104 protein-coding genes, 4 pseudogenes and 1 other annotated feature (2 of these 109 cut by a window edge) are annotated in these 115,343 nt (G+C 40.5%); of the genes and pseudogenes, 2 read left to right on the top strand and 106 right to left on the bottom strand.

Annotation, left to right across the window (positions count from 1 at the left end):
* From ACZ9EE_RS07615 to ACZ9EE_RS07815, 41 genes and pseudogenes are all read right to left on the bottom strand, one after another.
* Nucleotides 1-4,092 carry the 5' portion of a PolC-type DNA polymerase III gene (locus tag ACZ9EE_RS07615; protein ID WP_476026039.1) on the bottom strand. It extends 234 nt beyond the left edge of the window, so 4,092 of the gene's 4,326 nt are visible here — the first part of the coding sequence; its start codon is at nucleotides 4,090-4,092; the stop codon falls past the left edge of the window.
* A 158-nt stretch (nucleotides 4,093-4,250) separates the two neighbouring features.
* Nucleotides 4,251-5,510 (bottom strand): RIP metalloprotease RseP, encoded by a 1,260-nt coding sequence (gene rseP / locus ACZ9EE_RS07620; protein WP_476026040.1) that lies wholly within the window; start codon nucleotides 5,508-5,510, stop codon nucleotides 4,251-4,253.
* Nucleotides 5,511-5,550: 40 nt separating this feature from the next.
* Nucleotides 5,551-6,701: pseudogene (gene dxr / locus ACZ9EE_RS07625) on the bottom strand (1-deoxy-D-xylulose-5-phosphate reductoisomerase).
* Between the two features lie 34 nt (nucleotides 6,702-6,735).
* The gene (locus ACZ9EE_RS07630; RefSeq protein ID WP_476026041.1) at nucleotides 6,736-7,530 is read right to left on the bottom strand and encodes a phosphatidate cytidylyltransferase; all 795 of its coding nucleotides are present in this window, start codon (nucleotides 7,528-7,530) and stop codon (nucleotides 6,736-6,738) included.
* A gap of 43 nt (nucleotides 7,531-7,573) precedes the next feature.
* Complete coding sequence (locus tag ACZ9EE_RS07635; RefSeq protein WP_476026042.1) at nucleotides 7,574-8,350, bottom strand: isoprenyl transferase; 777 nt, start codon at nucleotides 8,348-8,350, stop codon at nucleotides 7,574-7,576.
* Between the two features lie 269 nt (nucleotides 8,351-8,619).
* Complete coding sequence (gene frr / locus ACZ9EE_RS07640) at nucleotides 8,620-9,177, bottom strand: ribosome recycling factor (protein ID WP_476026043.1); 558 nt, start codon at nucleotides 9,175-9,177, stop codon at nucleotides 8,620-8,622.
* Nucleotides 9,177-9,902 (bottom strand): UMP kinase, encoded by a 726-nt coding sequence (gene pyrH / locus ACZ9EE_RS07645; protein WP_235743166.1) that lies wholly within the window; start codon nucleotides 9,900-9,902, stop codon nucleotides 9,177-9,179. Before pyrH ends, frr begins: the two co-directional genes overlap by 1 nt.
* Nucleotides 9,903-10,229: 327 nt before the next feature.
* A complete protein-coding gene (gene tsf, locus ACZ9EE_RS07650; RefSeq protein WP_476026044.1) occupies nucleotides 10,230-11,114 on the bottom strand; it encodes a translation elongation factor Ts in 885 nt (294 codons plus the stop codon).
* A gap of 127 nt (nucleotides 11,115-11,241) precedes the next feature.
* Nucleotides 11,242-11,946, bottom strand: a complete 705-nt coding sequence (rpsB, locus tag ACZ9EE_RS07655; protein ID WP_335467938.1) for a 30S ribosomal protein S2 — start codon at nucleotides 11,944-11,946, stop codon at nucleotides 11,242-11,244.
* Between the two features lie 267 nt (nucleotides 11,947-12,213).
* Nucleotides 12,214-12,993, bottom strand: coding sequence for a GTP-sensing pleiotropic transcriptional regulator CodY (codY, locus tag ACZ9EE_RS07660; RefSeq protein WP_476026045.1), 780 nt, complete (start codon nucleotides 12,991-12,993; stop codon nucleotides 12,214-12,216).
* Nucleotides 12,994-13,105: 112 nt separating this feature from the next.
* The gene (hslU, locus tag ACZ9EE_RS07665) at nucleotides 13,106-14,509 is read right to left on the bottom strand and encodes an HslU--HslV peptidase ATPase subunit (protein ID WP_476026046.1); all 1,404 of its coding nucleotides are present in this window, start codon (nucleotides 14,507-14,509) and stop codon (nucleotides 13,106-13,108) included.
* Between the two features lie 19 nt (nucleotides 14,510-14,528).
* Nucleotides 14,529-15,071 carry an ATP-dependent protease subunit HslV gene (gene hslV, locus ACZ9EE_RS07670; protein ID WP_476026047.1) on the bottom strand — a complete coding sequence of 181 codons (543 nt, stop codon included), beginning with the start codon at nucleotides 15,069-15,071 and terminating at the stop codon, nucleotides 14,529-14,531.
* A gap of 261 nt (nucleotides 15,072-15,332) precedes the next feature.
* A complete protein-coding gene (gene trmFO, locus ACZ9EE_RS07675) occupies nucleotides 15,333-16,640 on the bottom strand; it encodes an FADH(2)-oxidizing methylenetetrahydrofolate--tRNA-(uracil(54)-C(5))-methyltransferase TrmFO (RefSeq protein ID WP_476026048.1) in 1,308 nt (435 codons plus the stop codon).
* 641 nt (nucleotides 16,641-17,281) lie between these two features.
* The gene (gene topA / locus ACZ9EE_RS07680) at nucleotides 17,282-19,363 is read right to left on the bottom strand and encodes a type I DNA topoisomerase (RefSeq protein WP_476026049.1); all 2,082 of its coding nucleotides are present in this window, start codon (nucleotides 19,361-19,363) and stop codon (nucleotides 17,282-17,284) included.
* A 353-nt stretch (nucleotides 19,364-19,716) separates the two neighbouring features.
* Entirely contained in the window at nucleotides 19,717-20,613 is an 897-nt protein-coding gene (gene dprA / locus ACZ9EE_RS07685) for a DNA-processing protein DprA (protein ID WP_476026050.1), read from the bottom strand.
* A gap of 72 nt (nucleotides 20,614-20,685) precedes the next feature.
* Nucleotides 20,686-21,588: a succinate--CoA ligase subunit alpha gene (sucD, locus tag ACZ9EE_RS07690; protein WP_476026051.1), complete on the bottom strand. Its 903-nt coding sequence runs from the start codon at nucleotides 21,586-21,588 to the stop codon at nucleotides 20,686-20,688.
* Nucleotides 21,589-21,611: 23 nt separating this feature from the next.
* Nucleotides 21,612-22,772 (bottom strand): ADP-forming succinate--CoA ligase subunit beta, encoded by a 1,161-nt coding sequence (gene sucC / locus ACZ9EE_RS07695; protein WP_476026052.1) that lies wholly within the window; start codon nucleotides 22,770-22,772, stop codon nucleotides 21,612-21,614.
* A gap of 212 nt (nucleotides 22,773-22,984) precedes the next feature.
* The gene (locus ACZ9EE_RS07700) at nucleotides 22,985-23,764 is read right to left on the bottom strand and encodes a ribonuclease HII (RefSeq protein WP_476026053.1); all 780 of its coding nucleotides are present in this window, start codon (nucleotides 23,762-23,764) and stop codon (nucleotides 22,985-22,987) included.
* Between the two features lie 242 nt (nucleotides 23,765-24,006).
* Nucleotides 24,007-24,882 (bottom strand): ribosome biogenesis GTPase YlqF, encoded by an 876-nt coding sequence (gene ylqF / locus ACZ9EE_RS07705; RefSeq protein ID WP_476026054.1) that lies wholly within the window; start codon nucleotides 24,880-24,882, stop codon nucleotides 24,007-24,009.
* 27 nt (nucleotides 24,883-24,909) lie between these two features.
* Nucleotides 24,910-25,473 carry a signal peptidase I gene (gene lepB, locus ACZ9EE_RS07710; protein ID WP_476026055.1) on the bottom strand — a complete coding sequence of 188 codons (564 nt, stop codon included), beginning with the start codon at nucleotides 25,471-25,473 and terminating at the stop codon, nucleotides 24,910-24,912.
* A gap of 217 nt (nucleotides 25,474-25,690) precedes the next feature.
* Entirely contained in the window at nucleotides 25,691-26,035 is a 345-nt protein-coding gene (rplS, locus tag ACZ9EE_RS07715) for a 50S ribosomal protein L19 (RefSeq protein WP_476032890.1), read from the bottom strand.
* A gap of 149 nt (nucleotides 26,036-26,184) precedes the next feature.
* Nucleotides 26,185-26,925: a tRNA (guanosine(37)-N1)-methyltransferase TrmD gene (trmD, locus tag ACZ9EE_RS07720; protein ID WP_476032892.1), complete on the bottom strand. Its 741-nt coding sequence runs from the start codon at nucleotides 26,923-26,925 to the stop codon at nucleotides 26,185-26,187.
* Nucleotides 26,925-27,443 (bottom strand): ribosome maturation factor RimM, encoded by a 519-nt coding sequence (rimM, locus tag ACZ9EE_RS07725; RefSeq protein ID WP_476026056.1) that lies wholly within the window; start codon nucleotides 27,441-27,443, stop codon nucleotides 26,925-26,927. The genes trmD and rimM overlap by 1 nt, the downstream gene beginning before the upstream one ends.
* A 13-nt stretch (nucleotides 27,444-27,456) precedes the next feature.
* Nucleotides 27,457-27,843, bottom strand: coding sequence for a YlqD family protein (locus ACZ9EE_RS07730; RefSeq protein ID WP_476026057.1), 387 nt, complete (start codon nucleotides 27,841-27,843; stop codon nucleotides 27,457-27,459).
* 160 nt (nucleotides 27,844-28,003) lie between these two features.
* Complete coding sequence (locus ACZ9EE_RS07735; RefSeq protein ID WP_476026058.1) at nucleotides 28,004-28,234, bottom strand: KH domain-containing protein; 231 nt, start codon at nucleotides 28,232-28,234, stop codon at nucleotides 28,004-28,006.
* Nucleotides 28,235-28,248: 14 nt separating this feature from the next.
* Nucleotides 28,249-28,521 (bottom strand): 30S ribosomal protein S16, encoded by a 273-nt coding sequence (rpsP, locus tag ACZ9EE_RS07740; protein WP_215040762.1) that lies wholly within the window; start codon nucleotides 28,519-28,521, stop codon nucleotides 28,249-28,251.
* A gap of 109 nt (nucleotides 28,522-28,630) precedes the next feature.
* Nucleotides 28,631-29,981 (bottom strand): annotated as a pseudogene (gene ffh, locus ACZ9EE_RS07745) (signal recognition particle protein).
* A 12-nt stretch (nucleotides 29,982-29,993) separates the two neighbouring features.
* Entirely contained in the window at nucleotides 29,994-30,326 is a 333-nt protein-coding gene (locus ACZ9EE_RS07750) for a putative DNA-binding protein (protein WP_476032894.1), read from the bottom strand.
* Nucleotides 30,327-30,423: 97 nt separating this feature from the next.
* A complete protein-coding gene (gene ftsY, locus ACZ9EE_RS07755) occupies nucleotides 30,424-31,410 on the bottom strand; it encodes a signal recognition particle-docking protein FtsY (protein ID WP_476026059.1) in 987 nt (328 codons plus the stop codon).
* An 18-nt stretch (nucleotides 31,411-31,428) separates the two neighbouring features.
* On the bottom strand, nucleotides 31,429-34,995 hold the full coding sequence (gene smc / locus ACZ9EE_RS07760) for a chromosome segregation protein SMC (protein ID WP_476026060.1): 3,567 nt from the start codon (nucleotides 34,993-34,995) through the stop codon (nucleotides 31,429-31,431).
* A gap of 52 nt (nucleotides 34,996-35,047) precedes the next feature.
* Nucleotides 35,048-35,785 (bottom strand): ribonuclease III, encoded by a 738-nt coding sequence (gene rnc, locus ACZ9EE_RS07765; protein WP_476026061.1) that lies wholly within the window; start codon nucleotides 35,783-35,785, stop codon nucleotides 35,048-35,050.
* Between the two features lie 159 nt (nucleotides 35,786-35,944).
* Nucleotides 35,945-36,178: an acyl carrier protein gene (acpP, locus tag ACZ9EE_RS07770; protein WP_098528750.1), complete on the bottom strand. Its 234-nt coding sequence runs from the start codon at nucleotides 36,176-36,178 to the stop codon at nucleotides 35,945-35,947.
* Between the two features lie 188 nt (nucleotides 36,179-36,366).
* Nucleotides 36,367-37,110: a 3-oxoacyl-[acyl-carrier-protein] reductase gene (gene fabG, locus ACZ9EE_RS07775; RefSeq protein WP_476026062.1), complete on the bottom strand. Its 744-nt coding sequence runs from the start codon at nucleotides 37,108-37,110 to the stop codon at nucleotides 36,367-36,369.
* Nucleotides 37,107-38,054, bottom strand: coding sequence for an ACP S-malonyltransferase (gene fabD / locus ACZ9EE_RS07780; RefSeq protein ID WP_476026063.1), 948 nt, complete (start codon nucleotides 38,052-38,054; stop codon nucleotides 37,107-37,109). The genes fabG and fabD overlap by 4 nt, the downstream gene beginning before the upstream one ends.
* Before the next feature lie 19 nt (nucleotides 38,055-38,073).
* Nucleotides 38,074-39,069: a phosphate acyltransferase PlsX gene (gene plsX, locus ACZ9EE_RS07785; protein WP_476026064.1), complete on the bottom strand. Its 996-nt coding sequence runs from the start codon at nucleotides 39,067-39,069 to the stop codon at nucleotides 38,074-38,076.
* A 12-nt stretch (nucleotides 39,070-39,081) separates the two neighbouring features.
* The gene (fapR, locus tag ACZ9EE_RS07790; protein ID WP_476026065.1) at nucleotides 39,082-39,645 is read right to left on the bottom strand and encodes a transcription factor FapR; all 564 of its coding nucleotides are present in this window, start codon (nucleotides 39,643-39,645) and stop codon (nucleotides 39,082-39,084) included.
* 178 nt (nucleotides 39,646-39,823) lie between these two features.
* Nucleotides 39,824-41,872, bottom strand: a complete 2,049-nt coding sequence (gene recG, locus ACZ9EE_RS07795) for an ATP-dependent DNA helicase RecG (RefSeq protein WP_476026066.1) — start codon at nucleotides 41,870-41,872, stop codon at nucleotides 39,824-39,826.
* Nucleotides 41,869-42,755, bottom strand: a pseudogene (gene sdaAA, locus ACZ9EE_RS07800) (L-serine ammonia-lyase, iron-sulfur-dependent, subunit alpha). The gene recG and the pseudogene sdaAA overlap by 4 nt, the downstream one beginning before the upstream one ends.
* Nucleotides 42,756-42,817: 62 nt before the next feature.
* Nucleotides 42,818-43,480, bottom strand: a complete 663-nt coding sequence (sdaAB, locus tag ACZ9EE_RS07805; RefSeq protein ID WP_476026067.1) for an L-serine ammonia-lyase, iron-sulfur-dependent subunit beta — start codon at nucleotides 43,478-43,480, stop codon at nucleotides 42,818-42,820.
* 128 nt (nucleotides 43,481-43,608) lie between these two features.
* A complete protein-coding gene (locus tag ACZ9EE_RS07810; protein ID WP_476026068.1) occupies nucleotides 43,609-45,291 on the bottom strand; it encodes a DAK2 domain-containing protein in 1,683 nt (560 codons plus the stop codon).
* A 15-nt stretch (nucleotides 45,292-45,306) separates the two neighbouring features.
* A complete protein-coding gene (locus ACZ9EE_RS07815) occupies nucleotides 45,307-45,669 on the bottom strand; it encodes an Asp23/Gls24 family envelope stress response protein (RefSeq protein WP_335558008.1) in 363 nt (120 codons plus the stop codon).
* Nucleotides 45,670-45,955: 286 nt separating this feature from the next.
* Between ACZ9EE_RS07815 and rpmB the strand changes: the two genes are divergently transcribed.
* Nucleotides 45,956-46,144 (top strand): 50S ribosomal protein L28, encoded by a 189-nt coding sequence (rpmB, locus tag ACZ9EE_RS07820; RefSeq protein ID WP_053475625.1) that lies wholly within the window; start codon nucleotides 45,956-45,958, stop codon nucleotides 46,142-46,144.
* Between the two features lie 167 nt (nucleotides 46,145-46,311).
* Here rpmB and spoVM read toward each other — a convergent pair whose 3' ends face one another.
* The 17 genes from spoVM to ACZ9EE_RS07905 all read right to left on the bottom strand — a co-directional run bounded on the left by spoVM (nucleotide 46,312) and on the right by ACZ9EE_RS07905 (nucleotide 63,980).
* Nucleotides 46,312-46,395 carry a stage V sporulation protein SpoVM gene (gene spoVM / locus ACZ9EE_RS07825; RefSeq protein WP_098528769.1) on the bottom strand — a complete coding sequence of 28 codons (84 nt, stop codon included), beginning with the start codon at nucleotides 46,393-46,395 and terminating at the stop codon, nucleotides 46,312-46,314.
* A 106-nt stretch (nucleotides 46,396-46,501) separates the two neighbouring features.
* Complete coding sequence (locus tag ACZ9EE_RS07830) at nucleotides 46,502-47,149, bottom strand: thiamine diphosphokinase (RefSeq protein ID WP_476026069.1); 648 nt, start codon at nucleotides 47,147-47,149, stop codon at nucleotides 46,502-46,504.
* A gap of 76 nt (nucleotides 47,150-47,225) precedes the next feature.
* The gene (gene rsgA / locus ACZ9EE_RS07835) at nucleotides 47,226-48,107 is read right to left on the bottom strand and encodes a ribosome small subunit-dependent GTPase A (protein ID WP_476026070.1); all 882 of its coding nucleotides are present in this window, start codon (nucleotides 48,105-48,107) and stop codon (nucleotides 47,226-47,228) included.
* A gap of 96 nt (nucleotides 48,108-48,203) precedes the next feature.
* Nucleotides 48,204-48,416, bottom strand: coding sequence for a hypothetical protein (locus tag ACZ9EE_RS07840; protein WP_476026071.1), 213 nt, complete (start codon nucleotides 48,414-48,416; stop codon nucleotides 48,204-48,206).
* Nucleotides 48,403-50,361, bottom strand: a complete 1,959-nt coding sequence (gene pknB, locus ACZ9EE_RS07845; protein ID WP_476026072.1) for a Stk1 family PASTA domain-containing Ser/Thr kinase — start codon at nucleotides 50,359-50,361, stop codon at nucleotides 48,403-48,405. Before pknB ends, ACZ9EE_RS07840 begins: the two co-directional genes overlap by 14 nt.
* On the bottom strand, nucleotides 50,362-51,114 hold the full coding sequence (locus ACZ9EE_RS07850; RefSeq protein WP_476026073.1) for a Stp1/IreP family PP2C-type Ser/Thr phosphatase: 753 nt from the start codon (nucleotides 51,112-51,114) through the stop codon (nucleotides 50,362-50,364).
* 4 nt (nucleotides 51,115-51,118) lie between these two features.
* Nucleotides 51,119-52,210 (bottom strand): dual-specificity RNA methyltransferase RlmN, encoded by a 1,092-nt coding sequence (gene rlmN / locus ACZ9EE_RS07855; protein WP_476026074.1) that lies wholly within the window; start codon nucleotides 52,208-52,210, stop codon nucleotides 51,119-51,121.
* A gap of 71 nt (nucleotides 52,211-52,281) precedes the next feature.
* Complete coding sequence (gene rsmB, locus ACZ9EE_RS07860; protein WP_476026075.1) at nucleotides 52,282-53,628, bottom strand: 16S rRNA (cytosine(967)-C(5))-methyltransferase RsmB; 1,347 nt, start codon at nucleotides 53,626-53,628, stop codon at nucleotides 52,282-52,284.
* Nucleotide 53,629: 1 nt separating this feature from the next.
* Nucleotides 53,630-54,571 carry a methionyl-tRNA formyltransferase gene (fmt, locus tag ACZ9EE_RS07865; RefSeq protein WP_476026076.1) on the bottom strand — a complete coding sequence of 314 codons (942 nt, stop codon included), beginning with the start codon at nucleotides 54,569-54,571 and terminating at the stop codon, nucleotides 53,630-53,632.
* The gene (gene def / locus ACZ9EE_RS07870; RefSeq protein ID WP_476026077.1) at nucleotides 54,568-55,053 is read right to left on the bottom strand and encodes a peptide deformylase; all 486 of its coding nucleotides are present in this window, start codon (nucleotides 55,051-55,053) and stop codon (nucleotides 54,568-54,570) included. Before def ends, fmt begins: the two co-directional genes overlap by 4 nt.
* 288 nt (nucleotides 55,054-55,341) lie before the next feature.
* The gene (gene priA, locus ACZ9EE_RS07875) at nucleotides 55,342-57,753 is read right to left on the bottom strand and encodes a primosomal protein N' (protein WP_476032897.1); all 2,412 of its coding nucleotides are present in this window, start codon (nucleotides 57,751-57,753) and stop codon (nucleotides 55,342-55,344) included.
* Nucleotides 57,740-58,963 (bottom strand): bifunctional phosphopantothenoylcysteine decarboxylase/phosphopantothenate--cysteine ligase CoaBC, encoded by a 1,224-nt coding sequence (gene coaBC, locus ACZ9EE_RS07880; RefSeq protein ID WP_476026078.1) that lies wholly within the window; start codon nucleotides 58,961-58,963, stop codon nucleotides 57,740-57,742. Before coaBC ends, priA begins: the two co-directional genes overlap by 14 nt.
* A gap of 188 nt (nucleotides 58,964-59,151) precedes the next feature.
* Complete coding sequence (rpoZ, locus tag ACZ9EE_RS07885) at nucleotides 59,152-59,370, bottom strand: DNA-directed RNA polymerase subunit omega (protein ID WP_476026079.1); 219 nt, start codon at nucleotides 59,368-59,370, stop codon at nucleotides 59,152-59,154.
* A 1-nt stretch (nucleotide 59,371) separates the two neighbouring features.
* Entirely contained in the window at nucleotides 59,372-59,986 is a 615-nt protein-coding gene (gene gmk, locus ACZ9EE_RS07890; RefSeq protein ID WP_476026080.1) for a guanylate kinase, read from the bottom strand.
* A 12-nt stretch (nucleotides 59,987-59,998) separates the two neighbouring features.
* Entirely contained in the window at nucleotides 59,999-60,262 is a 264-nt protein-coding gene (gene remA / locus ACZ9EE_RS07895) for an extracellular matrix/biofilm regulator RemA (RefSeq protein WP_098528797.1), read from the bottom strand.
* Nucleotides 60,263-60,323: 61 nt separating this feature from the next.
* Nucleotides 60,324-61,199 carry a YicC/YloC family endoribonuclease gene (locus ACZ9EE_RS07900; protein ID WP_476026081.1) on the bottom strand — a complete coding sequence of 292 codons (876 nt, stop codon included), beginning with the start codon at nucleotides 61,197-61,199 and terminating at the stop codon, nucleotides 60,324-60,326.
* Nucleotides 61,200-61,301: 102 nt separating this feature from the next.
* Entirely contained in the window at nucleotides 61,302-63,980 is a 2,679-nt protein-coding gene (locus tag ACZ9EE_RS07905) for a calcium-translocating P-type ATPase, SERCA-type (RefSeq protein ID WP_476026082.1), read from the bottom strand.
* Nucleotides 63,981-64,143: 163 nt separating this feature from the next.
* Here ACZ9EE_RS07905 and ACZ9EE_RS07910 point away from each other — a divergent pair, with 163 nt between their 5' ends.
* Nucleotides 64,144-65,853, top strand: coding sequence for an Rqc2 family fibronectin-binding protein (locus ACZ9EE_RS07910; RefSeq protein ID WP_476026083.1), 1,710 nt, complete (start codon nucleotides 64,144-64,146; stop codon nucleotides 65,851-65,853).
* 124 nt (nucleotides 65,854-65,977) lie between these two features.
* Here ACZ9EE_RS07910 and pyrE read toward each other — a convergent pair whose 3' ends face one another.
* From pyrE to ACZ9EE_RS08150, 48 genes and pseudogenes are all read right to left on the bottom strand, one after another.
* On the bottom strand, nucleotides 65,978-66,640 hold the full coding sequence (gene pyrE, locus ACZ9EE_RS07915; protein ID WP_476026084.1) for an orotate phosphoribosyltransferase: 663 nt from the start codon (nucleotides 66,638-66,640) through the stop codon (nucleotides 65,978-65,980).
* Nucleotides 66,637-67,353 carry an orotidine-5'-phosphate decarboxylase gene (gene pyrF, locus ACZ9EE_RS07920; protein WP_476026085.1) on the bottom strand — a complete coding sequence of 239 codons (717 nt, stop codon included), beginning with the start codon at nucleotides 67,351-67,353 and terminating at the stop codon, nucleotides 66,637-66,639. Before pyrF ends, pyrE begins: the two co-directional genes overlap by 4 nt.
* On the bottom strand, nucleotides 67,325-68,266 hold the full coding sequence (locus ACZ9EE_RS07925) for a dihydroorotate dehydrogenase (RefSeq protein WP_476026086.1): 942 nt from the start codon (nucleotides 68,264-68,266) through the stop codon (nucleotides 67,325-67,327). The genes pyrF and ACZ9EE_RS07925 overlap by 29 nt, the downstream gene beginning before the upstream one ends.
* Nucleotides 68,263-69,036, bottom strand: coding sequence for a dihydroorotate dehydrogenase electron transfer subunit (locus ACZ9EE_RS07930; protein WP_476026087.1), 774 nt, complete (start codon nucleotides 69,034-69,036; stop codon nucleotides 68,263-68,265). Before ACZ9EE_RS07930 ends, ACZ9EE_RS07925 begins: the two co-directional genes overlap by 4 nt.
* Nucleotides 69,033-72,239 carry a carbamoyl-phosphate synthase large subunit gene (gene carB / locus ACZ9EE_RS07935; RefSeq protein ID WP_476026088.1) on the bottom strand — a complete coding sequence of 1,069 codons (3,207 nt, stop codon included), beginning with the start codon at nucleotides 72,237-72,239 and terminating at the stop codon, nucleotides 69,033-69,035. The genes ACZ9EE_RS07930 and carB overlap by 4 nt, the downstream gene beginning before the upstream one ends.
* Nucleotides 72,232-73,323 carry a carbamoyl phosphate synthase small subunit gene (locus ACZ9EE_RS07940; RefSeq protein ID WP_476026089.1) on the bottom strand — a complete coding sequence of 364 codons (1,092 nt, stop codon included), beginning with the start codon at nucleotides 73,321-73,323 and terminating at the stop codon, nucleotides 72,232-72,234. The genes carB and ACZ9EE_RS07940 overlap by 8 nt, the downstream gene beginning before the upstream one ends.
* Nucleotides 73,320-74,606: a dihydroorotase gene (locus tag ACZ9EE_RS07945; protein ID WP_476026090.1), complete on the bottom strand. Its 1,287-nt coding sequence runs from the start codon at nucleotides 74,604-74,606 to the stop codon at nucleotides 73,320-73,322. Before ACZ9EE_RS07945 ends, ACZ9EE_RS07940 begins: the two co-directional genes overlap by 4 nt.
* Nucleotides 74,566-75,510, bottom strand: a complete 945-nt coding sequence (locus tag ACZ9EE_RS07950; protein WP_476026091.1) for an aspartate carbamoyltransferase catalytic subunit — start codon at nucleotides 75,508-75,510, stop codon at nucleotides 74,566-74,568. The genes ACZ9EE_RS07945 and ACZ9EE_RS07950 overlap by 41 nt, the downstream gene beginning before the upstream one ends.
* Nucleotides 75,511-75,665: 155 nt before the next feature.
* The gene (locus ACZ9EE_RS07955) at nucleotides 75,666-76,970 is read right to left on the bottom strand and encodes a uracil-xanthine permease family protein (RefSeq protein ID WP_476026092.1); all 1,305 of its coding nucleotides are present in this window, start codon (nucleotides 76,968-76,970) and stop codon (nucleotides 75,666-75,668) included.
* A gap of 168 nt (nucleotides 76,971-77,138) precedes the next feature.
* Nucleotides 77,139-77,681 carry a bifunctional pyr operon transcriptional regulator/uracil phosphoribosyltransferase PyrR gene (gene pyrR, locus ACZ9EE_RS07960; protein ID WP_215040725.1) on the bottom strand — a complete coding sequence of 181 codons (543 nt, stop codon included), beginning with the start codon at nucleotides 77,679-77,681 and terminating at the stop codon, nucleotides 77,139-77,141.
* Nucleotides 77,682-77,870: 189 nt separating this feature from the next.
* Entirely contained in the window at nucleotides 77,871-78,776 is a 906-nt protein-coding gene (locus ACZ9EE_RS07965) for an RluA family pseudouridine synthase (RefSeq protein ID WP_476026093.1), read from the bottom strand.
* Nucleotides 78,748-79,239, bottom strand: coding sequence for a signal peptidase II (lspA, locus tag ACZ9EE_RS07970; protein ID WP_476026094.1), 492 nt, complete (start codon nucleotides 79,237-79,239; stop codon nucleotides 78,748-78,750). Before lspA ends, ACZ9EE_RS07965 begins: the two co-directional genes overlap by 29 nt.
* 98 nt (nucleotides 79,240-79,337) lie before the next feature.
* Nucleotides 79,338-79,631: a hypothetical protein gene (locus ACZ9EE_RS07975; protein WP_476026095.1), complete on the bottom strand. Its 294-nt coding sequence runs from the start codon at nucleotides 79,629-79,631 to the stop codon at nucleotides 79,338-79,340.
* A gap of 185 nt (nucleotides 79,632-79,816) precedes the next feature.
* Nucleotides 79,817-82,588, bottom strand: a complete 2,772-nt coding sequence (ileS, locus tag ACZ9EE_RS07980) for an isoleucine--tRNA ligase (protein WP_476026096.1) — start codon at nucleotides 82,586-82,588, stop codon at nucleotides 79,817-79,819.
* Nucleotides 82,589-82,662: 74 nt separating this feature from the next.
* Nucleotides 82,663-82,899: a binding site (T-box leader), on the bottom strand.
* 50 nt (nucleotides 82,900-82,949) lie between these two features.
* Nucleotides 82,950-83,465 (bottom strand): DivIVA domain-containing protein, encoded by a 516-nt coding sequence (locus ACZ9EE_RS07985; RefSeq protein ID WP_144562822.1) that lies wholly within the window; start codon nucleotides 83,463-83,465, stop codon nucleotides 82,950-82,952.
* An 84-nt stretch (nucleotides 83,466-83,549) separates the two neighbouring features.
* Nucleotides 83,550-84,323: a YlmH family RNA-binding protein gene (locus ACZ9EE_RS07990; protein WP_476026097.1), complete on the bottom strand. Its 774-nt coding sequence runs from the start codon at nucleotides 84,321-84,323 to the stop codon at nucleotides 83,550-83,552.
* Between the two features lie 27 nt (nucleotides 84,324-84,350).
* Nucleotides 84,351-84,614: a YggT family protein gene (locus tag ACZ9EE_RS07995; RefSeq protein WP_476026098.1), complete on the bottom strand. Its 264-nt coding sequence runs from the start codon at nucleotides 84,612-84,614 to the stop codon at nucleotides 84,351-84,353.
* 5 nt (nucleotides 84,615-84,619) lie between these two features.
* Entirely contained in the window at nucleotides 84,620-85,081 is a 462-nt protein-coding gene (locus tag ACZ9EE_RS08000) for a cell division protein SepF (RefSeq protein WP_476026099.1), read from the bottom strand.
* 12 nt (nucleotides 85,082-85,093) lie between these two features.
* Nucleotides 85,094-85,771: a YggS family pyridoxal phosphate-dependent enzyme gene (locus ACZ9EE_RS08005; RefSeq protein ID WP_476026100.1), complete on the bottom strand. Its 678-nt coding sequence runs from the start codon at nucleotides 85,769-85,771 to the stop codon at nucleotides 85,094-85,096.
* A 9-nt stretch (nucleotides 85,772-85,780) separates the two neighbouring features.
* Nucleotides 85,781-86,596 (bottom strand): peptidoglycan editing factor PgeF, encoded by an 816-nt coding sequence (gene pgeF, locus ACZ9EE_RS08010; protein WP_476026101.1) that lies wholly within the window; start codon nucleotides 86,594-86,596, stop codon nucleotides 85,781-85,783.
* 68 nt (nucleotides 86,597-86,664) lie between these two features.
* The gene (locus ACZ9EE_RS08015) at nucleotides 86,665-86,934 is read right to left on the bottom strand and encodes a YlmC/YmxH family sporulation protein (protein WP_476026102.1); all 270 of its coding nucleotides are present in this window, start codon (nucleotides 86,932-86,934) and stop codon (nucleotides 86,665-86,667) included.
* Between the two features lie 89 nt (nucleotides 86,935-87,023).
* On the bottom strand, nucleotides 87,024-87,803 hold the full coding sequence (sigG, locus tag ACZ9EE_RS08020) for an RNA polymerase sporulation sigma factor SigG (protein ID WP_215040714.1): 780 nt from the start codon (nucleotides 87,801-87,803) through the stop codon (nucleotides 87,024-87,026).
* Nucleotides 87,804-88,020: 217 nt separating this feature from the next.
* On the bottom strand, nucleotides 88,021-88,740 hold the full coding sequence (sigE, locus tag ACZ9EE_RS08025; protein ID WP_476026103.1) for an RNA polymerase sporulation sigma factor SigE: 720 nt from the start codon (nucleotides 88,738-88,740) through the stop codon (nucleotides 88,021-88,023).
* Between the two features lie 45 nt (nucleotides 88,741-88,785).
* Nucleotides 88,786-89,727: a sigma-E processing peptidase SpoIIGA gene (gene spoIIGA, locus ACZ9EE_RS08030; protein ID WP_476026104.1), complete on the bottom strand. Its 942-nt coding sequence runs from the start codon at nucleotides 89,725-89,727 to the stop codon at nucleotides 88,786-88,788.
* A 213-nt stretch (nucleotides 89,728-89,940) separates the two neighbouring features.
* Nucleotides 89,941-91,074: a cell division protein FtsZ gene (ftsZ, locus tag ACZ9EE_RS08035; RefSeq protein ID WP_476026105.1), complete on the bottom strand. Its 1,134-nt coding sequence runs from the start codon at nucleotides 91,072-91,074 to the stop codon at nucleotides 89,941-89,943.
* A 34-nt stretch (nucleotides 91,075-91,108) separates the two neighbouring features.
* On the bottom strand, nucleotides 91,109-92,413 hold the full coding sequence (ftsA, locus tag ACZ9EE_RS08040; RefSeq protein WP_476026106.1) for a cell division protein FtsA: 1,305 nt from the start codon (nucleotides 92,411-92,413) through the stop codon (nucleotides 91,109-91,111).
* 122 nt (nucleotides 92,414-92,535) lie between these two features.
* A complete protein-coding gene (locus tag ACZ9EE_RS08045; protein ID WP_476026107.1) occupies nucleotides 92,536-92,898 on the bottom strand; it encodes a small basic family protein in 363 nt (120 codons plus the stop codon).
* Nucleotides 92,898-93,632, bottom strand: coding sequence for a DUF881 domain-containing protein (locus ACZ9EE_RS08050; protein ID WP_476026108.1), 735 nt, complete (start codon nucleotides 93,630-93,632; stop codon nucleotides 92,898-92,900). The genes ACZ9EE_RS08045 and ACZ9EE_RS08050 overlap by 1 nt, the downstream gene beginning before the upstream one ends.
* Nucleotides 93,633-93,676: 44 nt before the next feature.
* On the bottom strand, nucleotides 93,677-94,405 hold the full coding sequence (locus tag ACZ9EE_RS08055; protein ID WP_476026109.1) for a DUF881 domain-containing protein: 729 nt from the start codon (nucleotides 94,403-94,405) through the stop codon (nucleotides 93,677-93,679).
* Nucleotides 94,384-95,154 (bottom strand): cell division protein FtsQ/DivIB, encoded by a 771-nt coding sequence (locus tag ACZ9EE_RS08060; protein ID WP_476026110.1) that lies wholly within the window; start codon nucleotides 95,152-95,154, stop codon nucleotides 94,384-94,386. The genes ACZ9EE_RS08055 and ACZ9EE_RS08060 overlap by 22 nt, the downstream gene beginning before the upstream one ends.
* A gap of 262 nt (nucleotides 95,155-95,416) precedes the next feature.
* Complete coding sequence (gene murB / locus ACZ9EE_RS08065) at nucleotides 95,417-96,322, bottom strand: UDP-N-acetylmuramate dehydrogenase (RefSeq protein ID WP_476026111.1); 906 nt, start codon at nucleotides 96,320-96,322, stop codon at nucleotides 95,417-95,419.
* Nucleotides 96,323-96,382: 60 nt separating this feature from the next.
* On the bottom strand, nucleotides 96,383-97,486 hold the full coding sequence (murG, locus tag ACZ9EE_RS08070; protein WP_476026112.1) for an undecaprenyldiphospho-muramoylpentapeptide beta-N-acetylglucosaminyltransferase: 1,104 nt from the start codon (nucleotides 97,484-97,486) through the stop codon (nucleotides 96,383-96,385).
* A 172-nt stretch (nucleotides 97,487-97,658) separates the two neighbouring features.
* Entirely contained in the window at nucleotides 97,659-98,759 is a 1,101-nt protein-coding gene (gene spoVE, locus ACZ9EE_RS08075) for a stage V sporulation protein E (RefSeq protein WP_476026113.1), read from the bottom strand.
* A 118-nt stretch (nucleotides 98,760-98,877) separates the two neighbouring features.
* Nucleotides 98,878-100,231 (bottom strand): annotated as a pseudogene (gene murD, locus ACZ9EE_RS08080) (UDP-N-acetylmuramoyl-L-alanine--D-glutamate ligase).
* Nucleotides 100,232-101,209 (bottom strand): phospho-N-acetylmuramoyl-pentapeptide-transferase, encoded by a 978-nt coding sequence (gene mraY, locus ACZ9EE_RS08085; RefSeq protein ID WP_476026114.1) that lies wholly within the window; start codon nucleotides 101,207-101,209, stop codon nucleotides 100,232-100,234.
* 1 nt (nucleotide 101,210) lies between these two features.
* The gene (locus ACZ9EE_RS08090) at nucleotides 101,211-101,654 is read right to left on the bottom strand and encodes a hypothetical protein (RefSeq protein WP_476026115.1); all 444 of its coding nucleotides are present in this window, start codon (nucleotides 101,652-101,654) and stop codon (nucleotides 101,211-101,213) included.
* A gap of 2 nt (nucleotides 101,655-101,656) precedes the next feature.
* Entirely contained in the window at nucleotides 101,657-103,117 is a 1,461-nt protein-coding gene (locus ACZ9EE_RS08095; protein WP_476026116.1) for a UDP-N-acetylmuramoyl-L-alanyl-D-glutamate--2,6-diaminopimelate ligase, read from the bottom strand.
* Nucleotides 103,118-103,310: 193 nt separating this feature from the next.
* Complete coding sequence (locus tag ACZ9EE_RS08100; protein ID WP_476026117.1) at nucleotides 103,311-105,230, bottom strand: stage V sporulation protein D; 1,920 nt, start codon at nucleotides 105,228-105,230, stop codon at nucleotides 103,311-103,313.
* Nucleotides 105,231-105,499: 269 nt separating this feature from the next.
* Nucleotides 105,500-107,734: a penicillin-binding protein gene (locus tag ACZ9EE_RS08105; protein ID WP_476026118.1), complete on the bottom strand. Its 2,235-nt coding sequence runs from the start codon at nucleotides 107,732-107,734 to the stop codon at nucleotides 105,500-105,502.
* Nucleotides 107,731-108,090 carry a cell division protein FtsL gene (gene ftsL, locus ACZ9EE_RS08110; RefSeq protein ID WP_476026119.1) on the bottom strand — a complete coding sequence of 120 codons (360 nt, stop codon included), beginning with the start codon at nucleotides 108,088-108,090 and terminating at the stop codon, nucleotides 107,731-107,733. Before ftsL ends, ACZ9EE_RS08105 begins: the two co-directional genes overlap by 4 nt.
* Nucleotides 108,091-108,179: 89 nt before the next feature.
* Nucleotides 108,180-109,112, bottom strand: coding sequence for a 16S rRNA (cytosine(1402)-N(4))-methyltransferase RsmH (rsmH, locus tag ACZ9EE_RS08115; RefSeq protein ID WP_476026120.1), 933 nt, complete (start codon nucleotides 109,110-109,112; stop codon nucleotides 108,180-108,182).
* Nucleotides 109,113-109,176: 64 nt separating this feature from the next.
* Complete coding sequence (gene mraZ, locus ACZ9EE_RS08120; protein WP_476026121.1) at nucleotides 109,177-109,608, bottom strand: division/cell wall cluster transcriptional repressor MraZ; 432 nt, start codon at nucleotides 109,606-109,608, stop codon at nucleotides 109,177-109,179.
* 157 nt (nucleotides 109,609-109,765) lie between these two features.
* A complete protein-coding gene (gene bshC / locus ACZ9EE_RS08125; RefSeq protein ID WP_476026122.1) occupies nucleotides 109,766-111,400 on the bottom strand; it encodes a bacillithiol biosynthesis cysteine-adding enzyme BshC in 1,635 nt (544 codons plus the stop codon).
* Nucleotides 111,401-111,486: 86 nt separating this feature from the next.
* Nucleotides 111,487-111,882, bottom strand: a complete 396-nt coding sequence (locus ACZ9EE_RS08130) for a DUF3397 domain-containing protein (protein WP_476026123.1) — start codon at nucleotides 111,880-111,882, stop codon at nucleotides 111,487-111,489.
* Nucleotides 111,879-112,781, bottom strand: coding sequence for a 2-dehydropantoate 2-reductase (locus tag ACZ9EE_RS08135; protein ID WP_476026124.1), 903 nt, complete (start codon nucleotides 112,779-112,781; stop codon nucleotides 111,879-111,881). Before ACZ9EE_RS08135 ends, ACZ9EE_RS08130 begins: the two co-directional genes overlap by 4 nt.
* Before the next feature lie 127 nt (nucleotides 112,782-112,908).
* On the bottom strand, nucleotides 112,909-114,450 hold the full coding sequence (locus tag ACZ9EE_RS08140) for an acyl-CoA carboxylase subunit beta (protein ID WP_476026125.1): 1,542 nt from the start codon (nucleotides 114,448-114,450) through the stop codon (nucleotides 112,909-112,911).
* Nucleotides 114,451-114,476: 26 nt separating this feature from the next.
* Nucleotides 114,477-114,689 carry an acetyl-CoA carboxylase biotin carboxyl carrier protein subunit gene (locus ACZ9EE_RS08145; RefSeq protein ID WP_335497786.1) on the bottom strand — a complete coding sequence of 71 codons (213 nt, stop codon included), beginning with the start codon at nucleotides 114,687-114,689 and terminating at the stop codon, nucleotides 114,477-114,479.
* Nucleotides 114,690-114,703: 14 nt separating this feature from the next.
* Nucleotides 114,704-115,343, bottom strand: partial view of an acetyl-CoA carboxylase biotin carboxylase subunit gene (locus tag ACZ9EE_RS08150; RefSeq protein ID WP_476026126.1) — the final stretch only. The gene runs 698 nt beyond the window's last position; 640 of the gene's 1,338 nt are visible here — the last part of the coding sequence; its start codon lies off the right edge, out of view — the gene reads right to left on this strand; the stop codon is at nucleotides 114,704-114,706.

Genomic DNA, 115,343 nt, shown 5'->3' on the forward strand with positions numbered 1-115,343 from the left:
CGATTTATATAAATCATAATTTTGGAAGCTGAAGCCTCTTTCTGTCATTTCAAGGGCAAGCTCTAAGACAGTTAGTAAGTTCTTCTCTTTATTTGATGCCTCAAGCCCTTTTGCATTTATTTCCTCCAGTTTTCCACGTATTGCTTCAGGACCACGTGACATAGCTTCAATATCAAAGTCCTCGGCACGAACCGTGAAATAAGCAGCATAATAAAGAAGTGGAAGATGAACCTTAAAATAGGCAATCCGGACAGCCATTAATACATAGGCGGCGGCGTGAGCTTTAGGGAACATGTACTTTATTTTTTTGCAGGAATCAATGTACCATTCAGGTACTTCATTCTTGCGCATCTCAGCTTCCATTTCTTCGCTTAAACCTTTTCCTTTACGTACGGACTCCATGATCTTAAAGGCAAAGGATGGGTCAAGACCCTGATAAATTAAATACACCATGATATCATCACGACAACCAATTACTTCACTTAAGTTACAGATTTTGTTGTGAATCAATTCCTGTGCATTTCCAAGCCATACATCCGTTCCATGTGATAAACCCGAAATCTGGACTAGCTCCGAGAAGGTGGTTGGCTTTGTATCTTCCAGCATTTGCCGAACAAATCGGGTACCAAATTCAGGAATCCCTAATGTACCGGTTTTACACATAATTTGCTGCTCTGTTACCCCAAGAGATTCGGTGCTGCTGAAGATTTTCATGACTTCTGGGTCATCGGTCGGAATAGTTTTGGGATCGATTCCGCTAAGATCCTGGAGCATCCGGATGACGGTAGGGTCGTCGTGTCCAAGTATATCAAGCTTTAGGACGTTATCATGAATGGAATGGAAGTCAAAATGAGTTGTTTTCCATTCGGAATTTCGATCATCGGCCGGGAATTGAATAGGGGTAAAGTCATAGACATCCATATAGTCTGGTATAACGATAATTCCTCCTGGATGCTGACCGGTTGTCCTTTTTACGCCAGTACAGCCGGAAGCCAGCCGTTCAATTTCCGCACCACGAATTTGCAGGTTATTATCCTGCTGATAGGCTTTCACATAACCAAACGCCGTTTTATCGGCAACCGTACCAATGGTTCCGGCACGATAGACGTATTCCTCACCGAATAATACCTTTGTATAGTTATGGGCGCGCGGCTGATACTCTCCGGAAAAGTTCAAATCGATATCAGGTACCTTGTCTCCCTTGAAACCCAAGAATGTTTCGAATGGGATATCATGCCCGTCTTTACGATATTTCCCTCCACAATTTGGACAATCTTTATCTGGTAAGTCAAATCCGGAACCGACTGACCCGTCGTTAAAGAACTCGGAATGTTTACAGTTCGGACAAACATAATGCGGCGGCAGTGGATTTACTTCGGTAATCTCTGTCATTGTCGCAACTAACGATGAACCGACAGATCCCCTTGATCCAACAAGATAACCATCATCAAGTGACTTTTTAACCAATTTATGTGAGATCAAATAAATAACAGCAAATCCGTGCCCAATGATACTTTTTAATTCTTTTTCCAGCCTAGCTTCTACTATCTCTGGAAGCTGTTCACCATAGATACTGCGTGCCATTGAATAACTCATTTCACGCATTTCTTCATCCGCACCTTCAATCCGAGGTGTATACAAATCGTCTTTGATCGGCTTAATAACATCGATCATACCGGCAATTTTATTGGTATTGGTGACGACTATTTCTTTCGCTTTTTCTGCACCTAAAAACGAGAAAGCATCAAGCATTTCGTTTGTCGTTCTAAAATGAACATCCGGCAGTTGATGTCTGTTTAATGGATTGGCCCCACCTTGGGAATTAATTAAGATTTTGCGATATATTTTATCATTTTCGGTTAAATAATGAACATTTCCTGTCGCGACGACTGGAATACCCAATTTATCACCTAGGGCGACAATTTTACTAATGATATCCTCCATTGCTTTCTCGTCGCGTACCAATTCCATTTCGATCAGCGGTGCATTCACTTCTTTTGGCATAACTTCAAGATAGTCATAAAAGCCCGCATATGCTTCGACTTCTTCAGGGGATTTTTGCATCATCCCTTCAAACACTTCCCCTTTATTACAACCTGACCCTACTAAAATTCCTTCACGATATTTTTGCAATACAGACCTTGGAAGTCTTGGTACTCTGTAAAAGTACTCAATATGTGAAATCGAAATTAGTTTGAAAAGATTTTTCAAGCCTGCTTCGGTTTGCGCTAAAAGGGTACAGTGGTATGGACGGGCACGTTGATAAGCATTTCCCTTACCCATATTATCATTGAATTGATCATGGTACTCAATCCCTTTTTCAAGGGCATCCTTAAGCATTTTTAAGAGTAAGTAACCCGTTGCTTCTGTATCGTATATAGCCCGGTGATGCTGAGTTAAATCAATATCAAATTTTTTGGCTAATGTATTTAAGCGATGATTTTTCATTTCTGGGTATAAAAATCGTCCTAACTCTAAGGTATCAATGACAGGATTTTTGGCTTTTTCTAAGCCGATTTGCTTATAGGCTACATTCAAGAACCCCATATCAAAAGAAGCGTTATGGGCAACTAAAACAGCATCTCCTGCCCAGTCATAAAAGTTCTTAATTACTTCATCAACTTCTGGAGCATCTTTAAGCATGTCATCTGTAATACTAGTTAAGTTAATAATCGTGGCAGAAAGACGTTGATGTGGATTTGCAAATGATTCAAACCGGTCAATAATTTCCCCATTGTGAATTTTAACGGCTGCGAGCTCAATGATCGTATTATAAACAGCAGAAAGTCCTGTTGTCTCAACGTCAAATACAACAAATGTATCCTCAGCCAGCAAACGATGAGCATCATTATAAGCAATTGGCACCCCATCATCAACTAGGTTCACTTCCACACCGTAAAGGATCTTAATATCATTCTTTTTCCCTGCGCCGTAAGCTTCAGGGAAGGACTGGGCAACAGCATGGTCTGTAACAGCAATCGCTTTATGACCCCACTTACTTGCTTGTGCAATTAGCGCACTTACTGGCGTTACGGCATCCATTTGACTCATTGGTGTATGAAGATGCAGTTCCACTCTTTTTTCATCCTCAGGGGCCGTATCTTTTCGTCCAGCTGGTTTAATTTCATTGATATCATTACAAATCATGACTAGGTCACGGACAAAGGTATCGTTTTGAACGCTTCCCCGAACCTTTACCCATAGGCCTTTTTTAACAAGCTGGAATAGGGCAGCATCTTCTTTATCACGAGAAAACATTTTTACGATGATCGAACTGGTGTAATCTGTAATTTTAAAAGTTAATAGGGAACGTCCGCTTCGAAGCTCTCTAATTTCAGCATCAAAGATATACCCTTGGACGACAACTCGTCTTTCTTCATCAACGATATCAATTAAACTACGAAGCTCACTATCATCCTTGATCGTTAACCCAATCGTAAGCGGTCCTGAAGGTACATCTCCTCCAGCTTGACCTTTATCAGCTTCTTTCTTTTGCATTTCTATCACAGCCATATGTGCACGCTCTTGATCTTCTTTCTGCTTAGCCAGTAAGAATTGCTGATATTCTTCGTTTTTTTCTTCACCTTTTATTTCAGTGTCAATCGCTAACAGCGGAAAACCAAACGATTGATAGATATCTCCGATAATAGGACCATATTTACGTTTTAAGGCGAGTCCTTCTGCTTCGTTTCTAACAGAAACGGTTAGTTTATTCCCGCTGACTTCAGGTATTTGTTCATTTAGAAGTTTAACAAGCGGCGGTGCTATACCGTCAATTTGCTGAATGCAATAGTTCCAGTATTCTAGCAAAAGCTCCGGTGTGCTGGCTTGATTCGTTACCTGAATATTATAGGAAATCGCTGCGATATTTGTGAATGTTCTTTCGAGTTGTGTTGTAAACTTAAGATACACATTGAATGGAAGTATGTTTTCAAATAAAAATTGAAAGTGCCACTTCCTTTCCTTCTTTTCAACCAGAAGCCTTTCAATTTGTGCATTTTGGAAATGTACTACTACAGCATCTTCTACAAGTTCCAGCTGCTGGAGCAAGAGTTTGAATCGCTCTTTATTGCCTAAGGCATGTTCGCTCATCGTCTCTCTCCCATCTATAAAAACTATTATTTATCTATACCAAAAATTAATTATACCATATGATAAATAGTTCGGTTTATTTCGACATAATGTTCCACAAAAAAATAAGGACCGCATCTCGGCGATCCTTATTAAGGATAACAAATTTAATTGTTCATTTATAGGAAAAATCGCTGGATATCATTCCAGGTAACCACCAGCATGAGCAGCATAAGGAGAGCAAAGCCGATAAAATGGACCATTCCTTCCTTTTGTCTGTCAATTGGTTTTCCTCTTACTGCTTCAACAGCAAAGAACATTAACCTGCCACCATCGAGGGCAGGAATTGGCAGTAAGTTCATAATCCCCAAGTTAATGCTTAATATGCCAGCCCACTTCATCAAATAATAGATTCCTGATTTGGCTACCTCATCTGTGGACTTATAGATTCCAACTGGACCGGATAGGGCATCAATGGAAAATTGACCTGTAACCAACTTACCTAGCATTACAAATATTTGCTTTGTCCAGAAATAGGTTTCAGTAAATCCTGATTTCACAGCTTGAACCGGTGATTTTTCGACAGGGCTATAAACACCGATTATCCCCATTTTATCGCCATCTACCGTCTTTTCGAGCGGGGTCACTTGGATTTCTTTTTCTTTACCATCTCGCACGATCGAGAAATCAAGTTTTTGGTTCGGACTTTTCCGGATAATTTCGACTACATCTGTCCAGCTCGAAATTTCCGAACCATTAATACTTTGGACAATATCCCCTTTCTCTAGACCTGCTGATTTTGCTGCTCCATCAGGAGTAATAGCGCCTAATTTAGGGTCATTCGATGGAACGCCTTGTAATAAAGCAATGATGATAAACACAACAAATGCTAAAACAAAATTCATCATTGGACCTGCAAAAATGGCCATAAATCTTTGTGGTAAGGTTTTCGATCCAAATTGACGGTCAATTGGGGCAATTTGCGATTCAATCCCATTTTCAACAATCATTGCTTTTGGATCGATGGAGAATGTCTGTAAACTTTCGTTTTCATCTTCCGGATATCCTTTTATGATTAAATCCTTTTCAATATCAGCATACTCGACTTCAACAATCCTTGCTTTTGGAAATTTCTCTTTATTATTTAAAATGATTTTATTGACGCTTTCTTGCTTATCAAACATAAGTCCAATCCGATAACCAGGCTTAATTTCAACCATTTCCGGATCTTCTCCGGCCATTCGAACAAAGCCGCCAATCGGTAATAGACGAATGGTATAAGTAGTTTCTCCTTTTTTATGAGTAAACACCTTTGGTCCCATCCCAATTGCAAATTCACGACAGAGAATACCCGCTCTTTTTGCGAAAATGAAATGTCCGAATTCATGGAAAAAGACCAAAGCGCCAAAAATCACTATGAAGGCAATAACTGTAGTCAATGACATAACCACCTTTTCTCAGGATAGGGAAGGAACATTCCTATAGAAGTGAGTGTACAAACTGACGAGTCTCTTTGTCAACTTCTTCTATTATAGCTAAACTTGGATTTTCAATCACTTGATGTTTATTTAATGCTTGTTCAATCAAATCCTCAATCTGTAAGAAACGAATTTTCCCTTTTAAGAAAGCAGCCACTGCCGCTTCGTTGGCTGCATTTAATACCGTTGGCATAGTGCCGCCTTTCGTACCGGCATGATAGGCAAAATCTAGGCAGCGGAAACGTTTTAAATCCATTTCCTGAAAATGCAGCTTACCAACCTCGGCAAGATTCAACCGATTAGCCAATCGCAGCGGAAGCCGGTCCGGATAGGTAAGTGCATATTGAATCGGTACTCTCATATCTGGTGTTCCTAATTGGGCAATAATGCTGGAGTCATGAAATTCTACCATTGAATGAATAATACTTTCTTTGTGTAGCAAAACATCAATTTTTTCAAATGGAACCCCAAACAACCAGTGAGCCTCGATTACTTCTAATCCTTTATTCATCATGGTCGCTGAATCAATGGTAATTTTCGCCCCCATCGACCAATTCGGATGGTTTAAAGCCTGCTCTACGGTTACATCCCTTAGTTCCGCACGGGTCTGGTCACGGAAACTGCCGCCAGATGCTGTTAAAATTAATCGTTCAATATTTTTATCCATTTCTCCTTGCAAAGCTTGAAAAATGGCAGAATGTTCGCTGTCAACAGGGAGTAACGGTACATTATTTCTTTTAGCCGCCTCTATCACTAAATGTCCTGCAGTAACTAACGTTTCTTTATTCGCGATCGCAATGACCTTCCCGCATTCAATAGCTTGTAATGTGGGATGCAGTCCTACACATAGCTGCTTCCTAGGACAGCATTGACGAGGATATCCGATTTTTTAAAAACAGCTACCTCAATCAATCCTTCACTGCCAAAAGTAAACTTCGTGTTCGGGAATTCTGCTCTTAACGAAGCACAATCACTCGAATCCTGTACAGAGACAAGTAGTGGTTTAAATTCATTAATCAATTTACGTGCTAATTCAATATTTTTTCCAACCGAAAATGCTGCTAGTTGAAATTCGTTAGCGTGCTCACGAATAATATCAATCGTTTGGATTCCTACTGAACCCGTAGCACCTAATAAACTAATTATCTTCAAGTGTTTCAACTCCTAATAAGTAAAAAAACAGCCATTATATCCAAAGATGGAATAGGTTTAATAGTGGCAAAACAAATAATAAGCTATCAAAGCGATCCAGAATCCCTCCATGACCTGGCAGAATGTTACCTGAATCCTTTACGTTAAAATGACGTTTAAAAGCAGATTGGACAAGGTCGCCTATTTGTCCAAAAACAGAAAGAACAACGGTAATTCCCATTAAAGTAACAAGGCCTACCGGGATAGTTGTGGAAAATAACGAAAATAATATTCCCACGATGACAGCACACACGACACCGCCTAATGAACCTTCTACTGTTTTATTGGGACTAATTTCAGGCCATAGCTTGTTTTTCCCCATTGCTTTGCCAACAAAATAGGCACCTGAGTCTGTAGCCCAAATAATAAATAGTGAATAAAAAACATAAACAATTCCTGCCTCACGGGTTTCAATAAAAAAATAAAACCCAATTCCTACATAAATCGCCGATAATATGCAGAAAGAGACATCTTCAAAGGTAAATCGATTTTTTGTGACAACCGTATAGGCTAAAAACAACAAAATAAATATTATCGCGATCTCTGCTTTGGAATAATAAAAATCCGAGAGAACATGATGATATTGCTTAGGAAAAATAATCACCCATAGAAATAAAAGCGATATTAGTCCATGAGCTGAAAAGATACTTAGTTGTTTCATTTTCAATAGTTCATATAACCCTATTGTAGCAAGAATGTACGTCAACAGAACAAAAGGAAGTCTGCCGTAAAATACAATCGGTACAAATAATGCCGCTGCTACCACTGCTGTAATGATTCTTTGCTTCATCTACTAGTTCAACACCTTTTATGTTCTTAAAGAGAGGGATACTTTAGATTCCGCCAAACCTGCGCTGACGTTTTTGATACGCTTCAATTGCTTCAAGAAAATATTCTTCATTAAAATCAGGCCATAATACGTCTGTAAACCAGAATTCCGAGTATGCTAATTGCCAAAGCATAAAGTTACTTAAGCGGATTTCTCCACTTGTACGGATTAACAGATCCGGGTCCGGAAAATCGGAACTCATTAAATACGAGGAAAAAACTTGTTCGTTTAGTTCTGCTTCCTTCAGTATGCCATTTTTACTATCATTTATAATTTGTTTTACGGCATCGAGTATTTCCGCCCTGCTTCCATAATTCAAGGCAAAATTCAGGACCAGTCCTGTATTATCCTTTGTTTCTTCTACCGCCCTCTCAATTGCACGGAGTGTATGTGAAGGCAGTTGATCTTTATATCCCATCATTTTAACTTGAACATTATTCTCAATAAGTTCAGGAAGAAAAGTACCTAAAAATTCTTCCGGAAGCTTCATAATATATTCCACTTCATTTTTTGGACGTTTCCAGTTCTCTGTAGAAAAGGCATATAAAGTTAAGGCCTTGATTCCGAGAATATTCGCCAGCATGGTTGTCTTTCGAACAACCTTCATGCCTTCGTGATGACCTGCAATACGTGGTAAAGCCCTTTTTTTTGCCCAACGCCCATTACCGTCCATAATAATGGCGACATGTTCAGGAACAGGCGATTCTTTTATTTCTTCTATTTTATCTCGGAGTGCGGAAGAGTTAGCCGGCTTCTTCCAAAGCCCAAATTTATTCAACATAACATTGCTCCTCAATTAATTAATCATATCCTCCGATAATAAATCATGGATTCACATATCCAAATATGTAAAAGTATCTTCAGGTTAGATGATATTATCATACCAAAAAACCTAAAAGATATCTCTAATAATAACCTATGTAAAATAACAGTAATTAAGAATAATGTTCAGAAAATTTAGGGGACAATCTAAATCATCAAAAAATAGAGAAAAAACCCCCTTTTAAAGAGGGTCTTTTAACTCAACTTTTATCTGCCAGCATCTATTAATTAAACTTCTAAAATTTCTTTTTCTTTATCTTTCGTAATTTGATCGACTTTTTGAATAAACTCGTCCGTAAGCTTCTGGATATCATCAGAGTACCCGCGAAGGGCATCTTCTGTAATTTCACCATTTTTTTCGAGCTTCTTCAAATCATCGTTTCCATCACGGCGAATGTTACGGATCGCTATTTTTGCTTCTTCTGCTTCTTTCTTCACAACTTTAACAAGTTCTTTCCGGCGTTCTTCAGTCAATTGTGGAATCGCAATCCGAATAATCGAACCGTCATTCGTTGGATTTAAACCTAAATCAGATTTCAAGATTGCTTTTTCAATATCACCTAAAATCGATTTATCATAAGGCTGAATCACAAGTAAACGTGCTTCTGGAGTTGTGATCCCTGCCATTTGATTCACAGGTGTTGGTGCCCCATAATAATCAACGGTGATACGATCTAGCAATGAAGCACTTGCACGGCCTGCACGAATGCTGGCAAGCTCACGAGAATATGCTTGGATTGCTTTGGTCATACGATCTTTTGTTGAAGCAATGACTTGTTTTGGCATTAGTTTTTCCCCCTAACGATTGTACCAATTTTTTCACCCATAACGGCTTTTTTAATATTTCCTTGTTCCATAATGGAGAAAACAATGAGCGGAATATCATTATCCATACATAGTGAAGAAGCAGTTGAATCCATAACCGCTAATCCTTCCTTAATGACATCCAAGAAGGTAAGATCTTCATACTTAGTGGCATTTGGATCAATTCTAGGATCTGCTGAATAAACACCATCGACATTGTTTTTCGCCATGAGAATCACTTCTGCATCAATCTCCGCTGCCCTTAATGCTGCAGTTGTATCTGTTGAGAAGTAAGGATTACCTGTACCGGCTGCAAAAATAACAACCCGTTGTTTTTCTAAATGTCTCATTGCCCGACGTCTGATATACGGCTCAGCAACCTGGCGCATTTCGATCGATGTTTGCACACGGGATTCAATTCCTAGTTGCTCTAGGCTATCCTGCAGCGCTAAAGAATTCATCACGGTTGCAAGCATGCCCATATAATCTGCAGTGGCTCTATCCATTCCCATTTCACTGCCGATTTTACCGCGCCATATATTACCTCCGCCAACGACCACAGCTACTTCAACGCCTAGTTCTGCTACTTCTTTTACCTGTTCAGCAATAGACTTAATGACAGAAGGTTTAATTCCAAAACTGGACTCACCAGCAAGTGCTTCCCCGCTTAATTTTAAAACCACTCTTTTGTACTTTGGACCGCTCATATAAACCTCCGTATGTAATTTTAAAAGCGCAAGCGCCTTGATTATGGGCGATATAGGGCGATTTTGCATTGATAAGTGCTTAGTCGCCCTTAATGCGTACAAAAGCGTTAGCTTAATGTAGCCAAGCACAAGACGAGCCGGCCGAAAGGTTGTTCTTTAACCTTTTGGACGGATTGGCTTGTGACCTCGAGCCCATAGGCGCTGGAGCTAGATATTTTTATTATATATTTCCCTTTAAAAATAGGGAACACACCGTGTCCCCTATAAAAAAACTATAACAGTAACATTCCCATATAGCATTTGTGTTTAAGCTGGAGAATATTTGACTTATTTTTTATTTACTTGATTCATAACTTCTTCAGCGAAGTTGTCTTCTTTCTTTTCAATACCTTCGCCTACTTCGTAACGTACGAATTCACGAACAGTTGCACCTTTTGATTCAACGAATTGGCGAACTTTTTGATCAGGGTTTTTAACAAAAGTTTGGTCAAGAAGACATACATCTTCAAAGTATTTGCCAAGACGGCCTTCAACCATTTTTGCTACGATGTTTTCTGGCTTGCCTTCGTTAAGTGCTTGTTGTGTTAACACTTGACGCTCATGCTCAACTTCTTCTTGAGAAACTTGATCACGAGAAACATATTTTGGTCTTAATGCAGCGATGTGCATTGAAACGTCTTTCGCAGCGGCTTCTTCAGTAGTTCCTTCAAGAACTGTTAGAACGCTGATACGACCGCCCATGTGGATGTAAGCGCCAAATGCATCGTTGTCAGACTTAGTTGCGATTGCAAAACGGCGAAGTGAAAGCTTTTCTCCGATTTTTGCGATTGCAGCGTTGATGTGGTCATTAACAGTTGCACCATTTTCCATTGTTTGAGCAGATGCTTCTTCAACAGTAGCTGGTTTGTTTTTTAGTAAATGTTGAGCAAGCTCTTGTACTAAAGCTTGGAACGCTTCGTTTTTCGCAACGAAGTCTGTTTCTGAGTTTACTTCAAGGATAACAGCCTCGTTTCCTTGTGCGACAACTGAAGTTAAACCTTCAGCAGCAATACGGTCAGCTTTATTAGCCGCTTTAGCGATCCCTTTCTCACGTAAGAAATCAATTGCTTTTTCCATATCACCGTCTGTTGCGGTAAGTGCTTTTTTACAGTCCATCATGCCTGCGCCTGTTTTTTCGCGAAGTTCTTTAACCATTTGAGCAGTAACTGCCATTTTAAATTTCCTCCTTAAATTCTATGTACTATTCTATATCTTAGCCATTCAAACTCAAGATAAACATTTCTTAAAAAAAGGTGATAAAGGGTCTCCCTCTTATCACCTTTTTGAATAAGTCACTATCTTACGCTTCTTGTGCTACTTCTTCACCTTGTTTAGCTTCAAGGATTGCATCCGCCATTTTACCAGTTAATAGTTTAACCGCACGGATAGCATCATCGTTAGCTGGGATAACAACATCGATTTCATCTGGATCACAGTTAGTATCAACAATACCTACGATAGGAATGTTTAGCTTTTTAGCTTCAGCAACTGCGATACGCTCTTTACGAGGGTCGATGATGAATAGTGCATCAGGAAGTTGTTTCATGTCTTTAATTCCGCCTAGGAACTTTTCAAGACGCTCTTGTTCTTTCTTAAGTTGAACAACTTCTTTCTTAGGTAATACTTCAAAAGTACCGTCTTCTGACATTCTTTCAATATCTTTTAAGCGGCCAATACGCTTTTGGATTGTTTCGAAGTTTGTTAATGTACCACCTAACCAGCGTTGGTTAACAAAGTACATACCAGAACGAGCTGCTTCTTCTTTAACAGAATCTTGAGCTTGTTTTTTAGTACCAACAAAAAGAATAGTTCCGCCGTTACCAGCAAGATCTTTTACCCAGTTATAAGCTTCTTCAACCTTTTTAACTGTTTTTTGAAGGTCGATAATGTAGATACCGTTACGCTCAGTGAAGATATATTTCTTCATCTTAGGGTTCCAACGGCGAGTTTGGTGTCCGAAATGTACACCAGCTTCAAGCAATTGTTTCATTGAAATAACTGACATGTGTTTTTTCCTCCTAGTGGTTTGTTTTCCTCCGCTCGTCTCATTTTTAAATAGAAACTGATAGATTCAGCACCATCCATTTAAATCAACAAGCGTGTGTATTAACACCATGAAATAATATAGCATAAGTAAATATAACAATCAAGAATTACTTTTAAAAAAATGTTTGATTGTTGATTTCCGCTCAAGATACTTGGCTTCAATCAATCCGTTTACCATTAACAAAATAAAAATCCCCAATTTTTTTAAACTGGGGATTATCTCTTATTAGTTAGATCTTAATTTATCAAGCTCCACAAGAAACTTATCATTGAGGACCTTAATATACGTACCTTTCATACCAAGAGAACGTGATTCAATAACCCCTGCACTTTCAAGCTTTCTTAGTGCATTTACAATAACTGAACGTGTGATTCCAACCCGGTCAGCAATTTTTGAAGCAACCAATAAGCCCTCATGGCCATTTAATTCTTCAAAAATATGTTCGATGGCCTCTAATTCACTATAAGACAATGAACTGATCGCCATTTGTACAACGGCTTTGCTTCTTGCTTCTTCTTCAATCTCTTCCGACTTTTCACGTAAAATCTCCATACCTACAACAGTAGCACCATATTCAGCGAGAATTAAATCATCGTCATGGAATTTTTCTTGCAGTCTCGCAAGAATTAATGTACCAAGGCGTTCCCCGCCGCCAATAATTGGAACAATCGTTGTTAAACCTTCTTTAAATAAATCTCTATTTTCTACAGGGAATGCAGTATATTGGCTTTCAATATCCAAATTTGAAGAAGTTTCTTGAATATTAAACAAGCCTTTAGTGTATTCCTCTGGAAATTGACGATCCTCAAACATTTTCTTCATGCGTTCATTTTCAATCTGTTGATAAATCGAAAAACCTAAAAGCTTACCGCGGCGGCTTACGATATAAACATTTGCTTCAATTGTCTCACTTAACGTTTCCGACATTTCTTTGAAATTAACAGGCTTGCCCGCTGCCTTCTGTAGTAAAACATTAATACGTCTAGTTTTTGTAAGTAAATCCATCTGTTTCTTCCTCCTAGTAACTACAACCATTATTAAATTATTTAGTAAAACTTATTTCATGTATGAGTATTTAAGAATGGCATCTCCTGAAAAATTCAAAAAAGCAGCATTCCTAAAGAATGAATTGGCTTAAATCTTTATTCTTTGAAATAGCCCCAAGCTTATCATCGACGTACTGCGGCGTAATCGTAATTTTCTCCATCGTAATATCTGGAGCTTCAAAGGATAAATCCTCTAACAGCTTTTCGAGAATCGTATGAAGGCGTCTAGCCCCAATATTGTCGGTATTTTGATTCACTTCGAACGCTACTTCAGCTATTCTACGAATAGCATCGTCAGAAAATTCAATTTGTATACCTTCTGTTTCCAATAATGCTTGGTATTGTTTAATTAAGGCATTATCAGGTTCAATTAAAATTCTAAAGAAATCTTCCACTGTTAACTTGGTAAGTTCAACACGAATTGGAAAACGGCCTTGAAGTTCCGGTATTAAATCCGATGGTTTCGCAATATGAAAAGCACCCGCAGCTATAAACAAAATATGGTCGGTTTTAATGGTGCCGTGTTTTGTGACAACCGTTGAACCCTCAACTACTGGCAGGATATCTCTTTGGACACCTTCACGTGAAACATCTGCCGATGAACCGCCGGAATTTTTGCTGGCAATTTTATCGATTTCATCTATAAAGATGATGCCTGTTTGTTCTGCGCGATAGATTGCCTCTGATGAAACTTCATCCATATCAATCAGCTTTGCAGCTTCTTCATTTGTTAATACATTCCTTGCTTCGCGAACTGTTAGTTTTCGCTTCTTCCGTTTTTTTGGCATAAAACTGCTGAGGGCATCTTGCATATTCATACCCATTTGTTCAATTCCTGAACCTTGCAGCATATCAAACATCGATGGCGTTTGCTCTTCTACTTCTACGGTTACAATTTCGTCTTCTAATTGTCCGAGAGCAAGCTTTTCTTTGACAATCTTCCGCTTTTCCTGAGCAGAATAGTCTTCTTGTTGGGTGTCCGGTTCAGATGAAGAATTGCCGCCGCCGAATAACATTTCAAGCGGATTTTTATAGTTCGCTGCTTTTTTAGCTGACGGAACAAGTAAATCAACAAGCCTGCTGTTTGCATTTTCTTCAGCTCGTTCCTTCACACTTTGCATACGCTCTTCTTTGACTAAACGAACAGATGTTTCCGCAAGATCGCGCACCATTGATTCTACATCGCGCCCAACATAACCCACTTCAGTGAATTTAGTGGCTTCGACCTTAATAAATGGAGCACCGACAAGCTTTGCCATCCTTCTGGCAATTTCCGTCTTACCTACCCCAGTAGGACCAATCATCAAGATATTTTTTGGAATAATTTCTTCACGAAGCTTATCATTTAAAAGGCCTCTTCTGTAACGGTTCCTTAATGCAACAGCAACCGCTTTCTTAGCATCCTTCTGTCCAATAATATATTGATCAAGTCTCTCAACAATTTGTCGGGGAGTTAAATCCGTAGTTTTTACCATTTTTTCCGTCTCCTTCCGATTACAGCTCTTCAACGATAATGTTGTGGTTGGTATATACACATATTTCCGCAGCTATTTCTAAAGAAGCTTTTGCAATTTCTTTTGCAGATAAATGTTCCCCTGCATATTTCTTTAATGAGCGGCCAGCGGCCAATGCATAATTCCCACCTGAGCCAATGGCAAGGATCCCATCGTCTGGCTCAATCACTTCACCGGTTCCGGAAACTAAAAGCAAGCTTTCGCGATTCATGACAATTAGCATCGCTTCCAATTTGCGAAGCATCTTATCATTTCTCCATTCTTTAGCAAGCTCGACTGCAGCTCTTTGAAGGTTCCCGTTATATTCCTCTAACTTTGCTTCAAACAATTCAAAAAGAGTGAACGCATCTGCAACAGAACCAGCGAATCCCGCCAATACCTTACCATTAAATATCTTTCTTACTTTTCTGGCAGTGTGTTTCATCACAACTGCATTGCCAAAAGTCACCTGGCCATCACCGGACATTGAGCATTCACCGTTATGGTGGACCGCAAATATCGTAGTCGCATGAAATTGATTCATTAAATTTTCCTCCCTTTTGGAGTAATTTCCGTTTAAAGTTGAGTGATATGTAATAGCTGGGTACCTATCCCACTTATTGATGAGAATAAAGAAAATCACTGAAAACAAGTTATTAATGGTTCAATTGTCATTTTGCGGAATTGCTTACAATTTGTAAACATCTCGTAAATATGTTTAATAAAACATTCACAATTAACATACTATTTAAACTGACAAGGGCTAATAAATCGTAACATACTTCTATAGCCCTTGCAATAAATTTTACAAAACTTTCACAAAGTTCTGAATTGTTTCTAACGCTCGATTGGCATGCTGTAAATTTCTTTCCTGCTTACCTTTTATCTTCACTGGCAGTTCTGGAAATAAACCAAAGTTTGCGTTCATTGGCTGAAAATTATCAGGGTTGGCTGTTGTAATATAACGTGCCATGCTGCCAATTGCTGTCTCGGCAGGAAACTCAACTGTCTCCTCCCCGATTGCTAACCGAGCCGCATTAATTCCAGCAATTAAGCCGCTTGCAGCCGATTCAACATAGCCTTCTACCCCTGTCATTTGACCTGCGAAAAATAAATCTTCACGATTCCGGAATTGATAGGTAGCCTTTAGAACCTTAGGTGAATTAATAAACGTATTTCGATGCATAACACCATAGCGTACGATTTCAGCATTTTCGAGACCTGGGATTAGGCGGATAACTTCCTTTTGTGCCCCCCACTTTAAATGTGTCTGAAAACCAACAATATTGAAAAGCGTCCCGGCAGCATCGTCTTGTCGAAGTTGGACCACTGCAAATGGTCTCTTTCCTGTTTTCGGATCTTCAAGTCCAACAGGCTTTAACGGACCAAATAGCATCGTCTTCTTCCCTCTAGACGCCATTACTTCGATTGGCATACAGCCCTCAAAAAAGACTTCTTTTTCAAATTCCTTTGTAGGAGCAGTCTCTGCTGTGGTAAGGGCCTCATAGAAGGTATTAAATTCTTCTTCTGTCATCGGACAATTCAGATATGCGGCTTCCCCCTTATCATATCGTGATTTTAAATAAACCTTGTCCATATTAATGCTGTCTTTTTCTAAGATTGGTGCTGCAGCGTCATAAAAGTAAAGATAGTCTTCTCCCGTTAAACCCTTTAATTGGCCTGATAGGGCTTCACTCGTAAGAGGGCCTGTTGCAATAACGGTTGGACCTTCAGGAATCTCGGTCACCTCTTCATTGATTACCATTACATTTTCATGATTTTTCACCATCTCTGTTACTTTTGCGGCAAACTCATGACGGTCTACTGCCAATGCTCCCCCAGCTGGGACCGAACATGCATCAGCAGCGGCGATAATTACCGAATCAAGTTTTCTCATTTCTTCTTTTAATACTCCGACAGCATTTGTTAAGGTATTGGCCCTTAGTGAATTACTGCAGACTAACTCGGCAAATTTATCAGTATGGTGCGCAGGTGTCTGCTTAACTGGACGCATTTCATACAATCTTACTTTTACTCCGCGTTTAGCTATCTGCCAAGCCGCTTCACTTCCAGCTAGGCCAGCGCCAATCACATTTATCGTTACATCTTTCAAATAAGTACCTCCTCAATTTCCTTCAATATTTATACTAGTAACCATTTTGGATTAAAAAGTACTATAAATATACCTTGCCCTCATGATAAGTCCATCTTGCATTGTACTATACGATTGAGGAACAAAAAAGTTTTTTGTTTTTGTAAATAAACTTAAAAGCACCTTCAATACAGTAGACAGACAAAAGAAGCCAATTAGGAAGGCTGCTTTTTATCAAACTAACGAACGGAATATGAAAGATATGGGATCTGGCACATTTGTCGGTATGGGGCTATATGCGGACAATTATCATGGCCAACGACCTTGATCTATCCGCATGACTGCTTCATGAGGATAACTATTACTGCAATCAGCCTTCATCTGTCCTGACCGCTTCATGAGGACAACTATTACTGCAATCAGCCTTCACCTGTCCTCATGATTGCTTCATGAGGACAACTTTTACCACAATTAGCCTTCATCTGTCCTCATGACCGCTTCATGAGGACAATTATTACTGCAATCAGCCTCCACCTGTCCTCATGACCGCTTCATAAGTACAACTATTACCGAAATCGGCCTTCATCTGTCCTCATACCACTTAGTTGGACAAAAAGGAACCCAATCAAGTACCAAAACAAAAGAGTGGGTTTCCCCCACTCTCAGCTTTGCGGCTCTTCCTTATAATCACAATTAACACACTGTACTTGAACACCTTTTTTTAATTTCTTTTCAACTAGCAAGCCTTCACATTTCGGACAGGGTCTCGGAAGCGGCTTATCCCATGAGATAAATTCACATGAAGGATAATTCGTACAGCCGTAAAACAATCTTCTTTTTTTACTTTTCCTTTCGATAATCTGTCCTTCTTTACAGTTTGGACACGTTACACCGATCTCTTTTACAATCGGCTTTGTATTCCGGCAATCAGGAAAATTACTGCACGCCATGAATTTTCCGTAACGGCCCATTTTGAATACCATTGGGCTGCCACAGTTTTCGCAATCCTCACCTGCGGGCTCATCTTTAATCTCGACGGATTGCATTTCTTTTTCTGCCTTTTCTAGATGGACCTCGAAATCCCGGTAAAACTCATCTATAACCTGGACCCATTTGACTTTACCTTCTTCGACATTATCTAAGCCCTGCTCCATTTTGGCCGTAAATTCTACATCGAGTATCTCTGGAAAAAACTCGACCATTAATTCGTGAACAATTTCGCCGAGTTCTGTTGGAACAAAACGTTTATTATCCAATGCGACATAGCCCCGCTTTTGAATCGTATCCAAAGTTGGTGCATACGTTGATGGACGGCCGATCCCCAGCTCTTCTAGGGCTTTTACAAGCCGAGCTTCTGTATAACGCGGCGGCGGCTGAGTGAAATGCTGTTTTGGATCGATATCCTTCTTAAATACCTCATCGCCTTCTTTAAGGTCTGGCAGCATTTTATTCGGACCATCCACTTGGTCATCCGTGCCTTCCACATAGACCTTCATAAAGCCTGGGAATTTAATTTTAGAGCCAGTGGCTCGGAAGATCACATTGCCATTTTGCAGATCAACACTCATAGTATCCATAACAGCCTGTGCCATTTGACTGGCAAGGAACCGCTCCCAAATCAGCTTGTATAATCGGAGCTGGTCACGGGAGAGATATTCTTTTAAACTGCTCGGGTCTCGTAAGGTACTTGTCGGGCGGATTGCTTCATGGGCATCCTGTGCATTCGTTTGCTTTTTTTCTTTTCTTTGGTCATTCTTCAAATACTCTTCACCGAATTCTGCTTTGATATAGCTGGCCGCCTCAGCTTGAGCTATTTCGGATATTCGCGTTGAGTCAGTTCTCATATAAGTAATAAGACCAACAGTACCTTCCTTGCCGAGCTCAATCCCTTCATACAGCTGTTGAGCGAGCATCATCGTTTTCTTGGCACGGAAGTTTAATTTTCTTGCTGCTTCCTGCTGAAGTGAGGAAGTAATAAAAGGCGGTGCAGGATTTCTGCGGCGTTCTTTCTTGCTTACAGAGATGACTTTGAATTTATTACCCTTCATCTCTTTTAAGACCGCTTGAACATCCGCTTCGGACTTCAGTTCATTTTTTTCATGCCCTGCTAAAGAGTGGTAGGCCCCGCTAAACTGGTCCTTGCCCTTTAAGAACTCTCCTTCAATCGTCCAATATTCTTCGGGATTAAAATCTTTGATTTCCTTTTCACGATCGATAATTAACCGGACGGCCACTGATTGAACTCTACCAGCACTTAACCCCTTTTTCACCTTTTTCCAAAATAGCGGACTGATATTGTATCCGACAAGTCTGTCTAATATCCTCCGAGCCTGCTGGGCATCGACAAGATCCATATTAATGGGACGTGGATGCTTGAAAGATTCCTTGATTGCATCTTTGGTGATTTCATTAAAAACGACTCGGCAATCAGAATGGACATCTACGTCTAAACTATGTGCTAAATGCCAGGCAATTGCTTCCCCTTCGCGATCCGGGTCAGCTGCGAGATAGACTTTTTTCGCCTTTTTGGCCGCTGTTTTTAAATCCTTTAATACCGGGCCCTTCCCACGAATGGTAATATATTTTGGTTCATAACTATTTTCAACATTTACTCCCATTTGACTGCGCGGCAAATCGCGGACATGTCCCATCGAAGCTTTTACTTTATACTTATTTCCTAAATAGCGTTCTATTGTTTTCGCTTTTGCAGGCGATTCAACAATTACTAGAAATTCTGCTGCCATTCAACATCCTCCTTAAGAGGGAAAGTGTAAAAGCGCCTTGAATACGGCAAAAGCCTGATTCTAAGATGCTTACTATTTGAGAAGTTTTCCTAAAATCCAGTTTTTACACATTTAACCGGAGAAAATACTTTACAAAACTGCCTTATCCCAAAATTTTTAAACTATATGGTAATTATCATAGTATTTAACATTTTTTATTCTATTCATTTTTTAAAAAAATTGATGTATTTATTTGTATTTTAACATCTGTTGGAAAATGTATAACATAATAGAAATTTTTGCAACCTTTTTTAGGTAATTTCTCCATTTAATTAAAAATACCTGCTTAAAGGGCAATTTTATCGGTGAGTTTCTTAACTACTGGATTTAGCGGTATACTTTAACTCTTCCAAGATATCTTTTGCATTTATAACCAGTTTTGCGCCTTGCTGGATTAATTCATTAGCACCTTCAGAACAAGGATTAAAAATGCTTCCAGGCAATGAAAATACATCTCTTCCTTCATGGACAGCATAGTTAGCGGTGATCAGCGACCCACTTTTCCGCTTTGCTTCTATAATAAACGTTCCAGCGGATAAACCGCTAATAATTCGATTGCGTGCTGGAAACTGCCATCTAAGCGGCTTGGTATCAGGGGGATACTCCGAGAGGACTAGCTGCGTTTGCATCATTTTAACAGCGAGAGGCATATTATCTTTTGGATAGATATGGTAAAGGCCTCCAGCAATAACGCCAATCGTCCTACCCCCTAGCTTTAAGGTCTCTTCATGGGCTAGGGCATCTATCCCGGTTGCCAGTCCGCTGACAATCAGAATATCCTGATTAATCAAGTCAGGAAAAATGTGCCGGATCGCCTTTTTACCGTATGGTGTTGCCTGACGAGATCCAACCACCGCAAGCTTCGGGTCTTTTTCTAATAGGGAAGTATCACCCTTTGCGTATAAGGCCCATGGTGGTTGATAGATTTCTTTTAAAACACGGGGATACTCTTTATCAAAAATCGTGATGACTTCAATATCATTGGTTTTATATTGCCGGATTTGTTCGTGAATGCTGTCAGAAGAAAAGGCAGTAAATGACGAGGAGTCGTGGGGAATGGTTGAGTAAAGTGGATTTGAAGGAATAGTTGAAACGGGTGCGCGGTAAACGGACTGGAGAGAAGGATCTTTTTTCAACATCTGAAAGACGGTATTCCAGGAGATATTGGGGTAATGCAGTAAATGAATAAATTTTTCTTTAAACTCATCCATAATAATAAACCTCCATTATATTATTTTATCATAAATAGCCCCTCAAAATATGAGGGACTATCTGTTAAAACCTTAGTGGGTCTTACACTTTTCGTAAAGACCTTGTTCTTTTAATACTTCAATTAAAGTTTCACCCATAACAGACGGGGTATCAGCAACTTTAATACCGCATTCGTTCATGATACGGATCTTTTCATCAGCTGTACCTTTCCCACCTGAAATGATGGCACCCGCATGGCCCATTCTTTTTCCAGGAGGTGCTGTACGACCGCCGATGAAGCCGACAACAGGCTTAGTCATGTTCGCTTTTACCCATTCAGCTGCTTCTTCTTCTGCCGTACCGCCAATCTCACCAATCATAATAACAGCATAAGTTTCTGGATCTTCATTAAATGCTTTTAAAACATCAATGAAGTTGGTGCCATTTACTGGGTCTCCGCCGATTCCAACTGCTGTCGTTTGACCGATACCAGCTTGTGTTAATTGATGAACAGCCTCATATGTTAAGGTACCAGAACGGGAAACAACACCGACATGGCCTTTTGTATGAATATATCCAGGCATAATTCCAATTTTACATTCATCAGCTGTAATAACACCAGGGCAGTTTGGACCAACTAAACGGGTCTTTTTGCCTTCCATGTAACGCTTGACCTTTACCATGTCTAATACTGGAATATGCTCTGTAATACAAATAACTAGATCTAGTTCAGCATCAACCGCTTCAATAATAGAGTCGGCTGCAAATGGAGCTGGAACATAGATAACAGAAGCATTAGCACCTGTCGCGTCAACCGCATCTCTAACCGTGTTAAAAACAGGTACTCCTTCGACTTCTTGACCGGCCTTACCTGGTGATGTACCGCCGACAATTTTCGTACCGTATTCAAGCATTTGTTTTGTATGGAAACGGGCAGTTCCGCCTGTAATACCTTGAACAATAACCTTTGTATCTTTATTAATAAAAACGCTCACGTGAATTCCCCTTTCTTTCGATCCTATTTGACTAATGAAACGATTTTTTGTGCACCGTCAGCCATGGATTCAGCAGCAATAATTTCAACGCTTGACTCAGCAAGAATTTTCTTACCTAAGTCAACATTTGTTCCTTCTAATCGAACAACAAGCGGAACCGATAGTCCAACCTGCTTAGCTGCTTCCACAACACCTTCAGCAATGACGTCACACTTCATGATTCCACCAAAGATATTAACAAAAATACCTTTTACATTTGGATCTGAAAGGATAATTTTGAATGCTTCTGTAACTTTCTCAGCAGTTGCACCGCCCCCAACATCAAGGAAGTTGGCCGGATCGCCGCCGTAATGCTTAATAATATCCATAGTGGACATCGCTAGTCCTGCGCCATTTACCATACAGCCGATATTTCCATCTAAAGCAACATAGCTTAAATCGTATTTAGATGCTTCGATTTCCTTTGCATCTTCTTCTTCTAAGTCACGATACGCCAAGACATCTTTTTGACGATATAGTGCATTCGAATCAAAGTTTAATTTAGCATCTAATGCCATTACCTTGCCGTCACCTGTCACTACTAACGGGTTAATTTCGGCAATTGAGCAATCTTTCTCAATATAAGCATTATATAAGCCCATCATGAACTTAACCGCTTGATTGACTAATTCGTTTGGAATATTAATATTAAAGGCAATGCGACGTGCCTGGTATGGCTGTAAGCCAATAGCCGGGTCGATTTCCTCTTTAAATATTTTCTCCGGTGTGTTCGCTGCTACTTCTTCAATTTCAGTACCACCTTCTTCAGATGCCATTAAAACGACACGTGAAGTGGAGCGGTCTAATACTAAACCAACATAGTATTCTTTTTTAATGTCGCAGCCTTCTTCAATTAGGAGGCGTTTTACTTCTTTACCCTCAGGACCAGTTTGGTGTGTGACTAGGGTTTTTCCGAGGATTTCATTTGCATATGTACGAACCTCATCAAGGTTTTTCGCCACTTTTACTCCACCGGCTTTTCCCCGTCCGCCTGCATGGATTTGCGCTTTTACTACACATACCTGTGTACCTAGTTCTTTAGCAGCTTCTACTGCTTCTTCAACCGTGAATGCCACTTTTCCGTTTGGAACAGATACCCCAAATTGCTTGAGGATCTCTTTTCCTTGATACTCATGGATATTCATTTCCCATCCTCCTATCAAACTCTTCAAAAAATTGACTCCGTTTTCATTTTATATAATGATACAAACCTTGTCTACCTTTTCGTACTAAAATTATATTCATCTTTAAAATATTCTGAAAAGTGGTGGAGAAAGAAACCGATTTCATAGGGTTTTCAATACTTTTCATTTTTTTTTACGATAATAAAAAAAACAGGCCGGAACCTGTTATTAGTTTAAATTATTATGTTGATATAGTCCTTTACTGGTGCAAAACTTTTTCGATGGTACGGAGTGATGCCGTACTGTTTGATGGCTTGAAGATGCTCCTTTGTCCCATAACCCATGTTTTGTTGAAACCCATAGACAGGATAGCTTAACGATAGTTCTTTCATTAACGTGTCCCTTGCTACCTTTGCAACAATGGAAGCCGCCGCTATCGAGATGCTTTTGGCATCGCCTTTAATGATCGATTCTGCCGGATAAGGGGTTTCAAGCTTCATCGCATCAATCAGTAAAAAATCAGGCTTTGGCTCAAGGGAGACAATAGCTGCATACATAGCCTTCTTAGTGGCTTCATAAATATTAATCTCATCAATTTCCTCGGCATGAACCATCGCCACACTGTACGCGATTGCTTCTTTTTTAATAATGGCAGCGAATTCCTGCCGCTTTTTTTCAGTCAGTTTCTTCGAATCATCAATCCCAGCTAAGAAAAAGTCCTCAGGTAAAATCACCGCGGCGGTAACGACTGGACCCGCGAGCGGTCCCCTGCCCACCTCATCCACACCGGCAATAAAATTAAAGCCTTGTGCACGGATTTTTCGTTCAAATTGATTCATCTCATCGAACTTTTCTTGGAGGAGTTTTTCTTGCTCCCGCTGTTTTTTCCATTTGGCCAAGCATTGTTGGACACCTTTTCGCTCATCGTTTTCGAGTTCAATAATAAAAGAATCTGTATCTTCTAAAATAGCAGCCAGCTTTTCTTCTATTTGGGCAATTGAAAGTTTCTTCATATGTAGTCACCTTGTCTATAAATTGAAAGGCTGTGTTATACTTGAATGTTGATTTCCGCATCAGGCGCGAGCGGTTCGCGGGCGGTCCGGGGAGCCTCCTCGGCGCTTAAGCACCTGCGGGGTCTCCCCAGTTCCGTACTCCCGCAGGAGTCTTCACGCCTTACGCTCCAATCAACATTGCTCAAAAACAACAAAAGCTTTTACACAGCCAATTAAAAAAATCAAGCCCTCCAAAGGAGAGCTTATTTTTTGTTTTCCACGGGTTCTGGAATATCTTTTGGGCTTTCGAAAGTGAGCGGACCAAATTTTTCTGATCGAACTTCTCTGACTACTAATTCAGCTACTTTATCGTAGTCAACCATTCCTCCGCCCATTAAACAGCCCCTAATCGTGCCAATATGGTCGAATAATGCTACAACATCCTCCGGTATCTCTGTGAGCTTGAAGCGTTCTTTTAACCGTGCTGGATAGGTCTTTTCTAAAAAACGCAGCGAATAAACCGTCAAGTCCTGCAGATTTAATAAAGTATCCTTGATCGCCCCTGTAATCGCCAGTTTCATACCGACTTCCTGGTCCTCAAATTTAGGCCATAAGATTCCAGGTGTGTCGAGCAGCTCCAGTTCTTTTCCTACTTTTATCCACTGCTGAGCCTTGGTTACACCCGGAGTATTACCCGTTTTTGCAATATTTTTCTTGGCGAGACGGTTGATCAGCGTGGACTTGCCCGCATTTGGAATTCCTACAATCATCGCACGAATGGCACGTGGTTTTACACCTCTTGCCTTTAGCCGATCAAATTTTTCTTTTAGAATTTCGTTTGAGGCCTGGACGATATTTTTCATTCCTTCGCCTGCTTGAGAATTAATCGCCAGAGCTTTAATTCCCTTTTCAGCAAAGTAGGCAATCCACTCTCGGGTAACTTCTTTATCGGCCATATCAGCCTTATTTAATAAGACTAGCCTTGGTTTATGCTGGATAATTTCATCTATCATTGGATTCCTTGAGGAATAGGGAATTCTTGCATCCACCAATTCAAAAATAATATCAACTAGCTTTAATTTTTCCGTGACCTCTCTGCGAGCCTTAGCCATATGACCCGGAAACCATTGGATCGTCAAAGCGCCACCTCCTTTTTAATGCTTAAACTATTGCCCTTTAACGGTCACAAAGTGGGCATCCTTTAAAGGCCAGTAGACAACACTGGTTTTCCCGATTACTTTACTAAGCGGAACTGTTCCAATTTGTCTAGAATCCTTACTGAAGCGGCGATTATCCCCCATTACAAACAATTCACCCTTTGGTACTGTTTTACGGCCAATTTCTTCTTGCAATGTGAAGGAACCCGTTAGCGGTCCATCTTCTGCTTTGTTCTTATATTCATCTAAATATGGCTCTTTATACGCTTTTCCATTTATATAAAGGATATCATCCTTATACTCAAGTGTATCACCTGGAAGACCAATAACACGCTTTATGTAATCCTTTCCTTCCGGTGCGTGAAAAACGATAATATCGAATCGCTTAGGCGCTCCGATTTCGTAGCTGAATTTATTCACAATCATCCTGTCTTGGTCTTTTAATGTCGGCATCATGGAAAGCCCGTCCACTACGATTGGAGCAAAAAGAAAATATCGAATGACTGCAGCAAGTGCCACCGCAATCAATAAAGCTTTCGTCCATTCCCACAATTCATTTTTCTTTTTTGTCATTCAATTCCCCACCAATCACTATTAAAAAATGTCTTATAAAGCCTATTTTACATAAGTTAAACCTATTTATCACGATGGGATGATTTTTTTAACCAAACTTTAATAATTTATTATAAAACAGCCTGCGGTGAAACAATTCGATAAATATCATTTACCATGAAATTAAATGTTATGTATAAAAAAAGAGCCTGCCCGAGCAAGCCCTTTTCTTTTCGTATTATCGAATCTCTTTAATTCTAGCTTTTTTACCACGAAGATTACGCAAGTAGTAAAGCTTAGCACGGCGAACTTTACCGCGGCGAATTACTTCAAGCTTCGCAATTTTTGGTGTGTGTACTGGGAAAGTACGTTCAACGCCTACTCCGTAAGAAACTTTACGTACTGTAAAAGTTTCGCTAATTCCACCACCACGACGCTTAATCACAACACCTTCGAATAACTGAATACGCTCACGAGTACCCTCGATAACTTTAACGTGTACACGTACAGTGTCACCAGGACGGAACGCAGGAAGATCAGAACGAAGTTGTTCTTTTGTGATTTCTTGGATTAATTTATGCATCGTTTTTTCAACTCCTTCCAACAGATGCTCTTACATAACCTTTTTCCTTGTTTCATGCAGCGGAACATCGTTATAAGACTACGGCTGAAAAAAGATCAGCTCGCAAGTCACAAGAAGTATCATAACATAATTATATCGCGCCTGCAATATTACTCGTAATCTTTTTTTACTTCTTTTAACCATTTTTCCTGTTCTTTTGTCAGTTCGATTTTATCTAACAAATCAGGTCTTCGTACAAGCGTCCGTCGTAATGCCTCTTTATTGCGCCATTCTTCGATAAGTTTATGATTGCCTGAAATTAGAACATCTGGAACCTTCAATCCCCGAAAATCAGCGGGTCTTGTATAGTGAGGGTGTTCGAGTAAGCCGGTACTAAATGAGTCCTTCTGGTGTGATTCCACGTTCCCTAGTACTTCTGGCAGCAAGCGGACAACACTATCCACCACCACCATTGCGCCAAGTTCCCCCCCAGTCAGGACATAATCACCAATCGATATTTCGTCCGTTACGACATGCTCTCTGATCCGTTCATCATAGCCCTCATAATGTCCGCAAATGAAGATTAAGTGCTCTTCTTTAGCCAATTCCTCCGCTTTTCGCTGTTCATAACGCTCTCCTTGCGGGCAAAGCAGGATTACCCTTGGATTATTACTTTTTGCTTGTTCTCGAAGAGAAGCAACAGCGTCAAAAATCGGCTGCGGTTTTAGGACCATGCCGGCCCCGCCGCCATATGGATAATCATCGACAGTGGAGTGTTTGTTATCCGCGAAATCACGAAAATTCACAACATTATACTGAACCGCAGATTTTTCAGCCGCTTTTTGTAAAATAGAATGGCCAAAGACTCCGGAGAACATCTCCGGAAATAATGTCAGAATATCGATTTGCATCATGAAAGTAACCCTTCCATTGGATCAATAATGATGACTTGTTCATTTACATCTACTTTCTTTACTACGTCATGGATATAAGGAATTAGGATTTCTTTGCCGCCCTTTCCTTTAACCACCCAAACGTCATTTGCTCCTGGTGAAAGGATCTCGACCACTTTTCCGATTTCCTCTCCCTTGGTAGTTGCCACAAGGCAGCCGATAATTTCATGATAATAGAACTCGTCTTCTTCCAATTCCCCGAGTTGTGCTTCAGGTACCTTTAAAATCCCATCTCTAAATTTCTCTACCTCATTAATGTTATTGTATCCTTCAAAAGTCAGTAACTCGAAATTCTTATGTGTCCGATGGCTTTTTACCGTCAGTTCAATCGGTGTTTTCGAGTTTGGCATAAATAAATAGAGAACATTGCCAGCTTTGTAGCGTTTTTCTGGGAAATCTGTTTTAGATATTACCCGCACTTCTCCTTTAATACCTTGTGTATTAACGATTTTACCAACATTAAACCATTTTTCCATATTACGTCACCTTCTATTTAATTTCCTTAATAATTCCGTCCTCGATAATGATTGTCGATTGTGCAATCCTCTCGTCCCAACGATCACCAACATTTACTTCAACGAGTGCCTGAACTTCTCTTTCCTGTATTTCACTTCCTAATGGTAGGTTATGTAATTGTTCCATTTCAAACTCAAGAAGCTTGATTTTTTCTTTACGCATTTGAATTTCTGCTTCAAATTTTTTCTTTAGTGTTTCAGGAGAAAAGGTTTTTGTTTTTTCCAATCGCTTTAGCTCGAATAAAAGCTGATCACATTCCTTTTTCAGCTGCAGCATTCTTCCATGGAACTTTTCATAAAGCTGTTCCTTGCTTTTCACCGTTAATACTTGCTTCACCACCACAGTTTGAATCAGCTGCACAAAGATCCGCCTCCCTATGTTCTATTGAACTTTGAGAATGTCAGCTACGGCGCCTAGAGGCAATAGGATTAAGCCCCTCTGCAAGGCGCCTTCGCTTATCTGTTTTCTGGTAGCAAAAAAGGGAGGAATGAATCCCTCCCTTTTATCTAGATGCAAAAAGCTATTCACCAATTTCTAGAAAAATTTTCTTTTGTTGTGATGATCCTGCTGCATAAACAACAGTTCTAATGGCCTTTGCAACACGCCCCTGTTTGCCGATCACTTTCCCCATATCCGTTTTATTAACGGACAATTGATAAGTAACACGGCTTTCATCTTCTAAGACAACCACATGGACATCTTCAGGAAAATCAACAAGAGGCTTAACAATCGTCTCAATTAATTGTTTCATAATGCTTTAAGCAATTACTTGTTTAATTTTGCATTATGGAATTTTTCCATGATGCCTTGGTTTGAGAAAAGGTTACGAACTGTATCAGATGGCTTCGCACCATCTTTTAACCATTTAAGAGCCAATTCTTCGTTGATGTCAACTTTAGCTGGTTCTGCAACTGGATTGTAAGTTCCAACGATTTCAATGTAACGTCCATCACGTGGTGAACGAGAATCTGCTACAACAATACGATAGAAAGGAGTTTTCTTAGCTCCCATACGCTTTAAACGAATTTTTACTGCCATTTTAAATAAGCACCTCCGAATAGTTTCACACAAGATAGTATAATATCAATTCTTTTATAGTTTGTAAAGTGTTTTTTCTTTACAATCATTATTACCAATTTTTTTCAGCTTAAAACTTAAAAGGAAACTTAAATCCGCCCTTTTTCTTGCCTTTTAGCTGCATACCGGACATTTGCTTCATCATTTTCTTCATGTCCTCAAATTGCTTTAAAAGACGGTTAATTTCAGTTACTGGACGTCCGCTTCCCTTGGAAATTCTCCGCTTGCGGCTGGAATTTAGAATTTCCGGATTATTTTTCTCATGCTTAGTCATCGATTGGATAATTGCTTCGACATGGGCAATTTGCTTTTCATCAATTTGAATATTATTCAAACCTTTAATTTTTGTTAGCACCGGGCATCATCTTTAACAATTCATCCAGTGGACCTAAGTTTCGAACTTGGCCAAGCTGATCTAAAAAGTCTTCGAGTGTAAACGAAGCCGTGCGCATTTTCTGCTCTAACTCTTTTGCCTTTTGTTCATCCACATTCGCTTGTGCCTTTTCAATCAGTGTGAGCACATCACCCATGCCTAAGATTCTCGAAGCCATTCGATCAGGATGAAATGGCTCTAGTGCATCCATTTTTTCACCAAGACCGACAAATTTAATCGGTGTCTGAGTGACTGCCCGAATAGACAAGGCAGCCCCGCCTCGGGTATCGCCATCAAGCTTCGTTAGGACTACCCCTGTTAAGCCAAGCTGTTCATTAAAGCTTTGAGCCACATTGACCGCATCCTGCCCGGTCATTGCATCGACAACAAGGAAGATTTCGTCCGGTTTGGTTAGTTCTTTAATGTCCTTCAGCTCGTCCATTAAAGCCTCGTCCACATGGAGACGTCCGGCGGTATCAATCAGAACATAATCATGATGATCTTCTTTTGCTTTTGCAATTGCTTGCTTAGCAATTTCGACAGGACTCACTTGGTCACCAAGCGAGAATACAGGCATATCCAATTGTTTCCCCAGGGTTTGAAGCTGCTTGATCGCCGCAGGCCGATAAATATCTGCTGCAACCAGCAAAGGGTTACGGTTATACTTTTTACGAAGTAACAGCGACAGCTTTCCCGTTGTCGTTGTTTTACCAGCACCTTGCAGCCCGACCATCATAATAACCGTCGGTGGACGATTAGAAACAGCAATCTTGCTTTGCTCGCCCCCCATTAACTCAGTTAGTTCTTCGTTAACGATTTTAATGATTTGCTGCCCTGGAGTTAAACTCTTGAGGACCTCTTGTCCTACAGACCGCTCACTGACTTTTTTGACAAAATCTTTGACAACCTTAAAGTTAACGTCTGCTTCCAGTAAAGCAAGACGCACTTCACGCATCATTTCTTTGACGTCCGCTTCCGAGACCTTTCCTTTTCCGCGGATTTTTTGGATCGTATTTTGCAGTCGGTCGGCTAATCCTTCAAATGCCATTCATGCCGCCTCCTAATCTAATTTCTCAAGCTCATTAACCATTTTTAATAATGCTTCTTTTAATGGGTTCTCCTCATTAAGCAGCTCTTTCATGTCCCTGACCAGTCTCGAACGCTCTTGAAATTTCTGAAGTAATAACAGCTTTTCCTCATACTCCTCGAGCATTGCTTCAGTCCGTTTAATATTATCATAAACAGCTTGCCTGCTTACGTCATACTCTTCAGCAATTTCTCCCAGAGAGTAATCATCTAAATAATAGAGAGACATGTAGCTTTGTTGCTTTGGAGTTAACAGCGAATAGTAGAAATCATAAAGATAATTCATTCGCGTTGTCTTTTCAAGCATCATGCCAGTACCCTCCAATACTATTGTTAAGTGAAAAGCCTTTACGAAAGTAGTTTACAGGCTCCTGTCATATCTGTCAAGATAATACCTTTACAAGCTATTCTGTTTTTTCTACTTGATCAGCAAATAGTCCATAGACATATTTTTCAGCATCAAATTCTTGCAGATCGTCCATTTTTTCACCGAGACCGACAAATTTGACAGGGATATTTAATTCATTGCGAATCGCTAGAACAATCCCGCCCTTCGCTGTACCATCTAATTTAGACAGGACAATCCCGCTGACATTTGTTACTTCTTTAAACGTTTTTGCCTGGATGAGTGCATTCTGACCAGTTGTTGCATCAAGTACTAGAATTACTTCATGCGGGGCACCAGGTATCTCGCGTTCAATAACCCGTTTTACTTTTTCTAACTCTTTCATTAAATTTACTTTGTTTTGCAGACGGCCTGCTGTATCACACAATAAAATATCCGCATGCCGTGATTTAGCCGCTTGAATGGCATCATACATAACAGCGGCCGGGTCGGATCCTTCTGCCTGCTTAATGACTTCCACTCCAACTCTTTCGCCCCATACCTCAAGCTGTTCAATCGCACCGGCACGGAAGGTGTCACCTGCTGCCATCAGCACTTTCTTACCTTCACTCTTGAACTTATGACCGAGCTTACCAATCGTAGTTGTTTTTCCAACTCCATTAACACCAACAAATAATATGACGGTTAAACCATCCTGCTGAATGTTTAATTTTGAGGATTGTTCTTCACCTGCATTATAAATGTCAACCAGCTTCTCGGAGATGACACTTTGCACCTCTTGCGGATCTTGAATGTTACGCCGCTTTACTTCCAATTTGAGCTCATCGATTAACTGCATGACGGTATCGAAACCCACATCCGCCTGAATGAGAATTTCCTCTAGTTCTTCAAAAAAATCTTCATCGACTTTACGGTACCTCGCTACCAAATCATTTACTTTTCCGGAAAAATTATCTCGTGTTTTGGTTAAGCCTTCCTTAAACTTTTCCGTTACTGAATCCGTAGATTTTGAGATTTTTTCTTTTAATTTTTTAAAAAAACTCATCTCTTCACTTCCTTCACATTAAGATTCAACTAATTCTTTTGTATTCTCCAACCGGACAGATACAAGCTTTGAAACGCCCGATTCCTGCATCGTTACTCCGTATAGGACATCGGCCTCTTCCATCGTACCTTTTCGGTGGGTAATGACAATAAATTGTGTTTCATCACTATATTTTTTTAAATATTGGCTGAAGCGGTGAACATTGGCTTCATCTAGGGCTGCCTCGACCTCATCAAGAATACAGAATGGAACCGGACGCACTTTTAAAATCGAAAATAACAGGGCAATCGCCGTAAGGGCACGCTCTCCTCCAGATAATAGTCCAAGGTTTTGAAGTTTCTTACCTGGCGGCTGCGCAACGATTTCTACACCCGTATTTAATAAATCATCCGGGATTGTTAAAACTAAGTCAGCCCTTCCGCCGCCAAACAGAGTTCGAAATGTCGGTTCGAAATGTTCGCGAATCCCTTCAAAGGTATGTTCGAAACGTCTCTTCATTTCTGTATCCATTTCCTCAATCACCTTATAGAGGGTATCTTTAGCTTCCTGCAGATCTGTCTTTTGTTCATTTAAGAACTCATAACGCTCAGACACCCGTTCATATTCTTCAATGGCGCCTAAGTTGACATTCCCAAGTTCTTCAATCGCAAGCTTGATCAATTTGACCCTTTTCCTTGCCTCTTCCACCGGGATCGTTAAAGGATATTGTTCCTTTGCCCCCTCAAAGGATAGGAGGTATTCCTCTCTTAACTGCGCAAGCCGATTTTCGAGCTCCACATCTAAGCGGTTGATCTTTACTTCTTCATCCTTTAGAACCACGATCATCCCTTTATGAAGTCTCTTTAACTCTTTTGCAGCTAGTTCTGTATCTTCGAGGGAGTCCTGCATGGATAACCGTTCTTGTCTTCGTTCGGTGATTAACTTTAATGTGGCTTCTTTATCCTGTTGCTTACTTTTGGCGGCTGCCTCTAATTGTTCTTCCCCAGAGGAACTATTCGTCATTTCCGATGTTAACAGGTTAAGATCTTCTGTAAAAATGACAAGCTTTTGCTCACTCTCGTTTAAATCATCATTGAGCATCGTTAAGCGTTCTTTTGCATGAGTAAACTGTTCATTTTTTGAAGCAAACTCAACCTTTAATTCATTAATTTCGTTCGTCAAAGTTTCTTTTGAGCTTAAATCACTCGTTTTTTGTTCTGTTAGTTTCGCAATTTTGCTATCTAGTTCGGCAATTGTTACCTTATAGGACTCGAAAGCCACCGCTAATTCGCTTTTTCTTTTTAACAGTGAATCTCTTTCTTCATTCAACTGCCCTTTTTCAAGGTCGTAAAGGGCTAATCGATCATTCAGGTTCTTCTCCTGCATCTCTGCCTCGCGAAGCTCCCCCTTAACAGATTGCTCTGTTACTCTTAAGGACTCTCCATCTTGGCGAATTTCATCAACTTGCTTTTCAGCTTGTTGCACCTCTGCTTTTAGCTTTTTAACGGCTGTTTCCAAGCCTGATGTTTTTTCTTCCATCATGACGAGCTTTTCTTTTAAGTTTTCAAGCTCCCCTTTTCTCGTTAACAAGGACGTCGTTTTTTGCTTAAGCGCTCCACCGGTCATCGAACCACCAGGGTTAACGATATCGCCGTCCAATGTTACCATTCTTGCGCGGTATTGAAGGACTTTGGCTAATTCATTCGCCCCTTTTAAGTCCTTTGTTATGACCACATTTCCGAGCAGGTTATTCATAATCTCGGCATACTTTGAATCAAAAGTAACAAGACTGACAGCCGGTCCAATCAACGAAGGATGGTTTTGAATGGAAGCAAGCTGAGCAGATGATAACGACCGCCCTTTAATAACACTTAACGGTAAAAAAGTAGCCCGGCCAAACGAGTTCTGCTTCAAATATTGAATAGCCATCCTGGCATTCTGCTCGGTATCCACAACAATATGCTGAAGGGCTCCGCCAAGGGCTGTCTCTAGAGCCGTTTCATAACTCTTTGGAACGGTTACAAGTTCAGCAACCGCACCTTCTATTCCCTTTAACTTTTGGTCACGAGCCTTTAATACCTCTTTTACACCTTGAAAAAAGCCCGCAAAGTCTTCTTCCATCTCTTCTAGCATTTCTTTTCTAGACTTGGCCTGCTGGAGGAGCTGATAGGCTTGATACAACGTTTTTTCTTGCTTCTCATAATTATTTTTTACATTTTCAAGCTCGCGCTGTCCCTCACGATACGATACCAACTGACCAGCTAATTTCTTTTGTATCTCTGCTAAGGCAGCTTGAACTTCCATTTTGTTGCTTTGAGCAGTATGACGCTGTTCGAGATATTTTTCATTTTCAGCATCAAGTCGTGTTTCCCTGCGCGCTTGCTGCTCCAATTGCTGTTCGATATATTTTAGTTCATTTTTCGCACCAGCTTGATCATTCAGTAAATCGATATATTCACTTTTTAAAGCTTCAATTTTTTCTTCGATATTCTCCGAATAAAGAGGCAGCTTCTCCTGGCGCTCTTTTAATTCGGATTGCAGTTTTTCAACCTGGATCTTTAGTTCCTTTACAGTTTCAGCCTGTATATCCCGATTTTTCTTTAACTGACTGATGCGATCGGTTAGTTCTGTTATGTTACTTTTTAACTGCTCTTTATTTTGCGATGCGTTCTTCTTCCGTTCCTTGAGAACCTCTTTCCTGCCCTCAAGCTTTTCAAGTTCTTCACTGGCATGCAGGAGTACATTCTGGAGGTCTGTGATCGACTCATCCATGGCAGCGATTTTATCCCTTGCTTCAACTATCGCCGCTTCCTTAACCTGTAATTCTGAAGAAATCTTTAGTTCTTCCTGTTGGTGCTCCTCTAACTGTTTAGAAACGTGTTCCCATTTTTGGTGAAGGTCCTCTATTTCAAAAACCGTTAACGCCACTTCGATCTGTTCTAGCTCTTCTTTTTTCTCTAAAAAATCTCTTGCCATGGAAGCTTGAATTTTTAACGGTTCTACCTGTCCTTCAAGTTCATGGAGGATATCATTGACACGATTTAAATTATCCTGTGTTTCAAACAGTTTCACTTCTGCCTTTTTCTTACGGTTTTTATATTTTAAGACTCCTGCAGCCTCTTCAAAGATAGTACGGCGGTCCTCTGCCTTACTATTTAAAATTTCTTCTACTTTTCCTTGGCTGATGATCGAAAAAGCTTCCCGGCCAAGACCCGAATCCATAAATAAATCAATAATATCCTTAAGACGGCATGACTGTTTATTTATGAAAAAGTCACTATCACCTGAGCGGGAAACTCTTCTAGTCACACTTACCTCATTAAAATCAATCCCTAATCCTTGGTCGGTATTGTCCAATGTCAGTGTGACTTCAGCAAAATTAAGGGCTTTTCTAGAATCGCTTCCAGCAAAAATTATATCCTCCATCTTGCTGCCTCTTAAAGACTTGGCTGATTGTTCCCCTAATACCCAGCGAATGGCATCGGTAATATTACTTTTGCCGCTGCCATTAGGACCCACTACAGCCGTTACTCCAGGAACAAAATCAACTTCAATGCGTTCAGCAAAAGATTTAAAGCCAATAATGTCCAACCGTTTTAAAAACATTTCTTTATCCTCCCTATGCTGCACGGGGATTACTCCTGCCAACATGTCATTTCTAGGTTGTTTTTGTTTTTAATACCTTAAGGGCCATTTCAGCCGCATGCTGTTCCGCTTCCTTTTTGGATTTCCCTGATCCCACGCCCAGTTCTGCTCCATTCAGTGATACTCGTGAAACAAATTCCTTATTATGGGCAGGTCCTTTTTCCTGAAGGACACGATATTCTATGAAACCAGCTCCATCGCGCTGGACAAGTTCCTGCAGTTGACTTTTAAAATCCATCACATGAGAAAAAGCACCGGCATTTATTTTAGGAAAGACCACTCTATCGAGGAATTCGACTACTTTATCAATTCCCTGATCCAAATACAGGGCACCAATGAAAGCTTCAAACACGTCTGCAAGCAGGGCTGGGCGTTCTCGTCCGCCAGTCATTTCTTCCCCTTTGCCAAGCAAAATATGCTGGCCAAATTCAAGATCATTAGCAAAGGATACCAATGAAGGCTCACAAACGATGGCAGCACGCAGTTTCGTTAATTCCCCTTCCGTCATTGTAGGATATTTTTTAAATAGGAATTGTGAAACTGTTAATTCAAGGACTGCGTCTCCTAAAAATTCAAGTCTTTCATTATCTTCGAATGGCTTTCTTCGATGCTCATTCACATAGGATGAATGTGTAAATGCTTGTTTTAATAATTTTTCATTTTCAATCGTCACACCGACTGAAGCTTGAAAATCCTTAAATAGATTTTCCTTTGCGCGGTTTACCTCTTTGTCCTTACCGTTCTTGCGCATGAATTTCTCCACCTTGCATCAAATTTACAAACTACTTACTATGAGTTTAAAAAATTTTTTATGAAAACGCAAAGAAACTTGGCAGATAGTTTTGCCAAGCTCTATCATACATAATAAAGCTCCGTTTGAAAACGGAGCTTTTGAATAAATCTAACGGGATTATTTACTGCTATTTATGTAATTAACAGCATCACCAACTGTACTGATTTTTTCAGCATCATCGTCAGAAATTTCCATATCGAACTCATCTTCTAATTCCATTACTAGTTCAACTACGTCAAGGGAATCAGCGCCAAGATCATCTTTAAATGAAGCTTCAAGTTTAACTTGAGACTCATCAACACCTAAACGGTCTACGATGATTTTTGTAACACGTTCTAATACCTCTGCCATACTTGTTCACCTCCCCTCAAGCTATTATAGAGTATTTCAATAAAATAATACATAATCTTTTATAAGAAATTTTTTACTCTGAGAAATGTCCAGCTCCAGCTCCTAGGGGCTCTTAGGTCTAAGCCAATCCGTCAAGAAGGCTCGTCTTATGCCTGTCGCCCCTGTACAAGGCGCTTCCGCTTTTCTGTTTACATCACCATTCCGCCGTTAACGTGGAGCGTCTGGCCGGTAATATAGGATGAATCATCTGAAGCAATAAAGGCGGTAATTTTGGCGATATCCTTTGGTTCTCCTAATCGTGCAAGAGGAATTTGCTTTAACATTTCTGCCTTTACTTCTTCAGATAATTGGTCTGTCATATCGGTAGTAATAAACCCAGGCGCAATAGTGTTTACCGTAATATTACGTGATGCCAGTTCTTTGGCAGTTGTTTTCGTTAAGCCGATCACACCAGCCTTGGCAGCCACATAGTTGGCTTGACCTGGATTGCCGCTTACCCCAACAACGGAAGCAATATTAATGATGCGGCCCACACGCTGCTTCATCATTTGTCTGGTCACGGCTTTTGTGCAGAGGAACACACCCTTTAGGTTGGTATTGATGACATCATCCCATTCCTCTTCTTTCATCCTCATTAAAAGATTATCTCTCGTAATCCCTGCATTATTAACGAGGATGTCTAATCTTCCAAAACGCTCTACTGTAGCTTTAACCATTTCAGTCACTTCTTCTGAATTGGCAACATTGCATTTCACAGTAAAGGCATCTCGGCCAAGGGCCTTAATTTCATCGACAACCTCATTTGCTTTTGCTTCACTGCCTGCAAAATTGACCGCAATATTTGCACCTTGTCTTGCCAATTCAAGTGCAATTTCTCTGCCGATTCCTCGGGATGCTCCTGTTACAAGAGCAAATTTCCCTTCTAATATCATAGCTTTTCCTCCTTTAAGGCGTCCAATACTGCTTGAGCGCTCGCTTCATCCGATACAGAATAAGTTTTGACTGTCTTATCGATTTTTTTAATTAAACCTGAAAGAACCTTACCAGGTCCAATTTCAATAAATGTATCAACCCCAAGGCTGATCATTTTTTCAACCGAATCTTCCCATAATACTGGGGAGTATAGTTGTTCAATTAACTTATCTTTAATTTCCAAACTTGCACTGATCGGTTCGGCCGTAACGTTTGCTATCACAGGGATTTCTGCATCTTTCATTTCAAGTCCATCTAACACTTCACGCAATTGATTAGCAGCAGGTTTCATTAAAGTCGAATGGAACGGTCCGCTTACTTCGAGAGGGAGTACCCGTTTTGCTCCAGCTTCCTTCGCTTTTTCGCCGGCAATCTTGACACCTTCCCTTGAACCTGAGATCACAATTTGGCCGGGACAGTTTAAATTTGCTAATGAAACGGGCAAACCGGTTCCACTTACCTCTTCTGTCACTTTTTGGAGCGCATCTCGATCTAATCCAAGAACTGCAGCCATCGACCCCTCGCCATTTGGCACTGCATGCTCCATGAACTCGCCCCGTTTGCGAACAGCGTAGGCTCCGTCTTCAAAAGAAAGCACCCCGGCAGCAACCAGTGCTGTATACTCTCCTAAGCTGTGCCCGGCAACAAAATCAGCCTTGATTCCGGATTGTTGAAAGAAATCCAAGATAGCGATACTTGTTGTTAACAAAGCAGGCTGTGTATTATAGGTCAGCGTCAACTCTTCTTTTGGACCTTCAAAGATTAGCTTACTTAAAGGGACATTCAGTCTTTCATCAGCTTTTGAAAAATATTCCATAATTTCCGGATGTTTTTCCGCTAGCTCTTTCCCCATTCCTACAGTTTGTGAACCTTGTCCAGGAAAAACAAAGGCTATTTTACTCATTTCAGCACCTCAATCGTTCTTATTTAACAGTATCTGACTGTTCAACTGCTTTTTGAATTAAGTGGACCACTTCGTTTCCTACCATTTCCCTTGTCTGCCTAACTGCACTAAAGATAGCTTGGGCATTAGAAGAGCCATGTGCCTTAATAACAGGTGCTTTTAACCCAAACAGGGCAGCCCCGCCATATTCTGAATAGTCCATTGTATTTTTTAAAGTCTTTAGATTCGGCTTTAGAACTGCCGCAGCTAGTTTACTTGTAAAGCTGCTCATTAAAGCTGTTTTGAGCATTTTAAACATGGATAGTGCGGTGCCTTCAAGTGTTTTCAACACCATATTACCTGTGAATCCATCGGTCACTACAACGTCAGCGACTCCATCAAGTAAATCACGTGCCTCGACATTGCCAACAAAATTCAAATTACTATTTTTCAATAAAGTAAACGTGTTTTTTGTCAGCTCATTACCTTTTTTTTCTTCTGTTCCAATATTTAAAAGTCCTACTCTTGGCTGATTAATACCTCTAACTTTTTCACTATAAATGGAACCCATGATAGCATATTGTACTAAATGCTCCGGCTTGGCATCGGCATTTGCCCCTACATCCAAAAGAAGAAAGCCTTCTCCTCCTATGGTTGGCAATGTAGGCGCTAGGGCGGGCCTGTCAATTCCTTCAATTCGACCGACAACAAATAGTCCCGCCGCCATTAATGCTCCCGTATTCCCCGCTGAAATGCATGCGTCAGCTAATCCATCAACCACCTGTTTAGCCGCTAAAACCATGGAGGCATCTTTTTTTCGGCGAACCGCTCTTACCGGTTCATCTGTGCCAAGAATAACCTCCGTTGTATGTAAAACAGATATTCTTTCATGATCGTTAAGTGTTTCTTTGATTTTGTTTTCGTCCCCAACAAGGGTTATATGTATATCAGAAAAGGACTGAACAGCCTTCATTGCACCTAATACAATTTCTTTTGGGGCATGATCTCCGCCCATCGCATCGATTGCTATTTTCATGTGTCTCATCCCTTAATTATTTTTCGAACGGTACATTTCAAATTCCCCGGTAAACACTAGTTCATTATTGACAAAACTATATACTTCTACAAACGTTCTCCCTGTATCCTCTATTTTAGCTACCTTTGCTTTAGCAATTACCCGTTCATTCAAATTTACCGAACGGATAAATTGAATATTTGCTTTCGCTGTTAAGGCCAATTCATCATTAATGACAGCAACGGCAAGAGAATTCGCTTGAGCAAAAACATGATGTCCTCGTGCAATATTATTGCGCTTGAAGACATGTTCTTTTTTTACATCAAAAATAGAAATGGCATTTTGGTCTAGTTCTATATGAATAATTTCCCCAATTACCTCTTCTAATGGTAAGGAACGGACTTCATCTTCAAACCGTTTCTCTGCAACGTTTTTAATTCGTTCACGCAGTTCCGGTATGGATAGCTCCAAACGATCAAGACGAATCGTCTGAACACTCACTTGAAATTTTTCCGCTAATTCCTCATCCGTAATAAATGGATTCTCTTTGATTGTAGAAGTCAATAATTGTTGTCGATCTTTTTTGCTTCTTCTCATGATTTTTCACACCGTCCGAGCTCTTATGACTAGGTACTAAGAGTAGTATAAAATTTAAAAAAGCAGATTGCAAGATTAAAATTTATCAGAAATTTAGAAGTGCCCGATTCACATCGTGGAGATACGTGCAGCCGGGCACTAGCAGACGGTTAGGAAGCTGACAGAAAACTTTATAGGTTTAATCTAGTTTTTCCCCTTCTAATACACCTGATTCTTTAATTTTATCTCGTAAATATTGATATTCAGGGTCTGTCCAAAAAAAATCCGAACTAATCAGCATGCTCGCATCACTTCTGGCTGTTTCCAGGGCCCGATAATCATGCACCATATCGGCCACCTTAAACTCAGGAACCCCACTTTGTTTTTTCCCAAAGAAGTCCCCAGGCCCTCTTAGCTCTAAATCCTTTTCACTTAAAACAAACCCATCATTGGTTTCGGTCATAATCCGCATTCTTTCCTGCCCTACTTCTGTTTTTGGACTTGCCAGCAGTACACAGTAGGACTGAGCACTTCCACGTCCAACACGGCCACGCAGCTGATGCAATTGCGAAAGGCCAAACCGCTCGGCATCATAAATGACCATCATGGTGGCATTAGGAACATTTACTCCCACCTCGACAACGGTGGTAGAAACTAGGACCTGAACCACATTTTCACTAAAAGCCTTCATCACCGACTCTTTCTCCTCTGATGATAAACGGCCGTGCATCAGGCCGACTTGAAAGCGATTTTGAAAAAAGTGGCTTAATGTGGTATGAACATCAATCGCATTTTGAACATCAAGCTTTTCTGACTCCTCTATTAGCGGGCAAATCACATAGGCTTGATGGCCTTTCCTCAATTCCTTTTCAATAAACCCAAGGACACGTTCTAGCATTTCTGGCTTCGCCCAATAGGTCTCAATCGATTTTCTTCCAGCAGGCATTTCGTCAATAATGGAAACATCCATCTCTCCAAAAACCGTTATGGCAAGAGTCCGAGGAATAGGGGTGGCAGTCATGAACAAGACATCCGGATTTTCGCCCTTTTCCCGTAAAATTCTCCTCTGTTCAACCCCGAAGCGGTGCTGCTCATCTGTAATCACAAAACCAAGCTTTTTAAAGATAACCTCATCCTGGATAAGTGCATGGGTCCCAATTAAAATATCTACTTTTCCTTCTTTTAGTTCTTGCAGGATTTCTCGTCTCTGTTTTCCTTTAACAGAGCTTGTTAAGAGTTCACACCTTACCTTAACGGGTTCTAACATATTCTTTAACGACTCTGCGTGCTGTTCTGCTAATATTTCCGTTGGCACCATTAATGCTCCCTGATAGCCGGCGGTTACCGTTGCAAATAGCCCGATGGCGGCTACAACTGTTTTACCGGAGCCCACATCCCCTTGAAGCAGCCGATTCATATGGTAGGGAGATTTTAAATCTGCTAAGATTTCATTAACAACTTTCTTTTGGGCATTTGTTAATGGGAAAGGAAGGCTATTGATAAACTCCATTAATTTGGTCAGATTATATTTTTGTTTGATTCCTGGTGAATGCTCGCGTTCAAATTTCCTTAATGCCTGCATTTTTAACTGAAACAAAAGAAATTCTTCATAAACGAACCGCCTTCTTGCTTGCTTTACATCCGCTGGACTATTGGGAAAGTGCATGATTTTTAGCGCATCCCGTTTGCCCATCAAACGATATTTTTTCAGAAAAGTTTCCGGTAAAGTCTCGTCGATTTGCTGTCCATATTGCTGGAAGGCAAGTTGGATAAATTTCCGCATTCCTTTGGTTGTAACCTTGCCTCTTAAGGCGTAAACGGGTTCAAAGTCATTTGCTTTTGTGTTAGGACCTGTTTGCATTTCATTGGCTGTTATCGTTTGCCGGTGGGCATCCCATTTCCCTGTTACCGTAATCGTTTCATTTATATTGATTTTATTTTTTAGATAGGGCTGATTAAAAAAGACTACTTTTATCAGATATGCACCGACGAATAGCCGAATCGTCAGCTTCGATTTTTTTCTTCCAAAATAGTTAAGAGAAGGCTCACTATGAACCTTCCCTTCCACTGTTACTTTCTCATCATGCTGTACTTCGGTTAGGTCCTTAAGGGAGTAGTCTTCATATCGGTACGGAAAGTATTCTAATAAATCACGGATTGTATATATCCTCATTTCCGCAAAGGATTCAGCCGTTTCTTCCCCTATTCCTTTTAAGGCGGTAATTGATTGATTTAGTTTTGAACTCACTTTTCTTTGAGCGGTATACCGAAGATCTTAGCTTCTAGCTCACGACCTGTCGGTGTAGCCGCCAACCCTCCCTGCCCTGTTTCTTTTAACGCTGTTGGCATTGATTGCCCGATTCTATACATAGCATCTATTACTTCATCACACGGGATACGGCTCGTTATTCCGGCTAAAGCCATATCTGCCGCTACCATTGCATTGGCGGCTCCCATCGCATTCCGTTTCACACAAGGAACCTCCACAAGACCCGCGACAGGATCACAGACCAATCCAAGCATGTTCTTTAAGGTGATGGCCATTGCCTCTGCACACTGTGCTGGTGTTCCGCCTGCCATTTCTACGATTGCTGCCGCCGCCATACCCGCAGCGGATCCAACCTCAGCTTGACAGCCCCCGGCCGCACCTGAAATCGACGCATTATTTGCAACCACAAATCCGAAAGCACCTGCGGTGAACAAAAAGGCAATCATTTGCTCTCTGGTTGGGTTGAGCTTCTTTGTAACAGCGAACAACGTCCCCGGAACCACTCCTGCTGAGAGCCAGCAGTTGGCGTAGCACAAATTGTCCCCATGGCTGCATTTACTTCATTTGTAGCTACCGCTTTACTAACCGCATCCAATATCGTTTCACCTGATAAAAAATTGCCCTTTTCGATGTAGGCTTGCATAAGAACCGCATCGCCGCCAGTTAAGCCCGAGTGGGAAGTAACTCCTTTTAAGCCTCGCTCGACTGCCTGCTCCATAACTCTTAGATTGCGGTCCATAAATGAAAGGACTTCTTCCCTGGTCCGTCCAGTAACAGCCACTTCTTGCTCAATCATAATATCTGATATTTTTTTATTTTGACTGATGGCCAATTCCACTAATTCAGCAACATTACGAAACACAAACAATCCCCCCTCTTCGATGGTCTAGCTGGAGCCCCTGGTCAAGGGGCTTCCGCTTTTGTTTATTCCACAATCTTTGTTACCTTTAGTATGTTCGGAAGCTGTTCGAGTTCTATAAGAATTTTATTATCGATATTCTGGTCTACTTCAATCGTCATTAGGGCCATTTTGCCAACATCTTTGCGGGCAACTTCCATATGGCCGATATTAAGTTCGTATTTAGCGAGAATGTTAGCCACACTGGCTATCGCACCAAAACGGTCATTATGAACAACTAAAATGGCCGGATGATTTCCTGAAAGCTTTAATTGAAAGCCATTTAGTTCAATAATCTCAATTTTTCCACCGCCAATTGAGATCCCTACCAATTCCAATTCACCGTTATGATCTCCAATAATGATTCTTGCTGTATTGGGGTGATCTGTTACAGCATCTTCTTCAATAAAACGAAGCTTCATTCCTTTATGTTTAGCGATGTCAATTGCATCAATAATTCTTGTATCATCTGTATCAAAATCAAGTAAGCCACCAATAATGGCTACATCTGTACCATGGCCTTTATATGTTTTAGCAAATGAGCCATATAACGAAATATTCGCCCATTTCGGCTCTCTGCCAAATAAGCTTCTTGCCACTCTTCCGATTCTCGCAGCACCAGCTGTATGTGAACTAGATGGTCCGATCATAACAGGACCAATGATATCGAACACACTTCTATATTTCATTAGGTTTCTCTCCCTCAGTGTCGTTCTATTTTATATTACGGTTATCTCTCAGGAAGTTGATTTGTTTTTAATAGGCAAAAAAAAGAAGGGAAAGACCAAAATGGCCCCCCTTTTATTTTAGCTGTTTCTTATTCAATTGAAAAGATATATGAATATAATGGCTGTCCGCCATCATGTATCTCAATTTCTACATCTTCGTAATTTTCTTCCACAAAGGAAGATAAAGCAGCCACTTCTTCTTCCGTTACATCTTCACCGTAGATAATGGTAAGAATTTCAGAATCCTCATCAAGCATCTTAACTAATAGGTCTTCGGCCACTTTTCCCTTTTCTTTACTTTTCACCACGATTTTCCCCTCAGAGATTCCCATGAAATCATCTTTTTCAATCTCTAAGCCATCAATAGAGGTATCACGGACAGCAAAGGTGATTTGCCCGGATTTCACATGATTTAAGGCTTCCTTCATTGCTGCTTCATTTTCATCAACCGCAGCAGATGGATTGAAGGCTAAAAGGGAAGCTAATCCTTGTGGTACCGTCTTAGTAGGAATAACATAAATCTCTTCATCGGCAACTTCTTTTGCTTGTTCAGCAGCCATAATTATGTTCTTGTTATTCGGTAAAATAAATACTTTTTTGGCATGAACATCTTTAACCGCTTTCACGATATCCTCTGTACTCGGGTTCATCGTTTGGCCGCCTTCGATTACAGCATGGGCACCAATACTTTTGAACAACTCTGCAATCCCAGTGCCCATTGAGACTGTAACGATTCCATATTCCTGCATTTCTTTTGGAGTCTTGCTTGCTTCCGGCCGCTCTGCAACGTGTGTTTCACCGACGATATTTGTATGCTGCTGACGCATGTTTTCAATCTTCATGTTTATCAAATTGCCGTACTGCTGTCCATAAGTTAGCACTTCACCCGGCTGCTCTGAATGGATGTGGACTTTAACTACGTCTTCATCTGCAATCACCAGTAGGGAGTCACCATACTCACTTAAATCATTACGGAAGGTAATTTCATTAAATGGATGTTTTTCAATCTTTTCCTGCTCAAATCGAACCATGAATTCGGTACAATAACCAAAGACGATATCTTCAGTGTTGATATGTCCTTGAACATTTTTATGATGTTCCGCACTAACCAACTCCGTCATGGAAGGAAGCAAGTCCGATGATTCAGGAAGACTCTCCCCCTTTAATTGCGATAGAAAGCCTTCATAGACAAAAACGAGTCCCTGCCCGCCGCTATCCACAACGCCAACTTCCTTTAAAACAGGAAGTAAATCTGGTGTCCGTTTAAGGGATGCCTTGGCTTCTTTTAGAACCGTTTCCATTATATAGATAATATCTTCTGACTGTTGAGCAGCTGCTACAGCGCTCTTAGCCGAATCTTTTGCCACTGTTAAAATGGTCCCCTCGACAGGCTTCATAACAGCCTTATATGCTGTTTCTACACCTGCTTCTAAGGCATGGGCAAAATCACTTCCCGAAATGACGGCTTTAGACTCCACTGCCTTTGAGAAACCGCGGAATAATTGTGAGAGAATTACCCCAGAATTTCCACGTGCTCCCATAAGCAAACCTTTTGAAAGGGCTGTTCCTACTTTACCAATGTGTTCCTGAATATTATTTTTAACTTCCTTTGCTCCGGAAGTCATGGATAGATTCATATTGGTACCAGTATCACCGTCGGGTACAGGAAAAACGTTTAAAGCATCAACCATCTTGGCATTTGCAGACAAATGATTGGCACCTTGGATCACCATCTCGGCGAAACGTTTTCCATCTAATACAGTTATTGACACAAACTTTCCTCCTCATTACGGGTTCGTCACACGAACTCCCTGAACGTAAATATTAACCGAGTCAACGGCAAGTCCAACTGTCTGATCGAGGGTGTATTTAACCTTTGATTGCACGTTGTGGGCAATTTCGGAAATTTTCGTTCCATAGCTGACAATAATGTACATATCAATATGTAATGCCTCGTCTTCTTGGCGTACAATCACACCGCGAGTAAAGTTTTCTTTTCGTAGTATTTCCGTGATTCCATCTTTAATTTGGTTTTTAGAGGCCATACCGACGATTCCGTAGCATTCAATTGCTGCTCCTCCGGCAATTGTTGCAATTACTTCATTTGAAATATCAATTTGTCCGTACTTTGTTTTCAATTCAATGGACATGAATCGTTCCCCCTTTGGATAATTGCTCTTTGACTACAGTCATTTTACTATAGTCAATCCAATATTGAAAGCCATACTTGCCTTATACTAAAAGAGCATTCACCAAATTCCTATGTCAAGGATTTTTTCTTGAAAGGTTTGTCCACAAGTATTGCAATCAGATACGTTGTGTGATAAATTATTAAAGTATCTCAAGTCTAGAAAATTTTTATACAATTTTCTATATCCAAATGAACATCTATAGATGTTGTTCTAAAGCTTTTGGTAGTTAAGGAGGGAAATCATAATGCCACGTAAATGTGTAGTAACTGGAAGAAAAACAACCACTGGTAACGCACGTTCTCACGCTATGAACGCTAACAAGCGTACATGGGGTGCTAACCTACAAAAAGTACGTATTCTTGTTGACGGAAAGCCTAAGCGTGTTTGGGTTTCTGCAAGAGCGTTAAGATCTGGTAAAGTAGAACGCGTATAAAACATGCGAGCATCCAATTATTGGATGCTTTTTCTTTTTCTAAAAAAAATCAAGTCAAAATTTGAACAAACAGGTACAATTTTAAATACGCTTTTTAGTATGACCTAAAATGGCAAATAATAAAAAGCACCCAATCAAAAGGGTGCCCATGAATTTAAAGTTTGTTTCTATTCGCCTTTTTTAAATGCTCCAATCATCGCTCGGACAAGTCCGCCTAAGAATTTCGGCAGTTTAATTGTATAAAATTTCATACTGTCCCTCCTCACAAATCTACCACAGCTTATTTTAAAGCCACTTTTTCCGCACGCCCCTACATAGTATTCAAACGAACGAAATCAGTACCATTTGAAGTGCATATTAATCGTTACTTCTTACCACTATTAATATGCCTTTGGAAAATGAAAAAGTACCATAATCACTAATAAGTTCATTACTAATACATAGTGTGGAACCGAGACAAATATGACGGTTTTTAAGCGGGAATTTAAAACCTTCAAGCGTCAGATCAGTAACCTCAAGGGTTAAAGGAACAAACGAAATATATTTTTTAGAGGGCATCTTTTCAAGGGAATGATGCCCAGCCTCTTTTAAAAAAACAATATTCTTTTCATCGATGATAAAAACATTGACCGGGCTTTTTGCTTTAAGCGGATTAAGCAGTAATTGAACATTGGCGAGCAAATGATCAAGCCTGCCGCCGGTGGCACCGAACAAATGAATAGAATCGGGTTTTTGTTCTAGCGCCCAATTGAGGGCAAGCTCCATATCCGTTTCATCTTTTTCCGGTTTATATTTTTTTATGCCGGTTACCTGATGTTCAATGGCTGTTAATTCTTCCTCATTTACCGAATCAAAATCGCCAAATGCCATTGAAGGGATAATGTTTCTGTTAATCAGATGAAAGACCCCCCTGTCAACCCCAACCCAGATTGCCTCTTCTCCTTGATAAAGGCATAAATCAGGCAGTAATTCTTCAGGTCCCCCTGCTAGTATATTGATGATCACGACACATTCCCCTTTACGATAAAGGAAAAAAGCCAGCTTTAGAAGCCTGGCTTTATCCGCTTAGTTGTTTACCAGGTTAATACCTTGGCTTTCGATCTTTAATTTCCTGCAGAAAATCTGCATAGTGTTCATACCTATAGGCCGGAATTTCGCCTGATTCAACCGCTGATTTTACCCCGCATTTAGGCTCAGTTAGATGTAGACAGCCGCGAAATTTACAATTTTCACTAGCTTTTTGGATTTCGGGAAAACAGGATGTTAAATCTTCCACTTCAATGTTTGTGAACTCTAACGAACTAAAGCCCGGAGTATCAGCAATAAGTCCATTTCCAACCTTTATAAGCTCAACGTGCCTAGTGGTATGTTTTCCCCTGCCAAGATGTGAAGATATATCATTTGTTTTTAATTCTAAGTCAGGCCTTAATACATTTAACAATGAAGATTTTCCGACACCTGATTGACCTGCAAAGACAGAAATCTTATTTTCAATATGTGGATTTAGCCGTTCTATCCCTGCTTCTGTTTCAGATGAGGTTAGAATTACCTCATACCCTGCAGCCCGATATTGGTCTGCATATTCTGCAATCCTAGCTTTTTCCTCATGATCGGTAAGGTCCATTTTAGTAATACAAATTAGAGGTTCAATTTGATTAAACTCCACCAAGACGAGAAAACGATCTAAAAGAACTGTGCTAAAATCAGGCTCTACCGCTGAGAACACAAGGATCGCCTGTTCTACATTCGCGATTGGCGGACGAATTAATTCATTTTTACGCTCTTTTACTTCTAAAATATATCCTTCCAGATCATTTTCCGCTTGAAATACGACTTCATCACCAACAAGCGGGGTAATTTTATTCTTCCGAAAAACCCCTCGTCCTCGACACTGGATCAGGTTATCATTGTGAAGAACATAATAAAAACCGCTTAATGCTTTGACAATTTTTCCTTCAGGCATAGCTACACTCCTTGCCCTTTTACTTACCAATAATTAATTTTTCTCCTTTTAAAATCTACGCGATTTCCGTCCTTCTTATACAGGACTAGAACAATTCTAATTATTCGAAGTTGTATTTGTTTCTGTCGCTGTATTTGTTTCTGTCGCTGTATTTGTTTCTGTCGCTGTATTTGTTTCTGTCGCTGTATTTGTTTCTGTCGCTGTATTCGTTTCTGTCGTTGTATTTGTTTCTGTCGGTGTATCTGTTTCTGTCGTTGTATCTGTGCTAGTTTCATCATCTATATCGGAATAGTTTTTATTTTTCATCAATAATAACCTTAGTATCTCGAATAACTTTGTAGCCAGCCTTCTTGCCATAAGGAATCATTAACTTAATTTGCTTTTTCGTATTTTCCGTAATATAGAAGGTCTCAGCAGGTTCGGTCATACTATGGTTCATATCCTCAATATAAATATTCACAAGTTGTTTCTGGCCAGGCTCACCAGGAACAGCAGGTTCATATGGAATGGTTAATTCGATAATCACTTCTTTAGGCGGTTTATCTTCTTTCCCTTTAGATATGACTACCTTCACCTTGTCACCTTTTTCTAATTCGGTCCCTGGTGCTGGATCTTGGGAAATCACCATTCCAGCAGCAATATTGTCATCATATTTCTCCTCTGAGGAGTCTAAAGTTAGACCTACCAAGGATGCGTAAACTTGGGCACCTTTCAAATTGTATTGGGTTAAATCCTTTAGGACAATTTTTTCAGGCCCCTTACTTACTTCGAACTCTAGAACGGTCTCCTCTGGAACCACCTTTTCTCCGTTTGAAATATTTTGACTAATAATTGTACCTGGTGCACTGTCATCATTGATTTCATTTTTCTGTATATCCTTAAACCCCTGGTCTTCTAGTAACCGAATAACATCCTCATATTGCCGGCCTACATAATCGGATAATTCATATTTTTCCTTACCTGTGCTGACATAGATGCTAATCTTTGAATTTTCTTTAACCGTACTGCCACTTTCGGGGTCTGTCTTAATTACGTTCCCCTCTTTTACATCTTTATTTGTCATTTCAATTTGATTTCCGACTGTTAATCCTTCTAACTTCAATTTGGAAATGGCATCATCTAAAGTCATACCGCTTAAGTCTGGGACCTTTACATCTTTCGGTTCTAATAAACTAGGTAAAAGGGTAAAGGTTAATATCGCGAGAATCGCAAGAACTAAAAAAGTAGATATTAATATTACTGGCCACTTTTTCCGTTTTTTTACGTTTGAATTACCTTTATTTGTTTTATCTTTCTGATTATTTGCTGTTTTTTCATTGCTATGAACCAATGTTTCATCCAAATTTTTTAGAGGCTGGTTCACGGTAATAACCGGGATCGCTTTTGTGGCATCATCATCTACCGGGATAATAAACTTTGGTTCATTCATTCGCTCGGGATTAAGAGCTGTTCGCAAGTCCTCTTCCACTTCATCCACACTGTTATAGCGATGAAAGGGGTCCTTAGCGGTTGCCTTTAAGACAATATTTTCAACACTTTGCGGGATGTTTGGATTCCATCTTCTAACAGAAGGTGTCTCCGATTGAAGATGCTTTAATGCAATTGACACAGCCGATTCACCAGAAAACGGCAGCCTGCCTGTCAATAGCTCAAACATGACAATTCCTAATGAGTAAATATCTGACTTTCTATTTGCCATGCCCCCCCTAGCTTGTTCGGGTGATAAGTAGTGGACGGAGCCTAAGACAGAATTTGTCTGGGTAATACTCGTGGCACTAAGTGCCATGGCAATACCAAAATCCGTAATTTTTACATTTCCTTCGTGATCCACCAAAATATTGTGCGGCTTTATATCGCGATGGATAATATGATTTTGATGGGCATGTGAGATAGCTGAGGTAAGCTGCCTCATGATACTAATTGCGTCCTCTACTCTAAGTGGGGAATTTTGCTGTATGTATTGCTTTAAGGTCTGACCATCTACAAATTCCATTACAATGTAATAAAGATCATTTTCTTCGCCAACGTCATAAATACTGACAATGTTCGGATGAGCAAGACTGGTGGCAGATTGTGCCTCGCGCCGGAATCTGCGGATAAATTCTTCATCGTTAGCAAAATCAAGTCGCAGCATTTTCACCGCAACATCACGATCAAGGATCATATCATGAGCCAAGTAGACATTTGCCATGCCGCCTCCGCCAATCATATCCAATATTTTGTAGCGGCCACTTAATCTTTTTCCAATCAACATCTAAACATCATCCTCGCATGTTTCAGAAAACTCGACAATAGCCAGTGTAATGTTATCCTCTCCGCCACTTTCATTTGCAAGTAAGATAAGTGTGCCTGCTTTTTGTTGTAAATTTTCATCATTTTGCAGTATTTCCTTCATTTCTGCATCATTGACTTTATTGGATAGACCGTCAGAACAAAGTAAAAGGATATCTCCTTCTTCAAAAATGATCGTTTTGATATCCATTGCAACTGTTTTTTCAGTCCCTAATGCCCTCAATAAGACATTCTTTCGTGGATGATGTTCGGCATCCTCTCTTGAGATTTGTCCAGATCTGACTAGTTCATTGACAAGGGAATGGTCTTCGGTGATCTGTTTAAAGCCGGATTCGTTCAGCAGATAACCCCTGCTGTCACCAATATTGGCAATCGTTGCAAAAGTATCCGTGATTACTGCGGCAACAATCGTGGTCCCCATCCCGTCACATTCAGAGTTATTGGTTGCATGATCCAGTAATAAAAGATTTACTTTCTTAATTTGCTCCTGAAGCCAACTCTCCGCATCACCGGCCCTTGTAATCCCACTAGCTGCTTCCCATTCTGCTTTTAAAGCAGTGATCGTCATCTCACTTGCTACATCCCCCGCACGGTGTCCGCCCATGCCATCTGCAACAATGGCAAGGCGGTAACCGTCCTTATTTCTAAATACACCTCCGGCATCTTCATTGTGAAGACGCACTCTCCCTCTATCTGTCTGAAATACTGCTTTCATCCCTTCACCTCGTCTCTTCCTTCCGCTCCTTTGCACGAAGTTGTCCACATGCTGCAGCAATATCTGACCCCTGCTCTCGGCGGATTGTTACATTAATACCTAAGTTTTTCAATGTTTTTTCAAAAGCAAAGATTTTATCTCGTGGTGTACGGACATAATCCCTTTCAGGTACATAGTTAACAGGAATTAAATTCACATGACATTTTAGCCCTTTTAAGAGGGCTGCTAATTCTTCAGCATGTTCTGTTGAGTCATTTACACCACCAAAAAGGCCGTATTCAAAACTTATACGCCGACCCGTCTTATCGATATAATACCGTACTGCTTTCATTAAGTCATCAAGTTTATAGGCCTTATTAATCGGCATTAATCTAGACCTGAGTTCGGTATTTGGTGCATGAAGTGAAATGGCAAAATTAATTTGCGTATTTTCATCTGCGAATTGATAAATTTTTGGAACGATACCACTGGTCGAAACGGTAATATGGCGTGCTCCAATATTTAATGATTTATCGTGATTGATTATCTTTAAAAAGGCTAACATGTTATCGTAATTATCAAACGGCTCACCAATTCCCATGATGACCACAGAGTCTACCCGTTCATCCGTTTCATCTAAGGCCTGCTGCACCTTGACAACTTGCGCAACAATTTCCCCTGCTTCTAGGTGTCTTTTCAATCCACCGAGAGTCGAGGCACAGAAGGTACAGCCAATTCGGCAGCCTACCTGTGTGGTAACACAAACAGAATTTCCATAATCATGGCGCATAAGCACCGTTTCGATGGAATATCCATCCTGAAGTTCAAATAAGAATTTAATAGTTCCATCAGTTGAAGTTTGCTGGATGATCGTATTTAGTGTCGTAATCTGAAAATCACCCTCAAGCTTATCACGCAAACCCTTTGATAGATTGCTCATATCTTCAAAAGAGGTAATTCTTTTTTTATAAAGCCAATCAAAAATTTGCTCGGCCCGAAATGGCTTTTCTCCATTTTCTGACAGCCAGTTTTTTAATTCTTCAAGCTGAAGAGAATAGATTGATTTTTTTTTAGTGTCCATTGTTGTTTTTGTCTCAGTTGTATTTAATTGTTCCAACTGTAACACCTTCTTTCTATTGTCTGCTCTAATGTCCAGCGACTTTGATAGTAAGCCTCTGTCCCAAGCGGTTACGCTTTTCTTAAAACTGCGATATAAAATCCATCGGAGCCAATATCTTGCGGGAAAATTTGTAAGTCAAAACCAGTAATTAATGGTTGAATCGCTTCAGGCATCCTGCTTTTAAACGTGGTGTCGCCTTCGAATTCTGGATGATTCTCCAAAAACTTCTTAACCGTATGTTCATTTTCCCCTTTATCTACTGTACAGGTACTATAGACAAGAATTCCACCTTTTTTTAGGAGCGGGGTAACTGACTCTAATAGGTTTTGCTGAATAGTGCTTAACCGTTCAATGTCTTGTTCGGTCTTTGTATATTTCATATCTGGCTTTCTTCTCATGACGCCAAGTCCTGAACAAGGAGCATCAAGAAGAATTCGGTCGAATGATTCAAGCTTGAACTTTTCCTGTAAATTTCTAGAATCTGCTACACTTGTGATAATATTTGATAATCCTAATCGCTTGGCATTATCGTTGATTAATCTAACTTTGTGCTGATGGAGGTCCACAGAGATGATTTCACCAGTATTATTCATTTTTTCTGCAATATGGGTACTTTTTCCGCCCGGTGCCGCACATGCATCGAGAATATATTCATCTTCCCTTACCCCTAATGCATAAGCAGCAAGCATTGAACTTTCATCTTGGATGGTGAACATTCCATAATTAAAGGAAATGGTCGAAGCTAAGTTTCCCTTTAATGACCGGATTGCTTCAGGAATAATTGGACTTTTCTCAATCTGAAACCCATCCTCTTCTAATAGGGCCACACACTCATCTCTAGAAACTTTTGTGAGATTAACTCTTGCCGTTTGCAGTGGTGCCGTTAAATTAATTTCACACATTTCTTTCGTCTTATCATACCCAAATTGGTTAACCCATCTGGTTACAAGCCATACAGGGTGGCTGGTTTCAATTGCTAATCTTTCAACTGGATCGGACACCTCATTTAAGGATGGGAGCCCTTGCCTTTGGATATTTCTTAACACCCCATTCACCAAACTTGCAATCCCTTTATGCCCGCGTTCTTTGGCAATTTCTACTGCTTCAAAAATAGCAGCCCGATCCGGAATTCGATCGAGATATACCATTTGATAGAGCGTTAAACGAAGTAAATGATGGATCCAGTTGGCTAATTTTTTATTGTCTTTGACAAAAGGCGTTAAATAGAAGTCAAGGACCATTCGTCTTTGCAATGTTCCATATGTTAGTTCTGTTAGTAGTCCGACATCTACAGCGGATAATTGATTCTTTTCAATCGTGCTGTTAAGAAGTAAATTGCTATATGATTGGTTTTTTTCGATGGTCACTAAAAGGTCCATAGCGATTGCACGTACATTTTTTTTCGTTGAGGTCATTTTAATCTCCCAGCTTACTGCCCAATGTAATTTTTGAACCAGCACCTCTTAAAAATTGTTCACTTGGCATTTTGGTTTTACCTGAAGGCTGTAGTTCAATTATTTTAATGGCGGTGTCATTTCCTGTTCCAACCGTGAAGCCATCTGATTCTATTTTTAAAATCTTCCCGGGTTCACTCTTTAATCCGATCACTTTTTCGGACTGCCAAATTTTTAAAACCTGACCCTCCATTGTCGTAAACGCAACTGGCCATGGGTTTAATCCGCGGATATGGTTATAGATTTCTTCTCCCGTTTTCTCCCAATTAATCTTTTCCTGCTCGCGTTTAATGTTGGTGGCAAATGTAGCTTCCGCCTCGTTTTGGGGCTTGGGGGTTAGACGTCCGGCCAATAAAAGCGGCAGGGTTTCGGATAATAGTTCAGCCCCCGCTGTACTTAATTTTTCAAATAGGGTACCCACATTATCCTCTTCGCTAATCGGTACTTCTACACTTGTTAAGATATCACCTGCATCTAATTTTTCGACCATATACATAATGGTAACGCCAGTCTTCTTTTTCCCTTGCATAATAGCATAATGGATCGGCGCACCGCCGCGAAGTTCAGGCAACAAGGAAGCATGTACATTAATGCAGCCGAATTTTGGAGCATCTAAAAGCTTCTTAGGTAAAATTTGCCCAAAAGCTGCGGTAACAATTAAATCCGGCTCTAAGGCTAAAACTTTTGCAAGTTCCTCTTCCTGGCGAATTTTTTCCGGTTGATAGACAGAGATTCCGTGTTTGACTGCCTCTACCTTTACAGGTGGCGGCGTTAAAACTTTCTTCCGGCCTACTGGGCGGTCAGGCTGGGTTACTACCCCAATCACCTGATAGCCATCCTTAATGATTTGCTGTAAAACTGGAACTGAAAAATCTGGTGTCCCCATAAAAACGATTTTGGTCATTCACTTTCTACTCCTTCTAACTCTTCATCCTCAAGATATTTGGAAACCTTGGTGGTAAATAGAATACCGTCTAGATGATCAATTTCATGCTGGATGGCTCTGGCTAAGAAACCTTCGGCTTCAAGCGTGTACTCTCTCCCTTTACGGTCAAAAGCTTCGATCTTCACATAATTTGGGCGGGTAACCTCACCATATAATCCGGGAAAGCTGAGACAGCCTTCTGGATCTGTTTGTTCTCCTGATGTTGCAATAATACGCGGGTTCATCATTTCAATTGTACCGAAGTCATCATCGATATCCACAATCGCAATTCGGGCATCGAGTCCTATTTGCGGAGCTGCTAGTCCGACCCCGTCATATTCAATCATCGTGTCATACATATCATCCAGAATACGTGCTAATTTTTTATCAAAACTCACTACTGCCTTGCAGGATTGTTCGAGAATCTCAGCAGGGTGCATTACTATTTTTCTAATTGCCAATTTTGTTCCTCCCATATGCCAAATCTAGTTAGCTGTATATTTTCTATTATTTATCTTCGAGGTATGTGCAGCTGATGCAGCGCGCCTAGCGCTTCCGCTTTTCTTATTGTCTGGCTCCAGCGTCTAGGGGCTCTTAGGTCTAAGCCAATCCGTCAAGAAGGCTAAAGAGCTGCCTTCTCGCCGGCTCGTCTGTAGCCTTGCGCCCCTAGTCAAGGCGCTTCCGCTTTTCTTATCATTTTCACCCAAAAACGACATTCATAACCTTTTCCAATCTAAATTGAGAATTGGTTACATTAAAATAACGGGATTGACATCAATCGACACCTGCAAACCACTTTTGGCATCCTTTTGGTATTGATCAAGGATGGTTTTTAGTGCTTTAATCAAGTTCGGTTCCCGCTTGTATTTTATCAAACATTGATAACGATATCTATTATTTATCCTAGGGATGGAAGAGGCTGATGGACCTAAAACAACCGCTTTATTTGACACTTGTGTGCGAACAAAGTTTACCACTTTTTCCGTAGCAGAAACGACATTAAGCAGGTTTTCATGACTCACGGTGATCAGTGCCAGATAAAAAAATGGGGGATAATGATGCAGTTTACGAATTAACATTTCCCGCTGGTAAAATAAATCATAGTCCTGACGGCCGGCAAGCTCAATACTATAGTGTTCCGGTGTATAGGTTTGGATCACGACCTCCCCAGGCAGCTGGTGTCTTCCGGCCCGCCCGCTGACTTGAGTCAATAATTGAAACGTTTTTTCTGAAGCGCGGAAATCCGGTAAATGGAGCATTGTATCAGCTGAAAGTACACCTACTAAGGTGATATTTGGAAAATCCAGACCTTTGGCAATCATTTGCGTCCCAAGTAAAATATCAGCTTTTCCATCTTTAAAATCAGTAAGGAGCTTCTCATGTGCCCCTTTTCGTCCCGTTGTATCGACATCCATTCGAATGACTCTCGCCTCGGGAAGAATTTTCCCTAATTCCTCTTCTACTTTTTGTGTTCCGGTGCCAAAATATCGAATATATTCACTATTACATTCTGGGCAATTCTTTGGCACATAGCTTTCAAAGCCGCAATAATGGCATTTCATTTGTTCGTTTACGCGGTGATAAGTAAGGGATATATCACAATTTGGGCAGTTTACCACGTAACCACAGTCTCTGCACATCACAAATGAAGAGTGTCCCCGCTTATTTAAAAATAAGACAGATTGCTGTTTCTTTTCGAGCCGGTCCTGAAGCAGTTCGAAGAGCTTCCTGGAAAACATCGAACGATTGCCATCACGAAGTTCCTCACGCATATCAATGATTTCAACGGAAGGAAGCTCTTGATTGTTCATCCGGCTTGGTAATGATAAAAGCTGATAGACCTTCTTTTGCGCTCTTGCAAAAGACTCAAGCGAAGGGGTGGCACTTCCGAGCACAACCGGACAGTTATAAGTCTTCGCTCTTTCTATTGCCACGTCCCTGGCGTGATATCGCGGCATTTCTTCCTGCTTATAACTGGTTTCGTGCTCTTCATCAATAATAATAATGCCTATATTTTCAAACGGTGCAAAAATAGCAGAGCGTGCTCCGACCACTACCTTTACTTCCTTCCGCTGAATCTTGCGCCATTCATCATACTTTTCCCCTGCAGATAAACCGCTGTGTAAAACGGCTACTAAATCACCGAATCTTCCTTTAAATCGGTGGACCATTTGCGGAGTTAGCGCAATTTCGGGTACTAGCACAATCGCTTCTTGCCCTTTTTCAATGACTTCTTGAATCGATTGCAAGTAGATTTCTGTTTTGCCGCTTCCAGTAACACCATAGAGCAAAAACACCTCATGTTGGTTCAATTCAATTGAATGGAGAATAGGAGCGATGGCCTTCTGCTGGGAGTCTGTTAACGGCAGCGGCTTAGTCCGCTCGAATATTCGATTTTCAAAGGGGTCGCGGTAAACTTCTTTATCAAACTCGGCCAATAAACTCTTTTCAACAAGAGCTTTTATGGTCGATGCTGAGGTTTTTAGCTCAGCAATTAAGGTTTTTAATTCAACTTCATCATCGTGCTCAAGGAAATATTGCAAAACCTGCCTTTGTTTTTCTGCCTTGGCCGGGATGGTTTGGATCGCCTCTTCTAATTCATGCTTGGTGACAGTTGGCCGAACAAACCTGCGATGTTTTTTCCTGACACGTTCTTTCACAACATAAACGACTTCTAAATGGCCGTTTGCCGCCTCGCGCTGTAATAAAGGACCGATCCCCATTTTTAATGCTTCTTCCCAATCGAGTTCGCCGCCATTCTCAAAGAAGGCTTGCAATTTTGAGGGTAATTCCTTGACAGCCCCCCTGTTTGCAAGCCTGACTTTTTTTTCATATTTTGCTTTTAAAGCTGCCGGCAGCATGACCTGGAAGGCAAAAATTTTAAAACAAAGCGTGTTTTCAGTCAGCCAGTTACCAAGGTCTAATAATTCGTTATTCAACACAGGCTTTAAATCCATGGGCTCAATGATTTCTCTTAGCTTTTCTACCTCTGATTCTGTTTTTATTCCGACAACAAAGCCTTGGATATGCCGTGGACCGAAGGGGACAATGACCCTCATTCCCGGCTGAATCGTGCCTCTCCACTGTTCTGGGATCATATAATCAAAAGCCCGGTCCGTTTGTTTAGTCGGTACATCGACTATTACACTAGCTATTTCCATTTTCATCCATATCCTTCAAAAGCGAAGTAATTTCTTCAATAATTTTAACGGCGACTTCTTTCTTTGACATCAGAGGTAAACTAATAATCTCTCCCGACCGCTTAAACATAGTGACAATGTTTGTATCGGTGCCAAAGCCCGCTCCTTCTGCCTTTACATTATTGGCAACAATCATATCTGCATTTTTTTTGATTAATTTATTTTTTGCATATTCTTCAAGATGATCGGTCTCCGCTGCAAAGCCAACCAGCAGCTGATTGACTTTTCGCTTTCCTAGTTCAAAAAGAATATCACTTGTTCTTTCTAACTCAATGTTAGTATCGCCTGCCTGCTTTTTCACCTTATGGTCAAAAGTAACTTTCGGGCGGTAATCTGCCACCGCCGCAGTCTTGATGACCACATCGGCTGCGTCATAGTATTTCAAGACTTCATGGTACATATCCTCTGCACTCTCAACCTTTACGAGTTCTACCCCTTCTGGAGCGGTTAGTGAAACTGGACCAGAAACCAATATGACGCGTGCTCCTTGTTTAACAGATTCTTCCGCCAGGGCGTACCCCATCTTACCCGATGAATGATTGGAAATAAATCGAACTGGATCGATTTTTTCCCGCGTTGGTCCGGCCGTGATAATGACTGTTTTTCCTTTCAATGTTTCCTGTTCTTGTCGATTAAAGTAGTTCTGAATTAACATCACGATTTTTTCCGGCTCTTCGAGGCGGCCTTTTCCTACATAGCCACAAGCAAGGTAACCTTCGCTCGGCTCAATAAATTGGCAGCCATACTGAGCCAATACCTCTAGGTTCCTTTTTACAGCTGGGTGGTCATACATATGTACATTCATGGCAGGGGCAATCCATACGGGTGACGTTGCTGCAAGCAATGTAGTTGTAATCATATTATCTGCGATTCCATTAGCTAATTTGCCAATTGTATTAGCAGTAGCCGGGGCAACAAGAATTAAATCGGCCCAATCTGCCAAATCAATATGAGCAATCACTTGTGAATTCTTTTCATCAAATGTGTCAGTAAATACATCATTGCGGGATAAGGCCTGAAAGGTTAAGGAGGTAACAAATTTTTCCGCCGATTCACTTAAGATGACCTTAACGTTAAAACCTGCTTGCACCAGCTTACTTGTTAGCGCTGCGGCTTTATAAACAGCGATCCCTCCAGTCACACACAATAGAATGTTACGTTCCTTACTCATTTTTTAAGCCCCCACTCTTGTCCATTACTTTTTATTTTTATTATGCTAGAAAAAATCCTTTTTTTCATCTATTTCATTAGGAAATTCACGCGATTCCCTAAAAGCAAAATAAAAAGGCTGACATGCAGGCGAATCTCCCTTTTGTCAGACCTTGTTTCATTTATATATTGTGCCTGTGGGCTGTATCATTACTCGGTAGATGATTCTGCCTTTTTTGAAATCCGATATGTTAGTTCGCCACTATAAATTTCCTCTAATGCTTTTCCTACATATTTATAAGAAACATATTTAGGAAGTCTTTCGTCTTTTACCTGCGACATAACGCGGGCACGCTTAGCAGCAACAGATACAAGTGAATATTTTGAATCAATTTTTTCTAATAATGAGTCAATAGATGGATATAACATATTAATCAACCTCCAGAAGTTTTTTATAGCGTTGTTCGACTCTTTCTCTGCGGCAATGCTCTGCAGTTACAATGGCCTTAACGCGTTTGCAGGCATGCTCCACCTGATCATTTTCCACTACATAATCATATAACTCCATCATTTCAATTTCTTCACGTGCCGTTAACATCCGATTATGGATGATATCTTCTGTTTCGGTTCCTCTCGTTACAATCCTGTTCTTGAGTTCAGTCAAGCTAGGCGGCATGAGGAAAATGAATAATCCCTCCGGAAACTTCTCGCGTACCTGACGGGCACCCTTAACCTCAATTTCTAAGAAGACATCCTTTCCGGAATCTAATGTTTGCCGAACATAATCAACAGGTGTTCCATAATAGTTGCCAACAAATTCGGCGTACTCTAATAATTTGCCCTGCTCAATTAACTGTTCAAACTGCTCACGTGTCTTAAAGAAATAATCAACTCCGTCGACTTCTCCTTCACGTGGGAGCCGGGTGGTCATGGAGATGGAATATTCAAAATCGGTATCTGGATGAGAAAAGATCTCTTTTCGAACCGTTCCTTTCCCAACACCGGATGGTCCGGATAATACAATCAGCAACCCTTTTTCCTGCATATTATGAAAATCCTACCCTTCATCAATAATATCATCACGGTCAGTTAAGCGATTGGCAACCGTCTCCGGCTGTACAGCTGAAAGAATGACATGGTCACTATCCATCACAATTACAGCTCGTGTCCGTCTGCCATAAGTAGCGTCAATTAGCGATCCCCGATCCCTTGCATCTTGAATGATTCGTTTAATTGGCGCAGATTCCGGGCTGACAATGGAAATAATGCGATTGGCAGAAACAATATTACCAAATCCAATATTGATTAATTTAATCGACATGGTTACTCATCCAATCATTAATAATATATTTTGACCGTGTTAAACAGTTTCTAAACAAATCCTACTCGATATTCTGAACCTGTTCCTTCAGCTTTTCAAGTAAACTTTTGATCTCAACGACTTTTTTAGCTATGTTAGAATCATTTGCCTTTGAACCGATGGTATTGGCCTCTCTGTTCATTTCCTGAACAAGAAAGTCCAGCTTCCTGCCAATTGGCTCGCACTCATTTAAGGTTTGCAAGAATTGCTGTATATGGCTTCTTAACCGTGTAATTTCTTCATTGATATCTGCTTTGTCAGCAAAAACAGCTACCTCTGTTAAAATTCTCGTTTCATCCAATTGTCCATTAACAAACTCCAGCATTCTTTTCGTCAAGCGCTCCTTAAAGGCTTGAACAACGAGAGGGGCAAATTTCTGAAGCTCTGTTACATTGGTTTCAATTTGGGCAGTGATCGCAAGTAAATCCTTTTTCAATTCTTCTCCTTCAGCCATCCGCATTTGCTTTAACAATATCACAGCCTCTTCTATGGCCGTAAGGACAAGTTTTTCGATTTCTTCATTGCCTGCTTCACTTTCTTCAATATGTAAAAGATCGGTCCGATTAAGTAAATCCTGAAGAGTAATGGTCCCTTCGATCCCATATTTACTTTTAGCTTCACTTATGAATTGAAAATATTCCTCTATCAGCTTCCAATCTGGCTGGATCTTCCTTGAGACAATCCCTTCACCATCAACACTCACATACACTTCTACTCGGCCGCGGCGAATATGCTGGCTCAATATTTTTTTCATTTTATCTTCTATTTTTAAAAGTTGTCTTGGCATCCGGATATTCATTTCAGAGAATCGGTGATTGACCGTTTTTATTTCGACATTCACTAAAAAATTTCCTGACTCTGTCTTCCCTCTGCCAAAGCCTGTCATACTAATAACCATCACGTACACATCCAATCTTAGATAATGATCGGCTCTTTATTTTTTAAAAATAACAAAAGGTAATAGAAATGAATTCTATCACCTTTTGGATTATATCACACTTTATTTTGTTTTTCTTAACAAAAATGATCCTGCTAATAAAAAAGTTGGTACTGCAGATAATCCTAAAATTAACAACCAATCTTTTCCTGCAATAGGAAGTGTGTGAAAAATGGGCTGTAATGGCGGATAGTAAATAGCTACTAGCATGAGTAATAAGGATGAAACAACCGCCCAGACAAGATATTGATTCCCAAACGGATTTCTAGACAGTACTGATCGTTCGCTCCGGCAATCAAATACATGGATTAGCTGAGCCATAACAAGGGTCGCAAAGGCAACAGTCTGCGCATATGGCAATTGACTGGAATCATTATGATACACAATCATGAACGCCAAAAGCGTAACCAATCCAATGAGGAAGCCGCGTGAGACAACCTTCCAGCCAAGACCGCGCGAGAATACCCCCTCATTGGGACTGCGTGGTCCCCGCTTCATTACATTTTCCTCAGGCTGATCAAGCCCCAATGCCATCGCCGGCAGTCCATCCGTCACTAAATTGACCCAAAGAATCTGAATTGGGACGAGTGGCAGCGGCAATGCCAATAACATCGCAAACAGCATGACTAAAATCTCACCGACATTAGATGCAAGCAAGTAGCGGACAAATTTACGGATATTTTCGTAAATATTTCGTCCTTCTTTAATAGCCGCTTTTATCGTAGCAAAATTATCATCCAATAACACTAGTGCGGACGCTTCTTTAGCTACGTCCGTGCCAGTGATCCCCATGGCAACACCGATATCAGCCGCTTTAATGGCGGGAGCATCATTGACTCCATCGCCTGTCATCGCAACAATATGGCCTCTATTTTGCAGAGCTTTAACAATTTTTAATTTATGCTCCGGAGACACCCTGGCAAACACGGAGACATCATCCACCACAGCTTCCAATTCTTCTACAGACATTTCAGCTAGTGCTTTTCCCTCGAGTACCTTGCTCTTCCTGGTCAAAATCCCAAGCTGAGAGGCAATCGCTTTAGCTGTAATTACGTGGTCGCCCGTAATCATTACGGTTTTTATGCCGGCCTCTTTACACTCTTTTACAGCTGCTTTGACTTCAGGTCTTGGCGGATCGATCATGCCTTGAACGCCGATGAAGGTTAATTTTTTTTCTGCCTCATGGTCGCTCAGAATGATCGTATTGGCTGGGATCGGCTTAAAAGCAATCGCGATTGTTCTTAACGCCTGTGAGGCCAGTCCATTAATAGCATCCTGAACCTTACTTTGGGATTCCCTGCTTAAGTATTGTGTTCTCTCATCCCATAGAATCGACTCACAGATACCTAATACTACATCTGGTGCGCCTTTGGTAACAATAAAATGACGGCCCTGTTTATCTTTAACATGGATACTCATCATTTTTCTAGTAGAGTCAAATGGGAATTCATTGACAATTTCAAACTCTTCTAATAGCTTTGTACGATGAAAGCCAGCTTTCATCGCACTAACGAGCAGTGCTCCTTCAGTTGGGTCGCCGTCTAGGATATAATCGTCATCTTTCTTGGACAGTGCTGAATGGTTGCATAACATCCCAAATATTAACATTTGTTGTAATGCCTTCTCATCCCTCGGCTGAATATTTTGTTCATCTCGATAAAAATTCCCCTGCGGCTTATAGCCGACTCCGTCGACCGTCCATGTATTTCCGCCGCTCCATAGGTGTGTAACGGTCATTTTATTTTGTGTCATCGTTCCGGTTTTGTCGGAACAAATGACAGATGCACAGCCTAATGTTTCAACGGCCGGCAATTTCCTGACAATGGCATTTTTCTTGATCATTTTTTGAACGCCCAATGATAAAGCCACGGTCACAATAGCCGGGAGCCCTTCCGGTATCGCTGCCACGGCTAAGGATACACCTGCCAAGAACATCTCATATAATTCATGCCCTTGTATTACCCCGACAATCACCACGAGGACCGTCAGTATCAAGGCCACGGTAATTAATATTTTCCCAAGCTGCTCTAGACGCCGCTGGAGCGGTGTATCCTGTGACTCAGCATTTTGCAGTAAATCGGCAATCTGCCCCATCGCTGTTTTCATACCGGTGGCAATAACAACGCCTAATCCACTGCCCCTTGTGATCATCGTCCCCATAAACGCGATATTTTCCATATCACCGATGCCTGGATTTGGATTGCTTAATGGATCAATATGTTTAGCAACGGGAACGGACTCTCCCGTCAACGCAGATTCTTCAATTTCTAAGCTCTTCGAATCAATAATTCGGACATCGGCCCCAATTCGGTCTCCGCTTGCAAATTTGATGATATCTCCGATAACAACTTCTTTCGATGGAATCTTAATCCACTCGCCCCCACGGAGGACAGACACTTGTGGTGCCGATAACTCTTTTAAAGCTTGGAGTGATTTTTCCGCACGGCGTTCTTGGTAGAAGCCAAGACACCCGTTAATAATGACAATGGCGATAATCGCAATCGCATCGATATACTCACCCAACAAGCCTGAAATCAAGGTGGCAGCTAAGAGCACTAATACCATAAAGTCTTTAAATTGGCTGAAAAATAAGAGTAAAGCCGATTGCTTTTCTCCCTCTTCTAATTCATTTAGTCCGTGCTGTTTTACTCTTTGCTTTACTTCTTCCTGCGATAATCCAGAAGAAAAGTCGGTTTCTAGAGCCTTTTCTACTTGATCTATCTTCATTTCATGGAATTTCATCCGACCATCTCACTTCCCCCTTTTATAGACTTGCTCTAAGGAAAGCTTATTCATGGTCGTCCCAAAAAATGCTAGATGAAAATCTAATTGGTGGGTAAATTAAGACAGATTTTAATCAGATAGGATATAATTGAAACATAGCTTCTAGAAAAGGATGTTTTCCATGTCATTTGATGGTTTATTTACAAAAGCAATGGTGGATGAACTGGTCCGTTCCCTTAAGGGAGGACGGATTAACAAAGTCCATCAGCCATATAAAAATGAGGTAATTCTCACAATCCGTGCAAACGGAATCAATCAAAAACTATTATTATCGGCTCACCCAAGCTACGCAAGGGTCCAATTTACCAATGAAGCCTACGATAACCCAAGTGAACCACCGATGTTCTGTATGCTGCTTAGAAAACATATTGAAGGACATATATTAGAGGATTTGTATCAGGTTAACAATGACCGGATAATTGTGTTCGAAATAAAGGGAAGAAACGAGATTGGTGATATCAGCTACAAACAACTAATTGTCGAAATTATGGGGCGTCATAGCAATATTGTTTTAGTGGATAAGACCCGCAATGTCATTCTCGACAGCATTAAGCACGTTTCTTTTGCTGTAAACAGCCATAGAGCTATTCTTCCGGGTCAGCCTTATATAAACCCGCCAGAACAACATAAACTCAATCCGTTTACAGCGGTTGAAGAGGATGTATTAAAAAAGGTTGATTTTATGGGCGGTAAGCTTGATCGGCAGCTTGTTGAACAGTTTGCAGGGATTTCACCCCTATACGCAAAGGAAGTTATTTTTGAGAGCGGGCTAGCCAATCGCTCAACAGTGCCAGCAACATTTGTAAGACTAATGAAAAAGATAAGTTCCGGTGATATCGCTCCCTCCATCATGACTTCTAATGGGAAGGAATTATTTTATCTTTTCCCGCTTGAGCACGTAAAAGGAGAAGTAAAAACCTTTTCAACCCTTAGTGAAATGCTTGACCGATTTTATTTCGGTAAAGCAGAAAGGGACCGGGTGAAGCAGCAGGGGAATGATATTGAGAGATTTATTAGCAATGAGAAAGACAAGAATGAGAAGAAAATTGTTAAACTTCAGCACACATTGGAGGAGGCAGAGAAAGCCGAGAAGTTTCAACTATACGGAGAGTTGTTAACCGCTAATCTATATGCAGCCAAAAAAGGAATGAAAGAAATCGAAGTTCTTAATTATTATGACGATAACGGCGGAATGCTTGTAATTTCACTCGATTCTAGAAAGACACCATCTGAAAATGCCCAGAAGTATTTTTCAAAATATCAAAAAGCTAAGAATTCGATATCAATTGTAATGGAACAAATTGATAAAGCCCGTGAGGAAGCAGCATATTTCGATAATTTGCTTCAACAGGTCCAAGCAGCCTCTCCCAAAGATCTTCAAGAAATCAGAGAGGAACTAGTGGAGGGCGGATATATCCGTGAGCGGCAAAAACGGAACGGGAAAAAACTTCAGAACGCTAGACCTGTATTAGATCAATTTATGGCTTCTGATGGGACAGAAATAATAGTTGGAAAAAACAATAAACAAAATGATTATTTAACAAATAAGCTGGCAGCTCGGGACGAAATTTGGCTTCATACAAAGGATATACCGGGATCACACGTGGTGATCCGCAGTAAGGAACCTTCAGATGAAACGATTCTCGAAGCGGCAAATTTAGCAGCGTATTATAGTAAGGCACGGAATTCCGGTTCGGTACCTGTCGATTATACAAAAGTCCGTTATGTAAAAAAACCGAATGGGGCAAAACCTGGGTTCGTCATTTATGATAATCAACAAACGGTTTATGTCACTCCTGATGAAGAATTGGTTCTAAAATTGAAAAAATAATAGGTAAAAGAGGGGAGCCATCACATGATTTGGCTCCCCTCTTGGGTTTATCGGCGATTTTTCGGTATTTATCGGCGGTTTCTCAGTAATTATCGGCGGTTTTCCGCTATTTATCGGCGATTTCTTAGTTTTCACTCTTTATCAGCGTTTTTGCGTCTTCGAACTTCTTACTCCATGCAGCTGGATCTCTACTCCATAAAAGCAGGCTTTCCTGATTTTCCGAACTAACATAGCCCTTTGTAATGGCCACTTCAATTAAGGCAGGAAAATCTGTTAACGAAAAACTCTTAATATTTTCTTCTGCAAATAATTGTTTACCTTTTTCAAGGCCGTATGTAAAGATGGATACGACCCCTAACACGTCACAGCCAGCCTCTTTTAACGCATTAACCGCCGTGATTACACTGCCGCCGGTAGAAATTAAGTCTTCAACTACAACTACTTTTTGGCCTGCTTCCGCTTTCCCTTCAATTTGGTTCCCTTTACCGTGCCCCTTTGCCTTCGAACGTACGTAGCACATCGGGAGGTCCATAAGACCGCTGACCCATGCAGCATGTGGAATACCAGCCGTCGCGGTTCCAGCAATCACTTCAGTTCCCGGAAAATGTTCTTGAATCAGCTGCTGCAGTCCTGCCGCAACTGCTTTCCTTACCTCAGGGTATGAAAGAGTAAGGCGATTATCACAATAGATAGGGGAACGAAGTCCTGACGCCCATGTAAACGGGGCCTCGGGCTTCAAGGCAACCGCGTTGATTTCTAGTAATTTTTCGGCAATTAATTTTTTCATTGTTGTACTCCCTTCCATGCTTCCATCCATTGTTGATAACTTGTAAGCGGGTCTTGTGAACGGGTAATCGACCGGCCTACAACAATCGAACTTACCCCCATAGTCCGTGCTGCTTCAGGGGTTGTAACACGCTTTTGGTCTCCAACCTGATCTGACGCCATCCGAATTCCCGGGCAAACCGTCAGAAACGATTGTCCGGCCGCCTCTTTTATCAAAGCCGCTTCCCATGCGGAGCAAACAACTCCATCTAAGCCAGCCTGTTTCGTTATCGAGGCATAATGAAGCACCGATTCCTTCAAAGAAACCGGAATAAGCTGTTCCTTTTGCATTTGTTCCTCAGACGTACTCGTTAATTGTGTTACTGCGATACAGTTAGGCCGTTTCCGTCCTGCAGGAGTACCTGCTTCAAGACCTTCAAGAGCATTCTGCATCATATCTATTCCACCAGCTGCATGAACATTAACCAAATCGCACTCTAAGCGGGCAAGACCCTTCATCGCACTTTTGACTGTATTCGGAATATCATGAAGTTTTAAATCTAGGAAAATCCGGTGGCCTTGCTCCTTTAATTGATGAATGATCGAGGGACCTTCCTGGTAAAACAACTCCATCCCAACTTTTACAAATAGCTCTCTACCCGCGAAGGGCTTTAGAAATTGATCGACTTCGTTCATTCCGGGAAAATCAAGCGCGATGATAAGCGAGTTGTCCATTCTCTTTCCAGCTCCTTCCTGTACATTCACTGATGTGTTCAAATCCTAATTTACTAAGCAGTTCCGGTAACTCCTCAATAATCGTCGGGCAAACAAACGGGTCAACAAAGTTGGCTGTTCCAACCGCTACGGCACTTGCCCCCGCGTAAAAATATTCAATTACATCGGCAGCCGTCTCAACGCCGCCCATACCGATAATTGGAATCCCAACAGCCTGGCTTACTTCGTGAATCATCCGGATCGCCACTGGCTTAATGGCAGGCCCTGATAATCCGCCAGTCCGATTAGCTAGTATGGGTTTACCTGTTTTTAAATCAAGTCTCATTCCGATAAGGGTATTGATCATGGTCAGACCATCTGCGCCACCAGCTTCAACCGCCTTGGCCATTTCAACAATATTTGTTACATTTGGTGATAATTTCACATATACGGGTACCTCAGATACCTCTTTTACCTTGCGGGTTAATTGTTTTGCTGTTTCAGGAATGGTTCCAAACGCAATTCCGCCTGTTTTTACGTTCGGACAGGAAATATTTAGTTCAAGCGCATGAACATTTGGAGCCTTGGAAACTTGACGGGCTACCTCCACGTAATCCTCTTCTAGGGACCCGGCTACATTTGCAATAATTGGAACATCGTACTGTGATAAAAAAGGCAGCTCTTCACCAAGGACTTTAGCTAGTCCAGGATTTTGCAGGCCAATTGCATTTAACATACCTGCAGAAGTTTCAGCGACACGCGGGGTTGGGTTTCCGAATCTTGGTTCGACAGTTGTAGCTTTAATCATAATTGCACCGAGTACACTCAGGTCATAGAACTGACTGTATTCTCGGCCAAACCCAAAGCAGCCGGATGCAGGCATGATTGGGTTTTTTAAGTTTAATCCTGGTAATTCAATGTTTAAGCGACTCATATCAATACCTCCCCCGCTCGGAATACAGGTCCATCGCTGCAGACTTTTTTATAGGATACTCCTGATGGATCATCTTTCTTTTTGCATACACAGGCAAAGCAGGCACCGATGCCGCAGCCCATCCGCTCTTCTAAAGATAAGAATACTTTTTTATGTTGATAATTTTGCTCAATCGCTCTTAGCATCGGGGTTGGTCCGCATGTATAGATACAATCAAACTGCAAGTCTTTCATGACATCTGTCACAAAGCCCTTTCTACCACAAGAACCATCTACTGTCGTTACATAGGTTTCCCCATTTTTTAAAAATTCTTCTTCGTAAAAGACGGCTGATGCCGTCTGGAATCCGAGCACATGAATCACTTTAACACCCTTTGCAGTCAACTGATTCGATAACTCATATAATGGAGGAACGCCGATTCCGCCTCCAACAAGCAGCGCCGTGTCACCTGCGCTTACCTCTTCTACAGGAAATCCATTACCTAGCGGACCAAGGATGTCAACCAACATCCCTGGTTTTAATTCTGCTAGCATGGAAGTTCCTCTTCCCTCTTTACGATAAATCATGGTTAAACTTTTCTGTTCAAAATCGTACGAAGAAATACTTATTGGTCTGCGTAACAGTGGATCCAAGCCATTTGATACTTTTATATGAACAAATTGACCTGGTGACGTGATTTGGGTAACCAATTGGCCATTTATGGTAAGCTCATAGATATCTGAAGCTATTTCATTTTGGCTTAGAATTTTGCATAACTCTTTTTGGATCATGCAAACACTGCCTCCTTTTTCATTGCTGCCATCGGTTCTGCTGAGAAATTCATGGATTCAATCACTTTTAAGATGGCATCAGCAGTGTCTAGTGAAGTCAAACATGGAACACCATTTTCAACTGCTTCACGGCGGATTCTAAATCCATCTCGTTCCGGCTGTTTGCCTTTTGTTAGTGTATTGACAATGAACTGGGCTTCTCCATTATGGATAACATCTAACAGTGTTTTTCCTTCTGAACCAATCTTTCCAACCACTTTTACTCTTAGGCCTGCAGATTCTAATACAGCTGCTGTACCGCTCGTTGCCATTAAACGATAGCCGATGCTTGAGAAACGCTTCGCAAGCTTTAATGCTTCTTCTTTATCCTTATCGGCAACCGTGAACAATACAGTGCCGAATGGCTGAATTTTCATACCTGATGCAACTAAGCCTTTATATAAAGCTTTTTCCAGGGTTACATCCTTACCCATGACTTCTCCAGTTGACTTCATTTCTGGCCCAAGCGTGATATCGACACTCTTCAGTTTGGCGAAAGAGAATACAGGAACTTTGACATATACTCCTTCTTTTTCAGTGACAAGACCTGGAATGTAACCTTGGTCAAGGATGGATACCCCAAGAATCGCTTTTGTTGCGATTTTAGCCATTGGGATATTGGTAATTTTACTTAGGAATGGAACGGTACGGCTTGATCTTGGATTGACCTCTAGAACAAACACTTCGTCGCCTGCAAGTACATATTGAATATTTAGTAAACCAACAATGTTTAAGCCTCTTGCTAGTTTCTCTGTATACTTAACAAGGGTTTGTTTGGTTTTCTCGCTTAGCGTTTGCGGCGGGTAAACAGCAATCGAATCACCTGAGTGAACCCCAGCTCTTTCGATATGTTCCATAATGCCTGGGATTAAGACGTTCGTTCCATCACAAATCGCATCCACTTCAATCTCTTTTCCTGTTAAATAACGATCAATCAAGACTGGATGTTCAGGGTTTACCTTTACTGCGTTTTTCATATAGTAAAGCAGTTCTTCTTCACGGTAGACAATCTCCATCGCCCTGCCGCCCAGCACGTAAGAAGGACGGACGAGAACCGGATAACCGATATCGCCAGCAATCACAAGAGCTTCTTCTACAGACATGGCAGTTTTTCCTAAAGGCTGAGGGATATTTAACTGTACAAGCGCCTGTTCAAATTTATCACGATTTTCTGCTCGATCTAAATCTTCTAAGCTTGTTCCGAGAATTTTCACACCGTTTTCTTCAAGTTTAGCTGCTAAGTTGATTGCAGTTTGTCCGCCAAATTGCACAACTACCCCTACTGGTTTTTCTAAATCAATGATACTCATTACATCTTCTATTGTAAGCGGCTCGAAGTAAAGCTTATCGGAAATACTGAAATCAGTTGATACGGTTTCTGGATTATTGTTGATGATAATCGCTTCATAGCCTGCTTCTTTAATCGCTTTTACAGAGTGAACGGTCGCATAATCAAATTCAATCCCTTGGCCGATTCGGATCGGTCCAGAACCTAGCACGATCACACTATTTTTCTCTGTCACAATCGACTCGTTTTCCTCTTCATAGGTACCATAGTAGTAAGGTGTCGCCGATTCAAATTCTGCTGCACAAGTATCAACCATTTTATATACAGGTTTAATCTCTAAATTCTTCCTAGTCTTGTAAATTTCTCGTTCAGTTACATTCCATAGTTCTGCGATTTTTTTATCAGTAAAGCCTTTTTGTTTTGCCTCTAGTAAGATTTCGGTTTCGAAAGGATTGGCTGCAATCGTCTTTTCCAGTTCAATAATTCCTTCCATCTTCTTTAGGAAGAACAAATCGATTTTACTCCATTCATGAATGGTGTCTATCGTTAATCCACGTTTTAACCCTTCTGCGATGTAAAAGAGTCTTTCATCTCCCGCTTTACGGATCCGCTTCTCAAGTAATTCATCATCAATCTCAGATGCACCGTTTAGTTCAAAGTGATGAACGCCCGCTTCAAGGGATCTGATCGCCTTCAATAACGATTCTTCGAATGTACGGCCAATCGCCATAATCTCACCGGTTGCTTTCATTTGCGTACCAAGTGAACGATTACCCGATTCGAACTTGTCAAACGGCCATCTAGGGATTTTCGTAACGATATAATCAAGCGCTGGCTCAAAGCTTGCATAGGTTTTTCCTGTTACCGGGTTTAACATTTCATCAAGTGTTAATCCGACTGCAATTTTGGCTGCAAGCTTTGCAATAGGATAACCAGTTGCTTTTGACGCTAATGCCGAAGAACGGCTAACACGTGGATTTACTTCGATAATATAGTAATTAAAGCTATAAGGATCAAGAGCAAGCTGGACGTTACAGCCACCTTCAATACCTAAGGCACGGATAATTTTTAATGAAACATTTCGAAGCAGCTGGTACTCACGGTCACTTAATGTCTGGCTCGGTGCCACAACAATCGAATCACCAGTGTGTACGCCGACAGGATCGATGTTTTCCATGTTACAAACCACAATCGCGTTATCGTTAGCATCACGCATTACTTCATATTCTATTTCCTTGAAGCCTGCGATACTTTTTTCTAGTAAACATTGATTTACCGGGCTGTGCTTTAAGCCGCTAGTAATGATTTCTTCTAATTCCTGATCGTTATGGCAAATTCCGCCGCCTGTTCCACCTAATGTAAAGGCAGGACGGACAATCACAGGGAAGCCAATTTTTTCAACAAAAGCTTTTGCTTCTGCTAATTCATGAATGATTTCACTATCTGGAACTGGTTCGTTTAATTCATTCATTAGGCTGCGGAATAGGTCGCGGTCCTCCGCCTGGTTAATCGCTGAAAGTTTCGTGCCAAGAATTTCTACTTCACATTCAGCTAAGACGCCTGATTTTGTAAGGTCAACCGCCAAGTTAAGACCTGTTTGTCCGCCAAGAGTCGCGAGCAGCGCATCTGGACGTTCTTTGCGAATGATTCTGCTGACAAATTCAACAGTTAATGGTTCGATATAAACGGCATCTGCCATCTCCGTATCTGTCATGATGGTAGCCGGATTGGAGTTAACCAGAATAACACGATAGCCTTCTTCTTTTAGTGCGATACAAGCCTGTGCTCCTGCATAGTCAAATTCTGCAGCCTGCCCAATGACAATGGGTCCTGAACCGATTACTAAAATGGATTTTATATCTGTACGTTTAGGCATTTGCTGTAACCTCCTGTTTGTGCTTTTCCATCAAGTCAATAAATTGATTAAATAGGCCGTTTGCATCTTCTGGTCCTGGGGATGCTTCGGGATGATATTGAACGGTAAATGCTGGATAATCTAGATGTTTTAGTCCTTCTACTGTACCGTCGTTCACGGCGATGTGAGTAACTTCTAATCGTGTATTTTTAATCGAATCTTCTTCCACTGTATAACCGTGGTTTTGTGAGGTAATTGCAACCTTTCCTGTTGAAAGGTCTCTGACCGGATGGTTGGAACCACGATGACCGAACTTCATTTTTTCTGTGTTTGCTCCACAAGCTAGTGCAAATAACTGATGGCCTAAGCAAATTCCAAACAATGGTACTCTGCCTAATACACCTTTTAGCATATCAATTGCTTCTGGAACATCTTTTGGATCCCCAGGTCCATTTGACAGCATAATTCCATCCGGACGTAACTGGAGGATTTCGTCAGCTGTTGTATGATAAGGGACAACTACCACATCACAATCCCGGTGGTTTAGTTCCCTTAAGATTCCGTGCTTCATGCCAAAATCAACAAGGACTACCCGCTTGCCGCGGCCAGGGCTTGGATATGCATTTTTAGTAGAAACTTGTTTTACTTGATTCGTTTGAAGCGGCGCTTTGCGCAGCTGAGCTATGACCTCGTTCGGATCTTTTTCAATGCTGCAGATCGCACCTTTTAGTGTCCCGTATTGACGGATGATCCGTGTCAATTTACGTGTATCAATTCCTGCAATCCCAGGGATTTTTTTCATGTCAAAGTATTCATCCAAGGTGTACTCATTTCTCCAGTTGGATGGGAAGTCTGCTGCCTCTTTTACAATTAGGCCCTTTATAGCAGGATTTATGGATTCAAAATCGTCTCGGTTAATTCCGTAATTACCAATCAATGGGTATGTTAATGTGACAATTTGTCCGCAATAGGATGGGTCAGAAATGATTTCTTGATAACCTGTCATCCCAGTATTAAAAACAACTTCACCAATTGTTTCTGTATCACTTCCAAAGCCTTTACCTATAAAGATAGTTCCATCTTCTAAGATTAATTGTTTTTTCATACTAACACACGTCCTTTTTCCCAAGCGATTTCTCCTCCAGCGATTGTCATTTCCGGCCATCCTTTACATTTCCAACCGCCAAATGGTGTATTTTTTCCTTTTGATAAGAATTCTTCTGTGTTAATTTCACGCTCTTCTTCTAGGTCTAACAGAGTTAAATCTGCAGGTGCCCCCACTTCGATTTTTCCGTAAGGCAGCCCAAATGCTTCTGCTGGTTTGACTGTTAAATAGTCTATTAACTGTTCAAGTGTCATGATGTTCTTCAAGACTAAGTGAGTATATAAAAGCGGGAACGCCGTTTCGAGCCCGACAATACCGAATGGCGCTAGTGTCATTCCTTCAAGCTTCTCTTCTGCTGTGTGTGGTGCATGATCCGTTGCAATAAAATCAATCGTGCCGTCTAAAAGCCCTTCTATTAAAGCTGTGCGGTCTTCTGTATCACGAAGCGGCGGATTCATTTTGAAGTTTGCATCCAGGCCAGGAATATCATCTTGCGATAACAATAGGTGATGCGGTGTTACCTCTGCCGTTACTTTAATTCCTGCTCGTTTAGCATCTCTGACCACGCGGACTGATTCCTTCGTGCTGATATGGCAGACATGATAATGACAATCAGCTGCTTCTGCTAACAGAACATCTCTGGCAATCTGAACAGACTCACAGATAGATGGAATTCCATTCAATCCGTGTTTCTTCGCAAATGAACCATCATGGACCGAGCCTTTATTAATCAATGTGTTTTCTTCACAGTGGGCGACAATCGCCATGTCAACTGCTGCTGCTTTACGCATTGCTTCAAGCATCATGCTTGCAGACTGCACGCCTACACCGTCATCCGTGAAGGCGAAGGCCCCGTTAGCTTTCAGCCCTTCAAAATCTGTTAACTCCTGCCCTAATTGACGAATTGTAATCGAAGCATACGGCAGCACTCTAACCTTCGCTGTATCCCGGATCCGCTTTTGCAAGTCCTCCATGTTACTAATGGTGTCAGGCACCGGTCTTGTGTTTGGCATGTTGGCAATAGTGGTAAATCCGCCTCTTGCTGCTGCTGCTGTTCCGGTTGCGATGGTTTCTTTTTTTTCGCCGCCTGGTTCACGGAGGTGAACGTGCAGGTCGATAAATCCTGGTGAAACTAATTTTCCTTCTGCGTTCACTGTCCGGTCCACAACCGCTTCGATGTTCCTTTCAATCTTTGTAATTAGGCCATCCTCTATTAATAAATCAGCTTGTTTCTTTTCTCCATTAGATGCTATGTAGCACGCGTTCTGAATAAGTAGTTTCATATTGGTTTCCTCCTTCAAGACTTTCAATTGATCTTTTGATTGCTGCCATTCTGACATACACACCGTTTTCCATCTGTTTAAAAATCCTTGATCTCTGGCACTCTACAAGACTATCTGCGATTTCTACATTTCTATTAACTGGTGCAGGGTGCATAATAATGCTGTCCTGCTTCATCATTTTTTCTCTTTCCAGTGTAAGACCATATTGTTTGTGGTACTCATTTGCCGTAAAGCTGCTTTTTTGTTGATGCCGTTCATGTTGCACGCGCAGCAGCATGACAACATCCGATTCTTGGATAGCTTGGTCAATCGGTCTGTACTTAGACATATCGGCACTGCGGGAATCAAACCAGTCGACAGGACCTGAGAAAATCACTTCAGCACCCAGCCTGGTCAGTACATCTGCATTGGACCGGGCCACCCGGCTGTGACGAATATCGCCAATAATGGCAATTTTCAACTTAGCAAATTGGCCGAACTCTTGATGGATCGTCATTAAATCCAGCAGTGACTGTGTAGGATGATGACCGCATCCGTCACCACCATTGATGATAGGTATATTGACTTTTCCAACTAGCTCATCAAAGTAGCGATCCTGTTCGTGACGAATAACCACTGTTTTTACACCGATCGATTCTAATGTTTTAACGGTATCGTAAAGTGTTTCCCCTTTTTGTACACTTGATGTCAGCACTTCAAAGTGGATCACATCAAGACCTAACCTTTTTTGAGCTACTTCAAAGCTGCTTTTTGTTCGTGTACTTGGTTCAAAAAATAAGTTGGCAGCGAATATTTTCCTCTCTGGATGCCACTCCATTCCTTTTTTAAAGTTGTGAGCATCGTTTAATATTTGATAGATCTCATCCACCTTTAATTCATTCGTGGTTAATAAATGCTGTAACATCCAATTCCCGCCTTTCAATGATAATAAAAACACCCTGACCTTTTGATCAGGGTGTAAACGACCATACTTTCACAAAGATTTTCTAGCCGCCTCTTTGTTCAAGTTTTACACCCTTATGAGCCTCACTGGACTTCCTTTAAAAGGTTATCTTGTATTTATGCAGTTTTCTCATTTACTTCTTCAGCTTCAAACATATTCTCTTCTGCCTCTTGTCTTCCAGGTAGAATTAGGTTTAACAGTACTCCGATAATGGCTGCTAACGCCATCCCTTGGATTTGAATATTATAAGGAAGCTTCACAATCGCTCCGCCAATTCCAAGAACTAAGATCACGGAGGAGATGACAAGGTTTCGTTTGTCGCCGAAGTCAATTTTACTATCCACCAACATTCTTAAGCCTGATGATGCGATAATTCCGAAGAGCAAGATGGATACACCACCCATGACTGGTGTCGGGATTGTTTGGATTAAGGCTGTTACCTTGCCAATAAACCCGAAGATAATCGCGAAGATTGCAGCACCGGCAATAACGTAAACACTGTATACACGGGTAATGGCTAAGACACCGATATTTTCACCGTAAGTTGTTTTTGGTGGTCCACCGATTAAGGCTGAAATGATTGTAGCTGTTCCATCACCTAAGATGGAGCGATGTAAACCTGGATTTTTAATATAGTCACGTCCTACAACCTTACTAAGAACAAGCTGGTGACCGATGTGTTCCGATAAAGTAACTATCGCAATTGGGACAACCAATGCGACAATGTCCCATGAAAATTTCAGTTTATAAGTGACAAACGGGATCACGAATTTCGGCAATTCAAACCAGTGTGCATTTAGGACTGGAGTGAAATCGACAATCCCGACTATTAACGCATAGACATAACCGATAACAATCCCCGCTAAGATTGGAATCACACTAAAAATCTTTTTAGCGAAGATTGAGAAAATGATGGTCGCTGCCAAGGTAACAAGGGCCACCGAGAAATGAAGCATACTATATTTTCCTGCCGTGTTGTTCATCGCGTTTCCAACTGCATTACCGGAAAGAGCAAGACCGATTACCATAATGACAGGGCCTACCACTATTGGCGGCAGTAAATTCATGATCCAGCGATGACCTGACCTGCTAATTACGATAGCGACAATTCCATAAACAAGACCGGCAATGAAGGTTCCAGCCATCGCTGCACCAGCTCCGCCTGTTTCATAAAGAATTTTAATTGGTGCTATATAAGCAAAAGATGAGCCCAAATATGCGGGTACTTTTCCTTTTGTAATTAAGAGAAACGCCAGCGTTCCTAAACCACTCGAGATTAAGGCAAGTGCTGGACTTAGTCCAATTAGATATGGTACAAGTATTGTCGCTCCAAACATGGAGAATAAGTGCTGTAAACTTAAGGTAAACCATTGTCCTGGTTTTGGAATATCTTTTACATCTAAAATTGGTTTGTTACTCATTGTTTCTCCCCCATTAACTATGGTTGTTTATCTTTATTGTCTTCTTTTCAGCCATAAAAAAACCCTCTTGTGTACATGAGGGTACAAAGAGGGTATAGAAATGCCAATCGTTAATGGCTTTTCCCCTTTGTCAGCCTCACAGGACTGCCTTTTAAAAGGGCATGCTATTTATTTGTCAAAAATACCTACTTGATCAATTTTATCTACTTCCACTAGTTCGACTACAATTTTTTCGTCACTGGATGTTGGTACATTTTTACCTACATAATCAGCTCTGACAGGAAGTTCACGATGCCCTCTGTCTACTAGGACTGCAAGCTGAATCGCGGCCGGCCGGCCAAAGTCCATCAGTGCATCAAGTCCTGCTCTGACCGTTCTTCCAGTATATAACACATCATCAACCAGAATAACAATCTTATCACTGATATCCACTGGTATATCTGAACCCTTCACAAGCGGCTCTTGGTTGTCTGTTTTTTTTGTTAAATCATCCCGATAAAGGGTTATATCAATTTCACCCACTGGGATTGGATTTCCTTCAATTTCCTCTATTCTTGAGGCTAGGCGTTTCGCCAAATAGATTCCCCTTGTACGAATACCTACAAGCACACATTCCTCAATCCCTTTATTTTTTTCGATAATTTGATGAGCAATCCTCGTAAGTGCCCGATTAATGGCTTGTTCATCAAGGACCAGAGCTTTTTGGTTCATTTTACACCTACTTTATTATCTTAAAATAAAAAACCTCTCACCGATATTGGCGAGAGGTAGATAAGTTAATTTCAGTTAAAGGCACAGTACGCCTATAACTTAACCGTCTCCTTCTCAGCCTCACGGGACTGATTTAAAGGCTTATTAAACTATACTCATAGTACCCCATATTTGGGCTATCGTCAATTATTATTTACGAAGTTGTTCAAGAAGACGTTCAAAATCTTCTGGCAGAGGCGCCTCAAATTCTAAATATTCTTTTGTTCTTGGATGGGTAAATCCAAGGATACCGGCATGTAAGGCCTGCCCGTCAATATCTAATGTTTTTCTCGGACCATACTTTGGATCACCAGCAAGCGGGTAGCCGATATATTTCATATGCACACGGATTTGATGCGTCCTGCCTGTCTCTAATTGACATTCCACAAAGGTAAAATCCTTAAAACGTTCGATTACATGAAAATGAGTAACCGCATGTTTGCCGTTATCGACAACTGCCATACTTTGTCTATCTTTTGTATCCCTGGCAAGCGGCGCATCAATGGTACCAAAATCATGAGGAATGACTCCGTGAACAATCGCTTTATATTTACGGGTAACCGTCTTCTCCACCAATTGATTTACAAGGCTTTCATGTGCCATATCATTTTTCGCAACCATTAATAGTCCAGATGTATCTTTATCAATTCGATGGACAATCCCTGGTCGTAATACTCCATTGATACCGGATAAATCCTTACAGTGTGCCATTAGTCCATTAACAAGCGTTCCAGTCATGTGCCCAGGTGCTGGATGAACCACCATTCCGCGCGGCTTATTTACCACTAATACATCTTTATCTTCGTAATAGAATTCTAAATCCATTTCTTCCGGAATGACATCTAGTTCTTCTGGATCCGGGATATTAATTTCAATTTCATCGTTTAAACTGCATTTATAATTAGTTTTAACGGGTTGTCCATTTACCAAGACATTCCCATTCTTAATCCATTGCTGAACCTGTGTTCGTGACCATTCTTCGTCTAAACCTGAGATGACCTTATCAATTCGGTCCCCTTTTTGATCTTCAAGAATGGTGTGTTCCATTTTCTCCATATGATTTCTCCTTTGATCCCCGCTCATCTAGCAGCATTTGAATCATTAACAAAATGACGCCGATTACGAGTGAAGAATCGGCAATATTAAAGACTGGAAAGTTATAGTTAAAAATATACGCATGGATAAAATCAACTACTTCTTTTCTCATAACACGATCAATAAAATTACCAATCGCACCTCCAAGCATCAATGCTAAAGAAACTCCCAATAGCATTTTACCTCGTGCGGCTTTTTGCAGATAAAAGATAATTCCGACAATAACCACAATGGTAATAACATAAAAAAGCCACATTTGGCCTTGGAGGATTCCCCATGCAGCTCCGCGATTACGGTGAGAAGTAATATACAAAACATTATTGATGATTGGTATACTCTCGCCTAATAACATGTTGTTTACGATTAACCATTTTGTAAATTGGTCTAATAATATTACAAAAATTGCGATTAAGTAATAAAACACTTACGATACCTCCACATTAAGCTGACTAGAGTCAGCAGTACGCTTTTCTAATCTCCTTTGCATTTTAGCATACTTAATCGCATAACGACAATGTAACATTACAAAAAAGCAGTGGAAAGGGGCTTTTTGTAAAAGAGTTCTAAGTCCTCTGTGTCTTTAATCGACCTGATGGTGGGAATCATCTTAAGTAAATCATCAGGGATAAATTCACCAGAGATTTCACATTGGCCAAATTTCCCATCCTCTACCTTTTGGATAGCCGCATTAATGTCTTGAAGCTCTGCCTTCAATATAGAGGTGAGCCACTGTTGCTTTTGTTTCTTAAGAGAGTTCTCAATTTCTTCCTTTGTTTGACGGAGTTCTAAAAACAGCTTTTCCTGCATGGCATTCATAGTTGTTACCTCCGTTATTTGTCATTTGTAATATTATCTCCTTAGTTTCATTCCTGACACGGTAAAACAATTGACAACGACTACAACTATTAGTGAAAAAGGTAAATTTTAAAAATACGGATTTACCCGAATACTGTATAACGATATAGAAAAAGCCCCTCGCCTGCTGGCAAGGGGCTTACGCATTATGCTAGATGTGAATAATTTTCTTTAACAACACTTGCACAACGTGGACAAAGGGTACTATGCTCAGGGTCTTGACCCACCTCTGGTGTAACAATCCAGCATCGTTCACATGTTTCACCTTCTGCTTTTGTCACGACGATTGCGGCTGTTTCTAATTTCACAGCATCGTCAGGTGCCTGATCATATGATCCAGCCACTTCAAAAGCGGAGACAATAAACAACTGCTTCAGGTCTTCACTGATGGAATCCAACAGCGCTTTGGATTTTTCATTTACATATAACGTAACCTTTGCTGTTAAAGACTTACCGATTACTTTCTGATTACGGGCTTCTTCAAGGGCTTTTAACACATCATCACGGAGCGTCATGAAAGCGGACCATTTCTCCTCGAGTTCTTCTGCCCCTGCTAATTCCTGATACTCCGGCAGGTCTGTTAATTGGACACTTTCCTCTTTAACAGCCGGAATAAACTGCCAGACTTCGTCAGCTGTATGCGAAAGAATTGGAGAAACCAATTTAGTTAAGGCAAGCAGTGATTCATATAACACTGTTTGAATAGCTCGGCGCTCGTGATTATCGGCAGCCTCAATATAAAGAACATCCTTAGCAAAATCAAGATAGAATGCACTTAGATCTAAAGTACAGAAATTATTGACAGCATGATAAATGCCCGCAAACTCGTAGTTCTCATAAGCATTCCGTACATAGCTGATTAATTTATTCAGTTTCACAAGCATAAATTGATCCACTTCACGTAAATTAGCATAATCAACTTTGTTTACAGCTGGGTCAAAGTCAGCTAAGTTTCCTAATAAGAAACGGAAAGTGTTACGAATTTTACGGTATACCTCTGCCACTTGTTTTAAGATCGCATCTGATACACGAACATCTGACTGGTAGTCAACCGATGCTACCCAAAGCCGTAAAATATCGGCACCTAATTGATTCATAACCTTTGCTGGAACGACAACATTTCCAATTGATTTACTCATCTTTCTGCCTTCACCATCAAGCGCAAAGCCATGGCTTAGGACACCCTTGTATGGCGCCTTGCCCGTCACAGCAACAGCCGTTGATAACGATGAGTTAAACCAGCCGCGGTATTGGTCTGAACCTTCAAGATAAAGGTCTGCTGGTCTTACTAAATCCTCTCTCTCAAGCAATACTGCCTGATGAGATGAACCTGAATCAAACCAAACATCCATGATATCCGTTTCTTTTGTAAACGTACCATTTGGACTGCTAGGATGAGTAAAGCCTTCAGGAAGTAAATCTTTGGCTTCGCGTTCAAACCAGACATTCGAACCATGTTCACGGAAAAGGTTTGATACGTGTTCAATGGTTTCATCGGTGATAATTTCTTCACCATTTTCCGCATAGAATACAGGAATTGGAACACCCCAGACACGTTGGCGGGAAATACACCAATCCCCCCGGTCACGAACCATATTAAATAATCTTGTTTCTCCCCAGGCAGGGACCCATTGGGTTTCTTTTACTGCCTCTAATAGTTCATTCCGGAAATCCTTAATGGATGCAAACCATTGTGCCGTAGCACGGTAAATGACCGGCTTCTTTGTTCTCCAGTCATGTGGATAGGAGTGTGTAATAAACGATAGCTTTAACAATGCACCAGCGTCTTCTAGCGCTTGGACAATCGGTTTGTTGGCAGTATCATAGAACAAACCTTCAAAACCAACTGCCTCTGCCGTCATAACACCTTTATCATCCACAGGACATAACACATCTAGACCATATTTCTGACCAACATAGAAGTCATCTTCCCCGTGTCCAGGAGCGGTATGAACGCATCCAGTACCAGCATCAGTAGTAACGTGTTCACCTAACATAACTAAAGAATCACGGTTATACAATGGATGTGCAGCAATAATATATTCTAAATCAGCACCTTTTACTTTTTGGACAACTTCTGTTTCTTCCCAGCCTACTTCTTTTGTGAAAGCTTCTAATAAGCTTTCCGCCACCAGGTACTTATTTCCGTTAGTGGAAACCACTACATAGGTTAAGTCAGGATGTACAGAAATACCAAGGTTAGCCGGAATCGTCCAAGGGGTTGTTGTCCAGATGACAATTTGTGTATCGGTATCTAGGACACCCTTGCCATCTTTCACTTTAAAACCAACATAAATAGATGCGGATTTTTTATCTTGATATTCAATTTCAGCCTCAGCTAAAGCTGATTCACTGGATGGAGACCAATAAACCGGCTTCTTTCCTTTATAGATATAGCCTTTTTTCGCCATCTCGCCAAACACTTTAATTTGCTGTGCTTCATATTCAGGTTTTAGGGTAATGTATGGATTCTCCCAATCTCCCCTAACACCGAGACGCTTAAATTGAGTCCGCTGATTATCAATTTGCTCAAGAGCATACTTTGCGCAAAGCTCCCGGAATTCAGCAACCGTCATTTCTTTCCGTTTCACACCTTTGTTGGTTAAAGCCTGTTCAATCGGTAAACCGTGCGTATCCCAGCCAGGTACATATGGAGCATGATAACCGCTCATAGATTTGTAACGGACAATCATGTCTTTTAAAATTTTATTTAATGCATGCCCCATATGGATATCTCCATTAGCGTATGGCGGCCCATCATGGAGGACAAACATCGGACGTCCCTTTGTCCGATCTTGTACCTTTTGATAAATGTTCATTTCTTCCCATTTAGCCTGTAAGTCCGGTTCTCTTTGGGGAAGATTGCCACGCATCGGAAATTCCGTTTTTGGCATTAAAAGCGTGTCTTTATATTCCATTTTCCTTTTCCTCCTAAAATCCTTGTTCATAATAAGTATTGGGAATAGACAAATAAAAAAACCTTCTCATCCCAAATAGGGACGAGAAGGTTTTTTCCCGCGGTACCACCCTGATAGATAATACCCATTTGTACTATCCTCTTTACCATTCGTAACGTGAATAACACGCCTAAGCCTACTATCCCGATTGGGGTTTCAACCTGGAACTCGAGGGTGATCTTCCAATTTTTCAACTTTATCGGGCTTTCACCACCCCCGACTCGCTAGAAAAGTCTAGAGAAAAATTGTACTGTCCCTTTCATCGTCAATTTCCATTCTATTTACTATGTCTAAAAATTATATGCTAATAAAATGTATTTCGTCAAGCTAATGAATCTTCTTCTTCATGAATCTTTAACTCGGTTGCATCGACCTCATACTCTAATAAATGATCCCAATCATCTGTATTTAGCATATCGAGCTGTGCTTCAATCAACATTTTAAAACGGGTCCGGAAAACTTTAGATTGTTTCTTTAAATCTTCAATTTCAAGAGCAATCTTTCTTGCTTTTGAAAGGGATTCATTCACAATCCGATCTGCATTTTTCTCGGCTTCTTTTATGATCAGCTTTGCTTCCTTTTGGGCATTGCGTTTTACTTCTTCCCCAGCCTCTTGGGCAATAATGATGGATTTATTGAGTGTTTCTTCAATATTCACAAAATGGCCTAGACGGTCATTCATCTCATTGAGGCGTTCTTCCAATTCTCTTTTTTCTCTAAGTACAAGTTCATAATCCTTGATTACCTGGTCAAGGAATTCATTTACTTCATCTTCATCATACCCGCGAAATCCTTTATTAAACTCTTTATTATGAATATCTAACGGCGTTAACGGCATTAAAGCCACCTCCATGCATTCTGTACTTCAATATGTATAAGCAAATATTCGACAAGTTTTTCGAAAATCCTGCTTCATTTACAATTATTTTTGCTTTCCGATAATAACTCGCCATTTTTCCTTTTTTGTTTTGCCTTCTAACCCGATAATTTTTGCTCGTCCTTGCCCCCGGACCGAGAGCATATCACCCGCTTCACATGGAAAGGAAGGATTCTCGATTGAAGTCCAGTTCACTTTAACTAGTCCATGCTGAATTAAGGCTAGGGATTTTTGCCGGGAAAGATGATAAATCCCCGATATAACCGTGTCGAGCCGCAAGGATGATAATGTTAATTCATTCTCATCCCAAACCGTTGCCGCAGCAACGGCATTTTCGATATCTGTTTCAACTAATTTTACTCCTGCCCTGCCTATTGATTCGACATTGTTCTTTATATATTGACTTATCTCTTTAGCAGCAAAAAATTGAACCCGCCCCTCACTTATCAGAATGTCGCCAAATTTCCCACGTTTGAGACCTACAGACATGAGCGTCCCTAAAACCTGCCGGTGTTCAATCTTAACAAACTTTCGTGGGTATTCAATTTCAAATAAACTGATTTGAAAATCGTCTTCATTTGGGATTAAATAATCCGGATAAATGAGGGCTCTGTTTCTTTCTAAACCAGAAATCCCGCCAAAAAGCTGATATTTTACCTCACTATGCTCACCAAGCAGCATTTTAACAATATGCTGCTCTCTAGGGTCGAGAAAATCGGTCAGCTTAGGGGCGTATTGCTGCTCTACATTGCTTTTCCATTGTAAGACCTGATCAATAAATTCCCGTTCCTCTGGACGGAAATGCTGATAAATATTCATCCTAATTAACACAACCTATTTTCATTCTTATACAAGCCACCTGTAGACACTACCTAAACCGCTGGTGGCAAAATTCAAAACAAGGAACGCTACAATCGGAGAAATATCCATCATTCCAATTTGGGGAATGATTTTTCTAAATGGCTCTAAATAAGGTTCACAAATTCTTGCCAGAAATTGTCCAATCTTAGTTTCTCTTGCATTTGGAAACCAAGACATCAATATATATATAATTAACGCCCATGAATAAATATTGATTAATTGTATTAATAAATTAAAGATAAAAGCCATTCACATTACCACCTTGTATTAGGGTTATTGTGTTCAGGTAGGAAATCTGTAATATTCCCGGTGACTTCTACATTATCAGGAGTACATAAAAAAATACTTGAGCCGATCTTTTGAATATCTCCCCCGATCGCATAGACCACTCCGCTTAAGAAATCAACAATTTGACGGCCTTCGGTCTGGCCAATACTTTGCAGGTTTACGACCACTGCACGACGATTTTTCAAGTGATCGGCAATCTCTGTTGATTCTGAATACGTTATTGGCTCCAGAATCATAACCTTTGAGGATTTAGTTACATTAGTCGAACCGGCAGACTTTGGGATACTTTGAAAACTAACAACATTTGGACTTTTAACAGGCTGCTGTTTTTGTTTAACTGGAGCGGTCTTCTCTACTAATTCATCATTGTTATTATCATATTCATCATCTAAAAAGAAAAATGTTTTTAGTTTTGATTTAATCGTCATTTTCTTCTCTCCTTAACCGTCTTCACCGACAAGTGCTGTGCCAATTCTAATCATGGTTGCCCCTTCTTCAATAGCGATGCCGAAATCATTGGACATCCCCATTGAAAGATTTGAACATGGTGCAAACTCTAACTGAAGGCTCTGAACTTGATCGCGAAGCTCTCTTAATTTCCGAAAACAATCCCGAAGAATTTGCTCATTATCTGTTAATGGAGCCATTGTCATGAGTCCATCGACCACAATGTGTTCTAAGTTTGAAAGTGCCTTGATAAATGGAATAGCTTCTTCTAAAGAAAGGCCGTGTTTCGACGCTTCACCAGAAACATTGACTTGAACAAGACATTTTACTTGATGGTTTGCACGCTTATTTATTTCTTCTGCTAGGGATAAGCGGTCCAATGAATGAATATATTCAACCTTATCAATAATGTTTTTTACCTTGCGGGTTTGCAGTGTTCCAATATAATGCCATCTAGGCTTGTCCCGTAATACTTCCCACTTTTTTAAAAGACTGTCATCACGGTTTTCACCAAGATTACGAATACCTGCCCCCAGCGCTTCCTCGGCTCGTTCTATGCTGACATATTTAGTCACAGCAATCAAAGTCACGTCTTCACTGCTTCGATTTACTTTTTGGCAGGCATCATTTATTTGCAGGTTAATACGCTTTAGGTTTTCAGCTACTTTCATCGTGAATTACTACTCCTTCCAGCCAATAAAACTCATCATTCTTCCTGTTCTGCCTTTATCACGGCGGTGAGAGAAAAATTCCTCTTGGCCGCAGCTAGAACATAATCCTGTTTGAAGAATATTTTGCTCCGGAACACCGGATGCGAGAAGAATCCGTTTATTTAGTTCCTGTAAATTAAGGGAATATTGCCCTTCTTTAATTAAATTATAGGTGAACGCAGCGCCTTCTACTAGTGATTTTTCTACAAAATTAATAACATGTTGATCAACGATATAACATTTTTCGCAAATGGAGGGTCCAATTGCGACATAAATCTCCTCTGGCCTAATCCCCTCTTGGCCCCATGTGTCTATCATTTTCATGGCGATTTGACCAACGCTCCCTTTCCAGCCGGCGTGAGCGACTCCAATCATCTTTCTCTCAGGGGCAATAAAAAAAAGAGGGACACAGTCAGCAAAACAAAGTGTTAACAGGATTCCCTCTTCATCCGTATAAAATCCATCAGTGCCTTTAAAGGCATCTTCGTATGAATCGGATCCAATTCCACGATCTGTTTTTGTTATTTTCCTAAGGAGGGTATCGTGTGTTTGTTCCGCTCCAATCCAGCTGCTTAACGGGAACTGCAGCAATTCTGCGACTTTTTCTCTATTTGAACAAACAACAGGTAGCTCATCACCAACATGAAATCCAAGGTTTAGGGTCTTAAAGTTTCCCTTGCTCGTCCCGCCATTTTTGGTTGTGAAGCCGGCCGTCAATTTTGGGAAACGTCTCATCCAACTATCAATTGATAAATAGGATTGATTATTCTTAACAAAGGGTTCCATCAAATTACCTCTTTTGTTTTCTATAGTTTACCATGAAAAGAAATTTTGGTCACCGCAAATGAAAGATATTAAACTTCTGTGTTCTCCCCTATCATTTCAGTGCTGCCTTTATACCTAACCAGAATTACGTCATGGCCTATTTTAAGAATATTTTTCCATGGTATGATGATATCTTCATCTTTACCAAAAAAACCAAGAACCCTGCCGCCTCCAGAAATAATAACTGCCTCAATTTTCCCCGTTGTTAAATTTATATCGATATCCCCAATATTTCCAAGCCTTTTCCCATCCGATACATTTACGACGTCTTTTATTTGAAATTCCGAAATTTTCACCAAATCACCACTCCCGCTAACATACTAATATCACTATATGTTGCCACAAGCTATTTTATCTATAAAAAATAAAGCTGTCCGGTTGGACAGCTTTAGCTTTGAATATTTTTGTTCATTTGTCTAATCGCTGCTTTCTCAAGGCGTGAGACCTGTGCTTGAGAAATACCAATCTCATCTGCCACTTCCATTTGTGTTTTTCCTTGGAAAAACCGCTTTCTAAGGATCAGCTTTTCACGTTCGTTTAGTCTGCGCATGCCCTCCTTAAGGGCAATTTCTTCAATCCAATTAATATCTTTATTTTTTTCATCACTTAGCTGGTCCATTACATAAATGGGGTCACCGCCATCATTATAGATGGGTTCAAATAAGGAGACCGGATCTTGGATTGCATCCAAGGCAAAAACAATTTCCTCATGCGGTACTTCCAAGACCTTGGCAATTTCCTCTGCAGTTGGTTCACGTGAGGTCTCACTCATTAATCGTTCCCTCACCTGTAAAGCCTTATAGGCAATATCTCGTAAGGAACGCGACACACGAATTGGATTATTATCACGCAAATACCTTCGAATTTCTCCTATAATCATTGGTACGGCATAAGTGGAAAACTTTACGTTTTGACCTAAATCGAAGTTATCAATTGATTTCATGAGTCCAATACAGCCAACCTGAAACAAGTCATCAACAAACTCGCCACGATTGTTAAACCGCTGAATAACGCTAAGGACAAGGCGTAAATTACCGTTGACAAGCTTTTCACGAGCACTTATATCGCCCTCTTGCATTTGCTTGAAGAGTATTCTCATTTCTTCGTTCTTTAAAACAGGAAGTTTTGATGTGTCTACACCGCAAATTTCAACTTTATTTCGAGTCAATCCTTTTCCCTCCTCACAGGAGCTGCTGTACAAAAAACAGTATCTCCCCGAGAAGGAAAAATATGCACCTGCCCACATCATCGGGCAGGTGCATATTTGTCGAAAAATGCGTTGACATCCTGAATTGAAAAGGTTTTTGGGATGGAAAAATTTTTCTTTTATTATTACTCTTTATATTATTAACTACAAATAATCCGTTCTTAAATCCGGCTGTTTCCTAAACCATTTTATTGAATTCTTTCCGCAGTCTTTTGATTATTCTTTTTTCTAGTCTGGATATATAGGACTGGGATATCCCAAGCATGTCGGCAACATCCTTTTGGGTTTTTTCTTCCCCATTTGTCAGGCCAAACCTTAGCTCCATAATTTGCTTTTCACGATCAGTAAGCTGATGCAATGCTTTGGACAACAGCTTACGATCGACACTTGCTTCTAAATCTTTTGTGATAATATCATCGTCTGTTCCCAAAACATCTGATAAGAGCAGCTCGTTACCATCCCAATCGATGTTCAGCGGTTCATCAAACGATACTTCTGATCTTATTTTATTATTCCGTCTTAAGTACATTAGAATTTCATTTTCAATACATCTCGATGCATATGTAGCTAGTTTTATTTTCTTTTCTGGATTAAACGTGTTGACTGCTTTGATCAATCCAATTGTTCCAATACTAATCAGATCTTCAATATTGATGCCTGTATTCTCAAATTTTCTCGCAATGTACACAACAAGACGAAGATTTCGTTCAATTAGGATTGATCTGGCTGCCTTATCACCGCCAGGAAGCTTTTTCAACAAGACCTCTTCTTCGTCCTTACTCAAAGGAGGTGGTAAAGCTTCGCTTCCGCCGATGTAATAAACTTCATCCGTTTTAATTCCCAGTTTGATTAGTATTTTATACCAATAGTAAGTTAAGCGGAATCTCCATTTTTTCATATTTGTTCCTCCTTCTAAAATATGTTTTGATTGAGTATAGTTATATTAACTTACCTTCACAGCCCCTCCCTGCCGCTTAGGTCCTGTCAGCATTTTGGGATGAACGATACATTGGAAGGCATCATCAGCCGAGAGCTGCTGCATCGTAAACGAAACAAGCCCCTTTTCACATACATATTGATCAGTGTTATGGTCGATTAAAATTAGATCGGGTTTAATGGCAATAATCAGCTGATGCTCTTGTCCGACCACTCGGCAGGGAATGATTCTTAACCTATTCTGCCAATCATCAGGCATATCCTGACTTCCTAATATGAACTGTTCTGGATCGGCCGCTGCCAGCCTGCGAATTGATTCTGGAACAGCTTCACTTTGGCTTTTCAGAGAAACAAACATAACAGGGAGTTTAGACAACGGATCATACAGCTGATTTCCACTGTCAACCAATCCCTTAAAATGCATCATTTCGTCGGCGATATGGAGTTGAACACTGACAATTTGCTCAAATTGAATTTTGGTCATTTCCATACCTTCTACATTTTTTCTTGCGAAGTGCCAGGCCAGCGGAAAACCGATAAGTACAAACAACCAGCTAATCGGGTCACCAAATCCCTTCACACTTGACGACATCACCTTTACGGACAGCTCTGAATCTGATTGAATAAAATAATGGGCACCCATTAAGCCTCCGCCAATTAAAAAAGTAGAAACATATAGCGTCATTAAGGCCTTAAAGAAAAAGGTGAATCGTTTAAATCCAAAAGTGCAAAGTACCATCAACATCGAACAAATAAGTTTTGAGATAGGATGGCTGGTATAGGCATTTAGTGGTGTAAACGATAATAAAATGATCAATGAACCTATAAACCCACCGGCAAGTAATCTCCAAATCTGTATTCTTCTTTTAAGAAATATAGCCGTTAAGTAAAGGAGAAGGCTATCGAATAACAAATTTAGAGCCCAAATTACATCAAGATAAACTGCCAAGCCAGCTTCCTCCTTAATTCAGCTACGGCTTATTTTCTATTCTTCTGTTTACGAAAAAGTATAACGTACTTTACTAGCGGAAGTGTGTCACTTTCTGTAATCAAAAAATCAGAAATTTTCACAAAAGCCAACGGAATTTGTCATATGTATATAGTTGAATAAATGAAAGAGGCGCAGTCCCTAGTGGAACTGCGCCTCTTTCATTTAAAAATATTATCTTCTTCTATTCCGATTACGTAGGAAAGTTGGGATATCTAATGCATCCTCTTGAGAAACATTAGTATTGCGGACTGGTTCCTGTGGAGCTTCTTCACGTTTGTGTTCTCTCTTAGCAGGGTTGACAGTCGTTTTTACTTGCCCAAAAGATGGCCGTGTCACTTTTGGCTGAGCTACTTCTTCATTGAAGCCAGTTGCAATAACCGTAACAATAATTTCGTCTTTTAGAGTTTCATTGATAACAGAACCGAAGATCATATTTACCTCTTGATCGGTTGCTGTTGCAACGATATCGGCAGCTTCTTGAACCTCGTAAAGGCTTAAGTTAGATCCACCGGTAATATTCATTAACACACCTTGAGCTCCGTCGATTGATGTCTCTAGAAGAGGTGAATTGATAGCCTTTTTGGCGGCTTCAGTTGCACGATTCTCACCTGCAGCAACACCGATACCCATTAAAGCAGATCCTTTATTGGACATAATGGTTTTTACGTCAGCAAAGTCCAAGTTAATTAATCCTGGTGTAGCAATTAAATCAGAAATACCCTGCACACCTTGACGCAATACGTTATCTGCTTCACGGAATGCCTCAAGCATTGGCGTACTTTTATCAACAATTTCAAGAAGACGGTCATTTGGTATCACAATCAGTGTATCAACTGCTTCTTTCATTGAGCCAATACCACCAGAAGCCTGGTTTGAACGCTTTTTACCTTCGAAGGTAAATGGGCGTGTGACAACACCAACTGTTAAGGCACCTAAATCGCGGGCGATTTGCGCAATAACCGGTGCTGCACCAGTTCCAGTTCCTCCGCCCATCCCAGCTGTTACAAAGACCATATCGGCACCTCTTAGCGCCTCTTCAATTTGTTCTTTGCTTTCTTCTGCAGCCTTTTTACCTACTTCTGGATTCGCACCTGCACCAAGACCGCGGGTCAGCTTGGCGCCAATCTGCATTTTAACTTCTGCTTTTGATAGATTTAAGGCTTGAGCATCTGTATTAACGGCGATAAATTCCACGCCTTGAACTCCATGTTCAATCATTCGGTTTACTGCATTATTGCCTCCGCCGCCAACTCCGATTACTTTTATTGTTGCAAGAGAATCTAAATTTGTATCAAATTCTAACATGACAAATCCTCCTAATTCGTCGATTTACTTTTCCTTATTCGAAAAAGTAACCAAGGAATTTTTTTACTTTTGATGACATTTTTTCTTCAGGTTGTTTTTCTACCTTAGTTTTAGGTTGATGTTGTTTTGGTATTCTTTTTTCGATTGGCTCAGAAACCGTCACCGCAGAGGTTGTGGATCCTTTGGTTCCCCCTGGTAATCTAGCATTCTTATAAGCATACTTAATTAAGCCAACCGCTGTTGTATATTGAGGTTCTCTTACACCTATATAGTCAGGTGAGGCAATACGGACTGGATTTTGGAACATATCTTGAGCAAGTTCCAATAAGCCTTGCATTTTTGCTGATCCGCCTGTTAAGACAAAACCACCAGGCAAATCCATGACACCCATACGTTTCAATTCATTTGCGATCAGTTCAAAAATTTCTTCCATTCTAGCTTCTATAATTTCAGACACATAGAGTTGGTTAAATTGCTGATGCTGGTCACTGCCGATGATTGGTACGCTGAAGAACTCATCTTCCGAGGCATTATCATAGAAGGCATGTCCATATCTTATCTTAATATTTTCAGCATTCTCTGTCGAGGTATGCAAAACTTTAGAAAGATCATTTGTTAGAAGATCCCCGCCAACTGGAATCACACTGGTTGCTTTTAAGAATCCTTCTTCAAACACAGCAATGGTAGTGGACCCGCCGCCGATATCGATCATGGCTACACCCAGATTCTTCTCATCCCTTGATAAGGCAAAATCTCCTGCTGCCAAAGGCTGCAGGATAATGTCTAAAATTTCAAGGCCTGCACGTTCCACACAGCGTAAGGTGTTAATGATTATCGATTTAGAGCCAGTAATCAAGGTTCCTTCCATTTCAAGACGAACACCAATCATCCCGCGAGGATCATTAATTTCATCCTTACCATCAAGAATAAATTGTTTTCGAATAACACCAATGTTTTCTCTTTCGGGTGGTATGGAACCGACATGAGATGCCTCAATTACACGAATGACATCCTCATTTGTTATTTCCCGGTTTTGGCTTGAAACTGCCACAATACCGTGACAGTTATGAAGCATGATGTCTCTTCCTGATATACCGACCACTACTTCGCGGATTTCCATTCCGATCATTCTTTCTGCCTGCTCAATTGCCCGCTTAATAGAATGAACGGTATCATCCATGTCAACAATCGACCCTTTTCGTAAACCTTCAGATTTAACATTTCCAACACCAATTATGTTTAACGTGTCTTTTCCAGAGTCATTGACCATTTCACCAATGATTACTTTTACACTGGATGTACCGATGTCAAGACTAACATATATTTCATTGCTGTTCATTCTATGGCACCTCCTTTTAATCTCCTTGGGAAGAACAACAATTTCTTATTTGTCCTATACTAGTTTCATAGTCATATCTTATAAAATTATTCGTCACAACTACATATTTCCCTTTAAAAAATTCAACTTTTTTCTATTTTTTCTTTGTTTGTTGACCATTTTGTCAATAATATTCTTCGAATCACGGCAATATTTTGAAACAATCTGACACCAAACGCAAAAACTGCTGCTAAATACAAGTCTACACCAAGATGAACACCGAGAAAAGCTAAACTTGCTGCCAAAACAATATTAAAAAAGAATCCTGATACAAACACCTTTTCATCATAAATATTTTGCAGGTATGCTCTAATTCCTCCGAAAAGTGTGTCAAAAGCTGCCAGAATAGCAATCGACAAATAATTGGAATACTCCTCCGGAATTCGAATTTCAGTCAGTAACCCAAGGATGATACCAATTACCAGTCCCATAAACGGGAGCCACATCAGGAACCGCCTCCTTCTTTAATCGGCTCCAAGTACTTAACCCGGATCGAATTATCATAAGCAGGTATAGTAATGTCGGGATTTGATGCCGAAACCTCAAGTCTTAAGCTTTCAGTGAAAAATTCATCCCTCGCTTTTGATACCTTCATCCGATTTGATAATTTTTCAGCAGTATTCATATCATCGACGCCTGCTTTAATCTCAATTGGCAGTCCTTTTAGGGTATGCCCATCAATTTTTGTTTCTCCATTTATATCTCTAATGACAGTGGTATTAATGACCCTTTGGCCATCGATTGCCACGTATTTAGCTTCATACATATTCAGTTCATTTAATAACCTTTTTAAAAGCTCAGGTGAAACCGAATCATTCACAGGGGCTCCTAGCTGAACATCTTCCATCACTGGTTCAATTAAAAGGGTTATCCCAGGACCAGTGATGTCCGTTTTTCCGGCCTCCACTTTTAACTCCTGTATGGTATCCTTTAAGGCCTGCTCCTTACTTTGTGTTCGCTTAGATTCATAGGCTGATAGTTTTACTTCATTGGAACGAATCTCACTAAGTAAATTAGATTGTAGTTCTTTTTCCTTTAGGAGTGCTTCACGAAGCTGCCATATATCTCGCGTATCCCGTTCCACCACTGGTTTCTTCACTGTTTGAAATTGAATCGCAATCATAAATCCAACCAAGGCTGCTATTAAGGTAAAGCTTATATTTATCTTTCGCTTGTCCACTTATTTCACCTGACCTTCTCCATCCATTTGATTGTGGACATAAATTAGCTGCCTAAGATTGGACTAAGGACGATTTCATCTTCCTTTTCCAATGAAAAAACCACATTGTCATTTACTAATTGATCCTTCACTCCACCTGTTAGGTTTAATGAAGAAGAAAGAACATCCGGATCACCTATTGCCGTAATAACAAACGGTGCTGGATACGGCATCCCATCAACTGTAATAACTGGTCCATTACAGACAATGTAGGAATGGCTTGTCAGCCTCTGCCCGTTTATGGCTACAGCTTCAGCACCTGAGATATACAGTTCGTTGACCACTTTAAAGACATGCTGTTCATGAACAAGGTAATTGTTAACATTGTCTTCGTCTGGGTCATAGGCTCCATCTGAAAGCGTCACTCGCACGCCTTTCCCCCTAGCCTTTACCTTTCCAAGGAACATCCGATATTTTTCTGCATCCTCTGCTAGATTTAGGAAAACTTGAGTCTCCTTAGAAAGATTTTTTTCATTTTCTAGAACCTTATTCTGCTTCTGATTTAATTCCTTTTGCAGCTTGCGATTGGTTTCCTCTTGAGCAATTAATTGGTTTCTTAACCCTAGGGTTTCTTCATATTGAGTACCTGAAAGATTCCGTTTTTCATTTTGAAGTTTAATTTGTGTAAGGTGATACGAAAAAGCAACCATAAACCCCAAAACTAAGCAAACGAGTGACAAGATAAAGTGCTTCCCCTTCACCTTTATCTTATTCACCTTTTTTTTCCTCCACATCCCGGTCCAAAAGCCTTAAAGTAGGAACCTACTTCCAAGTCGATTAATCCTTTCTTTGAAGGATCTAATTGGCTAACGATGGAAGGATAATGAACCATCTTTTCTGAAAAACTTCTTAGCGTTGCGCTGACTTCAAAGCCGTCATTCATAAATAAGGAAATATGATACTGATCAGTTTTTTTCGGAGAATAATGTATTTCAGAAATGGAGTTTGTAATCTCAATTGGAAGTTTTTCTAACTCTTTTACCATTAGGTTAAGGACTGAGCCTTCCTTGAATTCGAAAAGAATCGGAGAATTAACTGGGATTATTTCCGTTTTACTGTCCTTTAAAATCTTACCGTTTTCCAAAATTGGAAGGTAGTTTTTACCGCTTTTAAGGTAGGCAACTCTGTTATGTTCTTTCACTTGGATTTCAATTGAATTAGGCCATTTTATCTGAACTGTTGCCTTTTTGATCTCTGATAAATGGTTAAGTTTTGAAGCAACATTACTTTTTTTCACTTTCCAAATATTCGATTGCGTTGTGATACCACTTGCCTTAATGATTTCATTATTAGAATAGACTTCATTCCCTGTCACAATTATATGTTTTACATGACTTAATGGAGATTGGGAATAGGCAACAACAACTATTATTGTAAAGAACAAAATGAGCAGGAGTACAAGACGTCTGTTTGCCTTTCGTCGTCTTTGCTCCTTCAGTTTTGGTATCCGATCCTCAAGAGCAACGATTTTACCATTTTCCATCCATAACTCTCCTCCAAAAGAAAAGCGTGAGCGCTACTTGCGCGCCTAAGTTATAGTTTACAAAATATGTATTAGACTTTAAAACTATAAGCAGTTGCCCCAAAGCTTGTCCATTTTGCACAATGGTCACTATAAAGAGAAACAACGGCACGAAAATTCATGCCGTCACTGATTTTCTTGCTAGTATCCACGTATTATTATTATTTGTAATTATAACACAATTTTTGTCATTCGTAAGAAATTTCTTACATTAAAAGTATGGCTATCTACCAATAATCTCCACTTCTGTTTCCATTTTAACCTGATATTGCCTATAGATCGTATCCTTTACATACTGTATCAATGATAAGACATCTTCTGCAGTTGCGTTGCCGGCGTTAACAATGAAATTCCCGTGCATTTCTGATATTTTTGCCCCACCAATGCTGTAGCCCTTTAAGTCAGCATCCTCGATTAATTTTCCAGCATAATTCGGAAGAGGATTGCGGAAAATACTGCCTGCACAAGGGAAATTCCACGGTTGTGTTTCTTTCCGATAATCCTTATTTTTTTGCATTTGGGCAACAATCGCTGCGCGGTCCCCTTCGGAAAGCTTAAAAACGGCTTCTAATACAATCCCAGGGCGTTTCTTTTGAAGAATAGAGGTTCGATATGAAAATTCCATTTCTTGATTCGTCAGCCATTCCATCGACCCGTCATCAAAAAGAATATGAGCTTTCGTTAAGATTTTGCTAATATCTGAGCCATGTGCACCAGCATTCATATAGACTGCTCCACCAACCGAACCAGGGATGCCGCTGGCAAATTCGAGTCCAGAAAGCCCTTTTTTACTAATAGAAGTAGCCAGACTAACAAGGGAATATCCACCGCCGACGGTAATTTCAGTTTCATTTATTTCGAGGTGGTCTAAGCCCGAACCAAGCTTAATAACCGCTCCTTCTATCCCTTTATCCGAGACTAACAGATTGGATCCTCTGCCAATTGCCCGCCATTTAAGGCCATTCTTTTCAATTACTGTCATAGCCTTTTTTAAGTTGTCAACTGATGAAGGTTCAATAAAAAGGTCGGCAGGACCACCAATTTTTATTGTCGTATGATTTAACAATGGTTCATTTATCTTCACTTTTCCAATATTTAAGTTTTGTAGTTCTGCTACAATTGCGTCCATCTATACCACCTAACTTTCCTAGATGCGTTTTTTTCAGTTTATGCATAAAATTAATTTGGGCTACTTTTGATTTGTTTTGACAAGGTGTTTCATAACCTCATAAAGCCGCTCGGCGGAATCAGGTACGCCCATTTTTTTGGCTTTAGCTTTCATATCTTTTAAATGTTCATTATTTAAGAGAATTCGATCAATGTGGCTGACCAGACTTTTATTATTCAAATCCTTCTCTAACAGTAATTGTGCTGCGCCATGATCACTTAAAGACCTGGCATTTTTTTCTTGGTGGTTATTTGTTACATATGGACTTGGAACTAAGATACTTGGAATTCCTAACGAAGTTAATTCGGCAAGTGTGGTGGCTCCCGCTCTAGACACCACCAAATCAATTCCTGCCAGCACTTCTGGCATGTTATGAATAAATGGCTTTATTACCACATTTTTTGGATTTCCCACTAACTCTACTTCCTTTTGGACAGCCTCATAATGCACGTCACCTGTTATATAGAGAACTTGGTATGGTTTTTCAGCTAATTCAGCGAGTGCCTTTACAACGGCTTCATTAATTGGCCTGGCCCCCCGGCTCCCGCCAAAAATTAGAACGGCTGGTTTAGTGGCACTAAGCCCTGCTGACAGACGTCCTTTAATTCCATCCTTACCAAGCACCTCTGAAGCCCTTGGATTTCCCGTAAAAACAACTTTTTCACTTGGAAAGTATTCCTTTGCTTCTTCAAAACAAATAGCGATTTTGTTTACATACCGGCTTAAGAATTTATTGGTTAAACCTGGTACGCTATTCTGCTCATGAATAATGGTTGGAATTCCAAGTCCTTTTGCAGCATAAACGACAGGCCCGCACACATAGCCGCCTGTTCCGATCACAATATCAGGTTGGAACTCTTTTAGGATTCTCTTACTATCCTGAACACCTTTTATAAACCTAATAATGGTTTTTACGTTATCAAAAGATAGCTTTCTTTTAAAGCCAGTAATATGAATAGATTTAAACGCGATATTCTCCCTTGGGACAAGCTTACTTTCTAAGCCATTTGTTGTTCCAATATATAAAAATTCGGTTTCTTTATTTTCTTTTTGAATTTCTCTAATGAGTGCGAGAGCTGGATATATATGCCCACCGGTCCCTCCGCCACTTACTACTACTTTCATTTTCTCACCTCTAAAAAGTTGCTAAACACATTCTACTATAAAAACAAAAGAAAATATGCCAGTAAAAATAATGTTATTTAATTGTAATAAAATAGTTTACAACGGCTGCCTCTTTGAATACACATTAAAACATAAAAAGAACCCTGCCAAGTGAACAGGGTATCAATTTAATTTAGAAGCGTGAATATCGGCTGATATTCAAGAGAACACCGATTGCCATTAGCATTAATGTTAATGAGGATCCCCCGTAACTCAAGAATGGAAGTGTTATACCTGTAACCGGCATTAGCCCAGTAACAACACCAATATTTATCATAACCTGAATGGCCACCATAGCAATAATACCAACCGCAAGAAAACTTCCATATAAATCAGGTGCACCAAGAGCAATTCGAATCCCCCGCCATAACAAAAGGGCAAATAAAAGCAAAATGAATGAGCCGCCAATAAAGCCTAGTTCCTCTGATAGAATCGCGAAGATAAAGTCTGTCTGCGGTTCTGGTAAGTAAAAAAACTTCTGCCGGCTCTCACCGAGTCCTAAGCCAAATAGCCCGCCCGGACCAATCGCATATAAGGATTGAATAATTTGAAATCCACTCCCCAACGGGTCCGACCATGGGTCAAGGAAAGAGGTGATCCGCTTAATCCGATAGGGTGCTGAGGCAATTAGCCCAACAAAACCTGCTACTCCCAGAAGTCCCAAAAAAGCAAAATGACTGACACGAGCGCCTGCAATAAAGATCATTACCACACAAGTCCCCATCATTACTGTTCCCGTTCCTAAGTCAGGCTGGAGCATGATCATAGCAAACGCAATAAAGGCAAGACCAAGAGAAGGAATAAGCCCCTTTTTAAAGGAGGTAATGAATTTTTGTCGTTCTGATAAATATTTTGCTAGGAAGGCGATCATAGCAAGTTTCATAAATTCAGATGGCTGTATGGAGAATGCCCCTACTCCAATCCAGCTTCTTGAACCATTTCGAACATTCCCGATACCTGGAATTAACACGAGTACTAACAGAACAAAACACACGATCAGGAGTGTTTTGGCGTAGGTTCTCCATGTCCAATAATTTACGTTCATAATAAAAAACATAGCAACGATTCCCACCCCGGCAAATAGGGTTTGCCTTTTTGCAAAGAAAAAGGAATCTTGGAATTTATATTCGGCCCAGATCGCACTAGCACTGTATACCATGATGAGCCCTATTGCCAGCAGTGTGAATGTCACAATCATTAAGATAAAGTCGGGAGTTGTTCTCTTTGTCGGCACCACTATCCACCTCAAACCAAGTGTTTTAGGGCCGCTAAATCAAAAGTTATAAGCTTAACTTCGATAAGTGTCCGGCTCAAGCACCCTGCGGTGCTTGAGCTTTTCCTAGGACAAGCCCTTACTTAAGCTTATGCACCGCTTCGATAAATAATGTCTCCCCTGACTTCAAAACTTTTATATTGATCCCAGCTTGCACAAGCAGGTGATAAAAGGATGACGTCACCAGGTTCGGAATATCGATAAGCTTCCGGCACTGCCTTTTCAACATTATCGACATGGCTGATGGAATTTATTCCGGCAAGCTTTCCAACCCGCTCAAGCTTAGGAGCTGTTTGACCAAAGGTGATTAACGCTTTTACATTGGTTAAATACGGAAGCAGCTCATCAAACTCATTACCTCGGTCAAGTCCGCCTGCAAGTAAAATCGTCGGCGCCTTAAACGCCGATAAAGCCTTAATTGTGGCTAAAATATTCGTAGCCTTCGAATCATTATAAACCTTCCTGCCATTTACATCAGCGACATACTGCAAACGGTGCCTGACACCCGTAAAGGTTTTGAGGACCGTTTGGATTGCACTGTTTTCTACGCCTGATAGTTTGGCAGCGGCCATGGCAGATAAGATGTTTTCGAGGTTATGTACCCCCGGCAGCACGATTTCGCTCATTTCCATTACCGGCTCTCGATTAAAGATCAACCAGCCGTCCTTAATAAAAGCTCCCTCTGACAGTTCCTTTTTAGTAGAGAAAGGAATGATTGTGGCTTTTGAATTTTGGGCAATTTTCATTGTTTCTTCTTGATCGGCATTAATGACTAGATAGTCATGCTCAGTCTGGTTTTTCGTAATATTGGCTTTTGCCTGAATATATTCCTTTCTGGTGCCATGATAATCCAGGTGGGCATCATAAAGGTTAGTAATGATCGCAATTTTCGGAGTAAAGCTGTTAATTCCCATTAATTGAAAAGACGAGAGTTCGATGACAATCGTATTGTCCTCTGCCGCCTTTTGGGCAACACCTGAAGCAACCGTACCGATATTACCGGCTATTAACGGCTGCTTATTCCCTTCCTTCATCATTTCATAGACAAGGGTAGTCGTTGTTGTTTTACCATTTGTACCTGTAATCCCTATAAAGGGAGCCTCAGAAATTTCATACGCGAGCTCCACCTCAGTAATGACAGGGATCCCCTTTTCAATTGCCCCTTCAATCATTGGATTATGGTAAGGGATACCTGGGTTTTTCACAATCAGTTCAAAACCCTCATCCAAGAGTTCGATTGGGTGCTCACCGCATATTACTTTTATCCCTTGCTCTAGTAATCCTTGAGCCTCGGGATTTTCTGATAATGGCTTTTTATCATTCACAGTAACAAACGCTCCAAGCTTATGTAACAAAGAAGCTGCCGTCACGCCACTTTTTGCTAAACCCAGTACAAGAATTTTTTTATAATGATAAGATTCGATCTGTTTCAATTACAACCACACCTCAATATAGATACCTAGTATCGCAAATATTAATCCAACACTCCAAAACGTTACCACAACACGCCATTCCGACCAGCCCACTAGTTCATAATGATGATGTAAGGGGCTCATTCGGAAAATCCGTTTCCCGGTAGTCTTAAAGGAAGCTACCTGAAGAATGACAGACAAGGTTTCAATAACAAAAACACCGCCAATGATAACCAGCAGGATTTCCAGCTTTGTTAAAATTGCAATCGCTGCAATCGCCCCGCCTAGCGCCAGCGATCCTGTATCCCCCATAAATACTTTAGCAGGATGTGCGTTAAATACCAAGAAACCTAACACCGCTCCAACAACGGCTACAGAGAACACGGCGATTTCAAATTGATTTTGATTCCAAGCGAGGACAGCAAACGCTCCAAAAGCAATCGCTGCGGTGCCTGACACCAAACCATCGAGACCATCTGTTAAATTGACCGCATTTGAGAAGCCGACAAGCCAGAAAATAATTAATAACACATATCCCCAGCCCAAATCAATAGAAAAATCACTAAAAGGAAACTTGATTTCAGTCGACTGACCAGTGTGTTTATAGATTAGATAAAAGATGATAGATATGATAATTTGCCCTAATAATTTCTGCCTTGATGTAAGTCCTAGGTTACGTTTTAATACAACTTTTATAAAGTCATCCAAAAAACCGAGCAGGCCAAATCCAAATGTGACAAACAAGAGTAAAAAAGCGGTTACTGGTGTATGGTCTGCGTATTTCGCAATCATCACCAGCGTGGTAATGATGATTGAAAATAAAATCATCACTCCCCCCATTGTCGGAGTACCTGACTTTTTCTGGTGTGATTTAGGACCTTCCTCGCGGATGCTTTGTCCAAATTTCAATCTTCGCAAGAAGGGAATAAAAATGGGAGAAAGCAAAACCGAGATCAAAAATCCCATTATTATTGTGAAAAAAATAACTTGCTCCTTCATTTTATCCCCTCCTCTCCTGATTATTTTCCGATGTTAGTTGTGCTAATAGCCCAGCAATATCAAATGTTTGGTTATTTTTATTAAGAATTATTTTGTTTGAAATTTTAAAGTTTGTTCTCTCCATATGCTCGTTCGTTTCTCCATCTAATTTTTCAATATAAAGTTTAATAATATCTCTCAATGCTTCCGCAGGATCATTTGTTAAAAAAATCGGAAACTGGTTGGGTAAGTAGTTCGGAAGTGGTACATTTTTTTCCCAAATGGCAGCCACAGCCCCATTGGAAATGGCCTCTAAGAGCTCCCCTGACTCTTTGTTTACCGGCACAAATAATCCTTTTGGCTGCTCCGAAGCGGCTAAGTCAGACACTGTACAGAACAGCATTTCATCTTGGATTCCCCGTTTATCGTTAAACAGCCTTGTCAAATCTTTTAAAGCTAGAAACATAACTATCTCCCCTCAATCGCTTCCCTTGCAACGAGCCGGTCATCAAAATCATGAACCTCTTTCCCAATAATCTGATAGGTTTCATGCCCTTTTCCGGCGATTAAGATGACATCTCCAGCTGATGCCTGACTCACAGCTGAATGTATGGCCTTTCTCCGGTCAGGGATGACCTGATAGGATTCTCCTTGCACCCCTGCTTCCATATCCTTCAAGATATCTAGAGGATCTTCGCTTCTAGGATTATCTGATGTCAAGATCGGATCTGTTGCTAACTGACAGGCAATCTGCGCCATTAATGGACGTTTTGTACGGTCGCGATCCCCACCGCAGCCAACAATAACGAATACTTTTTTCTCCGCAAAATGCTGGATCGTTTTTAATACATTTTCTAAACTATCCGGTGTATGTGCATAATCAACAATGACAGTAAAATCCTGGCCTGCGTTTACAAGTTCAAACCTTCCTGCAACACCCTCGACACCTTCAATCGAACGAATAATTTGTTCAATTTCAAGCCCGGAAACTAATGCCGTTGTAATACTGGCCAGTACATTGTAGACACTGAATTTACCAATTAATTGCATGCGGATTGGATATGTATCTCCCTTTATTTCAAGATCAAAGACAGTTCCCTTCGGAGTCATCTTAATATTTCTAGCCTTGATATCTGCTTTCTGCTCAATTCCGTATGTAACAACATGTGCAGCAGTTGAACGGCTATACATTTCTGAAGCAGCATCATCCGCGTTTAGGACGGCGTATTTTGGTTTACTTACGTCAAACGTATTCCCAAGCTGCGCAAATAATAAGCTTTTTGCCCGCTTATATTCTTCCATTGTCTGATGGTAGTCAAGGTGGTCTTGGGTAAGGTTAGTAAAAACCGCTACATTATAATCACAGCCATGAACCCTTCCTAAATCAAGGGCATGCGATGAGACCTCCATCACTGCTGAATTAACACCGGCATCAACCATTTGTTTAAAGGTTTTTTGAAGCGTCAGACTTTCCGGGGTGGTGTTTTTGGTTTCAATTATTTGGTCAGCGATTTTTGTATACATCGTGCCAATTAAGCCCGTCTTCTTCCCAGCATCGGCAAATATTTTTTCAATTAAGTGGCTAGTTGTTGTTTTCCCATTTGTTCCCGTTATTCCGATTAAGTGAAGACTTTTAGTCGGCTGTCCGTAAAAAGCATCAGCGAGTACAGCCATCGCCCTCGTTGTATCGTTAACTAGCAAGACCGGAACGTCTAAATCTAATGGTCTTTCAGCAAGTACTGCAGCTGCTCCATTTTTAACAGCTGATTCCGCGAAATTATGTCCATCCACGGTGTACCCTTTAATGCAAATAAATAAGCTCCCTTTTTGCACCTTCCTATTATCGTTCTCAATCGATGTAATTTCTGGGTTTTCTCCATTGTAAGGAACGATTGCGTGCAAATTCTCGAGCAGCTTTTGTAGCTTCATTTTGTCTCAAATCCTCTCATTACTGCGCATAACTATTACCAGTAGTTTATGCCTAAACGTAAATCCTTTCGAAAGTTCCATCTTATTTTACATTAAAATATTTTATTTTACCATTTAGTAATGAATCCGTAATAAAAATTTTAGGCGGCGGAAAACATTCCGGCCGCCTCCTATTTAAACGTTATTGATTTATTTAGTCTCCCTTACCAAAGTAAAGTCTTACTTTTGAGCCTTCTTTTACCTTCGTACCCGGCTCCGGAGATTGTCTCACCACCACATCACCTTCACCGCTTGAATCAATGGAAAGATTAATAAGCTGTTCCTGAAGTTCACTTTTTGACATGCCAACAAAATTTGGTAATTTCACTAAAGGAACATCAGGCCATTTGATTTCTTTTTCTATTTGATCCTTACGCGGTTTCACTCCCATTGCACTTAAGCTGTCTTTCATAATCGCACCCACTATCGGAGCACTTACAGTACCCCCGAAGGCAGTAACCCCTTTAGGGTTATCAACTGCTACATAGATTACAATCTGCGGGTCATCTGCAGGTGCAAACCCCATAAAGGAAACAATAAAGTTATTTTCAAGGTATCTTCCATTCTGTGCTTTTTGCGCCGTTCCAGTCTTACCTCCGACTCGATACCCTTCAATAAACGCTCTTCCACCTGAACCCTTTGCGACAACACTTTCTAATGCACTACGTATTTCTTTGGAGGTTTTTTCTGTAATAACCCGTCTCTTTTCTACAGGCGTATTTCTCATAACCACTTCTTTTGTAATCGGATCAATAAGCTCTTTTGCGATATATGGCTTGTATAGAATCCCGCCATTAATGGCGGCAGATACCGCTGTAATTTGTTGAATTGGAGTAACAGATACCCCCTGTCCAAAAGCAGTTGTCGCTTGTTCAACAGGACCAACCCGGTTTAAATTAAATAATATTCCGGTTCCTTCGCCTTGCAAATCAATGCCGGTCTTTTGGCCAAATCCAAAATCCTTAATATATTTAAATAGCTTTTCCTTTCCTAAACGTTCTCCTAGCTCTACAAAACCCGGGTTACAGGAGTTTTCGACAACCTCGAGAAAGGTTTGATCACCGTGGCCGCCTCTTTTCCAGCACTTTAACCTTGCCCCAGCTACTTGAACAGAGCCTGAATCATGAAAATGCTCCTTCTCCAAGTTGACCTTTCCTTCATTCAAGGCAGCAGCAAGCGTAATGATTTTAAAGGTGGACCCAGGTTCATAGGTCGACCAAACTGGAAGGTTACGATTGTAAACCTCTTGAGAAACATTTCGGAAATTGGCAGGATCAAACGTCGGCCGGCTCGACATCGCCAATATTTCGCCGTTGTTCGGATTCATCGCGATCGCGACGATACCATCGGGATTATACTTTGCCTGTGCGATATCCAGCTCTCTTTCAACAATCGTCTGTATTTTAGAATCAATCGTTAATTGTAAATCGAGCCCTTTCGTTGGCTGCTCATAATCATCTGCCATGTCATTCATTCTTTCCCCTTTAGCATTGGCATAGAATTTCACAGCACCTCTTTCACCACTCAATTCTTTATCATAGTACTGCTCAAGACCCATTAATCCTTGATTATCCACGCCTGTAAAGCCCAAAACATGAGAGAGATAGCTGCCATTTGGATAATACCGTTTGGAATCTTCACCAACATAGACTCCTTCGAGTCCTAGGGCCCGAATCTCTTTCGCTTTTTCATGAGAGATTTTTCGGCCTTCTTTTAACCGGACTGATGAAGCTTTTTTCGTAATTTCTCGGTAGGCTGTTTCTTTAGACATATTTAATACCGATGCTAGCTTCTCTGCAGTCGTTGCAGGGTCTTTAATCTGCCGTGGAATTACATAGACGGTGGGTGCACTAATATTGGTTGCTAACGCTACCCCGTTCCGATCAACAATTTTGCCCCGCTCTGGTTCAAAAGGGATATTCCGGCTCCACGAACCTTTAGCTTTATCGGTTAGCCTATCACCAAGAACAAACTGAACGTATCCAAGACGTACATCAATAATTAAGAAGGCAAGGAATCCAACGAATAGTGCAATCATTAGACGTTTTCGAACAGTAACATTAGAAACACGCATATAATGAATGATCCTCCTTTATTCCACATTCACTTTCAATATCGTTCATTTATATGCTTGTACTTATTTAAATAGAACGGGACAACCTCCTGAGATAAAATAAAGAAGGTGTCCCAAAAGTATAACTTTGAGGGCCACCTTCTTTTTTATACATTAAACTAGTCTGTCGATTTCCGCTCCAGGCGATTCGCTTTCCGCGGGCGGGGAGCCTCCTAGTCGCTTCGCTCCAATCAACAGAGTGTGCAAAAATTAATTCATCAGCCTCTTTACTAGTCTTGCACGGTTTGCTCCCCGTTAGATTGTCCATCATCACTTTGCTTCTCATTATTTGTCGATTGTTCTTCCGGAGTTTTTAAATCAATATTCAGGTATTCCCCGCTTTTTAACGGTTCCCCCGGCTTAATATTTTGATAGGTGACAAACCCCTGGCCCTTAGAATTCAATTTTAAATTGGCCATTTTCGCTACCTTCATGACATCACGGAGCGACCACCCGGCCATATTAGGTGCCGTCATTTCTCCAGAAGTTTTAATGATTACTTTTTCACCTTCTAAAATGATGGTTCCAGCTTTAGGCAGTTGTCTCGTTACCTTTTTACCTTTACCTAATACAACTGTTTCAAATCCATCTGCTTTTAAACTTTTAACTGTATCCTCCACAGGCTCTCCCACCAATTCAGGCAGTTTATTAATCTCAGCTTTTTCTAGCTTGGAAGGTTGGATATTTAAATAATTTAGACTATTTTTCATAACCGGATTAAAAATCTCAGATACTGGAATCGCCCCTTGACCGGCTTCAATCCCCTGAAGTTTAGGCTGTTGAACGGCTACATAAACAATTAGCTTCGGATCATCTTTTGGTGCCATCCCTAAGAAGGAAAAGACATAATTATTCACACCTGATAAATATTTACCATTAGGCCCCGGAATGTTAGCTGTACCAGTTTTACCGGCAACACTATAACCGTCGATTTTGTAACGGGCTCCTGTGCCTTTAGGCGATGTGACAACCGTTTCTAAAATATCACGTACCTCTTTAGCCGTATCAGCTGAAATTGGTGTCGAAACAACTTTCGGTGAAGTTTCCTCAATAGTCTTTCCTGTATCGTGATTAACAATTTTCTTTACAACATGTGGCTGTAACATTTTTCCATCATTCGCAATCGCGGTTGCTGCTTGAATTTGTTGAATGGCGGTAATCGCCGTACCTTGACCATAGGCTGTGGTGATTTTTTCAATCGGGTAGTGATATTGAATTTTTCCTGATGTCTCATTAGGAAGTTCAATTCCTGTCGGTTTATCAAAGCCAAATTTTGTTAAATATTCCCTAAATCTGTCGAAACCTAACTTTTCTTTGGCAATTTTAGCAAACGCTACATTGGACGAGCGTTGAACTCCTTCTAGATAGGTAATGGATCCCCAGCCTGAATAATTGTGATCGTGAATCGTTTGACTATTTTCTGTTACTTTAAACGATCCAGATTGATACTTTTCATTTGGATTAAATACCCCTTCTTGAACAGCAGCTGCAAGAGTAAAGATTTTCATGGTTGACCCTGGCTCGTAGGATGTTTCAATCGCTTCATTATGCCAACTATCTGTAATTCCTTCTTTTGTTTCCGGCTCGAAAGACGGACGCTGGCCCATTGCCAAAATATCCCCGGTTTTAGGATTTGCAACAATCGCAATTATTTTTTTCGGTTTATAATCTTTCACCACTTGATCCATGGCATCTTCTAGAAAGGTTTGAATCTTTTGATCAATTGTTAAATAAACATCGTTACCATTTTGTGCTGCGGATATCTTTTCTTTACCGTCAGGCAGGATATATCCCCATAAATCACTCTCATAATTAATACTGCCATTTTTCCCTGTCAGTTGATCGTTTAAAGTTTTTTCAATTCCCATTTTCCCGACAGTTTTATAGGTTCCGTCCTTTTGCTCAGTCCGGTCTACATAACCGACTACATGCGAGGCGAAAATTCCATTTGGATAGAAGCGTTTTGAATCACGAGAAAAAGTAATACCTGGAAGTTTTAATTTTTCAATCTTATTTTTTGTATTAAAATCGATATCTCTGCCTTCCTTACCAAACTCAACTTGGAAACGTTTCTTCTTTTTCCCATTTGATAAGATACTATAAATCTCGGATTCATCTAAATTAAGATATTTAGATAGCTCACTAGCCGTTTTGTTAAGATCCACGACATGTTGAGGTTTTTTAGGATTTGTTGTCATCTTCTTATCTAAGATAGCAATGAGGGTATAGGCTGCTGTATCCTCAGCAACCGTTACGCCATTTCGGTCGTAGATTATTCCCCTGTTAGCCTGCAAGGTTCCCTCGCGATTGTATTTCTGCTGTGCCTTGGCGGCAAGGGGTTGTCCATTTACTTCTCCTGATATTTCAATTGAAAAATACCTGCAAATCAATACAAAAAAGAGCAGGCCGAATATCACAAACAATATCGCTGCTCCCACATTCATATATGGCTGTTTCCTATTCATTTCTGCTGCACGACCTTGACGTTATTTTCATCTTTTATTAAACCCATTTCCTTAGCTTTTGCGAATATCCGATCATAAGAACTTAATTCACTTACTTGAACCTTTAGATCCCCATTCACTTTTTCCTGTTCTGTTATCTTATCCTGAACAGTTTGGACGTCTTTGTTCGCTTCATAGATTTTTGATTGATTGGAGACAAGATGGATTGCTCCAAAACAAACCATTCCAGCAAACACCACTCCAATAATTTTTTCCCCCGGAGTCAGCCAGGACTTTTTAATTTTTACTTGTCGTTTAATTTGAACGGATTGCTCGGCTTGTTGCTGTTCTAATACTTTCCTGGCAAGATTACTCAAATACTTCCCCTCCAGATTCTTTAATCTAATCGTTCGTCCTGATTAATAAATGTCAGCTTAAGCGCACGGAAATGTGCGCATTGAAGTTTTTATAATTTTTCAGCAATCCGAAGCTTTGCTGAACGTGCCCGGTTGTTTTGCTCCAATTCTGCTTCAGATGGGAGAATCGGTTTACGTGAAACCAGTTTTAAAATTGGTTTAAACTCATCTGGAATGATGGGTAGACCATGTGGTAATGGGGGTGTCTCACTTGCCTTTTTAAAGGCTGCCTTACAAATTCGATCCTCAAGAGAATGGAAGGTAATCACACTTATTCTCCCCTCGGGATTTAATAAGTCAATGGCTTGATTTAGAGACTTTTCAAATACAGCCAATTCATCATTAACAGCGATTCTGACTGCTTGAAAAACTCGTTTGGCAGGATGTCCGCCCTTGCGTCTTGCGGGTGCTGGGATTGCGTCCTTAATTAACTCAACCAGTTCCCCAGTGGTCTCAACTGGCTTAATCGCTCTGGCACTTTCAATTTTTCGAGCGATTTGCTTTGAAAATTTCTCTTCCCCATAACGAAAAAAGATGCGGACGAGGTCTTCATATGACCAATGATTAATCACGTTGTATGCGGAGATATCAGCTTCATTATCCATCCTCATATCTAACGGGGCATCATGGTGGTAACTAAACCCCCGCTCCGGTGTATCGAGCTGCGGTGAAGAAACTCCCAAGTCATATAAGACTCCGTCTACCCTATCAATCCCGCGGTTTTCAAGCTCTTCTTTTAAATATAAGAAGTTACTTTTAATAATAACTAATTGATCACCGTATTCGGCTAATTTCTTTTTCGCATTCGCAATGGCTGTTTCATCCTGATCAAATGCATAGAGTCTTCCACCCGCACCTAGTCGTGAAAGAATGAGAGAGCTGTGACCTGCCCCTCCCAGCGTACAATCTACATAGATGCCATCTGACTTAATCTTTAACCCCTCAACAGCTTCGTTTAATAACACAGTTGTATGTTCAAACATTTACGTACCTTCCTTTTCCAATCGAACAATATATACGAGAAATATATTAATATAACTTTTCCCATTATATATCAAAGCCAATCATATTTTCTGCTATTTCAGCAAAAGATTCTTCAGATTGTGTAAAATAATCCTCCCAAATCTGCTTGCTCCAGATTTCAATTCGATTGGAAACACCCAAAATAACACATTCTTTCTCTAATTTAGCATATTGCAATAGTGGTGTCGGGATATTAATTCTTCCTTGTTTATCCAGTTCACTTTCTGTCGCTCCGGAAAAGAAGAATCGAGTAAAAGCACGGGCATCTTTTTTTGTAAGCGGCAGGCCTTTTAATTTTTCTTCAATCAGGCCCCACTCAGATACTGGGTAACCAAACAAACATTGATCCAATCCTCGTGTGATGATAAACATGTCACCAAGCTCTTCACGGAATTTGGAGGGCACGATTAAACGGCCTTTTGTATCAATGCTGTGATGGTACTCACCCATGAACATACCCATTACCCCCACTTTCTATTAAAAATGTACCACATTCCCCCACTTTCCACCACCTATTTTTTAACTATTCGCCCCACTTTAAAAAAAATCCTTTTTTAGCCGTGTTTTTTTAGAAAAAAAAAGAAAAACTCCACCGCTAAAGGTGGAGTTTCATCTATAGTTTTATGACTTTATGCCTGCCATCAAATTCGTAGCTGCAAGTCATAATATCAGCTATAAAGTGTGGACCATACTGGTTTAAATAATAAAAGATATTCCAAACCCGCTCCTGCGGGGAACCATCTGGGCGTAAAGCAAGATCCACACGTGCATATTTATTTAAGAGATTATCGTGTCTTAGCTTTACGGACTCTTCAAGTTTCGATTGCATGAAGCCAATTTCTTTCAACAAATAATTTTCATTTTTCTTGAGCATTGGCAAAAGACCACGGTCTAACTGCTCAGTTTTCATTTCGATTAGTTTGTACTGCTTCAATAACTGTTCAATTGTACTTGTAAATAACTGTTCCAGCTCTTGGTCTTTTATGGTTTCTAAGAACCTTTCTTTTTCCCGCTTTGTACCATTGCTTAACACTTCACTCAGATTCAGGTTTAAGTCGGCTAAATCGGTTTCTACTGACCGATCTAAGAAGGTTATATTTAAACGTGGGACAATCGGCGGCATTTTTATATGAAAATGCTCAAACACAAGTTTTAGTTCCGCCCAGTAAGCGATTTCCCCCGGACCAGCAATAAAGGCGATTGTCGGGAAAAGCCATTCTTGCATTAAGGGACGTGTTACCACATTATTGCTTAAAACAGCAGGATCTTCGTTGGCTAATGAAAGTAATTCCTCTTTTGAAAAAGAAATTGCCCCACTTTTACCCACAAAGCAATCGTTAGTACGATCAAACTCCAGTAGTATCCTCTCATTTAACCTCTGATTATAGTAGAAGAGATTGGCCGCATTCTCAGATGCATCAATAGCATTTGGAAAACCCTTCTTTTCAATTTGCTTTTGCTGCTCTAATAAAGAGAAGGTGATCACGTCGTGATGTTCAATCTGCTGGTTAAAAAACCCCTTTTGCAGTTGACGGAATTCCTTGTTACCAGAGTCAACAATGAGCAGTCCATAATCCTTAAACAGTTCCATAATAAGATTTGCAAAGAAATCAACGAAATTAGTTGATTTTGCTATTTGCTCTTCCGCAAATGCTAACAATCCATTGGTATGTTCAGTTTCACCAAAATTTTTTATTAAATTCTGAACCCATGACAGACAAATATCTTTATCCAACATAATATCAGATACCATTTTCTTTTGAAGTACCTTTTCAGGATATACCCATTTATCTGCCTTCTGCTTAGATTGGACATAGACATGATTAACTTCTTGAAAATCATGATCCTCTCCTGCAATCCAGAAAACGGGAATAACTGGTACACCAAGCTGTCTTTCTTTTTGTTCTGCCAGCTTGATAATAGAAATAACTTTATGTATAGAATAGAGTGGTCCTGTAAGGATTCCAGCCTGCTGACCGCCAATTACAACAAGACTATCCGGTTGTTTAAGTTTATTAATTGAATTCTTTACCGCTTCTGAAGTGGGAAAACTCTTCATAAAGCTCTCGATATGCTGAGCAACCTCGATGCGTGGAAACGGTCTATCGTTTAATTCAGCTATTCTTCTCCTATCTTCTTGTAAGTCATTATAGCGATAATGAAAAAAAGGCTGAATCTCAATAGATTGTTCCAAATAATTCGATGCAAATCGATTCGTTGCCGGCAAAGAGAGATTTAAAATCTCCATTCATGTACTTCCTTTCTGTTACCGTGATTCATTCTTAAACGAGTATACCATTATCCGCCCTATTTAAAGAAAAATTTTGCTCTAATTTACGATGAAAAACTAAAGGTAATGGCTCGGGAAACTAAACCATAAAAGGTAAGGACAAAATAGGCGAAAAAAAATAAGATAAAGTTAAAACGCCAAAAACCTTTCCATACTCGTTTGACAATGATTTCCTCCTTAATCTTCCAATGCACAAATACAAACACCATTGCGATTAACAGCATTACTAGTATTATTAACCAAAAAAATGATTTTCCCCATAGAGTGACAATTAAAAAATGAACTGAAATAATATATAAAATAGTTGTATAATCAAGAGCCTTATGGAGCGCAGTTTTTGTGTTTTTTAATAATAGCTTTATTATAGTATAGACAAGTATAGTTCCTAAAATCGGTATCGCAAAGAACACGGTTAGAACAGACGAAAAAATCGTGCTCATGCTATAACCTCCCCTTGGCTCTCTTTTCCTTTAATTAGATAATAAAGCGTTTCTAGTTGAGGAGATTTTTTCCTTTTGCGGTTGGCTTCTTCAAGTAAATAGCCTAAAATGGCGTCCACCTCTGTCTGTCGGTTAGCTTCCATATCTTTTAACATAGACGAACGATTATCCGCTGTTTTTTGACAAATTTTAATCACTTGCCCCCAATATTCTTCCGGATGTTGTAGAGTTAATATGTCGGTAATTTCACTAAAGAGATTTTGTAATATTTTATAATAGAATGGATTATCAACTAGTACCCCATTTTTCACTTGAAGGATCGCCGTTAATGGATTAATCATGGCATTGGCAATTAATTTCTTTTCCAGCATGGCAAAATATTCGGCTTGAAAAGTCATCGGAAACACAATCGAAACGACACCCGTAAACCATTGGAGGAACTCTGAATCCCCTTTATAAACCGCTACATTAGTCGTACTTACGCCATTGTGTCTGACCGTGTAAGGATTCTCTCGCAGGGCCCCGTGCTCCACCGAGCCGACAAACAAATTATCACCCTGAAGTTCGTTAAGCAGTTTTAAGTGCCCCATCCCATTTTGTAAAAATAAAATGTTTTTGGGCATTGTCGGTGTTTGCTTTACTCTTTCTATGACTGACAATAGCTGATATTGTTTTACCGCTATAATCGTTAACTCTTCTGTTCCCTGCCAGGCCGTTACCGGCAACGCCTTAACTTTGGCCACTATTCGGTCCTTCCCGTTAAGCAATACGATTCCATGTAAATCTATTTCATTTGCTTGTTCCTGTGACCTTGTATAAACAGTTACATCAAATACTTGGCTAATGTAGGCAGCAAATAATAATCCAATCGAACCCGCTCCAATAACCCCTACCCTCATGGAAGTATACCCCTCTTTTTTAAAGATCCGCCTTATGATACTGCTTGCTAATATTCTATCAGATGATGCCATTTGTTAGTAGATACAAAAAAACCTTTTCGCATAAATATCGAAAAGGTTTTATCATTTATACAGGATAAACAGGGTGTTTTCTGACACTAAAGGTAATCTCTTTCGTTTCATAGTAAGCAAACCGCTGAATCAGGACCTCTCTTAGTTCGGAAGGTGCGACGATTTCATCGACAATTAATTCAGAAGCTAATTTATAAATATCAATATGCTCTTTATACTCTTTATGCTTTTCTTGGACAAATGCAATCCTTTCCTTTGGATCGGCTATTTCATTGATTTTATTAGAGTAAACAGCATTTACGGCCGCTTCAGGACCCATGACCGCTATTTGGGCAGTGGGTAAAGCAATGCAGCAGTCAGGCTCAAAGGCGGGACCTGCCATTGCATAAAGCCCTGCCCCATATGCCTTTCTAACAATAACAGAAATTTTTGGTACAGTGGCCGAACTCATAGCGGCAATTAATTTTGCGCCATGACGGATAATCCCGGCTCGTTCCACTTTTGTTCCAATCATAAAGCCAGGAACATCCGCTAAAAACAATAATGGAATATGAAAAGCATCACAGAGCTGGATGAACTTCGCTGCTTTATCCGCTGAATCTACAAATAACACGCCGCCCTTTACCTTTGGCTGATTGGCGATTATCCCTACGGCCCTGCCATCGATGCGAGCTAAACCAGTAATAATTTCCGGCGCAAATAACTTCTTGATTTCATAAAAACTACTATTATCAACTAATCGTTCGATACATTCCAACATATCAAACGGCGCATTTTGGTTTTCCGGAATAATCGCTTCTAATTCTCGGCCTTGTTTTGCTTGGATTCCAGCCATCTTTTTAGTCATTTCTTTAAAGCTGGCTGGAAAAAAGCTGATATATTTTTTGGCAGAGTCAATTGCTTCTTCCTCACTATATGCGAGTATATCCCCACAGCCCGAGACTGTACAATGCATCCGGGCACCGCCCATTTCCTCGAGCGTTACTTTTTCCCCAATGACCTTCTCTGCCATCCTTGGCGAACCTAAATACATAGAAGCATTTTGGTCGACCATGATGACAATGTCGCAGAAGGCCGGAATGTAGGCTCCACCAGCGGCAGAAGGGCCAAATAAAATACATACCTGTGGAATCATGCCAGAAAGCTTTACTTGATTATAAAAGATTTTTCCGGCACCGCGCCGATTTGGAAACATCTCGACTTGATCGGTGATTCTTGCCCCCGCTGAATCAACCAGATAAAATAACGGAACCTTTAATTTTTCAGCTGTTTCTTGTATTCGGATGATTTTCTCTACCGTACGTGCTCCCCACGAACCCGCTTTGATGGTCGAGTCATTTGCCATCACACAGACCGTCTGGCCATTAATTTTGCCAATAGCTGTTACAACACCATCAGCAGGCAGGTCACCTGCTTGGAAATTAGCAAATTTACCATCCTCTTCATATTTACCCTCATCAAATAATATTGATAACCGCTCACGTACAAAAAGTTTATGCTGCTCCTTAGCCTTTTCATGATATTTAGGCTGGCCGCCGGCTTCGATCCTTTTACGATTATCGTTTAATTGATCAACTAACGTATTAATAGTCGCCACCCGTGCTCCCCCTTTTTCTAAAAATGCTATTCTAGTACCAGCAAGACATCGCCTTCGTTTACAAAATCCCCGCTATTTACCTTTACTTCTCGGACAACTCCCTCTATGCCGCTTTCGATTGGAATTTCCATTTTCATCGATTCTAACATGACAACTTCCTGACCAGGATTTACTTGAGCCCCCGCTGCGACGAAAATGTTGAGGACCGTCCCCGCCATTGATGCCGTGATTTCCTTCATTTGAATTTTCCCCCTTATTTCACATGGTTTTTATTTAAAAAATTGGTGGTATACTCTCCCTTTTGGAAAGAGTCAGATTCTAGAATAGTTAAAAAAAGCGGCACATTTGTTTTAATGCCCTCAATTTTTATGTCTTTAAAGAAGCGTTTGGCAGCAGCTAATGCTTTCTGTCGTGATTCCCCGTAAAAAATGCATTTGGCAATCAAAGGGTCATAAAAGGGAGTTACTGTCCCACCTTCAACATAACCGGCATCAATCCTGCCCCCTCCTCCTTCATTCCATTGAAGTGTGGTAATTTTTCCTGGAGAAGGTAGAAAACGGACAGGATCTTCTGCATACAGACGAAATTCAACCGCATGACCGTTCGAGGCAATTTCAGCTTGTTGTAACGGGAGCTTTTCACCGCAAGCAACCAGGATTTGCCACTTCACTAAATCAAGCCCTGTTATCATTTCCGTTACCGGGTGCTCAACCTGTAAGCGTGTGTTCATTTCAAGGAAATAAAAGTTTTCTGCTTGATCAACAATAAACTCTACTGTTCCTGCGTTTGTATAGTTAACGGCTCGGGCCGCTTTAATCGCTGTGTCAAACATCTTTCGCTTCACACGGTCAGATAAAAAGGGCGACGGTGATTCTTCAACCACCTTTTGATGT

Source organism: Bacillus sp. URHA0034, assembly GCF_056280405.1.

What these genes read in the sequence shown, in the direction of transcription:
- ACZ9EE_RS07975 (WP_476026095.1), bottom strand. Translation starts at nt 79,631, where the DNA reads ATGAATGCCATGCAGGAAAAGCTGTTTTTAGAACTCCGTCAAACAAAG.
- spoVM (WP_098528769.1), bottom strand. Translation starts at nt 46,395, where the DNA reads ATGAAATTTTATACAATTAAACTGCCGAAATTCTTAGGCGGACTTGTC.
- coaBC (WP_476026078.1), bottom strand. Translation starts at nt 58,963, where the DNA reads ATGAGTAAGGAACGTAACATTCTATTGTGTGTGACTGGAGGGATCGCT.
- ACZ9EE_RS08000 (WP_476026099.1), bottom strand. Translation starts at nt 85,081, where the DNA reads ATGACGATTAAATCAAAACTAAAAACATTTTTCTTTTTAGATGATGAA.
- ACZ9EE_RS07815 (WP_335558008.1), bottom strand. Translation starts at nt 45,669, where the DNA reads ATGTCCATTGAATTGAAAACAAAGTACGGACAAATTGATATTTCAAAT.
- ACZ9EE_RS07925 (WP_476026086.1), bottom strand. Translation starts at nt 68,266, where the DNA reads ATGAGTCGCTTAAACATTGAATTACCAGGATTAAACTTAAAAAACCCA.
- pyrH (WP_235743166.1), bottom strand. Translation starts at nt 9,902, where the DNA reads ATGAGCGGTCCAAAGTACAAAAGAGTGGTTTTAAAATTAAGCGGGGAA.
- frr (WP_476026043.1), bottom strand. Translation starts at nt 9,177, where the DNA reads ATGCCAAAACAAGTCATTGCTTCAACAAAAGATCGTATGACCAAAGCA.
- hslU (WP_476026046.1), bottom strand. Translation starts at nt 14,509, where the DNA reads ATGGTAAAAACTACGGATTTAACTCCCCGACAAATTGTTGAGAGACTT.
- sdaAB (WP_476026067.1), bottom strand. Translation starts at nt 43,480, where the DNA reads ATGAAATATAGAAGTGTGTTCGATATCATTGGTCCTGTTATGATCGGA.
- ACZ9EE_RS07900 (WP_476026081.1), bottom strand. Translation starts at nt 61,199, where the DNA reads ATGGTTATTAGTATGACAGGCTTTGGCAGAGGGAAGACAGAGTCAGGA.
- ACZ9EE_RS08100 (WP_476026117.1), bottom strand. Translation starts at nt 105,230, where the DNA reads ATGCGTGTTTCTAATGTTACTGTTCGAAAACGTCTAATGATTGCACTA.
- ACZ9EE_RS07930 (WP_476026087.1), bottom strand. Translation starts at nt 69,036, where the DNA reads ATGATCCAAAAAGAGTTATGCAAAATTCTAAGCCAAAATGAAATAGCT.
- ACZ9EE_RS07630 (WP_476026041.1), bottom strand. Translation starts at nt 7,530, where the DNA reads ATGAAGCAAAGAATCATTACAGCAGTGGTAGCAGCGGCATTATTTGTA.
- ACZ9EE_RS08145 (WP_335497786.1), bottom strand. Translation starts at nt 114,689, where the DNA reads ATGAAGGAAATCACGGCATCAATGGCGGGGACGGTCCTCAACATTTTC.
- ACZ9EE_RS07950 (WP_476026091.1), bottom strand. Translation starts at nt 75,510, where the DNA reads ATGTTACAGCATTTATTAACCACGAATGAATTAAAGGTGGATGAGATC.
- smc (WP_476026060.1), bottom strand. Translation starts at nt 34,995, where the DNA reads ATGTTTTTAAAACGGTTGGACATTATTGGCTTTAAATCTTTTGCTGAA.
- ACZ9EE_RS07985 (WP_144562822.1), bottom strand. Translation starts at nt 83,465, where the DNA reads ATGCCGTTAACGCCGTTAGATATTCATAATAAAGAGTTTAATAAAGGA.
- rpsB (WP_335467938.1), bottom strand. Translation starts at nt 11,946, where the DNA reads ATGTCAGTTATTTCAATGAAACAATTGCTTGAAGCTGGTGTACATTTC.
- ACZ9EE_RS07635 (WP_476026042.1), bottom strand. Translation starts at nt 8,350, where the DNA reads ATGTTGAATAAATTTGGGCTTTGGAAGAAGCCGGCTAACTCTTCCGCA.
- ACZ9EE_RS08060 (WP_476026110.1), bottom strand. Translation starts at nt 95,154, where the DNA reads ATGGAAAATGGTAAAATCGTTGCTCTTGAGGATCGGATACCAAAACTG.
- ACZ9EE_RS08045 (WP_476026107.1), bottom strand. Translation starts at nt 92,898, where the DNA reads ATGTGGCTCCCGTTTATGGGACTGGTAATTGGTATCATCCTTGGGTTA.
- ftsZ (WP_476026105.1), bottom strand. Translation starts at nt 91,074, where the DNA reads ATGTTAGAATTTGATACAAATTTAGATTCTCTTGCAACAATAAAAGTA.
- mraZ (WP_476026121.1), bottom strand. Translation starts at nt 109,608, where the DNA reads ATGTTCATGGGTGAGTACCATCACAGCATTGATACAAAAGGCCGTTTA.
- rpmB (WP_053475625.1), top strand. Translation starts at nt 45,956, where the DNA reads ATGCCACGTAAATGTGTAGTAACTGGAAGAAAAACAACCACTGGTAAC.
- rplS (WP_476032890.1), bottom strand. Translation starts at nt 26,035, where the DNA reads ATGCATAAATTAATCCAAGAAATCACAAAAGAACAACTTCGTTCTGAT.
- fabG (WP_476026062.1), bottom strand. Translation starts at nt 37,110, where the DNA reads ATGATATTAGAAGGGAAATTTGCTCTTGTAACAGGAGCATCCCGAGGA.
- pknB (WP_476026072.1), bottom strand. Translation starts at nt 50,361, where the DNA reads ATGTTGATTGGAAAAAGATTAAGTGGCCGCTACAAAATATTGGATATG.
- remA (WP_098528797.1), bottom strand. Translation starts at nt 60,262, where the DNA reads ATGTCGATTAAATTAATCAATATTGGATTTGGTAATATTGTTTCTGCC.
- tsf (WP_476026044.1), bottom strand. Translation starts at nt 11,114, where the DNA reads ATGGCAGTTACTGCTCAAATGGTTAAAGAACTTCGCGAAAAAACAGGC.
- sigE (WP_476026103.1), bottom strand. Translation starts at nt 88,740, where the DNA reads ATGAAAAAATGGAGATTCCGCTTAACTTACTATTGGTATAAAATACTA.
- hslV (WP_476026047.1), bottom strand. Translation starts at nt 15,071, where the DNA reads ATGAATCAATTTCATGCGACTACGATATTTGCGGTCCACCATAACGGT.
- ACZ9EE_RS07955 (WP_476026092.1), bottom strand. Translation starts at nt 76,970, where the DNA reads ATGAGTAACAAACCAATTTTAGATGTAAAAGATATTCCAAAACCAGGA.
- ACZ9EE_RS07945 (WP_476026090.1), bottom strand. Translation starts at nt 74,606, where the DNA reads ATGAAACTACTTATTCAGAACGCGTGCTACATAGCATCTAATGGAGAA.
- ACZ9EE_RS08055 (WP_476026109.1), bottom strand. Translation starts at nt 94,405, where the DNA reads ATGTGGAGGAAAAAAAAGGTGAATAAGATAAAGGTGAAGGGGAAGCAC.
- rimM (WP_476026056.1), bottom strand. Translation starts at nt 27,443, where the DNA reads ATGGAAAAATGGTTTAATGTTGGTAAAATCGTTAATACACAAGGTATT.
- rnc (WP_476026061.1), bottom strand. Translation starts at nt 35,785, where the DNA reads ATGCGCAAGAACGGTAAGGACAAAGAGGTAAACCGCGCAAAGGAAAAT.
- codY (WP_476026045.1), bottom strand. Translation starts at nt 12,993, where the DNA reads ATGGATTTACTTACAAAAACTAGACGTATTAATGTTTTACTACAGAAG.
- ACZ9EE_RS08105 (WP_476026118.1), bottom strand. Translation starts at nt 107,734, where the DNA reads ATGAATAGGAAACAGCCATATATGAATGTGGGAGCAGCGATATTGTTT.
- murB (WP_476026111.1), bottom strand. Translation starts at nt 96,322, where the DNA reads ATGGACGCAATTGTAGCAGAACTACAAAACTTAAATATTGGAAAAGTG.
- plsX (WP_476026064.1), bottom strand. Translation starts at nt 39,069, where the DNA reads ATGAAAATAGCAATCGATGCGATGGGCGGAGATCATGCCCCAAAAGAA.
- pyrF (WP_476026085.1), bottom strand. Translation starts at nt 67,353, where the DNA reads ATGGACAACTCGCTTATCATCGCGCTTGATTTTCCCGGAATGAACGAA.
- ACZ9EE_RS08130 (WP_476026123.1), bottom strand. Translation starts at nt 111,882, where the DNA reads ATGAGCACGATTTTTTCGTCTGTTCTAACCGTGTTCTTTGCGATACCG.
- carB (WP_476026088.1), bottom strand. Translation starts at nt 72,239, where the DNA reads ATGCCTAAACGTACAGATATAAAATCCATTTTAGTAATCGGTTCAGGA.
- ACZ9EE_RS07735 (WP_476026058.1), bottom strand. Translation starts at nt 28,234, where the DNA reads ATGAAACAATTAATTGAGACGATTGTTAAGCCTCTTGTTGATTTTCCT.
- ACZ9EE_RS07995 (WP_476026098.1), bottom strand. Translation starts at nt 84,614, where the DNA reads ATGGCTTTTATCTTTAATTTATTAATACAATTAATCAATATTTATTCA.
- ACZ9EE_RS07905 (WP_476026082.1), bottom strand. Translation starts at nt 63,980, where the DNA reads ATGAAATTCCATGAAATGAAGATAGATCAAGTAGAAAAGGCTCTAGAA.
- acpP (WP_098528750.1), bottom strand. Translation starts at nt 36,178, where the DNA reads ATGGCAGAGGTATTAGAACGTGTTACAAAAATCATCGTAGACCGTTTA.
- ACZ9EE_RS07910 (WP_476026083.1), top strand. Translation starts at nt 64,144, where the DNA reads ATGTCATTTGATGGTTTATTTACAAAAGCAATGGTGGATGAACTGGTC.
- mraY (WP_476026114.1), bottom strand. Translation starts at nt 101,209, where the DNA reads ATGAAGGAGCAAGTTATTTTTTTCACAATAATAATGGGATTTTTGATC.
- ACZ9EE_RS08005 (WP_476026100.1), bottom strand. Translation starts at nt 85,771, where the DNA reads ATGAAAGTAGCTGAAAACCTAAAGCGTATTAACCTGCAAATAAATGAT.
- ileS (WP_476026096.1), bottom strand. Translation starts at nt 82,588, where the DNA reads ATGGAATATAAAGACACGCTTTTAATGCCAAAAACGGAATTTCCGATG.
- priA (WP_476032897.1), bottom strand. Translation starts at nt 57,753, where the DNA reads ATGGAAATAGCTAGTGTAATAGTCGATGTACCGACTAAACAAACGGAC.
- ftsA (WP_476026106.1), bottom strand. Translation starts at nt 92,413, where the DNA reads ATGAACAGCAATGAAATATATGTTAGTCTTGACATCGGTACATCCAGT.
- rpsP (WP_215040762.1), bottom strand. Translation starts at nt 28,521, where the DNA reads ATGGCAGTAAAAATTCGTTTAAAGCGTATGGGAGCTAAGAAAACTCCT.
- rsgA (WP_476026070.1), bottom strand. Translation starts at nt 48,107, where the DNA reads ATGCCTGAAGGAAAAATTGTCAAAGCATTAAGCGGTTTTTATTATGTT.
- ACZ9EE_RS07700 (WP_476026053.1), bottom strand. Translation starts at nt 23,764, where the DNA reads ATGAAGAAACTTTCAATTGCCCAAATAGAAGAAAAGCTGGCTGCTATT.
- ACZ9EE_RS07990 (WP_476026097.1), bottom strand. Translation starts at nt 84,323, where the DNA reads ATGAATATTTATCAGCATTTCCGTCCAGAGGAACGGGAATTTATTGAT.
- ACZ9EE_RS07940 (WP_476026089.1), bottom strand. Translation starts at nt 73,323, where the DNA reads ATGAAAAAACAATTAATCTTAGAAGATGGAACTATCTTTATAGGTAAA.
- ACZ9EE_RS07965 (WP_476026093.1), bottom strand. Translation starts at nt 78,776, where the DNA reads ATGGAGAAAATGGAACACACCATTCTTGAAGATCAAAAAGGGGACCGA.
- fmt (WP_476026076.1), bottom strand. Translation starts at nt 54,571, where the DNA reads ATGACCAAAATCGTTTTTATGGGGACACCAGATTTTTCAGTTCCAGTT.
- topA (WP_476026049.1), bottom strand. Translation starts at nt 19,363, where the DNA reads ATGGCAGCAGAATTTCTAGTAATTGTTGAATCGCCTGCAAAAGCGAAA.
- dprA (WP_476026050.1), bottom strand. Translation starts at nt 20,613, where the DNA reads ATGGATGAGTTTAAAGAAAAATTTATTCATTTACTGCATTACCCCAAT.
- fapR (WP_476026065.1), bottom strand. Translation starts at nt 39,645, where the DNA reads ATGAGAAGAAGCAAAAAAGATCGACAACAATTATTGACTTCTACAATC.
- pyrE (WP_476026084.1), bottom strand. Translation starts at nt 66,640, where the DNA reads ATGAAAAAATTAATTGCCGAAAAATTACTAGAAATCAACGCGGTTGCC.
- ACZ9EE_RS07850 (WP_476026073.1), bottom strand. Translation starts at nt 51,114, where the DNA reads ATGAAAGCAGTATTTCAGACAGATAGAGGGAGAGTGCGTCTTCACAAT.
- rpoZ (WP_476026079.1), bottom strand. Translation starts at nt 59,370, where the DNA reads ATGTTATATCCATCTATTGACTCATTATTAGAAAAAATTGATTCAAAA.
- sucC (WP_476026052.1), bottom strand. Translation starts at nt 22,772, where the DNA reads ATGAATATCCATGAGTATCAAGGAAAAGAGATCCTCAAGCAATTTGGG.
- pyrR (WP_215040725.1), bottom strand. Translation starts at nt 77,681, where the DNA reads ATGAACCAAAAAGCTCTGGTCCTTGATGAACAAGCCATTAATCGGGCA.
- ACZ9EE_RS08095 (WP_476026116.1), bottom strand. Translation starts at nt 103,117, where the DNA reads ATGAAGCTACAAAAGCTGCTCGAGAATTTGCACGCAATCGTTCCTTAC.
- ACZ9EE_RS08090 (WP_476026115.1), bottom strand. Translation starts at nt 101,654, where the DNA reads ATGTTTCTAGCTTTAAAAGATTTGACAAGGCTGTTTAACGATAAACGG.
- gmk (WP_476026080.1), bottom strand. Translation starts at nt 59,986, where the DNA reads ATGCAGGAAAAAGGGTTGCTGATTGTATTATCCGGACCATCCGGTGTT.
- fabD (WP_476026063.1), bottom strand. Translation starts at nt 38,054, where the DNA reads ATGAGTAAAATAGCCTTTGTTTTTCCTGGACAAGGTTCACAAACTGTA.
- rsmH (WP_476026120.1), bottom strand. Translation starts at nt 109,112, where the DNA reads ATGTTTGAACATACAACTGTGTTATTAAACGAAGCTGTTGAGGGGTTA.
- ACZ9EE_RS08135 (WP_476026124.1), bottom strand. Translation starts at nt 112,781, where the DNA reads ATGAGGGTAGGGGTTATTGGAGCGGGTTCGATTGGATTATTATTTGCT.
- pgeF (WP_476026101.1), bottom strand. Translation starts at nt 86,596, where the DNA reads ATGGAACCCTTTGTTAAGAATAATCAATCCTATTTATCAATTGATAGT.
- lepB (WP_476026055.1), bottom strand. Translation starts at nt 25,473, where the DNA reads ATGACAAAAAAGAAAAATGAATTGTGGGAATGGACGAAAGCTTTATTG.
- bshC (WP_476026122.1), bottom strand. Translation starts at nt 111,400, where the DNA reads ATGGAGATTTTAAATCTCTCTTTGCCGGCAACGAATCGATTTGCATCG.
- ACZ9EE_RS07750 (WP_476032894.1), bottom strand. Translation starts at nt 30,326, where the DNA reads ATGCTTGAAAAGACAACGCGAATGAATTATCTTTATGATTTCTACTAT.
- trmD (WP_476032892.1), bottom strand. Translation starts at nt 26,925, where the DNA reads ATGCAAATCGATATTCTGACATTATTTCCGGAGATGTTCTCCGGAGTC.
- ftsY (WP_476026059.1), bottom strand. Translation starts at nt 31,410, where the DNA reads ATGAGTTTTTTTAAAAAATTAAAAGAAAAAATCTCAAAATCTACGGAT.
- rsmB (WP_476026075.1), bottom strand. Translation starts at nt 53,628, where the DNA reads ATGACCTCAACGAAAAAAAATGTACGTGCAATCGCTATGGACCTTTTA.
- murG (WP_476026112.1), bottom strand. Translation starts at nt 97,486, where the DNA reads ATGAAAGTAGTAGTAAGTGGCGGAGGGACCGGTGGGCATATATATCCA.